The 115343-nt window shown below is 41.8% G+C and carries 103 protein-coding genes, 1 tRNA gene, 1 pseudogene, 1 riboswitch and 1 other annotated feature (1 of these 107 only partly in view); of the genes and pseudogenes, 46 read left to right on the forward strand and 59 right to left on the reverse strand.

The annotated features are described in order from the left end of the window. Positions 1-58: 58 nt before the first annotated feature. Positions 59-769 carry a phosphatase PAP2 family protein gene (locus GKR61_RS04540; protein WP_108478093.1) on the reverse strand — a complete coding sequence of 237 codons (711 nt, stop codon included), beginning with the start codon at positions 767-769 and terminating at the stop codon, positions 59-61. A 229-nt stretch (positions 770-998) separates the two neighbouring features. On the opposite strand from GKR61_RS04540, the gene ribA reads away from it, so the two are divergent. Together ribA and hemB are read left to right on the forward strand one after the other, a co-directional pair. Further along, positions 999-1595: a GTP cyclohydrolase II gene (ribA, locus tag GKR61_RS04545; RefSeq protein ID WP_036956569.1), complete on the forward strand. Its 597-nt coding sequence runs from the start codon at positions 999-1001 to the stop codon at positions 1593-1595. 247 nt (positions 1596-1842) lie between these two features. Next, entirely contained in the window at positions 1843-2820 is a 978-nt protein-coding gene (hemB, locus tag GKR61_RS04550; RefSeq protein ID WP_336426604.1) for a porphobilinogen synthase, read from the forward strand. A 93-nt stretch (positions 2821-2913) separates the two neighbouring features. Here hemB and GKR61_RS04555 read toward each other — a convergent pair whose 3' ends face one another. The 3 genes from GKR61_RS04555 to cysB form a co-directional block, all read right to left on the reverse strand. Beyond that, positions 2914-3363, reverse strand: coding sequence for a hypothetical protein (locus GKR61_RS04555; protein WP_036956555.1), 450 nt, complete (start codon positions 3361-3363; stop codon positions 2914-2916). Between the two features lie 186 nt (positions 3364-3549). Next, entirely contained in the window at positions 3550-6222 is a 2673-nt protein-coding gene (acnA, locus tag GKR61_RS04560) for an aconitate hydratase AcnA (RefSeq protein WP_036956554.1), read from the reverse strand. A 93-nt stretch (positions 6223-6315) separates the two neighbouring features. Then, entirely contained in the window at positions 6316-7290 is a 975-nt protein-coding gene (gene cysB, locus GKR61_RS04565) for an HTH-type transcriptional regulator CysB (protein ID WP_036956553.1), read from the reverse strand. Between the two features lie 289 nt (positions 7291-7579). Here cysB and GKR61_RS04570 point away from each other — a divergent pair, with 289 nt between their 5' ends. Continuing rightward, positions 7580-9613, forward strand: a complete 2034-nt coding sequence (locus tag GKR61_RS04570; protein WP_036956552.1) for a M13 family metallopeptidase — start codon at positions 7580-7582, stop codon at positions 9611-9613. Between the two features lie 459 nt (positions 9614-10072). On the opposite strand, the gene sodC is transcribed toward GKR61_RS04570, so the two are convergent. Together sodC and topA are read right to left on the reverse strand one after the other, a co-directional pair. Then, positions 10073-10606: a superoxide dismutase family protein gene (gene sodC, locus GKR61_RS04575; protein WP_036956551.1), complete on the reverse strand. Its 534-nt coding sequence runs from the start codon at positions 10604-10606 to the stop codon at positions 10073-10075. Between the two features lie 389 nt (positions 10607-10995). Beyond that, positions 10996-13614, reverse strand: a complete 2619-nt coding sequence (gene topA / locus GKR61_RS04580; RefSeq protein WP_154639577.1) for a type I DNA topoisomerase — start codon at positions 13612-13614, stop codon at positions 10996-10998. Between the two features lie 287 nt (positions 13615-13901). Between topA and GKR61_RS04585 the strand changes: the two genes are divergently transcribed. Continuing rightward, a complete protein-coding gene (locus GKR61_RS04585) occupies positions 13902-14159 on the forward strand; it encodes a DUF2498 family protein (protein WP_036956549.1) in 258 nt (85 codons plus the stop codon). Between the two features lie 94 nt (positions 14160-14253). On the opposite strand, the gene sohB is transcribed toward GKR61_RS04585, so the two are convergent. Continuing rightward, positions 14254-15300 carry a protease SohB gene (sohB, locus tag GKR61_RS04590; RefSeq protein WP_108478087.1) on the reverse strand — a complete coding sequence of 349 codons (1047 nt, stop codon included), beginning with the start codon at positions 15298-15300 and terminating at the stop codon, positions 14254-14256. Positions 15301-15478: 178 nt separating this feature from the next. On the opposite strand from sohB, the gene GKR61_RS04595 reads away from it, so the two are divergent. After that, entirely contained in the window at positions 15479-16240 is a 762-nt protein-coding gene (locus GKR61_RS04595; protein ID WP_036956547.1) for a YciK family oxidoreductase, read from the forward strand. Positions 16241-16263: 23 nt separating this feature from the next. After that, entirely contained in the window at positions 16264-16854 is a 591-nt protein-coding gene (gene cobO / locus GKR61_RS04600; protein WP_036956545.1) for a cob(I)yrinic acid a,c-diamide adenosyltransferase, read from the forward strand. Positions 16855-16886: 32 nt separating this feature from the next. On the opposite strand, the gene GKR61_RS04605 is transcribed toward cobO, so the two are convergent. From GKR61_RS04605 to rnm, 4 genes are all read right to left on the reverse strand, one after another. Beyond that, on the reverse strand, positions 16887-17783 hold the full coding sequence (locus tag GKR61_RS04605) for a hypothetical protein (RefSeq protein ID WP_230082527.1): 897 nt from the start codon (positions 17781-17783) through the stop codon (positions 16887-16889). Between the two features lie 449 nt (positions 17784-18232). Further along, complete coding sequence (gene rluB / locus GKR61_RS04610) at positions 18233-19150, reverse strand: 23S rRNA pseudouridine(2605) synthase RluB (protein WP_154639578.1); 918 nt, start codon at positions 19148-19150, stop codon at positions 18233-18235. 196 nt (positions 19151-19346) lie between these two features. After that, positions 19347-19967 (reverse strand): L-threonylcarbamoyladenylate synthase, encoded by a 621-nt coding sequence (locus GKR61_RS04615; RefSeq protein WP_036956539.1) that lies wholly within the window; start codon positions 19965-19967, stop codon positions 19347-19349. Between the two features lie 240 nt (positions 19968-20207). Next, positions 20208-21074, reverse strand: a complete 867-nt coding sequence (gene rnm / locus GKR61_RS04620) for an RNase RNM (RefSeq protein ID WP_154639579.1) — start codon at positions 21072-21074, stop codon at positions 20208-20210. A gap of 188 nt (positions 21075-21262) precedes the next feature. Beyond that, positions 21263-21364, forward strand: a sequence feature (Trp leader region). Positions 21365-21390: 26 nt separating this feature from the next. Here rnm and GKR61_RS04625 point away from each other — a divergent pair. The 5 genes and pseudogenes from GKR61_RS04625 (at position 21391) to trpA (ending at position 28024) form a co-directional block, all read left to right on the forward strand. Then, positions 21391-22965, forward strand: coding sequence for an anthranilate synthase component 1 (locus GKR61_RS04625; RefSeq protein ID WP_108478084.1), 1575 nt, complete (start codon positions 21391-21393; stop codon positions 22963-22965). After that, a pseudogene (gene trpD / locus GKR61_RS17670) lies at positions 22965-24595 on the forward strand (bifunctional anthranilate synthase glutamate amidotransferase component TrpG/anthranilate phosphoribosyltransferase TrpD). Before GKR61_RS04625 ends, trpD begins: the two are co-directional and overlap by 1 nt. A 1-nt stretch (position 24596) precedes the next feature. After that, positions 24597-25973, forward strand: a complete 1377-nt coding sequence (gene trpCF, locus GKR61_RS04640) for a bifunctional indole-3-glycerol-phosphate synthase TrpC/phosphoribosylanthranilate isomerase TrpF (protein WP_036956534.1) — start codon at positions 24597-24599, stop codon at positions 25971-25973. A 54-nt stretch (positions 25974-26027) separates the two neighbouring features. After that, a complete protein-coding gene (gene trpB / locus GKR61_RS04645; RefSeq protein WP_036956533.1) occupies positions 26028-27218 on the forward strand; it encodes a tryptophan synthase subunit beta in 1191 nt (396 codons plus the stop codon). Then, positions 27218-28024 carry a tryptophan synthase subunit alpha gene (gene trpA / locus GKR61_RS04650; protein WP_036956532.1) on the forward strand — a complete coding sequence of 269 codons (807 nt, stop codon included), beginning with the start codon at positions 27218-27220 and terminating at the stop codon, positions 28022-28024. The genes trpB and trpA overlap by 1 nt, the downstream gene beginning before the upstream one ends. 397 nt (positions 28025-28421) lie before the next feature. On the opposite strand, the gene ompW is transcribed toward trpA, so the two are convergent. Then, positions 28422-29063, reverse strand: a complete 642-nt coding sequence (gene ompW, locus GKR61_RS04655; RefSeq protein WP_154599228.1) for an outer membrane protein OmpW — start codon at positions 29061-29063, stop codon at positions 28422-28424. Positions 29064-29470: 407 nt separating this feature from the next. On the opposite strand from ompW, the gene GKR61_RS04660 reads away from it, so the two are divergent. Beyond that, positions 29471-30226, forward strand: a complete 756-nt coding sequence (locus tag GKR61_RS04660) for a YciC family protein (protein WP_108478079.1) — start codon at positions 29471-29473, stop codon at positions 30224-30226. 76 nt (positions 30227-30302) lie between these two features. Here GKR61_RS04660 and GKR61_RS04665 read toward each other — a convergent pair whose 3' ends face one another. Further along, a complete protein-coding gene (locus GKR61_RS04665; protein WP_154599227.1) occupies positions 30303-32057 on the reverse strand; it encodes a SulP family inorganic anion transporter in 1755 nt (584 codons plus the stop codon). A 268-nt stretch (positions 32058-32325) separates the two neighbouring features. Between GKR61_RS04665 and GKR61_RS04670 the strand changes: the two genes are divergently transcribed. Both GKR61_RS04670 and yciA read left to right on the forward strand, forming a co-directional pair. Further along, positions 32326-32886: a septation protein A gene (locus tag GKR61_RS04670; RefSeq protein WP_108478077.1), complete on the forward strand. Its 561-nt coding sequence runs from the start codon at positions 32326-32328 to the stop codon at positions 32884-32886. Positions 32887-33075: 189 nt separating this feature from the next. Continuing rightward, a complete protein-coding gene (gene yciA / locus GKR61_RS04675) occupies positions 33076-33501 on the forward strand; it encodes an acyl-CoA thioester hydrolase YciA (protein WP_006658727.1) in 426 nt (141 codons plus the stop codon). A gap of 63 nt (positions 33502-33564) precedes the next feature. Here the strand turns inward: yciA and GKR61_RS04680 are convergent, their stop codons facing one another. Further along, positions 33565-34302 (reverse strand): TonB family protein, encoded by a 738-nt coding sequence (locus tag GKR61_RS04680; RefSeq protein WP_154639581.1) that lies wholly within the window; start codon positions 34300-34302, stop codon positions 33565-33567. Between the two features lie 124 nt (positions 34303-34426). Then, the gene (locus GKR61_RS04685) at positions 34427-34600 is read right to left on the reverse strand and encodes a YciY family protein (protein WP_132496008.1); all 174 of its coding nucleotides are present in this window, start codon (positions 34598-34600) and stop codon (positions 34427-34429) included. A 281-nt stretch (positions 34601-34881) separates the two neighbouring features. Between GKR61_RS04685 and cls the strand changes: the two genes are divergently transcribed. Beyond that, on the forward strand, positions 34882-36342 hold the full coding sequence (gene cls, locus GKR61_RS04690; protein WP_036956524.1) for a cardiolipin synthase: 1461 nt from the start codon (positions 34882-34884) through the stop codon (positions 36340-36342). Positions 36343-36398: 56 nt separating this feature from the next. Further along, the gene (locus tag GKR61_RS04695; RefSeq protein WP_036956522.1) at positions 36399-36731 is read left to right on the forward strand and encodes an HI1450 family dsDNA-mimic protein; all 333 of its coding nucleotides are present in this window, start codon (positions 36399-36401) and stop codon (positions 36729-36731) included. Between the two features lie 47 nt (positions 36732-36778). On the opposite strand, the gene GKR61_RS04700 is transcribed toward GKR61_RS04695, so the two are convergent. The 8 genes from GKR61_RS04700 to GKR61_RS04735 all read right to left on the reverse strand — a co-directional run bounded on the left by GKR61_RS04700 (position 36779) and on the right by GKR61_RS04735 (position 46871). Further along, complete coding sequence (locus GKR61_RS04700) at positions 36779-38155, reverse strand: SMI1/KNR4 family protein (RefSeq protein WP_154639582.1); 1377 nt, start codon at positions 38153-38155, stop codon at positions 36779-36781. A 182-nt stretch (positions 38156-38337) separates the two neighbouring features. Further along, positions 38338-39336 (reverse strand): murein tripeptide/oligopeptide ABC transporter ATP binding protein OppF, encoded by a 999-nt coding sequence (gene oppF / locus GKR61_RS04705; protein ID WP_036956517.1) that lies wholly within the window; start codon positions 39334-39336, stop codon positions 38338-38340. Continuing rightward, positions 39333-40322, reverse strand: a complete 990-nt coding sequence (locus GKR61_RS04710) for an ABC transporter ATP-binding protein (RefSeq protein ID WP_036956515.1) — start codon at positions 40320-40322, stop codon at positions 39333-39335. The genes oppF and GKR61_RS04710 overlap by 4 nt, the downstream gene beginning before the upstream one ends. Before the next feature lie 11 nt (positions 40323-40333). After that, positions 40334-41242: an oligopeptide ABC transporter permease OppC gene (gene oppC, locus GKR61_RS04715; protein ID WP_108478075.1), complete on the reverse strand. Its 909-nt coding sequence runs from the start codon at positions 41240-41242 to the stop codon at positions 40334-40336. Between the two features lie 15 nt (positions 41243-41257). Further along, positions 41258-42178 carry an oligopeptide ABC transporter permease OppB gene (gene oppB / locus GKR61_RS04720; RefSeq protein WP_036956512.1) on the reverse strand — a complete coding sequence of 307 codons (921 nt, stop codon included), beginning with the start codon at positions 42176-42178 and terminating at the stop codon, positions 41258-41260. Between the two features lie 66 nt (positions 42179-42244). Then, positions 42245-43885 carry an oligopeptide ABC transporter substrate-binding protein OppA gene (gene oppA, locus GKR61_RS04725; protein ID WP_108478074.1) on the reverse strand — a complete coding sequence of 547 codons (1641 nt, stop codon included), beginning with the start codon at positions 43883-43885 and terminating at the stop codon, positions 42245-42247. A 94-nt stretch (positions 43886-43979) separates the two neighbouring features. Then, positions 43980-45611 carry an ABC transporter substrate-binding protein gene (locus GKR61_RS04730; RefSeq protein ID WP_154639583.1) on the reverse strand — a complete coding sequence of 544 codons (1632 nt, stop codon included), beginning with the start codon at positions 45609-45611 and terminating at the stop codon, positions 43980-43982. Positions 45612-46226: 615 nt separating this feature from the next. Beyond that, positions 46227-46871 (reverse strand): YchE family NAAT transporter, encoded by a 645-nt coding sequence (locus GKR61_RS04735; RefSeq protein ID WP_036956506.1) that lies wholly within the window; start codon positions 46869-46871, stop codon positions 46227-46229. Between the two features lie 510 nt (positions 46872-47381). Between GKR61_RS04735 and adhE the strand changes: the two genes are divergently transcribed. Next, a complete protein-coding gene (gene adhE / locus GKR61_RS04740) occupies positions 47382-50042 on the forward strand; it encodes a bifunctional acetaldehyde-CoA/alcohol dehydrogenase (RefSeq protein WP_154639584.1) in 2661 nt (886 codons plus the stop codon). A 206-nt stretch (positions 50043-50248) separates the two neighbouring features. Further along, a complete protein-coding gene (locus GKR61_RS04745) occupies positions 50249-50950 on the forward strand; it encodes a fimbrial biogenesis chaperone (protein WP_108478071.1) in 702 nt (233 codons plus the stop codon). A 441-nt stretch (positions 50951-51391) separates the two neighbouring features. Here the strand turns inward: GKR61_RS04745 and GKR61_RS04750 are convergent, their stop codons facing one another. After that, complete coding sequence (locus tag GKR61_RS04750) at positions 51392-52021, reverse strand: thymidine kinase (protein WP_036956500.1); 630 nt, start codon at positions 52019-52021, stop codon at positions 51392-51394. Between the two features lie 525 nt (positions 52022-52546). Here GKR61_RS04750 and hns point away from each other — a divergent pair. Then, positions 52547-52957 carry a histone-like nucleoid-structuring protein H-NS gene (gene hns, locus GKR61_RS04755; protein ID WP_006661675.1) on the forward strand — a complete coding sequence of 137 codons (411 nt, stop codon included), beginning with the start codon at positions 52547-52549 and terminating at the stop codon, positions 52955-52957. Between the two features lie 370 nt (positions 52958-53327). Here the strand turns inward: hns and galU are convergent, their stop codons facing one another. Next, the gene (gene galU / locus GKR61_RS04760; protein WP_036956498.1) at positions 53328-54257 is read right to left on the reverse strand and encodes a UTP--glucose-1-phosphate uridylyltransferase GalU; all 930 of its coding nucleotides are present in this window, start codon (positions 54255-54257) and stop codon (positions 53328-53330) included. A 157-nt stretch (positions 54258-54414) separates the two neighbouring features. After that, positions 54415-55431, reverse strand: a complete 1017-nt coding sequence (rssB, locus tag GKR61_RS04765) for a two-component system response regulator RssB (RefSeq protein WP_154599224.1) — start codon at positions 55429-55431, stop codon at positions 54415-54417. A gap of 117 nt (positions 55432-55548) precedes the next feature. Here rssB and GKR61_RS04770 point away from each other — a divergent pair, with 117 nt between their 5' ends. The 3 genes from GKR61_RS04770 (at position 55549) to GKR61_RS04780 (ending at position 57210) form a co-directional block, all read left to right on the forward strand. After that, the gene (locus GKR61_RS04770; protein ID WP_108478069.1) at positions 55549-56028 is read left to right on the forward strand and encodes a YchJ family protein; all 480 of its coding nucleotides are present in this window, start codon (positions 55549-55551) and stop codon (positions 56026-56028) included. 89 nt (positions 56029-56117) lie between these two features. Beyond that, positions 56118-56966 (forward strand): formyltetrahydrofolate deformylase, encoded by an 849-nt coding sequence (gene purU, locus GKR61_RS04775; protein ID WP_036956491.1) that lies wholly within the window; start codon positions 56118-56120, stop codon positions 56964-56966. A gap of 159 nt (positions 56967-57125) precedes the next feature. Beyond that, a tRNA-Tyr gene (locus GKR61_RS04780) sits at positions 57126-57210 on the forward strand. A 1-nt stretch (position 57211) separates the two neighbouring features. Here GKR61_RS04780 and GKR61_RS04785 read toward each other — a convergent pair. Then, entirely contained in the window at positions 57212-58087 is an 876-nt protein-coding gene (locus tag GKR61_RS04785) for a LysR family transcriptional regulator (RefSeq protein ID WP_036956489.1), read from the reverse strand. Between the two features lie 455 nt (positions 58088-58542). Between GKR61_RS04785 and xthA the strand changes: the two genes are divergently transcribed. After that, positions 58543-59355, forward strand: a complete 813-nt coding sequence (gene xthA, locus GKR61_RS04790) for an exodeoxyribonuclease III (protein WP_154599223.1) — start codon at positions 58543-58545, stop codon at positions 59353-59355. Positions 59356-59464: 109 nt separating this feature from the next. On the opposite strand, the gene GKR61_RS04795 is transcribed toward xthA, so the two are convergent. The 3 genes from GKR61_RS04795 to GKR61_RS04805 are packed head-to-tail and all read right to left on the reverse strand — an operon-like array spanning position 59465 to position 63034. Continuing rightward, positions 59465-61405 (reverse strand): DNA topoisomerase III, encoded by a 1941-nt coding sequence (locus GKR61_RS04795; RefSeq protein ID WP_036956485.1) that lies wholly within the window; start codon positions 61403-61405, stop codon positions 59465-59467. A 3-nt stretch (positions 61406-61408) separates the two neighbouring features. After that, positions 61409-62452 (reverse strand): selenide, water dikinase SelD, encoded by a 1044-nt coding sequence (gene selD / locus GKR61_RS04800; protein WP_036956484.1) that lies wholly within the window; start codon positions 62450-62452, stop codon positions 61409-61411. Between the two features lie 30 nt (positions 62453-62482). Next, positions 62483-63034, reverse strand: coding sequence for an NAD(P)H nitroreductase (locus GKR61_RS04805; RefSeq protein WP_154599221.1), 552 nt, complete (start codon positions 63032-63034; stop codon positions 62483-62485). A gap of 262 nt (positions 63035-63296) precedes the next feature. Here GKR61_RS04805 and sppA point away from each other — a divergent pair, with 262 nt between their 5' ends. From sppA to pncA, 3 genes are all read left to right on the forward strand, one after another. Further along, on the forward strand, positions 63297-65150 hold the full coding sequence (gene sppA / locus GKR61_RS04810; RefSeq protein ID WP_036956479.1) for a signal peptide peptidase SppA: 1854 nt from the start codon (positions 63297-63299) through the stop codon (positions 65148-65150). Positions 65151-65378: 228 nt separating this feature from the next. After that, positions 65379-66398 carry an asparaginase gene (gene ansA, locus GKR61_RS04815; protein ID WP_036956478.1) on the forward strand — a complete coding sequence of 340 codons (1020 nt, stop codon included), beginning with the start codon at positions 65379-65381 and terminating at the stop codon, positions 66396-66398. A gap of 23 nt (positions 66399-66421) precedes the next feature. Continuing rightward, positions 66422-67042 carry a bifunctional nicotinamidase/pyrazinamidase gene (pncA, locus tag GKR61_RS04820; protein ID WP_154599220.1) on the forward strand — a complete coding sequence of 207 codons (621 nt, stop codon included), beginning with the start codon at positions 66422-66424 and terminating at the stop codon, positions 67040-67042. Between the two features lie 70 nt (positions 67043-67112). Here pncA and GKR61_RS04825 read toward each other — a convergent pair whose 3' ends face one another. After that, a complete protein-coding gene (locus GKR61_RS04825) occupies positions 67113-67403 on the reverse strand; it encodes a YeaC family protein (RefSeq protein WP_187129838.1) in 291 nt (96 codons plus the stop codon). 147 nt (positions 67404-67550) lie between these two features. After that, positions 67551-67964: a peptide-methionine (R)-S-oxide reductase MsrB gene (gene msrB, locus GKR61_RS04830; protein ID WP_036956472.1), complete on the reverse strand. Its 414-nt coding sequence runs from the start codon at positions 67962-67964 to the stop codon at positions 67551-67553. 356 nt (positions 67965-68320) lie between these two features. Here msrB and gapA point away from each other — a divergent pair, with 356 nt between their 5' ends. Together gapA and GKR61_RS04840 are read left to right on the forward strand one after the other, a co-directional pair. Beyond that, entirely contained in the window at positions 68321-69316 is a 996-nt protein-coding gene (gene gapA / locus GKR61_RS04835; protein ID WP_006658762.1) for a glyceraldehyde-3-phosphate dehydrogenase, read from the forward strand. A gap of 247 nt (positions 69317-69563) precedes the next feature. Next, positions 69564-70457 carry a D-hexose-6-phosphate mutarotase gene (locus tag GKR61_RS04840; RefSeq protein WP_036956471.1) on the forward strand — a complete coding sequence of 298 codons (894 nt, stop codon included), beginning with the start codon at positions 69564-69566 and terminating at the stop codon, positions 70455-70457. Between the two features lie 102 nt (positions 70458-70559). Here GKR61_RS04840 and GKR61_RS04845 read toward each other — a convergent pair whose 3' ends face one another. From GKR61_RS04845 to GKR61_RS04855, 3 genes are all read right to left on the reverse strand, one after another. Further along, positions 70560-71312, reverse strand: coding sequence for a MipA/OmpV family protein (locus GKR61_RS04845; RefSeq protein WP_036956469.1), 753 nt, complete (start codon positions 71310-71312; stop codon positions 70560-70562). 170 nt (positions 71313-71482) lie between these two features. Next, entirely contained in the window at positions 71483-72547 is a 1065-nt protein-coding gene (gene alr / locus GKR61_RS04850) for an alanine racemase (protein ID WP_154639585.1), read from the reverse strand. Between the two features lie 36 nt (positions 72548-72583). Beyond that, positions 72584-73885, reverse strand: coding sequence for a D-amino acid dehydrogenase (locus GKR61_RS04855; protein ID WP_154639586.1), 1302 nt, complete (start codon positions 73883-73885; stop codon positions 72584-72586). 406 nt (positions 73886-74291) lie between these two features. On the opposite strand from GKR61_RS04855, the gene GKR61_RS04860 reads away from it, so the two are divergent. Then, positions 74292-74648, forward strand: a complete 357-nt coding sequence (locus tag GKR61_RS04860) for a hypothetical protein (protein WP_154599217.1) — start codon at positions 74292-74294, stop codon at positions 74646-74648. Between the two features lie 74 nt (positions 74649-74722). Here the strand turns inward: GKR61_RS04860 and fadR are convergent, their stop codons facing one another. Continuing rightward, entirely contained in the window at positions 74723-75439 is a 717-nt protein-coding gene (gene fadR / locus GKR61_RS04865; RefSeq protein ID WP_036956460.1) for a fatty acid metabolism transcriptional regulator FadR, read from the reverse strand. Positions 75440-75659: 220 nt separating this feature from the next. Between fadR and nhaB the strand changes: the two genes are divergently transcribed. Together nhaB and dsbB are read left to right on the forward strand one after the other, a co-directional pair. Beyond that, positions 75660-77210: a sodium/proton antiporter NhaB gene (gene nhaB / locus GKR61_RS04870; RefSeq protein ID WP_154639587.1), complete on the forward strand. Its 1551-nt coding sequence runs from the start codon at positions 75660-75662 to the stop codon at positions 77208-77210. A 326-nt stretch (positions 77211-77536) separates the two neighbouring features. After that, entirely contained in the window at positions 77537-78052 is a 516-nt protein-coding gene (dsbB, locus tag GKR61_RS04875) for a disulfide bond formation protein DsbB (protein WP_036954894.1), read from the forward strand. Positions 78053-78116: 64 nt separating this feature from the next. Here dsbB and GKR61_RS04880 read toward each other — a convergent pair whose 3' ends face one another. The 3 genes from GKR61_RS04880 to GKR61_RS04890 all read right to left on the reverse strand — a co-directional run bounded on the left by GKR61_RS04880 (position 78117) and on the right by GKR61_RS04890 (position 80118). Then, positions 78117-78422 carry a DUF333 domain-containing protein gene (locus GKR61_RS04880; protein WP_036954891.1) on the reverse strand — a complete coding sequence of 102 codons (306 nt, stop codon included), beginning with the start codon at positions 78420-78422 and terminating at the stop codon, positions 78117-78119. A 56-nt stretch (positions 78423-78478) separates the two neighbouring features. Further along, positions 78479-78811, reverse strand: coding sequence for a DMT family transporter (locus GKR61_RS04885; protein ID WP_108478060.1), 333 nt, complete (start codon positions 78809-78811; stop codon positions 78479-78481). Positions 78812-78918: 107 nt separating this feature from the next. Further along, entirely contained in the window at positions 78919-80118 is a 1200-nt protein-coding gene (locus GKR61_RS04890) for a sugar transporter (protein WP_036954884.1), read from the reverse strand. A gap of 238 nt (positions 80119-80356) precedes the next feature. Between GKR61_RS04890 and GKR61_RS04895 the strand changes: the two genes are divergently transcribed. After that, positions 80357-80578 (forward strand): DUF2594 family protein, encoded by a 222-nt coding sequence (locus tag GKR61_RS04895; protein WP_036954881.1) that lies wholly within the window; start codon positions 80357-80359, stop codon positions 80576-80578. A 270-nt stretch (positions 80579-80848) separates the two neighbouring features. Here the strand turns inward: GKR61_RS04895 and GKR61_RS04900 are convergent, their stop codons facing one another. The 7 genes from GKR61_RS04900 to GKR61_RS04930 form a co-directional block, all read right to left on the reverse strand. Then, the gene (locus GKR61_RS04900) at positions 80849-82285 is read right to left on the reverse strand and encodes a YfcC family protein (RefSeq protein ID WP_036954877.1); all 1437 of its coding nucleotides are present in this window, start codon (positions 82283-82285) and stop codon (positions 80849-80851) included. A 42-nt stretch (positions 82286-82327) separates the two neighbouring features. After that, positions 82328-83458, reverse strand: a complete 1131-nt coding sequence (locus GKR61_RS04905; protein WP_036954874.1) for a M20 family metallopeptidase — start codon at positions 83456-83458, stop codon at positions 82328-82330. Between the two features lie 868 nt (positions 83459-84326). After that, entirely contained in the window at positions 84327-85211 is an 885-nt protein-coding gene (gene htpX / locus GKR61_RS04910) for a protease HtpX (RefSeq protein WP_036954871.1), read from the reverse strand. 190 nt (positions 85212-85401) lie between these two features. Beyond that, positions 85402-86157 carry a cell envelope integrity/translocation protein TolA gene (locus tag GKR61_RS04915; RefSeq protein ID WP_036954869.1) on the reverse strand — a complete coding sequence of 252 codons (756 nt, stop codon included), beginning with the start codon at positions 86155-86157 and terminating at the stop codon, positions 85402-85404. 224 nt (positions 86158-86381) lie between these two features. Beyond that, positions 86382-88427 (reverse strand): carboxy terminal-processing peptidase, encoded by a 2046-nt coding sequence (gene prc / locus GKR61_RS04920; protein ID WP_036954866.1) that lies wholly within the window; start codon positions 88425-88427, stop codon positions 86382-86384. Between the two features lie 19 nt (positions 88428-88446). Beyond that, the gene (proQ, locus tag GKR61_RS04925) at positions 88447-89133 is read right to left on the reverse strand and encodes an RNA chaperone ProQ (RefSeq protein ID WP_036954864.1); all 687 of its coding nucleotides are present in this window, start codon (positions 89131-89133) and stop codon (positions 88447-88449) included. A 110-nt stretch (positions 89134-89243) separates the two neighbouring features. Further along, positions 89244-89726, reverse strand: a complete 483-nt coding sequence (locus GKR61_RS04930; protein WP_154599214.1) for a GAF domain-containing protein — start codon at positions 89724-89726, stop codon at positions 89244-89246. 131 nt (positions 89727-89857) lie between these two features. Between GKR61_RS04930 and yebS the strand changes: the two genes are divergently transcribed. The 3 genes from yebS (at position 89858) to GKR61_RS04945 (ending at position 93782) form a co-directional block, all read left to right on the forward strand. Further along, the gene (yebS, locus tag GKR61_RS04935; protein WP_108478057.1) at positions 89858-91084 is read left to right on the forward strand and encodes a membrane integrity lipid transport subunit YebS; all 1227 of its coding nucleotides are present in this window, start codon (positions 89858-89860) and stop codon (positions 91082-91084) included. Next, on the forward strand, positions 91059-93398 hold the full coding sequence (locus tag GKR61_RS04940) for an MlaD family protein (protein ID WP_108478056.1): 2340 nt from the start codon (positions 91059-91061) through the stop codon (positions 93396-93398). The genes yebS and GKR61_RS04940 overlap by 26 nt, the downstream gene beginning before the upstream one ends. Positions 93399-93548: 150 nt before the next feature. Next, positions 93549-93782 carry a DUF1480 family protein gene (locus GKR61_RS04945; protein WP_036954855.1) on the forward strand — a complete coding sequence of 78 codons (234 nt, stop codon included), beginning with the start codon at positions 93549-93551 and terminating at the stop codon, positions 93780-93782. Positions 93783-94116: 334 nt separating this feature from the next. Here the strand turns inward: GKR61_RS04945 and GKR61_RS04955 are convergent, their stop codons facing one another. The 4 genes from GKR61_RS04955 to ftnA all read right to left on the reverse strand — a co-directional run bounded on the left by GKR61_RS04955 (position 94117) and on the right by ftnA (position 96514). Further along, complete coding sequence (locus GKR61_RS04955) at positions 94117-94464, reverse strand: DUF2511 domain-containing protein (RefSeq protein ID WP_036954847.1); 348 nt, start codon at positions 94462-94464, stop codon at positions 94117-94119. A gap of 44 nt (positions 94465-94508) precedes the next feature. Further along, positions 94509-95405, reverse strand: a complete 897-nt coding sequence (gene copD, locus GKR61_RS04960) for a copper homeostasis membrane protein CopD (protein WP_036954843.1) — start codon at positions 95403-95405, stop codon at positions 94509-94511. A 1-nt stretch (position 95406) separates the two neighbouring features. Further along, positions 95407-95793 carry a copper homeostasis periplasmic binding protein CopC gene (gene copC / locus GKR61_RS04965; RefSeq protein ID WP_036954840.1) on the reverse strand — a complete coding sequence of 129 codons (387 nt, stop codon included), beginning with the start codon at positions 95791-95793 and terminating at the stop codon, positions 95407-95409. A 217-nt stretch (positions 95794-96010) separates the two neighbouring features. After that, positions 96011-96514: a non-heme ferritin gene (gene ftnA, locus GKR61_RS04970; RefSeq protein ID WP_036954837.1), complete on the reverse strand. Its 504-nt coding sequence runs from the start codon at positions 96512-96514 to the stop codon at positions 96011-96013. Between the two features lie 291 nt (positions 96515-96805). On the opposite strand from ftnA, the gene GKR61_RS04975 reads away from it, so the two are divergent. Further along, positions 96806-97036: a DNA polymerase III subunit theta gene (locus GKR61_RS04975; protein ID WP_154599213.1), complete on the forward strand. Its 231-nt coding sequence runs from the start codon at positions 96806-96808 to the stop codon at positions 97034-97036. A 223-nt stretch (positions 97037-97259) separates the two neighbouring features. On the opposite strand, the gene yebF is transcribed toward GKR61_RS04975, so the two are convergent. After that, the gene (gene yebF, locus GKR61_RS04980; protein ID WP_036954829.1) at positions 97260-97625 is read right to left on the reverse strand and encodes a protein YebF; all 366 of its coding nucleotides are present in this window, start codon (positions 97623-97625) and stop codon (positions 97260-97262) included. A gap of 202 nt (positions 97626-97827) precedes the next feature. After that, complete coding sequence (locus GKR61_RS04985) at positions 97828-98007, reverse strand: YoaH family protein (protein ID WP_036954826.1); 180 nt, start codon at positions 98005-98007, stop codon at positions 97828-97830. A gap of 138 nt (positions 98008-98145) precedes the next feature. On the opposite strand from GKR61_RS04985, the gene pabB reads away from it, so the two are divergent. The 8 genes from pabB (at position 98146) to mntP (ending at position 106496) form a co-directional block, all read left to right on the forward strand. Then, positions 98146-99516, forward strand: coding sequence for an aminodeoxychorismate synthase component 1 (gene pabB / locus GKR61_RS04990; RefSeq protein ID WP_154599212.1), 1371 nt, complete (start codon positions 98146-98148; stop codon positions 99514-99516). Next, positions 99509-100069, forward strand: a complete 561-nt coding sequence (locus tag GKR61_RS04995) for a CoA pyrophosphatase (protein ID WP_154639588.1) — start codon at positions 99509-99511, stop codon at positions 100067-100069. Before pabB ends, GKR61_RS04995 begins: the two co-directional genes overlap by 8 nt. Before the next feature lie 204 nt (positions 100070-100273). Further along, positions 100274-101638: an L-serine ammonia-lyase gene (locus GKR61_RS05000; RefSeq protein ID WP_336426605.1), complete on the forward strand. Its 1365-nt coding sequence runs from the start codon at positions 100274-100276 to the stop codon at positions 101636-101638. A 677-nt stretch (positions 101639-102315) separates the two neighbouring features. Continuing rightward, the gene (gene manX / locus GKR61_RS05005; protein WP_222859984.1) at positions 102316-103281 is read left to right on the forward strand and encodes a PTS mannose transporter subunit IIAB; all 966 of its coding nucleotides are present in this window, start codon (positions 102316-102318) and stop codon (positions 103279-103281) included. Positions 103282-103358: 77 nt separating this feature from the next. Beyond that, a complete protein-coding gene (locus GKR61_RS05010) occupies positions 103359-104159 on the forward strand; it encodes a PTS mannose/fructose/sorbose transporter subunit IIC (protein ID WP_036953378.1) in 801 nt (266 codons plus the stop codon). 13 nt (positions 104160-104172) lie between these two features. Continuing rightward, entirely contained in the window at positions 104173-105024 is an 852-nt protein-coding gene (locus GKR61_RS05015; protein ID WP_154639589.1) for a PTS mannose transporter subunit IID, read from the forward strand. Between the two features lie 89 nt (positions 105025-105113). Continuing rightward, positions 105114-105572, forward strand: coding sequence for a DUF986 family protein (locus tag GKR61_RS05020; protein ID WP_036953374.1), 459 nt, complete (start codon positions 105114-105116; stop codon positions 105570-105572). Positions 105573-105724: 152 nt separating this feature from the next. Next, positions 105725-105908, forward strand: a riboswitch (yybP-ykoY riboswitch). A 6-nt stretch (positions 105909-105914) separates the two neighbouring features. Continuing rightward, a complete protein-coding gene (mntP, locus tag GKR61_RS05025; protein WP_148444745.1) occupies positions 105915-106496 on the forward strand; it encodes a manganese efflux pump MntP in 582 nt (193 codons plus the stop codon). 56 nt (positions 106497-106552) lie between these two features. On the opposite strand, the gene rlmA is transcribed toward mntP, so the two are convergent. The 5 genes from rlmA to alr (GKR61_RS05050) form a co-directional block, all read right to left on the reverse strand. Continuing rightward, positions 106553-107374, reverse strand: a complete 822-nt coding sequence (rlmA, locus tag GKR61_RS05030) for a 23S rRNA (guanine(745)-N(1))-methyltransferase (RefSeq protein ID WP_154633862.1) — start codon at positions 107372-107374, stop codon at positions 106553-106555. Positions 107375-107485: 111 nt separating this feature from the next. Further along, positions 107486-107698, reverse strand: a complete 213-nt coding sequence (locus GKR61_RS05035) for an acid-shock protein (protein WP_154599210.1) — start codon at positions 107696-107698, stop codon at positions 107486-107488. A gap of 72 nt (positions 107699-107770) precedes the next feature. Next, entirely contained in the window at positions 107771-107968 is a 198-nt protein-coding gene (locus tag GKR61_RS05040) for a hypothetical protein (RefSeq protein WP_036953366.1), read from the reverse strand. A gap of 481 nt (positions 107969-108449) precedes the next feature. Beyond that, positions 108450-109187, reverse strand: a complete 738-nt coding sequence (locus GKR61_RS05045) for a phosphatase (RefSeq protein ID WP_036953364.1) — start codon at positions 109185-109187, stop codon at positions 108450-108452. Between the two features lie 212 nt (positions 109188-109399). Beyond that, positions 109400-110623 carry an alanine racemase gene (gene alr / locus GKR61_RS05050; protein ID WP_036953439.1) on the reverse strand — a complete coding sequence of 408 codons (1224 nt, stop codon included), beginning with the start codon at positions 110621-110623 and terminating at the stop codon, positions 109400-109402. 612 nt (positions 110624-111235) lie between these two features. On the opposite strand from alr (GKR61_RS05050), the gene GKR61_RS05055 reads away from it, so the two are divergent. Continuing rightward, the gene (locus GKR61_RS05055) at positions 111236-111568 is read left to right on the forward strand and encodes a hypothetical protein (protein WP_154599208.1); all 333 of its coding nucleotides are present in this window, start codon (positions 111236-111238) and stop codon (positions 111566-111568) included. A gap of 273 nt (positions 111569-111841) precedes the next feature. Here GKR61_RS05055 and guaA read toward each other — a convergent pair whose 3' ends face one another. Then, positions 111842-113419: a glutamine-hydrolyzing GMP synthase gene (gene guaA, locus GKR61_RS05060; RefSeq protein ID WP_154639590.1), complete on the reverse strand. Its 1578-nt coding sequence runs from the start codon at positions 113417-113419 to the stop codon at positions 111842-111844. Between the two features lie 136 nt (positions 113420-113555). Beyond that, positions 113556-115022, reverse strand: a complete 1467-nt coding sequence (gene guaB / locus GKR61_RS05065) for an IMP dehydrogenase (RefSeq protein WP_036953269.1) — start codon at positions 115020-115022, stop codon at positions 113556-113558. Positions 115023-115192: 170 nt separating this feature from the next. On the opposite strand from guaB, the gene xseA reads away from it, so the two are divergent. After that, positions 115193-115343, forward strand: partial view of an exodeoxyribonuclease VII large subunit gene (gene xseA, locus GKR61_RS05075; protein WP_036953267.1) — the 5' portion only. 1217 nt of this gene lie beyond the right edge of the window; only the first 151 of its 1368 coding nucleotides appear in the window; its start codon is at positions 115193-115195; the stop codon falls past the right edge of the window.

Genomic DNA, 115343 nt, shown 5'->3' on the forward strand with positions numbered 1-115343 from the left:
AGAGTATTCGCTCTAAAAACCGCCCTTTTTCATCATGATAATCCGATTAGCGTTAAATTCATTTCTCTAAGAATCGAGATTGATATATCCAGTAACCTAACAACGCGAAAAGCGCACTCATCAACGTGGAGGCAATAATATCAAGGGGCCAATGCATTCCTAGTAGCATACGGCTTAATCCGATGCCCTGCGCCCAGCATAATATGATGATTCCCAATGCATATTGACGTTGTTGCCAAAACAGCGCAATTAATAGCAATGCCCATCCCGCAGCAAAAAACATATGACCTGAAGGAAATGAGTAGCCCGTTTCTGCCTGCCAATGTTTACGCTGCCATTTAGGAATAAGCGTATTCGACTTCACGGTATTTTTAATTAAATCCGCTCGCGCCCCACGTTTTAAATCATAAAATTCCTGATGGGGAATTTGATAGGTTTTCTCCAGCCACACCACATAGGGACGCGGTTCTTGGAAGGTGCTTTTCATTAAGGATTTCACCCCTTGCGCACCGAGAATACATAATGCGATAACCACCAGCAACTTTAGCCATTGATTCCGCTTATGACGAAAGACGATTAACGTTAAAAGAGTTAAAAATACAAACGTCACATAGCTATAAGGTAATCCCGCGCTATCCGTCAACCAAAGTAGCCATTTCATCGATGGCTGATGCTCAGGAGTCCACTGCCAGCCTGTGGCTATCATAACTATCGGCGGTAACAGCAAAAAAATGACACTTATTGCGATAAGGTAGGCACTCTTTCTCATCTAGAATATTCCTTACGTTTTAATTATTTCCTAATTAACAAATTTTACATAGCCTGCAAATATCTCTGTTATAGTAGTATAGCGTCGGCTGTGTGCAAAGAATACCGGACTCTATATGCAAACGTCATATAGCATCGATATATTTAACTTTAGTGACCATATTACTTTAGTACCATATCGATTTACGTGTTTAATTCAGCAAGAGTTACTTTAACTAATGAAAGAAAATATGCAGCTAAAACGTATTGCCGAAGCCAAACTACCTACCCCTTTCGGTGAATTCCTAATGGTAGGGTTTGAAGAAATCGCAACAGGTCGTGACCACGTCGCGCTGATTTTTGGTGATATTACAGGCGCAACGCCAGTACTCAGTCGAATTCATTCCGAATGCTTAACTGGCGATGCATTATTTAGTTTACGTTGTGACTGTGGTTTTCAATTAGAAGCTGCGCTCAAGCAAATTAGTGAAGAAGGCCGAGGGGTACTGCTGTATCACCGCCAAGAAGGTCGTAATATTGGGTTACTGAACAAAATCCGTGCTTATGCATTGCAAGACCAAGGATTAGATACCGTTGAAGCTAACCTAAAATTAGGATTTAAAGCCGACGAACGTGATTTTACCCTGTGTTCTGATATGTATAAATTATTAGGTATTAATGAAGTTCGCTTACTGACTAATAACCCGAAAAAAATTGATATTATGCGTGAAGCGGGTATCAACGTCGTTGAACGTGTGCCATTAATTGTTGGACGAAATCCTAGCAATGAACATTATTTAGATGTGAAAGCACAAAAAATGGGTCATATGTTATTTAAGCACCAATAATTATCCTTCTCAATCAGGAAGAGTGTCCCTTGCTCTTCCTATTATTCTTGCCTTAATTCCCATTTTCATCATAACAATCGAATCCATAACATTTGACGAGTGCTATATTCACATTCTTTTTATAAGGTTTATACTGTTCGCAACTTAATACCATTCATAATTAAATACATCGGAAAATAAGAGTGGAACATTCCCACATAATAATCCGAATGGGAAATGTCTATTTTTCGTCTACCAAGGAGATAGTGTGAATAACCTGCATTCCATCCAGCGCATGAGAAGACTGCGTAAAAGTGAACAATTCCGCGACCTATTCCAAGAAACCCACCTCTCCATCAATGACTTATGCTTGCCTATTTTCGTTGAAGAAGGCTTAGACGATTACGCACCGATTGCGAGTATGCCTGGCGTTGTGCGTATTCCAGAAAAACGCTTAGCCTATGAAATTGAGCGTATTGCAAAAGCCGGCATTAAATCTGTTATGACCTTCGGTGTGTCTCATCACTTAGATGAAAATGGTAGCGATGCATGGCAAGACAATGGTCTGGTGGCTCGTATGTCTCGTATCTGTAAAGAGACCGTCCCAGAAATGATTGTGATGTCGGATACTTGTTTTTGCGAATATACGTCTCACGGCCACTGCGGTGTGATGCACGGTGATGTGGTTGATAACGACCAAACTATCCATAATTTAGGTCTGCAAGCCGTTGCTGCTGCGCGTGCCGGTGCTGACTTTATCGCCCCTTCCGCTGCAATGGATGGGCAAGTTGCCGCAATCCGCCATGCACTTGATGAAGCAGGATTTACCGATACAGCGATTATGTCTTACTCCACGAAATTCGCATCAGCTCTATACGGCCCATTCCATGATGCAGCAGGTTCATGTTTAAAAGGTGACCGTAAGACTTACCAAATGAACCCAATGAACCGCCGTGAAGCGCTGCACGAGTCGCTGATTGATATGCAAGAAGGCGCAGATGCGCTGATGGTAAAACCCGCGGGTGCTTACTTAGATATTATCCGTGACCTACGTGAGTGTACCCAATTGCCTATTGGTGCGTATCAAGTCAGTGGTGAATACGCCATGATCAAATTTGCCGCGCAAGCAGGTGCAATTGATGAAACTCGCGTCACGTTAGAAAGCTTAGGGTCCATTAAACGCGCTGGAGCAGATTTAATCTTTACTTATTTCGCACTGCAATTAGCTGAAAATAAGATCCTGTAGTCTCTCTTTAAGATAACAAAACGCCGATACTGGATATAAATACAGTATCGGCGTTTTTGTTCATTTCCGCTCATTTATTCAACGATATGAAGGTTAACTCGCCTTTTTCTGTTGGAATTCTAGCTGCTCGGATAGCCGGTCTGCATACATTTTTGCTGTTTCTGGGGTCAGTAGCCCTGCAATCAGGAGATCTTTTTTACCATTTGCAAGGTCAGCAACGACGCCCCATGTTTCGATATCCATAGCTTCACAATCAAGTTCGTGATCGGTGACAGGCAAAATATCAAAGAAATCTTTTAGTGGTGCAATAGAAATTGCGGTGTACTCGGCATTCAAGCCTAATGGGAATTCTTTATCTGCATATAATCTTAAATCATGGACTTCGGTTTCTGGGGTTCTCATGACAACTGAATAAAGATTCGGAATATGTTCTAAAATGTCACGAACTTCATCATTCGCACCCGCACAATGTGAAGTGCTTAATAGAATGTCTGCCGCCCATAATGCACCCTTGAAAAAATCAGTTTCATTGATATTTGCCATATTGATTTCCTTTACGCTATTTTCGATAAATGCGGTCACTTCATTCCATCAAACTACTGAGCTTTTTCTGAATACTGACTATCACAATAACTGAGAAACTGGCTAAAAAACTTGAGAAATAACAATATTAAGCGTTAATAAAGAAAAAACGCCCACAAGAAATCTTGTAGGCGCCATAAACGGAGATTAATTGAGCATTTGGCGGATCACATAATGCAAAATCCCACCGTGTCGGTAATATTCCATTTCCGTCGCAGTATCGATGCGGCAACGAGTATTCACTTCTTTCACTGTGCCATCACCATACGTAATTTTTACGGTGATACTTTGGCTTGGAGTCAGAGACTGTAAACCAGTAACATCAATACGCTCATCGCCTTTTAAACCCAGGGTTTTACGGGTTTCTCCACCTGTAAATTCTAATGGAATAACCCCCATCCCAATTAAGTTAGAGCGGTGAATACGTTCATAGGATTCGGCGATCACCACACGAACACCCAGTAAATTGGTGCCTTTTGCCGCCCAGTCACGGCTAGAGCCTGAACCATATTCTTTACCCGCAATAATGGCTAACGGGCGTTTTTGTTGCTGATACAACATCGCCGCATCAAAGATAGCCATCTGTTTGCCTGTTGGAATATGTAAGGTATAGCCGCCTTCCACCCCCGGTACCATTTCATTACGAATACGAATATTGGCAAACGTACCGCGCATCATGACTTCATGATTACCACGGCGAGAACCGTAAGAGTTAAAATCTGCAACCGCCACACCGTGTTCTTGGAGATAACGCCCCGCTGGACTTTCTTTCTTAATATTCCCCGCTGGAGAAATATGGTCAGTGGTTACCGAATCCCCGAGAATAGCGAGAATGTTTGCCCCGTGAATATCCGCAACGGGCTTAGGTTGCGCAGGCATATTTTCAAAGAATGGCGGATGGCGAATATAGGTTGAATCCCCTTGCCAATGGTAGGTTGAGGAGCTTTCAACATCCAGCGCACGCCAAGCTTCATCCCCTTCAAAGACCGCGTTATATTCTTTATGAAACATGTCAGTTTTGACTTTCTCCACCGCACTGGCAATTTCCGCACTGGATGGCCAAATATCTTTCAAGTAGACAGGCTGACCCTGTTGATCCACACCTAATGGGTCAGTTTTTAAATTAACGTGCATATTGCCAGCCAATGCATAGGCAACGACGAGTGGCGGTGATGCCAGCCAGTTGGTTTTTACCAACGGATGAATGCGCCCTTCGAAGTTACGGTTACCTGAAAGCACCGCCCCAACCGTCAGATCATGTTGCTTAATTGCCTCTTCAATCGGTGCAGGTAACGGACCAGAGTTACCAATACAGGTAGTACAACCATACCCCACAAGGTTAAAGCCCAGTTTGTCCAGATAAGGTGTTAATCCCGCTAATGCCAGGTAATCAGTCACGACCTTAGAGCCCGGTGCGAGAGAAGACTTAACCCATGGCTGACGAGAAAGCCCTTTTTCTATCGCTTTTTTCGCCAGTAACCCTGCCGCCATTAATACACTAGGGTTAGAGGTGTTGGTACAGGATGTGATAGCGGCGATCACTACCGCGCCATCGGTAAGGTCGAATTCCTGCCCTTGAAAGTTCACGCGAGGATGCGCATGTTTATCTTGCTTATTCAGCTCTAAATCCACTGCGCCTTGGAATGCTTTCGGAACTTGGCTCAGTTCAACGCGGTCTTGTGGGCGTTTAGGTCCTGCTAGGCTGGATTCTACCGTGCCCATATCCAGTGCTAAGGTACTGGTGAAAATCGGTTCATCCCCTGGGTGACGCCATAAACCTTGTTGCTTGCTATAGGCTTCCACCAGCGCGATTTCATCGTCTTCACGCCCTGTCAGTTTCATATACGCAAGGGTAATTTCGTCTATCGGGAAGAAGCCGCAGGTTGCTCCATATTCTGGTGACATATTGGCAATGGTCGCGCGATCGGCTAATGGCAGGTCAGCTAATCCATCCCCATAGAACTCAACAAATTTACCCACCACACCATGCTTACGTAGCATCTGAGTGACGGTTAACACCAAGTCTGTCGCGGTGATCCCTTCGGCTAATTTACCGGTTAGCTTGAAGCCCACCACATCGGGGATCAGCATAGAAACAGGTTGCCCCAGCATCGCGGCTTCCGCTTCAATTCCGCCAACACCCCAGCCTAATACCCCCAAACCGTTGATCATGGTGGTGTGGGAGTCCGTTCCAACCAAAGTATCGGGGTAAGCAACTAATTTTCCGTCAATCTCTTCATGCCAAATCGCTTTACCGAGGTATTCAAGGTTAACTTGGTGGCAAATCCCCGTTCCCGGCGGTACCACCCTAAAGCGGTTAAACGCTTTTTGTCCCCAACGTAAAAATAGGTAGCGTTCGTGGTTACGCTTCATTTCAATTTCGACGTTATCATCAAACGCTTGGGAATTACCAAACTCATCGACCATCACTGAGTGATCGATGACTAAGTCAACGGGAGATAAAGGGTTAACTTGGTTGACGTTGCCACCAAGGGATTTAACCGCTTCACGCATAGCGGCGAGATCGACAACCGCAGGAACACCAGTAAAGTCTTGCATCAGCACCCGCGCGGGGCGATAAGCAATTTCTCTGTCCGCATGTGCGTTTTTTTGCCAATCGATGATGGCTTGGAGATCGGCGTCAACGACGGATTTACCGTCGATATGACGCAGTAGGTTTTCGAGTAGAACTTTGAGGGATTTAGGAAGTCTCGCCCCGCTGCCTAATTGTTTCTCTGCAAGGGCAAGACTGAAGTAATTATACTGTTTGTTACCGACATTCAGTGTTGCTGCACTGTTTGTTTTTAAACTCAACGACATAACTCCTCCTTGGCGTTTTTATCACCTTATTTTTTTACGCAGTATTATTAATCATAGTCCTCATAATCATTTCCTCTATAGATTTTGTGCCAATTAAAGAATAGGAAGCTCAATTTCTTTGAAAAATTCTTCGATATCTTCGTTGTTACGCAAGGCAATGGCTTTATCCACCACATCACGTGTGAGATGCGGGGCAAAACGCCAAATAAAATCATACATATAGCTGCGCAGGAAACTGGTACGTTTAAAACCGATTTTCGTGGTGCTGTAACTAAATTTATCGCGCATATCGATAACCACGAGATCTTTATCCACCTCAGGATCCACCGCCATGCTGGCGATAATGCCAATCCCTAAACCGAGCTTCACATAGGTCTTGATCACATCCGCATCCGTGGCAGTGAAAATAATTTTGGGCTCTAAGCCTACTTTTTGGAATGCAACATCCAACTCTGAACGCCCAGTAAACCCGTGGGTGTAAGTCACAATTTGATATTCGGCAATATCTTCAATCGTAACGTTCTTTTTCTCGGTCAGTGGGTGCCCTTTCGGTACTACTACACAACGATTCCAGTGGTAGCACGGCAACATGATAAGGTCACTGTACAGATGGAGCGCTTCTGTCGCGATAGCAAAATCACTATTCCCTTTGCAAACTTCTTCAGCGATTTGGGTTGGAGATCCTTGCTGCATATGCAAGGAAACATGAGGATAACGCTCAATAAAGGTTTTGATTACAGGCGGTAAGGCATAGCGAGCTTGGGTATGCGTCGTGGCAATTTTTAAGCTACCGCGATCAGGAATGGTATGCTCACCGGCAACAGAACGGATAGCTTCAATTTTGGAGAGCACTTCACGGGAAATGCGCACAACTTCCTCACCAGCTGGAGTCACGTGAGTCAAATGCTTACCACTACGCGCAAAAATTTGAATGCCTAGTTCATCTTCCAGCATTCTGACTTGCTTACTGATCCCCGGTTGGGAAGTAAATAACCCTTCTGCTGTTGATGAAACATTCAGGTCGTGATTAACCACTTCAACAATATATCGCAGTTGCTGTAACTTCATACTCACTCCACCTCTTACAGGAAATCATTTTTGCTATAGCTAAAAAACATTACATATAACAAAAAGTAATATTGTTTAATTTATATATAACCAATATAACATCAAACTAATGAGAATAAACAGTATGATGATATTATTTCATCTTGCTGTGAAAAAAAGACGGCGCCCAAGTAAGGTATTGCAAAGTCAGATTATTTTTTTCTTCGACTATGCTTGAATAATTAGCATGCGAATTTTATTTCCATTTTTGCGGTGAGCATCCTATTTAGACTACAGAGAGGTTATCTAGATGCGTATAAAAGTTTTAGCCATGATGGTCGGTTTATCAACCCTATCCTTTGCGCCTCACTTATTAGCGAAAGAGCTATCTTACGGTCAGCAAAAAATCGTGTTATCAGACACCATCGTGCCGGGTAATGACTTTTACCAATATGTTAACCATGATTGGATTAATAAGGCGAAAATCCCAACGGGCATGCCACGAATTAACTCTTTCGTGGATTTGTATTTAAGTACCGAAAAGCAGACTCAAGCTATTATCGATGAATTAAAGCAAGCTCCAGAAAGCAGCTTGGATCATAATCAGAAAAATATTCGTAACTTATATTTGAGCTATTTAGATGAAGCTAGCATTGAAAAAGCGGGTTTAACGCCAATCAAATCCGATTTAGCGGCTATTGCAAAAGCCAAAGATCATAATGATATTAGCCGTCTGATGACGCTGCCGGGTTATACCTCCGTGCTCTCTTATTGGGTAGATTTAGACGCCAAGGCGCCAGATACCTATATTCTGTATCTTGGTCAAGGTGGACTTGGGTTACCTAATCGTAATTACTACCTTGACGATACCCCGCAAATGAAAGAGATCCGCAAAAACTACATTGCGTATATTGCGACAATCTTGAAATTAGCTGGCGAAAAAGACGTTAAGAAAAAAGCGCAACAGATCTTCGACCTTGAAAAATCCATTGCTGAAGTGCATTGGAGCCCAGAAGCTCGCCGTGACACCATCAAAAATTATCACCCTATGACCCTCGCTGAAATGAAGAAATTTACCGATGGCTTTGCGTGGGATAGTTTTATTCAGCACTGGAAGTTAACCGATCAGCAACTGGCGAAAGTGGTGGTTGAGAACGATACGGCGGTAGAAAAAACGGCACAGATTTTTGCCAAGACCCCGGTTTCAGTCCTGAAAGATTACCTAACGTTCCAGTACGTGAACGATCATGCAAGTTATTTAAACAAAACCTTATCTGACGCACGCTTTGATTTTTACTCGAAAAAACTCAATGGCGTTGAAAAACAGCGGACTCGTCAAGAACGCGCTCTTCAAACAGTCAATTCACTGCAAGGTGAGCCTCTCGGACAGATTTATGTAGAGAAATATTTCAATCCACAATCTAAAGAGAAAATTCAAGATTTGGTCAGTTATGTGCGCGGTACCTTTAATGCACGTCTGAAAGATAATGATTGGATGGATGAGCAAACTCGCCAAGAAGCACTGAAAAAGCTAGAGCAGTTTACGGTAAAAGTCGGCTACCCTGATAAATGGAATGATTTTAGTACCATTAATTTGAAACCGAACACATTGATGGATAACTTTAAGCAAGTGGAAGCATGGTCATATAACGATGCCATGAGCAAAATTGGTCAGCCTGTTCGCAAATGGGAATGGGGCATGACACCACAAACCATCAATGCATATTTCAATCCAGTACAAAATGAAATTGTGTTCCCTGCCGCTATTTTGCAAGCTCCATTCTTCGACCCAAATGTGGATCCTGCTTATAACTACGGTGCGATTGGTGCAGTAATTGGTCATGAAATGGGTCACGGTTTTGATGATCAAGGCAGCTTATATGATGGTACAGGTCAGCTACGCAATTGGTGGAGCGATAGTGCCAAAGCGCATTTTAAAGAGAAAACTGCCAAGTTGGTGGATCAATATAATGGCTTTGCTGTCGATGGTCAAAAAGTGAATGGTGAATTAACTCTCGGTGAGAATATTGGTGATTTAGGCGGTTTAAATATCGCGCTAAGCGCTTATAAGCAATTTGCTAAAGAGAACTACCCAAATGGCGAGCCTCCGATTATTGATGGTATGACTGGCTTGCAGCGTTTCTTTATTTCATGGGCCAGAACCTGGCAAGAGTTGTCAAATAAGGAATCCGAGCGCAATAAAATCCTCACTGATCCACACAGCCCAAATCAGTTCCGCGCCAATGGTGTTGTCCGTAATATTGATGATTGGTACACCACCTTCGGCGTCGATAAGGATAACGCCCTGTACCTCGCACCGGAGAAACGAATTAAGATTTGGTGATTGGTTAAATCGGTAAGATAACGTTGAAAAGCCTCTTGTGTAAGAGGCTTTTTCTGTTTGAGTCTTTTTATGACCGATAGCATCGCTGTTTCTTCTAAATAATTCGCGTTAGAACAAGGCGGCTAACGCGGATATCTCGGGGGAGCATACACAAGTATGTGACCCGAGTAGCCAAGTGACGCCAACGCAGTTATCACACGAATTATACCCCAGAAACTTCCTTCTAAATCATTTGTGCTGTAGCAAGGCGGCAAATGAGCTAACCCCTAGGAACATACACAAGTATGTGCCTAGGGTTAGTAAGTGTAGCCAACACAGATACGGTGCGAATTATACCCCAGAAACTTCCTTCTAAATAATTCGTGCTGTAGCAAGGCGGCAAATGAGCTAATCCCCTAGGAACATACACAAGTATGTGACTAGGGTTAGTGAGTGTAGCCAACACAGCTACGGTGCGAATTATGACGAAGGAATGATGCCGCAAGCCATTCTTGCCCCACCACCGCCCAACGCTTCTGGATGATCGGAATAATTATCCCCACCCGCATGCACCATCAGTGCGCGGTTTTGGACATCTTTCAGGGATTTTAATTTTGGCGCTAGCACGCTGTAGGTAGCATTACCTTGGCTATCAACCACTAAGCCCGGTAAATCTCCGAGGTGACCTGTTTTGTCATAAGGCCCTTTGTGAACCCCTGTTTTAGCTGGATCTAGATGTCCACCCGCTTTTAATGCGGGTACAGTTTTACCGTCTTTTTCACCCGCTTCGCAACTTGGGTTTTCATGCACATGGAAACCATGCACACCACCTGCTTGCAAACCAGATAGTTTTGGCGTGAAGAGTAATCCGTATTCAGTTTCAGAAATCACCACTTCACCAATGGTTTTTCCCTCGCCTTTAGCTGTTGCTTCTTTCAGCTCTACCGTAGTTTGTGCCGCATACGCTGCACCAGTTGTGAATAGTGCCGCTAACAAACATAATTTGAACTTCATACTGCCTCCAGTCATTCATCGTGATTATTATCCTTAAGCTAAACGTTAGCATAATAAATGAATGAAAATGGGCGATTACTGCTTTTGTTATGTGAGAGCTATCGAATTATGAACAAAAAAAGAGCCCTAAGGGCTCTTTTATAATGATTGCAGCTTTAGCGTTGAAGATCTAAACAGAATTCCAAACTATTATTCTAAATAGTTCGCGTTAGAACAAGGCGGTGGCTAGCACCAGAGTCATCCTGAATATAATCAATAGATTTATTCAAAATAATTTGTGCTGTAGCAAGGCAGCAATCGAGCTAATCCCTAGGAGCATACACAAGTATGTGACTAGGGTTAGCGAGTGCAGCCAACGCCGCTACGGTGCAAAGTATGAAGAATAAAAACTATTCTTTGGGTTTCCATTGCCCATCAACATAAAAAGCACTCCACCCCGTCGCTTTACCATCTTTCTCGGACGAAACATATTGCTGTTTTGTCTTGCGGCTAAAACGAACCACTGTTGGGTTGCCCTCTTCGTCTTGTGCTGGTGCTTCCGCTAAGTACGCCAATTTTGCCGGTAATCTGTCTTTAAATCGTTGTAGTTCTGCCACTAATGGCGCACGTGTTTCCCTTGATTTCGGGAAGGTGTTTGCGGCAAGGAATACGCCAGCTGCACCATCACGTAACACAAAATAAGCATCCGATTTTTCACACGGTAATTCTGGTAGTGGTACTGGGTCTTCTTTCGGTGGTGCAATTTCACCACTTTTTAAGATCTTGCGGGTATTTTTACACTCTTCGTTGGTGCAACCCATGTATTTCCCAAAACGTCCCATTTTCAGGTGCATTTCAGAACCACATTTATCACACTCAATCACCGGACCATCGTAACCCTTGATGCGGAACTCGCCTTCTTCGATTTCATAGCCTTCACATGCTGGATTGTTACCACACACATGTAATTTACGACCATTATCAATCAGGTAGCTGTCCATCGCAGTGCCACATTTTGGACAACGACGTTTTGCTCTTAAGGCGTTAGTTTCTGCATCGTCACCTTCGAGGATGTTCAATACTTCATCTTCAGGGATCAGATTGATGGTTTTCTTGCAGCGCTCTTTTGGTGGCAGTGCATAGCCCGAGCAGCCTAAGAATACCCCAGTAGATGCGGTACGAATTCCCATATGACGTTCACAGTCAGGACAGATAATCGAGGTGATCACCATTGGGTTGGTACGCATACCGCCTTCTTCCGGATCTTTTTCTGCAACATCAAGCTGTTTGCTGAAATCGGAGAAAAATTCATCCAACACCGCTTTCCACTCTGCTTCATGATTCGCAACGTGGTCCAGCTGGTTTTCCATGCGAGCAGTGAAGTCGTAGTTCATCAGATCGTTGAAGTTTTCTTCTAAACGGTCTGTAACGATTTCACCCATTTTTTCCGCATAGAAACGGCGGTTTTCCACTTTAACGTAGCCACGATCTTGGATCGTTGAAATGATTGCCGCATACGTTGATGGGCGACCAATACCACGTTTTTCTAATTCTTTAACCAAAGAAGCTTCACTAAAACGCGCTGGTGGCTTAGTAAAGTGCTGGCTTGGTAGTAATTCCAGCAATGATAATTCAGCACCCACTTGAATCGCAGGTAATGTTTTATCTTCGTCATTTTTACGCAATGCTGGCATGACTCTTGTCCAACCATCAAAACGTAACGTACGACCTTTGGCTTTTAATTCGAAATCTCCCGCTTTCACCGTTAATGTGGTGGAGTCGTATTTTGCTGGTGTCATTTGACACGCAACAAATTGATTCCAAATTAACTGGTAGAGGCGCTTAGCGTCGTTTTCCATGTCTTTCAGTGAATCAGGTAATACATCAACACTGGATGGGCGAATAGCTTCGTGCGCTTCTTGGGAGTTATCTTTACTGGTGTAAACGTTGGCATCTTTTGGTAAATACTGTGCGCCAAAGTTATCAGAAATATAACCACGAACCATGTTCACTGCATCTTGGCTCAAGTTCGTTGAGTCCGTACGCATATAAGTGATGTAACCCGCTTCATATAAGCGCTGAGCCATCATCATGGTTTTCTTCACACCAAAACTTAAGCGAGTGCTCGCCGCTTGTTGGAGTGTCGACGTGATAAACGGTGCGCTTGGTTTACTGGACGTTGGTTTATCTTCACGATCAATCACTTGATAACGTGCATTTTCCAGTAATTTAACCGCAGCTTCCGTTTGGACTTTATTGACAGGTTTAAAAGCTTTTCCCGCTTGGGAAGTCACTTCTAAACGCAAGTTAACGGCGTTTTTATCCGCTAAATCCGCATGGAGTTCCCAATATTCTTCAGGAACAAACGCTTTAATTTCACGTTCACGCTCAACGATAAGTCTTACTGCGACGGACTGTACGCGTCCAGCAGATAATCCGCGCGCCACTTTTTTCCATAATAATGGAGAGACCATATAACCCATGACACGGTCCATAAAGCGACGAGTTTGTTGGGCATTAACACGGTCGATATTCAATTCGCCAGGGCTTTCAAATGCTTGAGTAATTGCATTTTTAGTGATTTCGTTAAACACCACTCGGCTAAAACGAGAATCATCACCACCGATCACTTCGCGTAAATGCCACGCAATAGCTTCCCCTTCGCGGTCAAGGTCCGTCGCGAGGTAGACGTGGTCAGCATCTTCGGCTAACGCTTTTAATTCAGAAACCACTTTTTCCTTACCCGGCAGAATTTGATAATTCGCTTTCCAACCATGATAAGGGTCGATCCCCATGCGTTTAACTAACGCTTCTTGCGGATCCTTTTTAACTTTCTTTGTTTTGTCGGTCTTTGCTTTATCGGTAGATGAGCCTGTACTCTTTGGTGAGCCGGATTGTGAACCAGAGCCGCTTTTCGGCAGATCACGAATGTGACCAACGCTGCTTTTTACAACGTAGCCACTGCCAAGATACTTATTGATCGTTTTGGCTTTTGCCGGGGACTCCACTATAACAAGAGCTTTACCCATATTTACCTTTACCTACTATCAACGAAGGCGCATTTTTCTATTCAAATGCGCAAAATGAGAATCTCTTTTTTATATTGCGACAGAATCACAATATATCAATATTTTTTCGCACAATAATTTGTAACGAAACGAATTTTATCCATCAGTCACATTATTTTGTAAAGCATACAAATTGCTCTAGTTGACTGATTTTAACCACATAATGCAGTTTAGCCGCATTGAAAAACACACACTGTACCTGATAAAATGCTAGAAGCAACCAATTATTTTTTCAAGAGAGGCATTCTATGAACAATGAGATTCAAACTATTTCAAAGCAAGAACTGCTTGAAAAAGCCAACGAAATCATCAAAAACCACGATGAGTACCTTGATGGCATGTTCGTGGATAATGTCGAGCAACATCGTGGTGTTTTAGTTTTTAAAGGCGAGTTCTTCCTTGATGAAAACGGAATACCATCCTTAAAAAGTCCAGCGGCTTTTAATATGTATAAGCATTTGGCGCACCTCTTTTCTGATAAGTACCGACTGCAAGAATCAGAATAGATATAAAAAAATACCGGCTTTTATCGCCGGTATTTTTAAGGGTAGTCCAACTTAAATATTGTGTCATGAATATTCAGTGAACATTATGGCTTTTTTATAAAAGCGGCTTTTGTCCACGCTGCCACCAGCGTAATAATAGCTTATCCGCACTCTCTGCCGCGCTACTGGTAAAACGCTCGACCATTTTCTTACTCATCACAAAACGGATGCTGATAATTTCTTTGGTTTCGATTGCGTTAATGATCAAATCATCACTAACACCAATTTGGTCAACGAGCCCTTTCTCTAGCGCTTGCGTTCCATACCAATACTCGCCTGTTGCCACCGCTGCAATATCAAGGGATGGGCGATTTTGATGAACAAAATCTTTAAATAGTTCGTGAGTTGAATTCAGATCTTCAACAAATTTCTTACGCCCCTGCTCTGTATTTTCACCGAGCATTGTCAGTGTACGTTTATATTCCCCTGCGGTGTGCAGCTCCACATCCACATCGTGCTTTTTCAATAATCGGTGAATATTGGGAACCTGAGCGACAACACCAATAGAGCCTATAATAGAAAACGGTGCCGCAACGATTTTATTCGCAATACACGCCATCATATAGCCGCCGCTTGCCGCAACCTTATCAACTGCAATTGTTAGCGGAATATTTTTCTCTTTCAATCGCATCAACTGAGAAGCGGCTAAGCCATAGCCATGGACTAAACCACCAGGGCTTTCTAAACGTAATAAAACTTCATCTTGCTGATCCGCAACTGCAAGAATTGCACTGATTTCCTCACGTAAAGAGCTAACTTCACGAGCATCCATACTGCCTTTAAAGTCTAAGACATATAAGCAAGGCTTTTTGACGGCAGTTTGCCCCATTTTCGCCCCAGCCTTTTCATTTTTAGACTTGGCTTTTTCCTGCTTTTTAAATGCCTTTGACCACGCTTTTTGCTCAGAATCATTCATTTTGATCTGCTGCATTTGACGTTGGCGTTCACGGTAATTTTCGCCTAGGTCAGTAATTTTTAATGCGCCTTTACTTCCTTGACGTCTCATACCTACGCCAAATACAAATACTGCAATCACAGCAATCGCGACCACAATGGTAACCACTTTTGCTAAAAACAGTCCATACAAAGAGAAATACTCCACAAGTTGATCCTTCTAATATTTAACGCTAATAAAAAAATGATCGCATGATTGTTCATAAACAACCAGTAAAAAAACTGTTATCAATAACCACAGACATGAAACAAATGTGGTAAATTGCCCTCCCGTGCAATCTACGCGATGATAACCTTCAACGCGGCTCAAGACGATAGGAAAAATTATGCTTCATTATCAGCCTAGACAAGATCTTTTAAATGGTAAAACTATCTTAATTACCGGTGCTACTGACGGGATTGGTCAAGAAGCAGCATTAACGTATGCACGCTTTGGCGCCTCCATCATTTTATTAGGCCGTAACTCGCAAAAATTAGAGGCGGTTAAACAACAAATTATTAATTCTACCGGTGCATCCGTAGAAACCTATGTGATTGATTTACTGACTGCAACAGAGGCAACTTGCCAAGCTATCGCTGACGATATTGCCAAACAACACCCTTACTTGGATGGCGTATTACATAGCGCAGGTTTGCTAGGAAATATCGCACCAATCAGTGAACAACCGACTCAGCTCTGGCATGACGTCATGCAAGTTAACGTCAATGCCGGCTTTATGCTCACACAAGCATTACTTCCTTTATTAGAAAAAGCCCCACACGCATCGCTGATTTTCACCAGTTCAAGTGTCGGTAAACAAGGACGCGCTAATTGGGGCGTTTATGCCGTTTCAAAATTTGCGACTGAAGGTTTAATGCAAGTCTTAGCCGATGAGTATCAAGGCACTGGATTACGTATTAACTGTATTAACCCTGGGCGCACTCGTACCGCTATGCGTGCAGGTGCGGCACCCGGTGAAGATCCAATGACCCTAAAAACACCTGCCGATATCATGCCGACTTATCTATACTTAATGGGTGATGATAGCGCCGAGCAAACAGGAACCAGCGTAGACGCTCAGCCTAATTTAAAACCGATTAAAGCTTAAACTCGACCGAAACGGAGCAAGCTATGAGCCAAGACCGACACGAAGAACGCCAACAACGTTTAAAGCAAAAAGTGGATGAGCGAATTGAAGCAGCCCAGCTGGAGCGCGGGATCCTGATTGTCTTCACTGGCAATGGAAAAGGAAAAACGACGGCAGCATTTGGCACCGCTTGTCGTGCTGTCGGTCATGGCAAAAAAGTAGCCGTTGTCCAGTTTATTAAAGGTGGCTGGGATAATGGCGAACGCAATCTTTTAGAGCCTCACGGCGTCCCCTTTTATGTGATGTCCACCGGGTTTACTTGGGAAACGCAAAACAAGCAGACTGACACACAAGCTTGCCTTGAAACTTGGCAACATGCAGTGGAATTATTGCAAGACCCTCAATATGACTTGGTGATCCTCGACGAGCTGACCTACATGATCAGTTACCATTATCTTCCTCTTGCTGAAGTAATGAATGCATTAAGTTGCCGTCCTGAAAATCAATCCGTCATTATTACAGGTCGTGGGTGCCACCGTGATCTATTAGAGTTTGCTGATACGGTGACAGAAATGCGCCCTGTTAAACATGCTTTTGATGCAGGGATCAAAGCGCAAAAAGGAATTGACTGGTAGCCTTTGGTAACATGCGAGTTAGCTGCCACCAGCTATTTCGGTGTTACATCCAGTTTTAAAACCCCAGCACTAAAAATGGCGGCAGTTTGTGATAAGAATTGCAAATATTTTTGTCGCTCCTCAAGGCAATTATCCCCTGTCTCCCATTGGCTATAGCGCTCCGCCATATTCGATACGGCTACATGGTATTGATTATAAAAGTTCTGTTTTTTTTCTGGGTCAGCGGATCCTCGATACGCTTGAATCAGCGTATTCACCTTCACCGCATACTGCTGAATTTGCTGATCTTCAAAAGCAGGGAGTGTGACTGGATAGTCAAATGTTAAACTTACCGTATTGTTTTGCACTGGCTCATTTTGACGCACAACCAGTTGTGTCATTTGTTTATCATCCGACGAAATCGCCGTAATGAGTTCTGAATAAGAAAAACATTTTGTTTTTATTTTGCTGACTGTTGTTAGCGAATTTAATTCATCAGGGATCCGCGTTCCGACCGGGTAATCACAGTTGAATACGTTATTATCAATAATGATATCATCACTACTCTCAACTCTTCCTTTCACTTGGTAATCACCAACAGTTAATTCCTGTATAGTTTGATTATGAACAGAAGGAATTCCATTATTACCGTATACAAAGCTGTAAGAATAATAAAGATGCTTTTGAGGATTTAATATCCCTCCTTTATTACCTGGGTAAATCATAAAATAAATGTGCTGACCTTCTTCGGTTGTCATAGAATGTAATCCCTGCTTTAAATACAGACTACCCACTGATGCTTTCGGGATCACCATCAGTTTATTATCAATAAAGAAAGAATAATTTTCCGATGAGTCATTACTAAAAAAGAACCGCCCACTTTCAGATATATGTGGTTGATAAACATCACAACTTGTTATGCTGAAACTCAATAGTGCTATATATTTCATCGACTTTGCACATAACATAAACATTAAAACCTTTTATTTTTTCATAATGATAAAAATAGTTTAGATAGAAGAGTTGTACAATATAAAAGCCTCATAATGTGACAGATACCTTATAAACTCCATATTGGCGTATTTTAAGTTTTAAATATCTAAATAACAAAGAAATAAAAGTAATAAGTGGAATAACACAACCTTTTTTAACTTTATCATTTTCTAGTCAAAAAAAGACGCCTAGTAAATAATAATTTAAGATTGGGATGACTTATTTATATTATTCGAAAATAAAATTCAGAATGAATCGATTTTTAGAAAAATCAAAGTTGAATGAATTATTGAAATGACCAAACAGAATGACAGAACATTTCGCTATTCTATTAAATTGAAATAAAAAAAGGCTATGGTAATTACCATAACCTTCATTTTAAATCATTCGAATAACGTTAAAACGATTAGATTCGAGTGCGGCGCTTAGCCGTTGGGCGTGAAGTTTGGCGTTTCGCTGCTGGGCGAGATGCCACTTGAGTGTGACGTTTCACCGCACGGCGAATTTGGTTAGCTTTGATGCGGCGCTGATCGCGCTCAACAGACACTTTACTTTCTGTTTCAACATCCAGTTCAACTAACTCTCTTAAATAGTTAGTTTGCTCTAAACCTAATTCAGTCCAACCACCACGTGGTAAACCTTTTGGTAAATCAATATCTCCGTAGCGAACACGGATCAGGCGGCTCACTTGCACACCAACAGATTCCCATAAACGACGAACTTCACGGTTACGACCTTCGGTTAAAGTGACGTTATACCATTGGTTCATTCCTTCACCACCGCGATACGACACAGTCTTAAAGGATGCCGGACCATCTTCTAATTGCACGCCAGTGGTTAACTGACGAATTTTTGCATCCGTGATTTCACCAAATACACGTACTGCGTATTCGCGTTCCACTTCACGGCTTGGGTGCATTAAGCGGTTAGCTAATTCACCATCGGTTGTGAATAACAATAAACCACTGGTGTTCACATCTAGACGCCCTACAGCAATCCAACGAGCCCCAGTCAGTTTTGGTAAACGGTTAAATACCGTTGGACGACCTTCAGGATCATGGCGCGTGCACAATTCCCCTTCCGGTTTGTAGTATGCCATCACGCGGCAAATTTCTTTTTCTGGCTCTTTTATCGCTAAGACACGACCATCAAGACGAATTTTTGTGGAGGCTTTGACTTCAACACGATCACCCAATGTTGCCATTTTGCCATCAACACTAATGCAGCCTTCTTTCAATAGGCCTTCGATTTCTCGGCGGGAACCATGCCCTGAACGGGCAAGAATTTTTTGTAGCTTTTCAGTTTGTTGCGGTTTAGAACTCATGAGATCCTCAGCTGTCGCCTTCACAGGCGTCAAATAGCTTCTTGCGCTATTAAAACAAGCCTCGCTCAATTAACAAGTCTTGTGTCATCGGCAAAAAGTGATGAATTTGAAAACCTGCGCATTATACACAGGTTTATTGTGATCCCCTATGACTAATCGTCTTCCCTGAAAGAATGAATTTTCAAGGAAGATTGGCTTATTCAAATGGGGTTGGGTCGCCAGTTCCGACACGAGCGACAACTGGAGTGTCATCAGTAAAATCAATTACCGTGGTTGGTTTTTGCCCGATGTAACCACCGTGGATCACTAAATCCACTTGTTTATCCAGTAAATCGCGGATTTCTTCTGGATCAGATTGAGTAAAATCATCGCCCGGTAAAATCAAACTGGTGGACATAAGTGGCTCCCCCACGGCTTCCAGTAAATCGCGGGCAATTGGGTTTGATGGTACACGTAACCCAATAGTTTTACGCTTTTCGTTCATCAAACGACGAGGCACTTCTTTGGTGGCTTTTAAAATAAAGGTGTAATTACCCGGCGTATTGTTTTTGATTAAACGAAATACGGTGTTATCCACATGGGCATAATTTGAGATTTCGGATAGATCACGGCACATCAAGGTAAAGTTATGGTTCGCATCCAATTTTCGGATACGACAAATACGCTCTAGGGCATTTTTATCTTCTAAACGACAACCAATGGCATAACCTGAATCTGTCGGGTAGACGACAACACCGCCTTTATTCAGGATCTCAACACTTTGGCTAATTAGCCTTGCCTGAGGGTTGTCCGGATGGATATAAAAAAACTGGCTCATAGTGACCTCTATAGTTGAGTATCGACAGCATCATCCGGTGAACGACCTAAAAATGGCACTATCTATCTATTCTTACAAAACAAAACGGCGCTTACAAAACAAAACGGTCACAGTAATATCTTTATCAAATAATATTGTGACTCAACAAAATAATTCATATACAGACTATTTTACACCCAAACCGTGATCCATCAACGAATTAGGTAATATTCTTACAAACTAAGAGGTTTTAGCTTTCCATCAATTCACTTTATCCCAGAGGGTCCAAACCGCTTGCTCATCATCAGGAAGCCATAAATTCCGTCCTAACTCAATCCACGAACAAGGGCGATGGAAATCTGACCCAACAGAAGTTTTCAAGTTAGCCTCTTGTGCCAACTCTCCTAAAAATCGCTTCTCATTTGCCGGCTGCTGGCAATGAGAAATTTCCATCGCATCCCCTTGGCAAGCTTTAAAGTGATCGATCAGGCGTCTTAGCCATTTATTCGATAATTGATATTTTGATGGATGCGCCAGCACCGCGACACCGCCAGATTGATGAATAGCATCCACAGCTTCTTGAATGCTGCACCACTGCGCGGGCACATAGCCGGTTTTCCCTTTCGCCAGATAGCGCTTAAACACATTATTGATGGTTTTCTCTTTGCCAATTTTGACAATGTACTGTGCAAAATGCGCGCGAGTAACCTGGCTGCCACCTGAAATCGCTTGGGCATTTTCCCACGCATCCTCAATCCCTGCCTTTTGCAAGCGACGACCTATCTCAATCCCACGGTCTAGGCGGCGTTGTGATTGCTGCGAGAGTAACGTTTCCATCGTAGGATGGCTCGGTGAAAAATTCAGCCCAACAATATGAATTTCAATATTTTCCCACAGGGTGGATATTTCAACCCCGTTAACTAATGTTAATGGACGTGGATTGTCAGCAAGATACGCTTTGGCAGCAATTAAGCCATCACAAGTATCATGATCCGTAATTGATAAAATATTCACACCCATTGCTATCGCACGTTCGACTAACTCAGCGGGAGGCAATTCTCCATCTGATGCATTCGTATGGCTATGTAAGTCATAGCGAGTCACTATTGGCGTCGAATCTTGCGACATATTGTTACCTTCTCCCTTTTCGACTTAACGAAAATTAAAAATAAATACAAACAGCTATTGACATCAACCGCGCGATCCAGTTTACTAGTACGCAAGATTTGTTGTATTCAAAAGAATTAGTATGCAAAAGCATTTAAAACTTAATTTGTTTATCCAGTGAGGCATGTATGACTGTTTTCAATTTATCAAATCGTTGGTGGCGCGACTTCCCAAATTGGGCGGAAGCCGCACGCGCATAAATTGTTAATGCCTCAGTGCCGAACCCGCCCTCAACCAGCGGGTTTTTTTACGTCTAAAATTAGCTTAAGGCAGCAAAATGAACAAACAAAACACCACATTAGCACATTTTAATCATCTGGATAGCCCAATTAACTATCAACCGGATCCTACGTTGTTATTTAATCACCTGTGCCAGAATAAAGCCGCTACCATGCTGCTAGAGTCGGCTGAAGTCAACAACAAAGCCAATTTACAAAGCTTATTAATCATCGACAGTGCATTACGCATCCGTGCATTTGGTCAACGAGTTGAAATTGAAGCGTTAACTGAAAATGGTCAAGCTCTATTACCTTTAATTAATTTACAATTAGCCGAGAAAGCGATTTCTCGCGATTTAACCGCAAACCATCTGACCGTCATCTTTGCTCAACCAGAAAGCCAATTAGATGAAGATAGCCGTTTAAAAAGTGCTTCATGCTTGGATGTATTACGCGCATTGCCAGCAATTGCACAAGCCCATTTCCCAAGACCAGAAATCCTGTTTATGGGCGGATTATTCTCCTATGACTTAGTGGCAAATTTTGAAGCATTACCGGAAGTGACTGCCACAAACCAATGCCCAGATTTCTGCTTTTTCGTTGCAGAACACTATTTAGTGATAGACCATCAAAACCAAGCAGCGCGTTTAAAAAGCCTGTTATTTACCGCAGACACCCACATTGTTGCGCAAGTACAGCAGCGTCACAGCGAAATTATCGTTGCGTGCCGCCCTTACTTACCAGCATTACCTCTGGGTGAACAAGACAACTTCAGCGTTACTATCAATAAAAATGATGAAGAATATGGACGTGTCGTCAATACCTTAAAAGAAGCTATCTACCGCGGTGATATTTTCCAAGTCGTCCCATCACGCAAATTCAGTATGCCATGTGCTCAACCGCTGATTGCCTATCAAAAACTTAAGGCGCAAAACCCAAGTCCGTACATGTTCTATATGCAAGACAACGATTTTACCCTGTTTGGCGCTTCACCAGAGAGCGCCTTGAAATACAGCAAACAAACTCGCGTGGTGGAAATCTACCCAATTGCAGGTACCCGCCCTCGTGGACGCAATGCGCAAGGAAACATCGACTTAGATTTAGATAGTCGCATTGAATTAGCCATGCGTACCGATGAAAAAGAGCTGGCAGAACACATTATGTTAGTAGACTTAGCACGTAATGATTTAGCGCGAATTTGTGAAGCAGGCAGCCGCTATGTTGCCAACCTGACAAAAGTTGACCGCTACTCTTTTGTCATGCACTTAGTTTCCCATGTTGTGGGAACTTTACGCAGCGATTTAGATGTTTTCCATGCGTATCAAGCATGTATGAATATGGGGACATTAACAGGCGCGCCGAAAGTCAAAGCGATGCAACTGATCGCGGAATGTGAAAAAGAGCGCAGAGGCTCCTACGGCGGCGCAGTGGGTTACTTTAATGGTAAAGGCGACTTTGATACCTGCATCGTTATTCGTTCTGCATATGTCGAAAACGGCATTGCTACCGTTCAAGCTGGCGGCGGCGTTGTCCTCGACTCATCTCCACAAGGTGAAGCCGACGAAACTCGTAATAAAGCCCGCGCAGTGATCCGCGCTATTGCCCAAGCCCACCAAGTTGAGGAGTTATTTTAATGGCTAATATCTTACTACTCGATAACGTCGACTCCTTCACCTACAACTTGGTCGACCAATTACGCGCCAGCGGTCATCACGTAGTGATCTACCGCAACACCGTTAATGCGGCGCATGTTTTATCCGTACTGAATCAGCTCGATGATGCGATTTTAGTCCTTTCACCGGGTCCAGGAAAGCCAAGTGACGCGGGCTGTATGCCGGAAGTACTTAAATCAGTAATAGGCACCATTCCAGTGATTGGCATCTGCTTAGGGCATCAAGCCATCGTTGAAGCTTATGGTGGAACGGTTTCCCCTGCGGGTGAAATTTTACATGGCAAAGCATCAATGGCAACCCACGATGAACAAGCTATGTTTACAGGCTTAGAAAACCCTATTTCAGTGGCACGTTATCACTCTTTAGTGGGTAGCCAAATCCCTGAATCATTAACGATTTGCGCACAATCCAATGGCATGGTCATGGCGGTACGCAATGATGAACAGCGAGTGTGTGGATTCCAGTTTCCCCCCGAATCCATCTTAACCACCCAAGGAAAATTGTTGTTAGAAAATACGGTGGCATGGGCGCTTTCTTCCCCCAACAAAACAACATCACATTCGCACTAATGGGACACAGAGAGCCAATCATGCAAAACATTTACGATAAATTATTTAAGGCGCAAGCGTTAACTCAACAAGAGAGCCAATATTTATTTAACGCAATTATTCAAGGTGAACTCACTGAGCCCCAACTTGCTGCCGTCTTGATCAGCATGAAAATGCGTGGCGAACAACCACAAGAAATTGCCGGTGCTGCATTGGCATGCTTAGAAAATGCCCAACCTTTCCCACGCCCTGACTATCAATTCAGTGATATTGTCGGCACAGGAGGAGATGGTGCAAACAGTATTAATATCTCCACTGCCAGCGCATTTGTGGCGGCAGAATGTGGGATAAAAGTCGCAAAACATGGCAACCGCAGCGTTTCCAGCCGCTCAGGCTCATCGGACTTGCTCGCCGCCTTTGGCATTGCCTTAGATTTAAGCGCTCAAAGCGCCCGCGATGCATTAGACGAGTTAGGCTTATGTTTCTTATTTGCGCCGCAATATCACAGTGGATTCCGCCATGCCGCCCCAGTACGTAGTCAATTAAAAACCCGTACTTTATTTAATGTACTGGGTCCATTAATTAACCCAGCTCGCCCACCGTTAGCCTTAGTGGGCGTCTATCAGGATTCATTGGTTGAACCGGTAGCAAAAACCATGCAAATGCTTGGGTTTACCCGTGCAGCTGTGGTACATAGTGGAGGGATGGATGAAGTTTCACTTCATGCACCAACCCATGTTGCCGAATTAAAAAATGGTGAAATTCAGCAATATACTCTGACAGCTGAAGATTTTGGCTTAGCACCTTATCAATTGAAAGATTTGGAAGGCGGCACCCCAGATGAAAACCGTTTTCTGCTGACGCAATTATTACAAGGTCATGGTCAAGCGGCTCATGAGGCGGCTGTCGCCGCAAACGTCGCCATGTTGCTACGTATTAATGGTTACGAAGATTTAAAAGAAAACAGCGAGCACGCACTCAATATTATTCGTAGCGGCAAAGCATTTGACCGCGTTCTGGCACTAGCTGCAAGGGAGCACTAAGATGAAAGGCACGGTATTACAAAAGATTGTAGATGATAAATTTGCCTATTTAGCGGAGCGCAAACAACGTCAACCGCTGGCAAGTTTTCAATCTGAAGTGCAACCTGCGCAACGAAATTTTTACTCAGCTCTACAAGCGAAGCGCCCAGTATTTATTTTAGAGTGCAAAAAAGCCTCTCCATCGAAGGGGCTTATCCGTGAAGATTTCGACCCCGCGGTGATTGCGGGCATGTATGCCCCTTATGCTTCTGCAATTTCAGTCTTGACTGACGAAAAATATTTCCAAGGTAAGATGGATTACCTGACGATTGTTAGCAACACAGTAAAACAACCTGTTCTGTGCAAAGATTTTATCGTTGATCCTTATCAGATTTACCTTGCTCGCTATTACCAAGCGGATGCTATTTTACTCATGCTGTCCGTATTGAATGATGAACAATACCTTGCCCTTGCCGATGTAGCACACCAACTGAACATGGGCGTTCTCACTGAGGTAAGCAACGATGAAGAACTGGAACGTGCGATAACATTGAAAGCTAAAGTGGTTGGGATCAACAACCGCGACCTACGCGATATGTCTATCGATTTAAATCGTACGCGTCAACTCGCGCCGCGTTTACCGGCAGGAACCGTGGTGATCAGCGAGTCAGGTATTCTTCAACATCAACATATTCAAAGCCTTGCGGATGTCGCTAACGGCTTCTTAATTGGTAGCGCCTTGATGGAGCAAGAGGACTTACCAAAAGCACTGCGTAACCTGCTGATTGGTGAGCATAAAGTGTGTGGCTTAACCCGTGAGCAAGATGCTAAAGCCGCATTTGCTGCAGGCGCCAATTTTGGTGGACTGATTTTTGCTGAAAAATCCCCTCGTAAAGTGACGCTGTCACAAGCAAAGCAGATTATTCATGCTGCACCACTTAAATTTGTGGGGGTTTTCCATAATCAATCCGCGGATTTTGTGGCGCATATTGCCCAACAATTGGCGTTACATGCGGTTCAGCTCCATGGTGATGAAGATAATACCTACATGGCACAATTACGTGAAATGCTGCCAGCACATTGCCATATATGGAAAGCGCTGAATATGGCTGATAGTCAAATCGCCGATTATGACCCTACGTTAATTGATTTGCTGCTATTAGATAACGGCGCTGGCGGTACAGGAAAAACCTTTGATTGGTCATCAATACCAACAAATAGCGGTCACAAGCTAATGGTGGCTGGTGGGCTTACCCTTGAAAACTGCCAACAAGCCGCGCAACTCGTCTGCAATGGGCTTGATTTTAACTCTGGCATTGAAATCGAACCGGGTATTAAATCCGAACAAAAATTAAACCAAGTCTTTGATGCATTGAAATCAGCCCGCATGGCGATTTAGCTCAAAGCCATATTAATCATACTGAACATATAAACTTAAAATGGATAATAAATAATGAGCAAATTAGATCCCTATTTCGGTGAGTTTGGTGGGCAATATGTCCCAGAAATTTTGATCCCAGCATTGAACCAGCTAGAAGATGCCTTTATTGACGCACAAAATGATCCTGCGTTCTTAACGGAATTCCATGATCTACTTAAAAATTATGCAGGTCGTCCAACCGCATTAACCCTGTGCCGCAACCTGACGGCGGGTACCAAAACGAAGCTTTATTTAAAGCGCGAAGATTTACTCCACGGTGGCGCACACAAAACCAACCAGGTGTTGGGTCAAGCATTGCTCGCCAAACGTATGGGTAAAAATGAAATTATCGCTGAAACTGGCGCGGGTCAGCATGGTGTTGCTACCGCCCTTGCTTGCGCCTTATTAAATATGAAGTGCCGCATCTACATGGGTGCAAAAGACGTTGAGCGTCAATCTCCAAACGTGTTTCGTATGAAGCTAATGGGCGCCGAAGTGATCCCTGTACATAGCGGCTCTGCAACCTTAAAAGATGCTTGTAATGAAGCGCTAAGAGACTGGTCTGGCAGTTATGAAACCGCACACTATTTATTAGGGACTGCGGCAGGCCCTCACCCATATCCGACTATTGTACGTGAATTTCAACGCATGATCGGTGATGAAGCAAAACAGCAAATTTTAGATAAAGAAGGTCGCCTACCGGATGCGGTGATCGCCTGTATCGGTGGTGGTTCCAACGCTATCGGTCTGTTCGCTTCGTTTATTCCTGAAGAAAACGTCGGGTTAATTGGTGTTGAGCCTGCCGGTCACGGTATTGAATCAGGGCAACATGGTGCACCGTTAAAACATGGTCGTGTTGGGATTTATTTCGGTATGAAATCCCCTATGATGCAAACCTCTGAAGGGCAGATTGAAGAATCTTACTCCATTTCAGCAGGGTTAGATTTCCCATCAGTGGGGCCTCAACATGCGCACTTAAACAGTATTGGTCGTGCTGAATATGTTTCGATTACCGATGATGAAGCGCTAAACGCCTTTAAATTACTGTCACGCAAAGAAGGGATTATTCCTGCATTAGAGTCATCTCATGCATTAGCGTATGCCCTCAAAATGGCAGAGCAAAATCCAAATAAAGAGCAGTTGTTAATTGTCAATTTATCCGGTCGTGGTGATAAAGACATTTTTACGGTACATGATATTTTGACCAGCAAAGGGGAAATCTAATGACGCGTTATACTCAACTTTTTCAGCGTTTAAACCAACAAAACCAAGGCGCTTTTGTTCCCTTTGTCACGTTAGGTGACCCTGATGCCGAGCTTTCTTTAAAAATTGTCGATGCATTAATTGCAGGAGGTGCGGATGCCTTAGAGATTGGCATCCCCTTCTCTGACCCTTTAGCGGATGGTCCCACAATTCAAAATGCCAATTTACGTGCCTTTAAAAGCGAGATCACACCGACGTTATGCTTCGAGTTATTAGCGCGTATTCGAGCCAAACACCCCGATATGCCGATAGGATTATTGGTTTATGCTAATTTAGTTTTCACCAATGGGATCGACTATTTTTATCAACGTTGCCAACAAGCTGGCGTAGATTCCGTTTTAGTTGCCGATGTGCCAATGCGTGAATCAAAGCCGTTCCGTGAATCAGCCATCACCCACGGCATCGCCCCAATCTTTATTTGTCCACCAAATGGGGATGACGCACTGCTAAAAGAGATTGGAGAACATAGCCAAGGTTATACGTATTTACTCTCTCGCGCAGGCGTCACTGGTACAGAACAGCGAGCGCAAATGCCATTAACTCATTTAGTGAGCAAATTAACCCAATATGGCGCAGCACCTGCACTTCAAGGATTTGGTATTTCGGAGCCTGCTCAAGTGACTGAAGCGATTCGTAATGGCGCTGCGGGGGCAATATCGGGTTCTGCTGTGGTAAAAATCATTGAAAATAACCTACAACAACCACAAGAAATGCTCAGTAAATTAACGACGTTTGTGGCAAATATGAAAGCCGCCACACAAAAATAGTACCTTAATTTATTTTCTTCATTGTGTCAGAAAGCCATCAATAATTTGATGGCTTTTTTCATTTCAAATAGCCGTTAATGCATTCAATGGTTTCTGTCAAATTTCCACTTTGCGGATAATATTTAAAATATATTAGGTAAAGTTACTCAGGCTAATTTAGTTTAAATATCCATCTTGATATTTAATTATAAAATTAAATTTTCACTCTGATTATTGGTCTTTTTTGATATTGTGAATTTAATGTTAAATAAAATATAAATGATTTAACATTGAGTTTTCTGCTTATTATATTCTTTATTCTCTAAAAACGAAAAATCCGGGAATAAATTCCCGGATTTCTTTACTGCTTTCTAATCCATTAGCGAGCAAGAATAAACTTGCCTAAGTCCTTAAGAAATTAGAAGCGGTAACCCACACCAAACATAAATACAAATGGGTCTAAACGTGTATCAACTTTAACGCGGTCTTCACCAGCTTTGAATTTAACTTCAGTATCGATATCCATCCACCACACAGAGGCATTTAACATCCAGTTATCAGTCAGGTTATAGTCCATACCAGCTTGCGCTGCAAAGCCCCATGAACTGGACAGGTCTAAATCACTTAAACCTGGGCCAAAGTTTTTACCTTTACTATTAAATTTCTCATCAAAGAAGAACGTATAGTTGAGACCTGCACCTAAATAAGGACGCAGTTTATCTTCTTTGCTACCAAAATAGTACTGCGCCATCAGTGTTGGTGGTAAATGTTTTACAGATGCAATTGTACCCAAATCACCTAAACTAACTTTATGTTCGAAAGGCGTTGCTGCTAATAACTCCACACCAATATTATCGGTGATCATATAACCGAAAGTTAAACCTAATTGGGTATTATTATTTGCATCAAATTTACCTAAGCCTAATACATCTTCAGAGTTCGCATTTGGTCTTACAGTAGCTGTACCTGCACGGAATAAAAAGTCGCCAGCTTCATGAGCAAATGAAGCCGCTGGAGCTAAAGTTGCAGCAGCCAATACAAGCGCAGTGAGTTTTTTCATTGTCAATCCCATTCCTATGTTTATTATTTAGCAAAAATATAGCCTATTCTTAAATTTAATATTCAAATCAAGATCACATCTTTTGCTAATTTATATATTTCTTAATAAAGCTGAGTTTATTATTCCATTACTGGTTTTTTCTATTTTGATTTGAATCAATTTTCATGAGATAACTATTAAAATAAAAAATGATTTTATATTAATGGCTAATTAAATCACGATTTAAATATATATTTAAAATACACCTTTAAGATTATTCTTTATTAATAGTGATACACTCATTTATGGTGTAGCACACTTATTTAGGCTAACTCCCAGACTTTTCTTATCTTTCTCTACCTATACGTCCGATACTCAGTTACAATCACCGTCAAATTTTTATTCTGTTTGTAGATAGGAGCAGTTACATGTCCATTTCGGCCAACTCACTCTTTCGTGACAGCATCAACTTTTTTAAAAACCAGTTGAATGGCCTCTTCACCATTGTGTTAATCGCCACCGCAATCAGCGTGATTGTCTACGCAATGTTAATTCCTAATGAACGGATGATTGGCGTGTTACTTGAAGCGCAGAACCAGCTACTTGATGCGGGCAATGCTGGGTTACAGAATTGGGTACTGAACTTACCTGAAGATGAGAAAAACAGCATTCTACGTGTGTCTATGGGCTTGATTTTATCCGTCGCATTGGGAAGCTTGGTCCTGATGTGCGGCGTGCTCTCTTATATCGCCAATTTATCTCGCGGTGAAGCTGTGAACGGGACTCAAGCATTAGTTTCATCATTACCTAAAGCCCCTGCGATGTTCCTGCTGCTGATTATCTGTTCCCTATTAATTCAGCTTGGTATCACCTTGATGGTACTTCCTGGTCTGATTTTGGCGATTGGCTTTTCTCTTGCCCCTGCCATTTTAATGAATGAAAAAGTGAATCCGTTTAATGCCATGGGCAGAAGCTGGAAGTTGGCATTTGCCAACTGGCGTATCGCTGCCCCAATGATTTTAATTTGGATGGCAACGCAAATGTTAGTCAGCATGCTGTTAAGCAGCCTGCAACTAAATCACATTGTGGTCAATGGTATTTCATTCCTGATCAACAACATGATTGCCGCTTTTGCCTTAATTTACTTTTTCCGTTTATATATGCTGAGCAGCAAAAACGCATAAATAGAAACAGATTTAATGATCAAAAAGGGCGTCTCTTCAAAGTGACGCCCTTTTGTTTTTCATCCTATCGATACCATTACTCTGACAACTTACTATTGACGGTTCCTTCCTCGCTCTCCTTGCGTTCTTCAACACTTTTTTGCTGAATATGCTGCTTACTCTGGATCAAGCGGATAGCGAAATAGATATCTGGCACCACCAGTAAATCATCATCAGAACGACTAATTTTATTTTGTGATAACCAACGGTTTAGAGATGTCCGTCGTCCTGCTAGCACCAGCGTGACCCCTTTCGCTTTTAATGACGTCACGAGCTCGTTAAGTGCCGAAAATACACTCACATCGTTATGGGTAAAGCTGACCGCTGCATCGACAATGACCCACGCCGGACGTTTACGTTCGCTATCTATATGCTTATTTAACCGATCTTTAAAATAGTTCACATTGAAATAGGTCAGCGGTGAGTTAAAACGATAAATCAGCACGCCTTCAACCGCCTGAATATCATTATCCGGGTTCATTGAGTGCAACATACCCTGCTCGTCAACACCCAATAACTGATCTGTCGGGCGGAATATCACCCGCAAAAATTGCAGCAAACCTAACAACACGGCAAAGCCCACTCCGCTGATCAAGCCGACCACTAACACCGCACATAAAGTAAAAACGCATAAGAAAAAGGCTTGTCGGTTACGTTTACGCATGGCATAAATGCTGCGAAAGCTGATCAGTGAAAATGTCGAGACCACCAGCACCATACCTAATGCGGGCATCGGAATATAACCCAGCAGATCTATTGAAAATAGCAATACCACCAAAATAGTGAGCGCAGCAATGACCGATACCATCTGTGTTTTACCGCCCATCATATCGTTCACAGCAGTTCGGCTACTGGCCGCACTCACAGCAAACCCTTGAGATAATGCAGAAGCGATATTCGCCATGCCTAAGGCTCGTAGCTCTTGATCAGCATCCACGGTATAACCATTTTTGCTAGCAAAGCTCCGCGCCGTCATCATAAAGCTCACAAAGCTGATGACTGCCAAGTTTAAGGATGGCGTCACCAAATCCCGCAATAAGCCGGGGTTAAAATCAGGAGCCGCTATCGAGGGTAACCCATTACCAAGATTACCGACGGTGCTAATGCCATATTGCTCAAGATTGAAAACAATGCTGGCGCTCGTTGCCAAGACCATCGCAATTAACAGTGATGGCCACTTACTGCGTATCCGTTTGATAACCATCGTCACAGTAAGTGTTAACACCGCCACCGCTAATGTCGGAATATGGGTTTCAGGTAGCGCAAGCGGTAATGCCACTAAACGCTCAATAAACCCGGAAGGAAGGGAATCAATACCGAAAATTTTACCTAGTTGACTGACAATAATAGTTAGTGCGACCCCATTTAATAACCCTTGTAAAATCGGCCCTGATAAAAAATCCGCAAACATCCCCAGACGAAAACGTGCCGCAATCAAGCACCATATTCCCGTCATTAAACTCATTACAATAATTAATTGCCAACGGGTATTCTCATCCCCCATCGCCAAGGGCGCAACGGCAGCGGCGATCACCGCACAAGTTGCCGCATCCGGTCCAATGATTAATTGTTTAGAGGTTCCAAACAATGCATACATCAGCATTGGTAAAATACAAGCATATAGCCCGACAATGGCATTGATCCCCATGAGTTCAGCATAAGCAATTGCCACAGGCAGCGCCACGGCGGCGACCGACAACCCCGCTTTCACATCCGGTCCCAAGTTCGCCAACTGATATTGGCTAAAGGTTTGTAAACCGGGCATCAGATTAAATAATCGCGCCTTTATCATGGGAAAAAATCTCTAAAAATTAATCAGTTAATTTCTTGTGTAGACTATTTATATCCGAACTATTAAAGTTTATCTAGGACTAAGTCAAATAAGGGTAAAATAGTGCAAATTTGATTGGTTTGCAGGCTTAACTCTTGGTAAAAAAGAGCAAACTTTTAACAATCTGCGCAAAATCAGTTAAACTACGCCACTATGTTTAAGTTGACTCCGTTTGAATTGACTATATTTAAGCTGACTATATTCACGTTAAGGATCTGAATCCACTGTTATGAAACAACTTATTGATTTTATTCCTTTGGTTATCTTTTTTCTCTTTTATAAGCAATACGACATTTATGTTGCTAGTCAGTCATTACTGATAACCACCCCAATTTCCTTACTGGTCACTTACTTCATTTATAAAAAAGTGGAAAGAGTGGCAAAAATCACCTGTGCGATTGTGATGGTATTTGCAGGGTTAACGGTGTTATTTCACAGCGCTGACTTTATCAAATGGAAAGTCACCATTATTTATGCTCTGTTTGGTATTGCTCTATTTGCGAGCCAATGGTTTACAGAAAAACCGCTCATCCAAAGAATGCTGGGTAGCAATCAAGAAATTAAATTAGCGGATAGCTATTGGTTAAAATTAAATACCGCTTGGGGTATTTTCTTTATTGCTTGCGCTGTTATTAATATTTACGTGGCATATTGGATGGCTGAGAGTGTTTGGGTCAACTTTAAAGTGTTTGGATTGACGGCTGGCACCTTAATTTTCACGATCCTTAGCGTGGTATATATTTTCAAACACATGACTAAAGAACCTCAGGCGGAAAAGCCAAAAGAGTAATTTATTTCTTCGAAATATTATGATGATAAATAAGCTGCGCACTTTCGCAGCTTTTTTATGCCTATCACAGTGATTTGTTACAATTATCTGTGACTGGATGTACTCTAGCGGTTTACTATACTTATGTTTGTTTGCTATAAATGAGCAACAAAATCATAGTGTTTAATTCCTTTTAATAAAGAGTTTGATATGCAATTACCTAACGGTGAACTCGTTTTACGTACTTTGGCAATGCCTTCAGATACCAATGCGAATGGCGATATTTTTGGTGGCTGGCTAATGTCTCAAATGGATATTGGCGGCGCGATTTTAGCAAAAGAAATTGCTCTGGGTCGCGTAGTAACAGTGGCAGTCAATGGCATAAAATTTCAAAAACCAGTTGCTGTTGGTGATGTTGTTTGTTGTTATGCTCGCTGCTTAAAAACAGGGAAAAGCTCCGTCACTATCAATATTGAAGTGTGGGTGAAAAAAGTGGCAACCCATCCTGTAGGTCAGCGTTATCAAGCTACTGACGCGGTATTTACTTATGTGGCGGTCAATGATGACAATACGCCTCGTGCATTACCTGAAGATAAGCAACACTTCGAATTAGAAAGTTCGCAGCCTCAAGCTTAATCATTCATATACAGTAAGGGCGCTTCATAAGCGCCCTTTTTTGATCCCGATATTTCCTAGCATTTAAGCTTGGCTTACTGTGCCATCTACTTTGAAGTAAATTTCAGTGGTATAACCTTTCGCTGGTAGCTTTTCATATTTCCAACGGTTCATTGCACGCTTCACATCGCGCTCAAACATCCCTTTAGGTGAAGCTTCAACAAACTCAATATTTTGCACTCGCCCATCTTCATCGATGTCATAGCGTACTTTCACATAACCATTTTTTCCTAAGCGACGAGCGCGGTCTGGATATTCAGGCGCTTGTTTACTTAATGCTTTTGGACCACGCTGACCAGTGGATTGGTTAGATGCTGTTGCATTATTTTTGACGTTAGTATCAGTTCCGCGCGTGCTGGTGACTTCTTTTGGTGTAGTATCTGTATTTGTGGATGGCGTTTTGTTCATCGCCAGTTGTTTTTCAACAGGTTTAACTGGCTCCTGTACTTTTTTCGGCTCTTTTTTAGGTTCTTTTTTCGGTTCAGGTTTCTTTTTTACTTCTGGTTTTTTCTGCGGTAAGACTATCGCTGGTTCAACAATAGGCTCGGGTTCAATGATAGGTTCAGGTTCAACCACAGGCTCTGGCTCTGCCTGTGTTTCAGCTGGTGGAGTGGCTGCTGGTTCAGCAAAAGAAAGCATTGCTATCGAGATTGGCTCCTCAGGTTGAGGAAATTTCGGTTGATTAAAAATCCATGCCATTGCCAAGCCCGCATGAATTGATAATGAAACAGCAATGATCACTAACAGTCTGATACCACGCATATGCAATTTTTACCCTACACCGTTTACTTATTGAATATGGCTAATAGTTTAAATGCAAATAGCAATCATATTCAATAAGGTTTAGCGAACAAAGTTAAAAATGTGAGTATAAACGTGAATACCCTTACTCAATCCACTGTGTAAATAACAGGGAATGACGGCGTTTATAGATGTCCATTTTGCGGAGCGAATAAATGTGCATATTGCGGCGAGAGTGTCTTTCTAACCAACGGCGACGGCGGCGAACGACTTGTCTTAGCATTCTCCAGCGACCCACTTCTTGCCTACTGCGTCTCATCTTTTTAATCCTTATCAGGTGTATGTTCGTAACAGCGAAATATTATATGCCTTTGCTCACGAGAACCAAGTGGAAGTTATCAAAGTGTTGATGAAATTTACCCCGTAAAAGAGAGGTAGATTCATTGAATTTGTCATTAATTGCACTTTTATCTATTTAACTCAGTTTTTATTCAGAACTTTTACTAAATTCTGGTATGTTTATTCTTAGTCTATATTTAATAAGACATATTTTCTTTTTTCGACTCTTTTTCTCTCTGTCAGTGAGGCTTGTTATCCATTATGGCAACCGTCTACACCTTAATGAGTTGGTTACTGTTTTTCCTGTATTGGTTAATTGTTGCTGGGGTTACTGTTCGTATCCTCGTCACACGTCGCCCCGTCACTTCGGCGATGACATGGTTACTGATCATTTATATCCTGCCTCTGGTGGGGATCATCGCGTATGCCGCATTTGGTGAACTCCATTTAGGTCGACGTCGTATCGATAAAGCCCATCAAATGTGGCCATCGGTTGCCACTTGGCTGGAAAATCTACGTCTCTCCAAACATATTTTTGCTAATGATAACAGCCCCGTTGCGGAGCCATTATTCCAACTGTGTGAGAAACGCCAAGGCATTGCAGGCGTCAAAGGCAACCGTATTCAATTACTGACCACCAGCGAAGACTCACTAAAAGCCATTGCCAATGATATTAATAATGCCAAGAACTCTATCGAGATGGTGTTCTATATTTGGCAGCCAGGTGGGCTTGTCGATGAAGTCACCGAAGCCCTTCTCAATGCGGCAAAACGTGGTGTTAAATGCCGCATTATGGTGGACTCCGCAGGAAGCTGGCATTTTTTCCGCAGTGATTATCCCGATAAAATGCGTGCCGCAGGGATTGAGTTTGTCGAATCTCTAAAAGTAAACCTTATGCGTTTTTTCCTGCGCCGTATGGATTTACGTCAGCATCGCAAAATCGTTGTGATTGATAACTATATTTCTTACACCGGCAGTATGAACATGGTGGATCCTCGCTACTTTAAACAAGATGCGGGGGTCGGTGAGTGGGTAGATATTTTAGTCCGTATGGAAGGCCCTGTGAGTACCACATTAGGGATTGTTTACGCCTTTGACTGGGAGATGGAAACCGGACAACGCATTTTACCGCCACCACCAGATAGCAATATCATGCCGTTCGAGCAAGATAACGGACATACCACCCAAATGATTGCATCAGGTCCTGGGTTCCCTGAAGAACTTATTCAGCAATCATTAATGACGGCGATGTTCTCAGCTCGTAAGCAGCTGATCATGACTACCCCATACTTTGTCCCAAGTGATGATTTACTGCATGCAATTTGTACCGCAGCGATGCGCGGCGTTGATGTCAGTATCATCATGCCACGCCATAATGATTCTTTCTTGGTTCGCTGGGCAAGCCGCTCTTTTTACACAGAATTACTAGAAGCTGGCGTAAAAATCTATCAGTTTGAAGATGGATTACTGCACACCAAGAGTGTCTGTGTTGATGGGGAATTAAGCTTAGTCGGTTCAGTGAACTTAGATATGCGCAGTTTATGGCTGAACTTTGAAATCACAGTCGTGATAGACGATAAAAGTTTTGGTAGCGATCTGACGCTGGTTCAGTATGATTATATGGCTCGCTCTACACGTTTAGATATTGAAGAATGGGAACAACGCCCGTTCTGGAATCGTGTGATTGAGCGTCTGTGCTATTTCTTTAGCCCATTATTATGATAATAGCTGTGATCAAATAGCTATTATCACCATTGCTTAACCGTTAGGAAAACGTCATGAGCCAGAACCCAAGTATTAACTTAATCGATGAAGATGAAATCATTGAAATTGCCTATGACCTTTTCCTTGAAGGTGCGATGGATAACTTAGAGCCTGCCGACCAAGTGATTTTCGCGTTACAGTTCGAAGAGTGTGGCGCGGCTGAAATTGTGCCATTTAGTCAAGATTGGCATATTCTTGCCACCCAAGGATTACCTTTAGCGCAAATGAGTGAAGTGGTGATCGGGCTTGCTAAAAGCCCAGAGGATGAAATTGACGATATCTTTGCACGAATTCTTATCAGCCGTAACCCTAAGCACCCTTTCCAACATATCGAATGGAAACAGTAATCCAAAATAAAAGATGGGGGAAATATTCCCCCATCTTTTATTAAACTTTATTCTGCTAAATCCAACTGTAAATGATGCTTCTTAATATAGTGACGTAGATTATTGCGAATATAGTCACTCTTATCTAATGGGTATTTTTCCCACGCCGCCACAATATACGGTTCCACCCCGTCGACAAACTCAGGGGAACGCGCGACAGCTTGGATCGCGGTTAATGCAACTTCACTCTTATCCGCAATCATATATTCAAAGTAATTAGTGACCTTTTGGCTAAAATTTACATCATGGGAAGCCGCATATAACGCACTGACGGCAATCTGACCATCCGCATGATTAAATAAGTGTTGGAAATCTTCCACTTTGACCGCTTGCAAGTCCTTGAGGATATATCCTGCAAAGCTCACCGTGTCTGCGTGTTCGCACTGTGCTAATTTGGCTAAAATAGCCGATTGAAACTTTGCTAAATCGGATTTTTGATACCAATAAATCAGCTGCAATCCACGATTGATTTGCACTGAATTTTGGCTTTCAAGCGTTTGGGCTAAATAGTCCGATGAAGCATCAACGGAGTATTTTGCTAATACTTCCAACGCCTTCACATGGTAAACGTTGAGTGTTTCGTTATCTAATATACGAGTGAGTTGCTCAATGCCCTTTTCCGATAATGACGGTAACTTTTTCAGTCCTTCTAGTGCTGCCAGCTTCGTCTTTTCATTATCGTCATGATGAAATAGGTTGAATAACGCAGTTTCATTGCCGCCCATTCGATGCCCAAACCAGCCTGTATCGTATTGCTGAATAATTTCATCCAGCCAGCGCTCATACCAATCCAAAAAGTGGCTTTCATAAGCAAACTGATACGGTGTTGGTGAGTCACACCATTCGTGGGTATAAACCAGTCGCCCAGCATGTTTTCCCGTCACCACCAGCAGAATGTCATATGTACAGCCGCAAGTCCCAAGGTAAAACAACCCTTGGTGAAGCAAGCTTTCCCGTGAGTCGTACTCTTCATCACTGCAATCTTCCGCTAAGTGGCTGAGTGTTTGCCACTCTTTATCGCTCATGGTTGGGCTAAGCACGCAAGGTAATGCCACCGAATCATAACGATTTTCGCTGTCTTCAAAACGTTCTACGCCGTAATAAGGACCTGCGCCACCATCGCCCAATTGCGTCATAAACTGCACATATTCTTGGGGTAAATTCACCCCAATTCGGCGCTGCCACTGCGCTATCTGTGCCATATCCAAAGGTGGGTTGAGCTGATAATGGTGGCTGTCCGCTCCGAACAACTCTTCATCGCTGTCCATTTGCTTAGCAAGGGGGAGTTTTTGTTGTATACATTGAATTTGGTCATCCGCATAACGCTGGTTGATGGCTTGCCATGTCTGATGTATTTGATGGATCTGCTGCAAGTGGTCACTCATTAATGGTTACTGTCCTATCAAGTTTTAATTATTTATTTTTAGCCTTTAATATCATAGCTAACTGATTATTTTAAGTAGCAATTGGGTTTGAATTCTCTGAAAATTGTTTCGCATAAAAAAGGCTCCGCTTTATAAATGATAAAGGGAGCCTTAATACAACAATAAAACGCAAATCTTACCAATTACAGTGGATCAATTTTCAAACAAGATACTGCGTGCTTGAAACTTCCTTCGAGTAATGGGCGGGTTTTGGCGCATTCTGCATCAGCACTTGGGCAGCGTGTTCTGAATACACAGCCTGAAGGCGGATTAATGGGCGATGGCAATTCCCCTTCAAGAAGCTCAATTTGCTTATTTTTTTCCTTATCTGGATCCGGTACTGGCACCGCAGACATCAATGCGCGCGTATAAGGGTGCAGCGGGTTGTTATACACTTCATCATAAGTCCCCAGCTCCACTGCATGTCCTAAATACATCACTAATACGCGGTCAGAAATGTGTTTTACCACCGCAAGATCGTGGGCAATAAAGATTAAGGAAAGTTTCATTTCCCGCTGAAGTTCTTGCAGTAAGTTCACCACTTGCGCTTGAATGGAGACATCCAGTGCAGACACAGGCTCATCACAAATCACCAATTTCGGCTCTAAAATCAGCGCCCGTGCAATCCCAATGCGCTGACATTGACCACCAGAGAATTCATGAGGATAACGATTGATCAGGTTCGGCAATAAGCCAACTCGCATCATCATTTTCTTTACTTTTTCAGTAACTTCTTTTTGTGGCATCTTCGGATGATAAGTTTTTAGTGGCTCCGCGATAATATCTCCAATCGTCATCCGTGGGTTTAAGGATGCCAGTGGATCTTGGAAAATCATTTGGATATCGCTACGCACATTACGCCACTGCTTGTCGTTCATGGTGAGCAAGTTTTGTCCTAACCATGTCACCGTGCCGCTAGTGGATTTAACCAAACCAATTAATGCACGCGCAAATGTGGATTTACCACAGCCAGATTCCCCCACCACGCCCAAGGTTTCCCCTTCGTATAAACGCAGTGTCACTCCATCGACGGCTTTTAAACTTTTATCCGGCTGCCAGAACCATTGTTGTTTATCTCTAATGGAAAAATGCACTTTTAAGTCATTGACTTCCAGCAGCACCTGCCTATTTTCTTGGCTCATACTAATTCCTCCACAGGCTTAAAGCAGGCACGTAAACGAGATTGTGCAAAACTGGATAATTGAGGCTCTTGCTCTACACAGTGTTGGTTTGCATATTGGCAACGCGGCGAGAACGGACACCCTTTTGGTAAGCGTAATAAGTTTGGCGGATTGCCTGGAATGGTGGCTAAGTTATCGTCATCACCATCTAAGCGTGGCACTGCTGCTAATAAACCCAGAGAATACGGATGAGATGGCTGATAGAAAATATCTCGTGCGCTGCCATACTCCATCGTGCGCCCCGCGTACATCACGAGTACCTTGTCACACACACCGGCGACAACCCCTAAGTCATGGGTAATTAAGATGATCGCGGTATCAAATTCCTGCTTCAGTTCATTCAGCAAGGTCATGATCTGCGCTTGTACCGTGACGTCCAATGCGGTTGTCGGTTCATCGGCGATCAGCAATTTTGGTTGGCACAGTAGCGCCATCGCAATCATCACACGCTGGCGCATACCACCAGAAAACTCATGCGGATACATATTCATACGTTTACGGGCTTCCGGCATTTTTACCGCATCCAGCATGCGTACAGATTCTTCAAAAGCCTCTTTCTTGCTCATCCCTTTGTGCAGCATCAACACTTCAGATAACTGCGTACCGATTTTCAGGTATGGATTGAGGGAGGTCATAGGGTCTTGGAAAATCATGGAGATCTCTTCCGCACGCATGCGGTTAAGCTCTTTCTCCTTGAGGTTTAAAATCTCACGTCCATTAAACATGGCAGAGCCACCTACACGACCATTTTTTGCCAGTAACCCCATCAAAGCAAAAGCAGTTTGGGATTTACCCGAACCGGATTCCCCCACAATTCCCAGTGTTTCCCCTGCACTCAATTCAAAATTGAGTTTATTCACCGCGGTCACATCCCCATCTTGGGTAGCAAATGTGACGTTTAAATCCTGCACTGATAATAAAGGGCTTTTGCGTGTTGAATGTTCCATAAATTAGCCCCTTAGCGATCTTTCGGGTCGAGAGCATCACGTAAGCCATCGCCGATAAAGTTGAAACAAAACAGCGTGATAACTAAGAATCCTGCGGGGATCAGCAGTAACCACGGTGTGACTTCCATAGAGTTAGCGCCATCACTGAGTAAAGCACCCCAGCTACTGAGCGGCTCTTGAGTTCCTAAGCCAAGGAAGCTTAAAAATGATTCAAACAGAATCATACTTGGGACTAATAATGATGCGTAAACCACCACCACCCCCAGTACGTTAGGGACGATATGACGCAAGATAATGTGACGCGTGCTGACACCACAAACTAATGCCGCTTCAATAAACTCTTTGCGTTTTAATCCTAATGTTTGTCCACGCACGATACGCGCCATATCCAGCCATGACACCATCCCAATGGCGACAAATATCAGCAGGATGTTGGTACCGAATAAAGTCACTAACAAAATAACGAAAAACATGAACGGGAAGGAGTTTAAAATCTCCAGTAAGCGCATCATGATAGAGTCAACTTTACCGCCCACATAACCTGCCAGTGAGCCATATAAGGTTCCGACCACCACCGCGACTAATGCTGCCGCAACGCCAACCATTAAGGAAATTCGTCCACCAATTGCCACACGCACAAGTAAATCGCGCCCAGAAGCATCGGTACCAAAATAATGTCCGGTCGCCCAATCAGGTGGCGTTGACATCATTTCCCAGTCGGTATCGTCATATAAAAATGGCGATAACATCGGGGCAAAAATCACAAACATCGTAATACAAAACAGCACACACAGGCTGACAATCGCCGCACGGTTATGCATAAAGCGTCGTCTTGCATCTTGCCAAAGGCTGCGCCCTTCAATATCTAATTGCTCAGAAAAGTTTTCCAGAGCTTCACTATTTTTGTTGTTTAGTAACATAGTGTTTCTCCGGTCTTAGTAACGAATTTTCGGGTCGATGACGGCGTACAGCACATCGACGATAGCATTAAAGGCAATGGTCAATACCCCAACTAAAATCGTTAAGCTAAGCACTAACGAGTAATCACGGTTTAATGCGCCATTGACGAACAACTGTCCAATTCCCGGTAAGCCGAAAATGGTCTCAATCACCATGGAACCCGTGATGATCCCCACGAATGCAGGTCCCATATATGAGAGCACTGGCAGTAATGCAGGTTTTAACGCATGGCGGAAAATAATGGTACGCAGCGGTAATCCTTTTGCGCGCGCAGTACGAATAAAGTTTGAGTGCATGATCTCAATCATCGAACCACGGGTAATACGCGAAATACTGGCGATATACGCCAAAGAGAGTGCCACCATCGGTAAAATCATGTGCGTGACGTTACCACCATCCCAACCTCCACCGGGGAGCCATTTCAAGTGAATGGCAAAAATCAGCACCAAAAGTGGTGCCACAACAAAGCTTGGGATGACAACCCCCGTCATGGCAAATCCCATGACTGTAAAGTCCCATTTGGTATTTTGATTTAATGCGGCAATCACCCCCGCAGTAACACCAAATAACACGGCAACCACAAAGGCTGTGGCGCCTAATTTTGCAGACACGGGAAAGGCTTTCGCAACTAAATCGTTGACGCTATAGTCTTTATATTTGAAAGAAGGACCGAAATCCCCTTGAGAAAGTTGGAATAAGTAGCTGAAATACTGCTTATACATTGGGTCATTAAGGTGATATTTCGCCTCAATGTTAGCCATGACTTCGGGTGGAAGCTTACGTTCACCAGTAAACGGGCTGCCCGGTGCGAGTCTCATCATAAAAAATGAGATGGTAATAAGAATAAATAAAGTCGGAATTGCTTCAAGCAAACGACGCAAAATAAATTTAAACATTGCCCTTTCCTACTTCTATTGCCATTAAGGCTAATGGCTGGCCCTCAAGGAGCCAGCCTGTTGTGATTAGTGCTTGATGATATACAGATCTTTAGTATGTAAATTATCTAATGGATCTTTACCCGTATATCCACCCACGTATGGCTTCACTAAGCGGGTGTTCACATAGTAGTAGAGAGGCACGATACCAGAGTCTTTATCTAAGAGCTTTTCGGCTTGTTGGTACAACTCAGCACGCTCTTCGTCCGTTTTCACCTGAAGTGTTTTCTTCATGATGGCATCGAAATCTTTGTTTTTATAATGCACGGTATTGTTACTGCTATAAGAAAGCAGCATGTTTAAGAAGGATGACGGTTCGTTATAATCCGCACACCAGCCCGCACGCGCCACATCATAGTTACCTTGGTGACGACTATCTAAGAAGGTTTTCCACTCTTGGTTTTCCAGTTTCACGTCAGCGCCAATGTTTTTCTTCCACATGGATGATGCAGCGATCGCGATACGTTTATGTAAATCTGACGTGTTATACAGTAAATTGAATTTCAGTGGATTTGATTTGTTGTAACCCGCTTCTTCCAGCAACTGTTTGGCTTTTTCATTACGCTGCTCTTGGGTCATATTGGCATACCAATCTGGTTTTTCTGTCTTCATGCCGCTGGTAAACGGTGGTGTGAAGCCATAAGCCGGAATATCACCTTGCGCTTTCACTTTGTAAGTGATGACATCTCTGTCCATTGAAAGTTTTAATGCTTCACGAACACGCGGGTCATTAAACGGCGGTTTTTCGTTATTAATTTCGTAATAATAGATACAGAGATACGGATTTACACGCAGCTCTTTTGGCATATTTTCTTGTAGTGACTTAAATTGTTCGATCGGTAAATTGCTATAGGTCATATCAATTTCACCACTGCGGTAACGGTTAACATCCGTGACCTCAGAGGAGATAGGCAGGAAAGTCACTTGGTCAATCACGGTGTTTGCGTTATCCCAATAAGTTGGGCTACGTTCTAAAACAATACGTTCGTTAACTGTCCAATCTTTTAATTTATAGGCGCCATTACCCACAAAATTGGCTGGTTGAGTCCACTTAGCACCATATTTTTCGATTGTTTTTTTATTCACTGGCGACATCGAGGAGTGTGCCAATAATTTTGGAATATAAGGGACGGCTTCACTCAAACTAATCACTAAAGTTTTATCATCCAGCGCTTTAATGCCCAGCTCTTCTGGCTTTTTCTTACCGGCAATGACGTCATCAATATTTTTGATATGTGCATACTGCAAATAACTCGCGTATGGGGATGCGGTATCAGGATCAGCGAGTCTGCGCCAGCTATAAACAAAGTCTTCGGCCGTGACAGGGTCACCATTTGACCATTTCGCGCCATCGCGAATTTTAAACGTCCACTCGGTGAAATCTTTATTTTCCCAGCTCGTAGCAGAGCCAGGTAAGATTTCACCATCAGGACCCACAATCGTAATCCCTTCAAAAAGATCTCTTGCTAAAGCCGACTCTGGAACACCTTCAATTTTATGCGGATCAAGGGATTGAGGTTCAGAACCATTGTTGCGAACCATATTTTGTTTTTCAGCCAGTTCGACACCCGCTGGTACCACTGCACCATAACTTGTCGCCATCGTCCCTGCCATTAACCCAGCAGCAACGCTTAAAGCAACAAATGTCTTATTCAGTAATTTGCTCATTATTTTGGTTACTCCCATACTATTGTTTTGGTTGTGTTGTTGATGCATCTGCTTACTGAGTCAGTAAGCAATTATTTTGTTTATTACAAAATTATTAATTAGTAGAATTAATATATAACCGCTTAATATCCATGTGATCAAGAGGGTCTTCACCTTTAAATCCTCCGATTGTGGGCTTGATCATCCTTGCACTCACACGGTAATAAACGGGAACTAGCGCAGATTCCTTATCCAGCAGGGTTTCCGCCTGTTGGTAAATCTGTTGACGAGCTTGGTCATCCGGTGCCGTTAAAGCCTCTAATAACAGTTGGTCATAGGCTTTATTTTTATAGGCCGCCGTATTGTTGCTGTTTTCTGATAGTAATGAATTCAAAAATGCAGAAGGTTCATTGTAATCGGCACACCATGTTGCTCTTGCAACCTGATAATTTCCTTCATGGCGATTTTGCAGTGTGGTTTTCCGCTCTTGGTTTTGCAGTGTTACCTCTGCGCCAATATTTTTCTGCCACATAGATGCCGCTACAATCGCCTGCTGTTTATTTTGGTCTGAGGTGTTATATAGCAAGGTAAACTTGAGCGGATTTTTGGCGTTATATCCAGCCTCCGCGAGCAACTCTTTCGCACGTTGATAACGCTGTTCTGGCGTGAGCTTTGCCCATTCTGGCACTGCAAAATTACCATTATGGATAAACGTTGGCGTAAAACCGTAAGCCACCGTCTGTCCTTGATCGATAATTTTATTAGTGATGGTTTCTCTGTCTAAACCTAACTTAATGGCTTCTCGTACTCGAGGATCCGTGAATGGGGCTTTTTGATTATTAATTTCATAATAAAACGTACACAGAAACGGACGAACATACAGTTCGTTCGGCTTTTCCGCTTTCATCTTTTTGAATAGTGTTGGGGGAATAGCTGAATTACTAATATCGATTTCCCCACTGCGATAGCGATTGTTATCACTGACTTCAGAGGTAATCGCTAAGAATGTCGCTTGATCAATCTGCGTTTTTGCGTCATTCCAATATAACGGATTACGTTTGATAATAATTCGCTCGTTGACCGTCCACTCATCCAAAACATAGGCGCCATTGCCCACAAAGGAACCCGGTTGAGTCCATTTATCGCCGTACTTTTCAATGGCTTTACGGTTAACGGGTTTCATTGAAGTGTGGGAAAGCATATCGATAAAATACGGAACGGGATGACTTAGGGTGACTTGCAAATGTTTGTCATCAAGGGCTTTGACGCCCAACGACTCTTTAGGTTTTTGACCTTTTAAAATAGCGTCTGCATTTTCGATATAAGCATTTTGTAAATAACTGGAATAAGGCGAGCCGGTTTTAGGATCCGCTAAACGCTGCCAACTATATACAAAATCCTCTGCAACAACGGGAGTGCCATCACTCCACTTGGCATCATCGCGTAAGGTAAATGTCCATACGGTGTAATTTTCATTTTGCCAATGGGTTGCCATACCAGGAACCGCCACACCATTAATATCGTCGTAAACCAGCCCTTCCAATAAATTTAAAATAATATTGCCTTCAGGTACCCCTTCGACTTTATGAGGATCGAGTGAAGTCACTTCTGAACCGTTATTGACCACTATTTTATTTATGGATGTTGTATTTAATGGGGATTTATCGGGGGTTGATGAAGCTTGAGCAGAAATTGTTAATGAGAAAATGAGACAGGAAAGTAAACTGTGCTTGGTAGTAAGTTTCATCGTTGCGCCTTCTCCATTTCATAGTTGCGGTTTTACAGTTAACGTTTCAACGTATGTTGAACGACGTTTAGTTCGCCTATACATTGTTGATTTACTACTACTCTAGTCACTGTTTCTTAAGCTGTTTTCTAATTTAACCACCAAAAGCTTTCCTTAACGGTGCAATTTTGCTCAGAAAGCTTATAAAAAAAGTTATAAAAAATTACATTTATTTAACATTTAAAGTTGGAGAGCCTATTAAAAAGGGGTAACACACTTCCTCAACCTTTAAATACTCAAATAAAAACAATTAGATAATAAAAAACCTTAAGTTACTCTTAAAATTTTCATCAACATTAATCCAAACATATCATTAACAATCTCTAATGAGAATAGTGAATAAATTTACGCAGCTCACATTTCCTTACTTTTTATGCCTGATTTTGCAAAAAGTGCGACACATAATCACATTTCAAATTTATCGCGTAGAGGAATTATTTTGATTGTAAAGGACGGTTTGATTACACATAACAAGCCAAAATATTTGAGTGAATATATTGAATTCGAAAGGAATAATGGAATGAAGGGAAAGGCAGATGAGAATAGCCGTCTCGTAAGACGGCTAAATAACACTCACTATAAAAGTCCTGGAAATATGGCTTTAACACCCGTTACAGCGATTTCGATACCTAATGACATGAGTAGTAGCCCCATGATACGAGTGACAACGTTGATGCCCGTTTGCCCTAAGTAACGAACCAGTAAAGACGCAGAGCGGAACAACAGCCAACAGCAAAAAGCGAACAAAATACTGGTTAACGCTAAACCAATAAAGTTCTGCCAGCCAGTCCATCGCGATGACCAGACAATGCACGAACTGATTGCACCGGGACCCGCCATTAACGGAAGCGCTAACGGTACCACTCCAATACTATCGCGCACTGCGGTTTCTGTTTTTTCTTGTTTGTTCTGTTTGTCCTCACCAATTTTACCGCTGATCATCGATAGCGCGATGGTGACAATCAGAATTCCCCCCGCGATGCGGAATGAGTCAATTGAAATACCAAACAGCTGTAATATCGAGTCCCCCACCAGCAACGATGTACAAAGAATAATTGCGACTGATGAGTTGGCTATCGTATTAGTTCTATTGCGGCTCGCAACGGTTTGATAGTTTGTCATACTAATAAACACAGGCAGGATACCAACCGGGTTTACCAACGCAAATAGACCAATAAAAAATTTAATATAGCCTGATAAATCAAGTAATGTTGCGCTCACCCATTAATACCCTCATAAAATTCTTAAACAAGAAACGCTTACCTGAACTAATTTTATCACTGAAATCGCTAAAATCCTTAGTTAAAGAACAATTTTGTGCATCTTAGTAGAATTATTTATTGCAACTTATCTTAATGACCAAAAAAGAATGATTTATTCACCTCTTTTTAGCGATAAATTAATCATTTTTTTGCAAATCAATGAATCCCATAAAAACAGCATGCTGAATGGAGTCAGCTTGCATACTTTGTGATTTAGATCACTTTATTAAATTCCCTTTTTGTTAATCTAGTCTCAACTGGTAAACGCGGTAATCAATCAGTTAATTTTTACTTTTTGAGCTATTTATCTGAGATTTATAAGCCAATTAGCATGGGCGAAAAGCATTATTATTAAGTTTATCTATACTGTTGTTTTGGGTGGTCGTTTTAGATGTTCTAGTCACAACAGCTTTTTTTAGATGCTTTGCTCATTGGCTTAAAAATTTTAACTTTATCAGGAGTAATCTATATGTCCGTAACAAACGTTACTGAACTCAATGAACTTGTTGCTCGTGCCAAAAAAGCTCAACGTGAATTCGCCAGCTTCTCTCAAGAGAAAGTGGATCGTATTTTCCGCGCCGCTGCTCTTGCTGCTGCTGATGCACGAATTCCATTAGCAAAACTCGCAGTTGAAGAGTCAGGCATGGGGATTGTTGAAGATAAAGTGATTAAAAACCACTTCGCTTCTGAGTATATCTACAACGCATATAAAGACGAGAAAACCTGTGGTGTTCTATCTGAAGACCCAACTTTTGGTACCATCACCATTGCTGAGCCGATTGGTATTATCTGCGGTATCGTTCCAACCACTAACCCAACCTCTACCGCAATTTTTAAATCATTAATTAGTTTAAAAACCCGTAACGCTATTATTTTCTCTCCACACCCACGCGCTAAAATTGCGACTAACCGTGCTGCTGAGATTGTATTGAACGCGGCCATTGAAGCTGGCGCACCAAAAGATATTATTGGCTGGATTGACTCCCCTTCTGTTGAGCTATCCAATGCGCTGATGCACCACCCTGACATTAACCTGATCTTAGCTACAGGTGGTCCAGGCATGGTGAAAGCGGCTTACAGTTCCGGTAAACCTGCGATTGGAGTGGGTGCGGGTAACACGCCAGTTGTTATCGATGAAACCGCAGACATCAAACGTGCCGTTGCCTCTATCTTAATGTCAAAAACATTTGATAACGGCGTAATTTGCGCATCTGAACAATCTGTAGTGGTGGTTGATGCTGTTTATGATCAAGTTCGTGAGCGTTTCGCTACCCACGGCGGCTACCTGTTACAAGGTAAAGAGCTCAAAGCGGTACAAAATATCATTTTAAAAGATGGCAACTTAAACGCGGCTATCGTGGGTCAACCTGCATTTAAAATTGCAGAAATGGCGGGCGTTATCGTTCCTGAAACCACTAAGATCTTAATTGGTGAAGTCAAACTTGTGGATGAGTCAGAGCCATTCGCTCATGAAAAATTGTCCCCACTCTTAGCAATGTATCGCGCTAAAAACTTTGAAGATGCAGTAGAGAAAGCTGAACAGTTAGTGGAAATGGGCGGTATCGGTCACACCTCTTGTCTCTATACTGACCAAGATAACCAACATGACCGTGTCAGCTATTTTGGCGAAAAAATGAAAACGGCGCGTATTTTGATTAATACCCCTGCGTCTCAAGGCGGTATCGGTGACCTGTATAACTTTAAACTGGCGCCGTCTTTAACCTTGGGTTGTGGTTCTTGGGGGGGTAACTCCATCTCTGAAAACGTGGGACCAAAACATTTAATCAATAAGAAAACCGTGGCAAAAAGAGCTGAAAATATGTTGTGGCATAAACTTCCTAGTTCAATCTATTTCCGCCGTGGATGTCTTCCAATCGCTTTAGAAGAGATAGCCACTGATGGTGCGAAACGCGTCTTTATCGTGACCGATAGCTACTTATTTAATAATGGCTATGTTGATGAAATTGTCGATGTTCTGAAAAAGCACCATATTGAAACCGATGTTTTCTTTGAAGTCGAAGCTGACCCAACATTATCCGTTGTGCGTAAAGGTGCTGCTCAAATGCAAGCCTTCCAACCGGATGTGATCATCGCTTTAGGTGGTGGTTCCCCAATGGATGCTGCGAAAATCATGTGGGTGATGTACGAACATCCAGAAACACACTTTGAAGAATTAGCATTACGTTTTATGGATATCCGTAAACGTATTCACAAATTCCCAAAAATGGGTGTGAAAGCAAAACTGGTCGCTATCACCACCACTTCAGGTACAGGTTCAGAAGTGACGCCATTTGCTGTTGTGACGGATGATAAAACAGGTCAAAAATACCCATTAGCGGACTACGCATTAACACCAAATATGGCGATTGTTGATGCTAACCTCGTGATGAACATGCCTAAATCCTTAACCGCGTTTGGTGGTTTGGATGCAGTGACTCACGCATTAGAATCTTATGTTTCTGTTCTGGCAAATGAGTTCTCTGATGGTCAAGCACTCAAAGCACTGACCCTGTTAAAAGATTATCTGCCAGCAAGCTACCATGAAGGAGCAAAAAATCCAGTAGCAAGAGAGCGCGTTCATAATGCGGCAACATTAGCCGGTATTGCTTTTGCTAACGCCTTCTTAGGGGTTTGTCACTCAATGGCGCATAAACTGGGATCGGAATTCCATATTCCACACGGTTTAGCAAACGCCCTATTGATTTGTAACGTAATTCGTTTCAACGCAAATGATAATCCAACTAAGCAAACAGCATTCAGCCAATATGACCGCCCTCAAGCACGCCGCCAATACGCTGAGATTGCAGACCACTTAGGATTAACCAAAGCAGGCGACCGTACTGGTGCGAAGATTGAACGCTTACTGGCTTGGTTAGAAGAGATGAAAGCGGATTTAGGCATTCCTAAGTCTATCCGTGAAGCCGGCGTTGCCGAAGCGGACTTCTTAGCTCACTTAGATAAACTGTCTGAAGATGCATTTGATGACCAATGTACTGGCGCTAACCCACGTTATCCGCTGATATCTGAAATTAAACAACTGTTACTGGATTCTTACTACGGTCGTGAATTTACTGAAAAAAGTGCAGAGCCAGCAGCACCAAAAGCTGAAAAGAAAAGTAGTAAAAAATAGTTAACTCGTTGATGGCTTAGCCATTAATACATAAAAAAGGCTTCAAAAGATTTAGGGTTTTCCTAACGCTTTTGGAGCCTTTCTCGTTATTTCGTCATAATACTTTATACTTATCTTAGGTGTCCATCTGGAAAAATATGCGATCCGCAAATTGATGCTTTCCAATCGACAATGATTTTTCCTTTATTGTGGATTAATAAGCTGATATGAAAAAACTGGCTGGCGTTACCTACATACTTTTATTCATAGTAAGCTTTTTCGCTTACAGTGCTGGCTTGCGTTTGGAACAAACTCGATTAATCCTAAATAGCACTAAATCCAATGCAACATTTACCATTGTGAATGATGATTTGAACCCCTATCTAATTCAGACCTCTGTAACTGAACAACTTGAAGGTGCCAAATCCCTTTATTTTGCTGTGACACCACCACTGTTCAGATTAGATGCAAATAGTAAGTTTAGTGCTCATGTATTATTAAAAAATGAAAGGGAATTACCCGTAGATAGAGAATCTCTATTCTTTTTAAATACACGGGCTATTCCCGCCCCAAAGCATCCTAATGAACAGAAAAATGATGCCAAACGCTCGTTTGTGACGAATATCGTGATTAAAGTCTTTTACCGCCCTCATCAACTGGCAGTGCCTAATAATGCGGTATTTCAGCAAGTGACTCTAAAAAAACAGGGAAAACAATGGGTGTTTAATAACCCTACCCCCTATTATCTCACGGTGGTAAACCTCAAATATAACCAGCAAAACTGTAGGAAAAGCCTGATCCTCACGCCATTTAGTGATACTGAAATCACTGGTCTACAAGGTCATATTTCCCAAGCTAGTTGGCAGATGATTAATGATTTTGGTGGTCTCTCTGACATTATTATTTATCCGCCAGTTAAGAGTAAATAAGTCAATAATCCCCATTTGACTGGTGCGCTTTTCTCTATTTTTGTTTTTATTGACGATGTTGGGGTTTCCTGCAATCACACTCGCCATTGATAATAGTTTGAAGTTTTCATTACAACGACCGTTTTTAAATGCTGAAATGCTAAATTTCATTGCGCCCTACAGTTTCGAGTAAATTTGCATTTTTTGATTATATGATATGTGCCAAAGTGTGAAATTAAACTGCCATAAAAAGAAAGCCCCATGTTAAAAACATGAGGCTTATCAAATCTCACTCAATCCGGTTTTATTCTATGAACGCTGAAACTTTATCTGCTATGCATCCCTTTTAAGAACTAGCGAGCTGAGTATTTTATTAATTCATTTACTTTATTTGACAAAAATATCTTAATAATCTGATATTCCTATTTGTAAACTATATAACTCATTAATCTTAATTAATGATTATTTGAAGTTAAACGGTATTTTTTCAATTGCACCGCTATTCATTAATTGAGCTTGCTTGATAGCGTCTGAGTAATGCTTTCGACAAACTGAAATATACTTTTCATTCCCGCCGATATCCACTTGATCCCCCTCATATACTGGGATGCCATCACCACCAATCCGCAAAACTTTATTTGCCTTACGTCCACAGTAGCAGACGGTTTTTAACTCAACGAGTTTATCTGCCCATGCTAATAAATATTGGCTTCCTGCAAACAACTCTCCGGAAAAATCCGTTCGTAAACCATAACAGAGTACCGGAATGTCTAAATTATCGACGACATCACATAATTGCTCTACTTGCTGTTTTGTCAGAAATTGGCATTCATCAATAAGTACGCAATGTACTTTTTGAGCATTATTCTCGTTTTTGATAATTTTTGCCATATTCGTTATAGGCGAAAATAATAACGCATCCGCAGATAAACCGATCCGCGAAGATACCTTACCTTGACTGAAGCGGTTATCGATCTCAGCGGTAAAAATCAGCGTACGCATTCCACGTTCGTGATAGTTATAGGAAGATTGTAATAATGAAGTCGATTTACCCGCATTCATCGCAGAATAATAGAAATATAGCTGTGCCATTGGGCGGTTCCCTAAAAAATAATATTCGCGAATACTTTAGCATAAAGGTTTTTTAAGATTAACTTAAACCTATGTAGATAAGTAAGTGTATGAATTTCCATCCATCACTATGTTAAATTAGTTCCTTTAGATCACACATCATCTGTGTTGTAGACAATTAATCTCAAACTGATATTAACTTTATCTGGTATAGATATTGGCACATATTGCTAAGTTTATTCTGTCAAAAAAAGAAAATTTCCGTTAAAGACATCCATTGATACATCGACAAACAAAAGGTAATGGTTATCACTAGGCTATTAATATAAATTTTAGTGACATTTTCTAATTACCTTTTTTCATTAGTACCGTTATTGATAATAGAGCAATTTATAGCAACGAAAATTTTTATAATTCTTTTGTAAAAAAATTGCATTCGTTAAAGATAACTTTTAAACTACCGAAGTAATTTAGCTATTGCAGAATTTAAAATAGCACTCTATTATTACTGTACACATGCCAACATATAAAATTGAGACCAGGAAAATGAGCGAATCATTAAAAGCATTAAATAACATCCGTACGCTTCGTGCTCAAGCACGAGAAGTCACTTTAGAATCTTTAGAAGAAATGCTGGAAAAATTAACTGTCGTTGTTGACGAACGTCGTGAAGAAGAAAGCCAAGCTCGCGCTGAAGTTGAAGAACGTAATCGCAAACTGGAAAAAGTTCGCGAAATGATTTTAGAACAAGGCGTAGATTTAAATGACCTTCTGCAAACTATGGATTCTGGTAAAAGCACCAGCACTCGCGCTAAACGTGCTGCTCGCCCAGCAAAATATAAATATGTTGATGAGAACGGCGAAACTAAAACTTGGACAGGCCAAGGTCGTACTCCAGCAGTAATTAAAGTTGCAATCGAAGAACAAGGCAAATCTTTAGACGATTTCTTAATCTAATATTGATAACCTTCCAAATTCTAAACACCCTTTTTATAAGGGTGTTTTTATTTATAGTAGCCTTGTTATTATCCATTTATCATCTCCTCTGTTTCAATCCCCCTCATCTATTTCTAATCAAAAAGAGTGATACAAAATATACGTTAAAGTAAAGTTACGTAATCTAATCAAGTGATATTCTTTAATCTCCTCCTAGCCCACTACACTAATTAATTTACACGCCACACGGGTTATATCGATTTATATTATATAACTGACATTTAATGACACTTAAAATCTGAGTACTCCTTTTTACATATTTCTATAAAATGCCCATAAAAAAAGCTAACCATAAAGGCTAGCTTTTATCTGTACAACAAAGATTCGTATTTTAATTAGATTTCGATGATGAATCTAAATTAGCGGCTAACTCTTTAATCCACGCGGAAAAATCATTTCCTAGTGTATCGTGTTGCATACCATATTCTACAAAGGCTTTCATGTAACCTAATTTATTTCCGCAGTCATGACTTTTACCACATAAGTGGTATGCTTCAACAGGTTCCTTATTTTCCATCATTAATGCGATAGCATCCGTTAATTGGATTTCATCGCCAGCACCCGGTGCTGTTTTCGCTAATGCATCCCAAATCTTTTCGGATAATACATAGCGCCCTACAATAGATAAATTGGATGGAGCTTCATCACGCTTCGGTTTCTCAACCATACGGGAAATCGGTTTACTATCGCCCGGATGTAAAGTCACACCGTTGCAATCCACAATTCCGTAGTTAGAAACATCGTCTTCTGGTACTGGCTCGACTAAAATTTGGCTAGCCCCAGTAGTTTCGTAGTGTTCTAACATCTCTTTGAGGTTAAATTTCGTTAAATCGGTGCTATAGCGATCTAAAATAACATCCGGAAGGATTACGGCAAAAGGCTCATCACCCACCAATGGTTTCGCACATAAAATAGCATGACCTAAACCTTTAGCAATGCCTTGGCGTGTTTGCATGATAGTCACATGACTTGGGCAAATGGATTTCACTTCATCCAATAATTGGCGCTTAACTCGCGCTTCTAAGATGGCTTCAAGTTCAAAGCTGGTATCAAAGTGGTTTTCAATAGAATTTTTAGATGAATGTGTCACTAGCACAATTTCATTAATTCCTGCAGCAATACACTCATTAACCACATATTGGATTAAAGGCTTATCAACAACTGGTAGCATCTCTTTAGGAATGGCTTTCGTCGCTGGAAGCATACGTGTTCCTAAACCTGCTACAGGGATTACCGCTTTACGCACCTTGCGTTTGATCATCTCGAGAACTCCAAAAATTTAATAAGCACCGTTTATATTTTCAATAAACTATACTGGCGCGTTTTTAGTGCGCGCCAGTATATCAGGATTCATTATTGAATAAATAGAGATGGGTTCGTTTAGGATAAATAGAACCTAGATCCATTAAATAAGTGCATTATTTCTGAGCATAGAGATTAAACATTAACTTGATTTTTTGATTCGAATTATGAATAAGACACTTCCAACTCTCACCTTGAAAGTCTAATCGATTTGAATGGTATGTTTTTAGCGTACCTAGCGGGACATTTCGCGCGAGATGGTAATGATGCTGCTCCGTCGTAATATTGGCTTCCAGTCCTGCACTCGCCAAAATCACATTTTTAGATTTGGTATTAAAGTAACCAAGTAACAATGGAAACTGACCTGAAAAGCCAGAATCTTCCAGTAAGTGATTTATTTGATTAATAATGTTATCAATTTGAGGTAATTTTTTATCTCGGTTGTTCACCGCACTTTTTAAGAGGTCATTAAACACAACACGAATTAAAAACGCCGCCATCACCCCTTCTTGTGGAGAGCGTTCTATATCAATGCAATAAAATCCGATTTGCTCCTCAGATATTGCCGCGATATCCAACAGCAACCCAAAACGATTCGCTTCATTTAATTGTCTATAGTTTATCTTATAGCCATTTATAACCTGCGCGACTGGAGGCTGTAATTGTTTCAAGATGGCTAACATATCCAACTTGTCATTATTCAAAATGTTCGAAATATTCTGGATTTCATTTTCAATGAGTGTTTCAGAGTCATATTGCTCTGGATACAGTGCCGCATGAATCGTCACTTTCACTTCATCAAGATTTTTTATTGGCTTTAACAAAGCATCTTTCGCACCAAGACGAAACATTCTATCTAATTGCGTGAAGTCCGTAGTTGCTGAAATAACAATCACAGGTACATTAATATTACGCTCCACCAGCTCCGCCATAAATGATTCACCATTCATGATGGGCATGTTGAGATCACAAAGAATGACATCGGGAATCACCTTTTGTTGCGTGATCAGCTCAAGTGCAAGCGCGCCGTTGTCAGCGATGTAGACTTCTGTTTCTAAACTTTCGAGGTATTCACGAAGAATAGTACAAAAAATTTTTTCATCTTCAACTATGAGTATTTTTCTATTTTTCATATCATACCTACCACGACAACCCTGGTTTCATAAGTAATATATTCTGACGCCAATAGTCATATTATAAAATCATTAACGACTATATTTTTTAAGTATAGTTATTTTATCGAGAAAAGAATGAGCCAATCTTTAAAAAATAATTGTAGTTGCGGTCATCCTTTGCCGTTTGACCAATGCTGCTCTCCGCTGTTGCTTGGGCTGGTTATTGCTGAAACGCCAGAGCAATTAATGCGCTCACGATATAGCGCGTATGTCCATCACAATGTAGATTACCTCATCAAAACATGGCACCCAGATTGCCAAGCACAAGAGTGGCGAGAAGCTATCTTAGATAGTTTTGAACAAACTGAATGGCTGGGACTGCGAGTCATTAGTTCTTCTCATGCTAAAAATCCTGACGAAGCTTATGTCGAATTTTCGGCTTGCTTTATTGATGAAAAAGCTGATCATAAACAGCTTATTCACGAACGTTCCCGTTTTCTTCGCATTGATGCACAGTGGTATTACATTGACGGAATAACACCAAAAGTTGGGCGCAACGATGATTGCCCATGCGGCTCAGGAAAAAAATTTAAGAAGTGCTGCGATAGTTATTAATTCTCTGTTTATCAATTCGTATATTCATTGCATAAATTACGATTAGCCTAAATTATTAGGCTTTAGTCAGTTAAGGATTAGACAGTTCCATGCAACACAAAAATGTACAGAAAAAAATTCTCAGAACCATTTGTCCTGATGCAAAAGGATTGATCGCTAAAATCACCAATATTTGCTACAAACACCAGCTGAACATTATCCAAAATAATGAGTTTGTTGATCACCGTACTGGTCGTTTCTTCATGAGAACGGAACTGGAAGGGATTTTTAACGATGAAACCTTACTGGCAGATTTAGATGATGCATTACCAGAAGGCTCTAAGCGTGAATTAAACTCTGCAGGACGTCGCCGCATTGTTATTATGGTCACAAAAGAGGCGCACTGCCTTGGTGATCTTCTGATGAAGAGCGCTTACGATGGATTAGATGTCGATATTGCTGCCGTTATCGGCAACCACGACACCTTGAAAAACCTTGTAGAGCAGTTTGGTATTCCATTCCATCATATTAGCCATGAAGGTTTAACGCGCGAACAGCACGATGAGAAACTCACGGCTCAGATTGATCAATATCAGCCTGACTATGTTGTCCTTGCTAAATATATGCGGGTGTTGACCCCTGCTTTTGTTCAGCACTACCCTAATCAAATTATTAATATTCACCACTCATTCTTACCGGCATTCATAGGCGCACGTCCTTATCACCAAGCTTATGAGCGTGGCGTTAAGATCATTGGAGCAACCGCTCACTTTGTGAATGATAATTTGGATGAAGGTCCAATCATCACGCAAAACGTTATCAATGTGGACCATACATTTACTGCGGATGATATGATGCGTGCAGGCCGCGACGTTGAAAAGAACGTACTGAGCCATGCTTTATATTGGGTATTGGCACAGCGCGTCTTTGTTTATGGCAATCGAACCATTATTTTATAACAGAGCGTATCGGTTATTAATTGTAGTAATTTGTTGATTTATCACGCATTGAGATTAAAAAATCAGCATTCAGACATTTTTTTTCAATTAATACTTTACAGGGGCGCGTCATTTGATATGATGCCGCCCGCTGTGAACGATTACAGCAATTCAAAATCTGGTGGGATACCCAAGCGGCCAAAGGGAGCAGACTGTAAATCTGCCGTCACAGACTTCGAAGGTTCGAATCCTTCTCCCACCACCATCTAAGCAACGTCTTTTCCAAGTTTGTCAACTACCCCAATAAATCGATTTAATACACTTGAATGTGATTTTGATTTATAAATGTAACAGTTACTTTTATCCAAAAGTCCATTTAATGAAACATAGATCAGCGATCTATCGATCAGCTCATCCTCAGGATAATAGTCAATAATCCCGATAAAATCACCGTCTTGAATGAAACTCTGACAACACCCAATATTATCCATCTGTCGTATGCTGGATTTATTCTCTGCGGTTTCAACTTTAGCCAGCAAGTCACTCATCAGTGAGCTTTTATAAAATGAGGGATCGCATAGCCAAGTACTTTGTTGTAGTAAGACGACAACATCATGATTAAATTTCTCGTATAACTCTTTTCTGCAATAAATACCTAAAGGCGCATTCTCTATTTTTTTTTGTAATGAAAACCTTTCACTGATGACTAATTCAGAACTTAAAATTAAAGTATTTCCATCATAATCGACAATTTCATCTACCTCATCATAGTTAAATCTTAATATATTAACCTGTACATTATTCTTATGTGCTGCTTGATATAAATTAATTAGATGATTTTCTTTCCCCCAGTCATAATAAATATTAGCTTCATTGACAATATAACCAGAAAAATGTTTTTTCGTTATTTCTTTCTCCTGCAAGTAGAGATCTCTAAGATCGTTATAAAGTTCTTGGCCATCCTTAGTTAATGTCATTCCAAATTTTTCTCGTTTAAAAAGCCGTTTACCCAAACTCGTTTCAAAGTCTTTTATGGATTTTGCGATGGGGGGTGTCGTGCGATTCATCACCCTTGCAGCCTTGCTTAGCGAGCCATTCTCAACAACTGCCATAAACGCCTCTAATTTTCTTGAAAAGAACATATCTATGACCCCATTCTATTTATTGAAATGTAAACCAACATGATTATTTTAAATAACAGCATGTTGATTAACCCATAATCTTCCGCATCAAATAAAAATTTAAATAAATTTTTTGATTTGATGATTAACAATATTTCATAAAAGTATTTTTATAATTTCCAACATAGCAAAGCAATATATTATATTGTTTCATTTGATTATTTTTTATTGCCCCACCATTAAATCACATTAAAATATAAATAACCAACTGACTTTAAATGAACTTTTCAGTAGTTGATTATAAAACTAACAAACATTTTTTAATTAACAGCTATAGATATATTATTATTAAAAATTAAAGTTCCCTAATAAATTATCCGCAATTATATAAACAAAAAATATTTAATAGTTACACTATTGTTAGCATCTGATAGAATCCCCTCAGTCATATTCAAAGCAATGGGTGATAAGTAACCATGAAATTTATTTCGTTCAACATTAATGGCCTAAGAGCACGTCCTCATCAACTGGAAGTGATTATTGAGAAGCACCAACCTGAAGTCATTGGGCTACAAGAAACAAAAGTCCACGATGATATGTTCCCTTATGAGGAAGTCAGTAAATTAGGCTACCATGTTTATTTTCACGGTCAAAAAGCCCACTATGGCGTAGCATTACTCCTGAAAAATGAACCACTAGCCGTTAGAAAAGGCTTTCCAACTGATGATGATGAAGCTCAGCGCCGCATCATCATGGCTGATATTCAAACCAGCGAAGGGATTCTGACAGTCGTCAATGGTTACTTCCCTCAAGGAGAAAGCCGTGACCACCCAACCAAATTCCCAGCAAAAGAAAAATTCTATCGTGATCTGCAAGATTACGTAACATCAACGCAAACCACGGATTCCCAATTGCTGATTATGGGTGACATGAACATCAGCCATACCGATTTAGACATCGGTATTGGTGAAGTTAACCGTAAGCGTTGGTTGAAAACCGGAAAATGCTCATTCTTACCTGAAGAACGTGAATGGCTAGATAAACTACTGAGCTGGGGGCTTGTTGATACTTACCGTGAGCAGCATCCAGATACCACCGATTGCTATTCATGGTTCGATTACCGCTCCAAAGGCTTTGACGATAATCGCGGTCTGCGCATTGACCTTCTGCTGGCCTCTAAGAAACTCGCCAGCCGTTGTAGCGCAACGGGTATTGATTACGACATCCGTGGTATGGAAAAACCGTCTGACCACGCACCTGTTTGGGCTGAGTTCGACCTGACGAAGTAATCCTGAGTCTCTCTTTATAGGGCATAATCATATGCCCTATGCTTTCCCCTAGATATCCTTCCTACCCAAATTACTGCTTAGCGCGCTCAAGTTTAGAAATCCACTGCACCTATTCTGACGGTGATGATTTTTTCCCTTTACTCGCACTCGCTTTTTTCGTGCCCTTCTTTGCCCCTTTATTATTGGCAACAGGTGGCAATTCACGAAATGCGCGCAAGTTTGTGTATTGACGAGCTTGCTGAATTAAGTTGATTAACGTCTGGCTCAACGGCTGCATAAAATCATCGTAACGCGTCTGTTTTTCGCTGATCTGCGTTAACCTTGACTCCCAGTGAGCCGTCATATCGGGCAAGGTCGCCATATCGGGTAAAACGTGGATCAGCGCTCGCCCAGCGGGGGAGGCGTGAATATAGCGCCCTTTTTTAAACAGAAATTGACGCTTAAACAGTAAATCAATAATCCCCGCTCGCGTCGCTTCAGTCCCTAAACCATCCGTTTCACGCAATACTTTTTTTAATGCTTTATCCTGCACAAAACGGGCGATCCCCGTCATCGCAGACAGCAGCGTTGCATCGGTGAATGGGCGAGGTGGCTGAGTTTGCCGTTCGACCACTTCCCCTTTTTCACATAAAAGCTCATCGCCTTTTTTCACGATAGGCAATGGCATGCCGTCGTTTTCCGCGTCACGCTCTTTCCCGCCTAACACGACTCGCCATCCTGCTTCCGCAAGAAAACGCGCTTTGGCATTAAACTTGCCGTTTTCAATGTCTAAATCGATAGTGCATTTGCGGTAAACCGCATCCGCCATAAATTGAATAATGTACTGACGAGCAATCAACTGGTAAACATTGCTTTCATTTTCAGTTAAACGCACGGAGGCTGTTTTAGCGGTCGGAATGATGGCATGGTGAGCATCCACTTTTTTATCATCCCAACACCGATTTTTCTTATCCAGTTCGGGTAATTCAAATTCAGTTAATGCGGGTTGGTGTACTGCAATCGCATTTAATACCGCATGACGCCCGGCAAAATGCTCGTCCGGCAAATACCGGCTATCCGAACGCGGATAAGTGATAAGCTTATGGGTTTCATACAGTTTCTGGCAAATATCCAGCACTTCTTGGGCACTTAAACCATATTTTTTGGCGGCTTCAATCTGCAAAGCGGATAACGAGAATGGCAGTGGTGCAATCTCAGTTTCCTGCTTATCTTGGTATTGCGTGACAATCGCCGGTTTGCCTTCGATGCGAGAAAGTACATGTTCCGCCAATGGACGATGAATTAAACGCCCTTCTTCATCTTGAAAATCAATGCAAGATTCACTTGGCTGCCAAATTGCCACAAAGCGCTCATCCTTTGGTGTGACAATATGCGCTTTAACTTCAAAAAAGTCTTTTGGTACAAAGTGTTCTATCTCTTCGTCGCGCCTAACTACCAACCCCAATACGGGAGTTTGTACGCGCCCAACAGAGAGAACCCCTTGGTAACCGCCCCGCTGCCCTAATAAGGTATAGGCGCGGGTCATGTTGATTCCATATAGCCAATCTGCACGAGCGCGGGCTAATGCAGAAACACATAACGGAATAAATTCACGGTTTTCACGTAAACGATCAATCGCTCGCTCAACAGCTTGAGGGTTCAAGTCGTTAATTAAACAGCGCTTCACGCTTTTACGTTTTTCGGGATCAAGCTTGAAGTAATCCAGCACCTCATCCACCAGAAGTTGCCCCTCTCTATCGGGGTCTCCTGCGTGGACAACGACGCTGGCTTGTTTAAGGAGCGTGTCGATAGTGTTTAATTGTTTGGTTACTGCGGAACGGGGCTTCAATTGCCATTTCTCAGGAATGATTGGTAAATCTTGCAAGTTCCAACGGGCATAACGCGGATCATAAGCATCCGGTTCAGCCTGTTCTAAAAGATGCCCAATGCACCACGTGACCATCTGGTCATCGCCACATTGAATAAAACCATCCCCTTTACGGTGAGGTTTTGGCAGTACATCCGCAATGGCCCGTGCAAGACTAGGCTTTTCCGCAATAAACAAACGCATAGATTAATCGATCACTTCAATTAAAGGCACACCGCTTTGTGCAGGTAATAAGGTACCGACAGACTGTAACAAAACACCTTGCTGCTGTGCAATCTCTTTAATTTTAGCCACTTCCGATGGTTTAATCGCGATTAGAAGCCCGCCTGACGTTTGTGGATCACACAACAATTTGCGTTGTAGGTCGCTCATTGGTCCAATTAAGTGACCGTAGCTATCAAAGTTGCGTTGAGTTCCACCCGGTACGCAGCCTGCTTCAATATATTTTTCCACACCAGCAAGTTTTGGTACTTTACTAAAGGCAATCTGAGCACGAACACCAGAACCTTCGCAGATCTCACTTAAATGTCCCAGGAGACCAAAGCCCGTTACGTCCGTCATTGCCGTTACACCTTCTAGAGGAGCGACAACCGCGCCGAACTTATTCATTTGGCACATAGTTTCAGCAGCAAGGTGCGCATGTTCTGCTGCTAACACGCCTTTTTTCTCAGCCGTGGTCAGCACACCAATACCCAGCGGTTTGGTTAGGAACAGTTCGCAATCTGCGCTCGCTGCACTGTTTTTCTTCACGTAATCTGTGTTTACGACCCCTGTCACCGCTAAACCAAAGATAGGCTCTGGTGAATCAATGGAGTGGCCGCCTGCCAGTGAAATTCCGGCATCCGCACAAGCAGCACGCCCACCTTCAATCACTTCGCGAGCCACTTCTGGTGGTAATTTTGCAATCGGCCAGCCTAGGATCGCAATTGCCATAATCGGCTTACCGCCCATCGCAAAAATATCGCTGATGGCGTTCGTTGCAGCAATACGCCCGAATTCAAATGGGTTATCCACGATAGGCATAAAGAAGTCAGTGGTACTGATAATGCCGATACCATTGCCTAAATCATAAACTGCGGCATCATCTTTGGTTTCATTTCCCACTAATAAATGAGGATCATGAAATTTAGCTTGTTCAGTATGTAAAATTTGCTCTAATACTTTTGGTGCGATTTTGCATCCGCAGCCAGCACCATGGCTATATTGGGTCAATCTAATTTTTTCTGTCATTATCTGTCTCTTTAGAAATGCTCTTTCTATTTAGAAATAGGACACAAAACCTGTCATATCAGGTTGTTGAGCTTTTGCAGGCGCTTTTAATTCTGGTGTACCTAAATAAAGGAAACCGACGATATGGTCATTTTCTTCACAACCTAAACCTTCACGTACAATAGCGTCTTCCGTCCATGAACCTGAACGCCAAATACCGCCAAAACCTTGTGCTAAAGCGGCCATTTGCATAGCTTGTACGGTGCAGCTTGCAGCAACAATTTGTTCCCACTGTGGCACTTTAGGATGATCTTTCACTTTCGCAATCACAGTAATGATGAGTGGCGCACGAAATGGTGCATTACGCGCTTTTTCTTCAACTTCCGCGCCTAACTTGCCTTCTACCGCTGCTTTTTCAAGCAGTTGGCTGAAGCGAGCGATACCTTCTCCTTGCATGACAACAAAGTGCCATGGCTTTAATGCTCCGTGGTCTGGCGCTCTCATTCCTGCGGTAAGAATATTATCGAGTTGTTCGCCTTGTGGCGCTGGAGTGGTTAAGCGTGAAGCTGAACGACGGTTCAACAAAAGGGTTAATGCATCCATATTGATCTCCGATTAAGAGTAAGCTGATGTAGTGCTCAGCAAAATAGAAATACCATCGGGCTATTGTACAACGCCCACAATGGTTTTGTTATGAATAATCCTGTATTACATTATTTGGTATCTGTCATCGTTTGATACTGTATAGGATTAAATCTATTGATTAATCTATCTATTAATCATCTGTCAAATAGATGATATTCTAAATCATTCGCGCGTCATCTTATGCCGCCATCTTGATTGATATCCTCACACTGGAGAAAAAATGCGACAACTCTGGGATATTTTCGCCACTGTTTTTAAGTTTAGCTGGCGAGTCATTAATTTCATTCGACAATTTGTTTTCAACGCAATTTTCTTCGTGTTGTTATTTTTAGTGATTGGCGGTTATTCTCTCTTGCAATCCGACAGCGAGCCAGAAAAAAACTATTTTGGTGCACTGGTTGTTGATCTACAAGGGATTGTTGTTGACCAAGTCTCTTCCCCAGATCCTTTCGGACGTATGAGTCGCGAATTACTAGGTACCTCCAATAACTTAATGCAGGAAAACTCGCTATTCGATATCGTCGATACCATTCGTACCGCCGCTGACGATGACCGCATTACAGGTCTAATACTACGTTTAGATAATCTGGTGGGCGCAGATCAACCCTCCATGGCATACATCGGTAAAGCGATTGAAGAGTTTAAAGCCTCTGGGAAATCAGTCTATGCCATGGGCGATAGCTATACACAAGCTCAATATTATTTAGCGAGCTTTGCAGATGAAATTTATCTTGCACCGCATGGCGCCGTGGGTATTTACGGTTTCTCAACGGATACCCTGTATTACAAATCCTTATTAGAAAAACTCAAGGTAAGCACCCATATTTTCCGCGTTGGTACCTACAAATCTGCGGTTGAACCGATGATGCGTGATAATATGTCACCTGAAGCCCGTGAAGCTAACCTGCTTTGGTTAAATACCTTGTGGGATAACTATTTAGGCTCTATCGCAGAAAATCGCCAATCTAAAGCAGAGCAAATCTTCCCGGGAGCGGATAAACTCATTGCACAACTTCGCGCAGCCAAAGGTGATACTGCGCAATATGCTTTACAGCAAAAATTAGTGGATAAGATCTACACCCGCGAACAAGCCGAAAATGTGTTCTCTAATCAGTTTGGTTGGAATAAAGAAGATAAAACATTCAATGGCATTAGCATCTATGATTACTCCACTAAAATTGCCGATACCAGCAACAGCGACGGCAATATTGCAGTCATCGTAGTACAAGGTGCCATCATGGATGGTCCGCAAACTCCCGGTATTGCTGGTGGCGAAACCCTAGCAGCTCAAATCCGTGATGCCCGTTTAAATGAAAATATTAAAGCCATCGTATTACGTGTTAATAGCCCTGGTGGAAGTGTCAGCGCTTCTGACTTGATCCGCAGTGAATTAGCCGCAGCCCGCGCAGCGAAGAAACCTGTCGTCGTATCAATGGGTGGTATGGCCGCATCAGGCGGTTACTGGATCTCAACACCAGCTGACTACATCATTGCAAGCCCAAGCACCTTAACAGGTTCTATCGGTATCTTCGGTGTGATCAATACCTTTGAAAACTCATTAGAATCCATTGGCGTTTATACTGACGGTGTTTCGACTTCACCATTAGCGGGCGTTTCTGTCACTAAGGGGATCAGTCCTCAATTTTCCGATATGATGCAAATCACCATCGAAAATGGCTACCAAACCTTTATTGGCTTAGTCGCTCAATCTCGCCATAAAACGCCAGAAGAAATCGATAAAATTGCCCAAGGTCGCGTTTGGATTGGTAAGGATGCGCTGAAGATTGGTCTAGTTGATGAACTCGGTGATTTCGATGATGCCGTTGCAAAAGCCGCTGAATTAGCGAAAGTAAAATCTGTCGAGCTGGATTGGATGCAACCTGAACTTTCCTTTATGGATCAGTTGATCCTTGAACTGACAAGCAACGTTCAAGTCATGATGCCTGATGCATTGCAAACATTCCTACCACCAGCGGTCGCTACTGATATTCGCCGCCAAGCTCAGTTTTTCTTAAAAATGAACGACCCGCAAAACCGTTACGCATTTTGCTTAAACTGCGCTGAAATTAACTAATTATTCATTTCCACCCATGGCTCCCCTCTCAAGTTAATCTTAGAGGGGCTGCCATTCGCGGTGAATGACGCTGGCGTAAACTGAAGTTTCCATCACAACAATCTGCAATATCTTGTTTTATCCATAGATTATCTCCAGCAAATAAGCCAAAATCCTTATAATCCAAATTATTCACACACAGAATTTCTTATTCATACAGAACTTCGTCTGTCATCGTTAGGTAACAAAATGCAGAAGAAATCGATTTATGTCGTTTATACGGGTGGCACCATCGGCATGCGCCATTCTCCTCAAGGCTATATTCCTGTTTCTGGTCACCTACAGGCACAATTAGCCCAAATGCCTGAGTTTCATCGCCCTGAAATGCCAACATTTACGATTCGTGAACACCAGCCATTAATCGACTCTTCGGACATTACACCGGAAGATTGGCAAAATATCGCCGATGACATCAGTGAAAATTACGATAAATATGATGGTTTTGTGATCCTACATGGCACTGATACCATGGCATTTACCGCTTCTGCGCTCTCCTTTATGTTTGAAAACTTGAAGAAGCCCATTATTGTGACAGGGTCACAAATCCCACTGGAAGCCCTACGTTCCGACGGGCAAACCAACCTGCTTAATGCGCTTTATTTAGCGGCAAACTACCCGATCAACGAAGTGGGATTATTCTTCAATAACAAACTGTATCGCGGTAACCGCACAGTAAAAGCGCATGCTGATGGTTTCGAAGCGTTCACTTCGCCAAACTGCTCTCCACTGATGGAAGCCGGTATTCATATCCGTACATTCAATGCCTGCCCTGCACCGATTGGCATTGGGGAATTAAAAACTCATCGCATTACCCCGCAACCTATTGGAGTTGTCACGCTCTACCCTGGATTATCCATTGAAATCGTAAGAAATATTCTTCAACAACCGGTTAAAGCGCTAATCTTGCGCTCTTACGGTGTCGGTAATGCTCCTCAGCAACCCGAGCTTTTACGCATCCTTCGTGAAGCAACTTCTCGCGGCATTATTGTCGTCAACCTCACCCAATGTATTTCTGGGCGTGTAAATATGGAAGGTTACGCCACAGGACATGCATTAGCAGAATCTGGAGTGATCAGTGGTTTTGATATGACTTTTGAAGCCGCATTGAGTAAATTACATTACTTACTAAGCCAAGATTATACCTCTGAGCTTATTCGAGAATTAATGCAAAATAACCTGCGTGGTGAATTAAGCTACGCTGATGAATAAGCTATAACCTACTGAGAAGAAAGATGAAATCAGCATTACTGTTAGTAGACTTACAAAATGATTTTTGTACTGGTGGTGCTCTCGCTGTAAAACAAAGCGAACAGGTTATTGAAACCGCTAACCAAGTTATTGAGCAATGCCAAAAACAGGGTATCACGGTGATCGCCAGCCAAGATTGGCATCCAGAAAACCATCTCAGTTTTGCCGTGAACTCTGGCCAGCCTATTGGTGCCCTTGGTGAACTTAATGGATTGCCACAGGTTTGGTGGCCAGTTCACTGCGTGCAAGGCTCCCATGGCGCTGATTTTTATCCAGAGCTTAATCACCAAGCTATTCAAAAGGTATTTACTAAAGGTGAAAATCCGCAAGTCGATAGCTACAGTGCCTTTTTTGATAATGACAGAGTCAGTCAAACAGAGCTGCATACATGGCTTCAGCAACAACAAATCAGCCATTTAATGATTATGGGCATTGCGACGGACTATTGTGTGAAGTTTACTGTACTGGACGCACTGAGGCTGGGCTATCGTGTTGATGTGCTAACGGATGGGTGCCGTGGCGTTAATTTAGCCCCTGAAGATAGCCAGAAGGCTTTAGCGGAAATGCAGAGTGCGGGGGCTAGTCTAATCACATCATCCCGCTAGAATGCTGTAGTAACTAGCCATGATATAGGTTTGAAATTCGCCCCGTTAGCTGACGGGGCGATATACTGACTTAGTCGTTATCCTGCGGTTTCAATGTCGCAAGTCTATCCCCTTGGAAAAGCGCTTTTAACTCTTGCTTGCTCTTCATGGTAATTTGACCGTCAGTACCGACCGTCATGTGTTCCGCATCATGGTTATGGCGTGACTGCCATAGCATCACCATCTGCAAAGTATTTTCTTTCTGCTCTGGCGTTAATGCCACACCATCTGGCCATTTACCTAACTCCACTGCAGTCACTAAACGCTGGTAAATTTCAGGGGTCATGACAGACAGTAATTGATCTATTTGTTGTGCATCCATTTCTACGCTCACGTTACGCCTCATCACATCAATCTAGTGGCAATCTCGATAATTATTCTTGCGGTGTTATATCTATAGTGTATTTTGAATAACTAGCTGAATCGTTATTGCCAAATGTATTTTGACACTTCAGCAAGCTTCAGCACGTTATCCTAGGGTCTTTTCACCCGTTTGGTCATCCGTAAAACTTAGCGATGCTGAATTTATGCAGTAACGCTGTCCTGTTGGTTGTGGGCCATCAGGAAATACATGCCCAAGATGCGCATTGCAATTACCACAACGCACTTCTATTCGATGCATACCGTGAGAAAAATCTTCGATAAATTTTATCAAACTTTCATCAATCGGTTGAAAGAAACTCGGCCATCCGCAGCCTGCATCAAATTTGGTCTCAGAAAGGAATAAAGGGGTTCCACAACAGAGGCATTCATACACGCCATCTTTACGGTTATGCAATAATTGGCCGCTAAACGGGGGCTCTGTGCCAGCGTGTTGTGTAACATGCAGCTGGACTTGGTTAAGCTTTGATAAATCAATAGCTTGCTTATCTTTATTCGACATTGATTACCTACTTTTTTTCAAAAAGATGCGCATTAAAGCGATTTTGCATCCATTTCAAGCAACAAAAACTTAACAACGCTCAGTGGAAAACTATTCTAGACTATTAAGGTTAGAACTTTACGGTTTGATTTGTGATGAGCCTCACATATATCACTGATGGATGGTTTCATTATGCTGAACAATCCCGATAATACGTGCGGCTGTATTTGCTGCTGAAGTGACTGACAAATATGCAGATAGTGGTATCAGAATTGATTTTTTTCAATAATTGACACGATTCCGCTTGACGGCTGGCAAGGTTTTGGTAACTTTAAGTACATCTTAATTCACGAAATAAAATAGCTGGTGGAAATACTATGACTATCAAAGTAGGTATTAATGGTTTTGGTCGTATCGGCCGTATCGTTTTCCGTGCTGCACAAGAGCGTTCTGACATCGAAATCGTTGCTATCAACGACCTACTCGATGCAGAGTACATGGCATACATGTTGAAATACGACTCAACTCACGGTCGTTTCAACGGTACTGTTGAAGTTAAAGATGGTCACTTAGTTGTTAACGGTAAAAAAATCCGTGTTACAGCAGAGAAAGATCCTGCGAACCTGAAATGGAACGAAGTCGGTGTTGATGTTGTTGCTGAAGCAACAGGTATCTTCCTGACTGACGAGACTGCTCGTAAACACATCCAAGCAGGCGCGAAGAAAGTTGTGTTAACTGGTCCTTCTAAAGATGACACTCCAATGTTCGTTATGGGCGTTAACCACAAAGCTTACGCAGGCCAAGAAATCGTTTCTAACGCATCTTGCACAACTAACTGCTTAGCTCCACTGGCTAAAGTTATCAACGACAAATTTGGTATCGTTGAAGGTCTGATGACCACTGTTCACGCAACCACAGCAACTCAAAAAACTGTTGATGGTCCATCTCACAAAGACTGGCGTGGTGGTCGTGGTGCTTCTCAGAACATCATCCCATCTTCAACTGGTGCTGCTAAAGCTGTAGGTAAAGTTATTCCTGAGCTGAACGGTAAACTGACTGGTATGTCTTTCCGTGTTCCAACTCCTAACGTTTCTGTTGTTGACCTGACTGCACGTCTGGCGAAACCAGCAACTTACGCACAAATCTGCGACGCTATTAAAGAAGCTGCAGAAGGCGAACTGAAAGGCGTTCTGGGTTACACTGAAGACGACGTTGTATCTACCGATTTCAACGGCGAAAAACTGACTTCAGTATTTGATGCTAAAGCAGGTATCGCTCTGAACGATAACTTTGTGAAACTGGTTTCTTGGTATGACAACGAAACTGGCTACTCTAACAAAGTTCTAGACCTGATCGCTCACATCTCTAAATAAGCGTTGTTAAGTAATCAGTGTGACTGAGCCGCCTTTTGGCGGCTCTTTTGTATCTTTCATACATTCAAAATTAAAGCCCAGCTCAATATACTCCAAGCTGCGTCCCCCGCTTCATTCAATGCCGCTTGCAGTATCGTGAGTTTGTTATATTGTTATTTCTAGTTACTGCCCTATTTATAGGCGCTGCTCTATTTATAGTCGCTGATTTAGGTCGTGATGATGGACCAACAACCACAGGCGCAAGACAATGCATGATAAAATTTTTGCTTTACCTGTTATCAAACAAATTTCCCCTTACATTACCCAACGTCAACTTGGGGATTTACCACTGATCGTCATTTCGCATCCAAAAGTGCGTGGTGCCGTGAGCTTGCAAGGTGCCCACTTAATTGACTGGCAACCCGCAGGTCAAAAACCCTGTCTTTGGCTAAGTCCCGAAAGTGCATTTAAAGAAGGGGTTGCCATTCGTGGTGGTATTCCTATTTGCTGGCCATGGTTTGGTCCTGTAAACAGCCCTAGTCACGGATTCGCCCGTATTTTACCTTGGCAATTTACGGCTCATAATGAGCATGATTGTGGTGTGATCCTCACCTTTACCCTGACGGACAACGAATACACCCGCAAATTATGGCCTCATGAGTTCACGCTGATTTTACGTATGAAGCTCGGGGAAACCTGCGAGCTTGAGTTAGAAAGTTATGGTGACTTCGAGGCTACCGCTGCATTACACAGCTATTTCAATATCAGTGATATCCAGAAAGCCACCGTTTATGGTCTTGGTGGACATTACATTGATAAAGTGGCTGACAGAGAAGCCTATATTTCAGAGCCGCTGAAATTTAATAAGCACACTGACCGCATATATACCGAGCCGGAAGAATACAGCTTATTGCGTGATGATGGCTGGAATCGCACCATTGAGTTACATCATTATCATCACAGTGATGTGGTGTGCTGGAACCCTTGGGCAGAATTATCGTGTAGCATGCAGGATATGCCTAATAATGGTTACAAACAGATGGTTTGTGTAGAAACAGCTCGCATTCATATGCCAATGAAATCCGAAGCGCAAAACCCTTCTCGCCTTTCTCTCGTGATGGTATGCCGCGAAAATAAACCGCAGCCACAGCAAGAACAATAAACATAAAACCAAACGTAAAATAAGTGTAAGAATAAATGCAAAAATAAAACCCCAAAACAGCCTAGCCATTTTGGGGTTTTTTATTCTATTCCAGTGTATGAATTAGAAGGTGTAAGTCACACCGCTCCACATAATCGCCGAATAAGATTTATTGACCATTGGGCTGTCTTTTACTTCACTAGACAGTTTATCAACACGGCCCAGTGCAAACAGAGACCAGCTGTCTGTCATTTTGTAATTAGCTGACAGCTCCACATACGGTGTCCAGCTTGAGTTTGGTTCATAACGCTTTAATCCGCTGTTGGCAGATTCTTTGGATGTCACACCGAACTCATAACGGTTCAGTTTCGCGCTATCCCACTTGATACCTACACCTGGCGTTAAAGACCAGTTATCACCTTTAAATGCATACAGGTAAGCTGCTTCTGCACGCATCCCTTCGCTTTCCCATAACATGTCGAGAGAGCCATTGAAACGCAATGTACCCCAGTCAGCATTATGACGGTAAGTAAAGCCACCCATCACAGTATCGCGACGACGATCCAGCTTACGCATGTCAGCATCATCATTATCTTTTGGTTTAAAGAAATGTGGGTAGTAGTATGCATCTAAAGACAACTGGTCAACTTTATCATTCCATAGGTAATAACCTACAGCCAAAGTACGGAAGTAAAAATTTTCACTTTCATAATTTACAACGGGAACAGGCGAAATATAGTCGCTCGTTTTGATGCCTTTATACGGTGTTGCTTGCGCTAATACAGAGCCTCCAACAGACCAAGTTCCAGCAAACGCAGCACTTGAAGCCGCACTTAACGCAATGGCAAGTGAGGTTATTTTGATTGTTTTAGACATTTTAAATTAAACCCAAATTATTCAGATGAAGTTAACAATAAACAATGAATAACGTGGGAAATTTCACCCACGTTAATGAGATGGTTCACATTTAAAGCTAAATTCCCTTAATTGTCTATCTTTCTCAACAAAGAATCTATGCCAAGTGAATGAATCGAGATGCTTTTTTATTAAAAATCAATAGGTACTCGACGTGCTAGCGCACATAATAATTCGTAACCGATTGTACCCGCCGACTGTGCCACATCATCAACAGGTAAGTTCTCGCCCCACAACTCTACTTGAGAGCCAATAGCCGCTTCAGGACAGTCACTAATATCGATCGTTAGCATATCCATAGAAACAGCACCTAACAACGCACAACGCTGTCCATGACACCAAACTGGCGTTCCAGTTGGCGCATGACGAGGATAGCCATCAGCATAACCACAAGCGACCGTTGCGATACGCATCGGTTTTCCTGACGTAAACCTGCTACCGTAACCAATGGATTGACCTGCTTCAATATCATGGACTGCAATAATTTCAGATTGTAACGTCATCACCGCTTTTAAACCATATTCAGCAATATCGCCCCATTTGCCACTCGGAGACGCACCATACAGCACAATCCCAGCACGAACCCAATCATAATGAGTATTTTTATGCCATAAAACTGCACCCGAATTTGCAATGCAAGTCGGCAGTGATAACGGTGAAAATTGCTGGATTTTCGCTAACGGCACTTGTGTTCCTTCTACCAAATCTGAATTTACAAAATGGCTCATTAGTGTCACATCAGCGACATTTTCCATTTGGTTCAGTTGAGACACAATATCCGCATACTCATCTACCGAAAAACCTAGGCGATTCATTCCACTATTGAGCTTAATATACACAGAAATAGGTTTGCTTAGTGGAGCTTGCTCAATGGCAGCTAACTGCCAGCGACTGTGTACGCTGGTTGTTAACTGATACTGGTCAATAACGGCCAAATCATCGGCTTGGAAGAAACCTTCCAATAATAAAATTGGTCCCTTCCACCCTTCATTTCGCAATAAAATGGCTTCATGGAGATCTAAAACGGCAAAACCATCAGAATCTTTTAGTCCACGCCAAATTCGTTTAATACCATGACCATAACCATCTGCTTTCATGACTGACCAGATCTTCGCTTGACCAATTTTCTGGCGGATCACTGCTAAATTATGTTCTAAATTATGTTGATGAATGACAGCACGAATTGGGCGTGGCATTGCGATTCCTTATTATTGATATTTTGCGTCGCTCAATTAACGCGCAGGCGATAAATGACCAGTACTGACTAATTTCGTATTAAAACCATCGGTATACCTAAATACCGATAAATCATCCGCCGCGATGTCTGGCGTATTCCCTGAAATTAAGTCAGCCAACAATTTGCCAGAGCCGCAAGCCATTGTCCAACCTAAGGTTCCATGTCCCGTATTCAAATATAAATTGCTAAATTCTGTCGGTCCGACAATAGGGGTGCCATCTGGTGTCATTGGACGCAATCCTGTCCAAAATTGCGCTTGGCTAATATCGCCACCACCTTGGTAAAGGTCTTGCACTACCATTTTCAGGGTTTCACAACGTTTTTTCAGTACATCAAGATTAAAACCAACCACTTCCGCCATTCCCCCGACGCGAATACGCTGATCAAAGCGTGTCACTGCAATTTTGTAAGTTTCATCCAACACTGTAGAAACAGGGGCGCGTGATTCATCGATGATTGGCATCGTCAATGAGTAACCTTTCAGAGGGTAAACCGGAATTTTCACCAATTGCTGCAATATCTGTGTGGAATATGACCCCATGGCAACGACATATTGATCCGCCAGCAAAATCTCGCCGTCGACCTTAATGCCGCTAATGCGCTTACCATCCGTTAAAATTTGCTCCACATGACAACCAAAACGGAATGTTACCTCGGCTTGCTCCGCCATTTTTGCCAGTTTTTTAGTAAATTGCTGGCAATCCCCCGTTTCATCGTTTGGTAAGCGTAGCCCCCCTGTCAGCTTATGTTTTACAAAAGCCAATGCAGGCTCAGCCGTAATGAGCTGTTCTGAGGTCAGTAATTCGTATGGCACACCTTCTTGCTGTAAAACCGCAATATCATTGGCAGCATTATCAAACTGTTTTGCGGTTCTAAACAACTGTAACGTACCGCCTTGGCGACCTTCATAGCCAATACCAGTATCTGCTCTAAGTTGGCGTATACAATCACGACTATATTCTGCGATTCGCACCATACGGCTTTTGTTCATGGTGTAGTGCTGCATGTCGCAGTTTTTCAGCATTTGCCACATCCAACGCAATTGGAACAGGCTACCGTCGGGTTTGATCGCTAAAGGAGCATGTTTTTCAAACATCCATTTTACGGCTTTAAGAGGTATCCCCGGCGCACCCCAAGGGGTTGCATATCCTGGAGAAATTTGTCCAGCATTTCCTGCACTGGTTTCTTCAGCCACATCAAGCTGTCTATCAATGACGCAAACTTCATGCCCTTCTTGTGCTAGATACCACGCAGTGGTAACACCAATAACGCCAGCACCTAAAACGAGAACTTTCATAGAACCCCTCAAGAGAACAAAATGGAATTACTGTTAGCATAATATTCTAGTTTTTATTTTCCAATACAGTTGATTAACATTTTTAACAAAAAAGACAATAAAGCTGATTAAGCGCCTTTTAAATTTGCAATGCAGCTTATTATTTCAGGTTAAAAATCCTCGAAAAAATATATCCAATTGAATTAGATACAATTAATTTAAAGACCACTTCCAAAAAAAAATAAAATTCAATATTTTGTGCTTTAATTTGAGTGCAATATATTATGTGCCAATTTAATTAACTTCATGGTCACTTCACTTAATACTGAAAAGTTATAATTCTCTAGGTTATTCAACTGAAATATCTGTAGTGATTGATATTCCTATCCAACATAAATTCAAAAAGTTAATTAAAGGGGGTAGCAACATGATGAGAAAGATCTTTTCTGTAGGACGATTAATGGGGATAGGTGCTATTTTGTTTTTATTCGCTCATATGAGTTTTGCAGCAGTGCTTTGTGACCCTGTAGGAAAAATACGTATTGAGATAGATGGAGACAATGTCTGTTTTAGCACAACCCGCATACCTGAATGTCCAATTTATGCATTACCAGCAACCACAAGTAGATTAAAAGTAGGTTTCCGCTGTCTAATAAATGATGACTCTATAAATTTGTCAGATGATAATTTTATAGATAGGGTGGTTAAAGAATTATCAAACAAAGAAATCGATCATTACAACATCGTTACGATAGATGACTCCTGCACTTGCTTACTAAATTAATATTTGGAATATGACTAATAGCAATAAAAAAGCCAGCGCTAAGCACTGGCTCTTATCGGAAAAGAAGTAATGAATTAAATATTATTTGCGAGATCAGATGGCATATTACTTTGCATATTGTGCCAGATTACCCCGCTATCTTTACCATAGTTTCTGACGCAATCCATAATACGGTCATAAGCTTGCTCGCGACATAAATTGCTTAGCTGTTGATAAAAGCTTAACGCTAAACGACGCGCTTCAGGGTTAGAGAAATAATAACGCCCAACACGGGTGTATAACCCTCGTAATCCATTAATAATTAAGCCGTAGATTGGGTTGCCTGATGCAAATGCCAGACCACGGAAAATATTGTAATCCAAATCGCTAAATGCATCCGAATTGTCTTCAACCTTATCTTTACCCGATAACACTTCTAATGAGGCTTCCGGATCATTACGAAATGCTGTACGAATAAAAATAGCAGCGATATTAGTACGTACTGCCAATAAGTTATCAATTAGCTGAGGCACGCGGTCGTGATCAAGCTTTGCCAGCGTTTCCAGAATATTTAATCCTGACGTTTCCCAGTAGTTATTGACCTTGGTTGGCTTACCATGTTGAATAGTTAACCACCCGTCACGGGCTAAACGCTGTAAAACTTCACGTAATGTCGTACGGGTTACGCCGATTAATTCAGATAGCTCACGCTCCGCGGGTAAGATAGATCCTGGAGGAAAACGATTGTTCCAAATACTCTCAATAATATACTCTTCCGCAAAACCTGCCGGACTTTGAGCTTTAATAACCATATTTTTATTATTCCAAACATTTTTAGACGGACTACGCGAAAGCATACCAGATTGTCACAATCTGAGATAGTTAGCTTTCCAATAAACCGTAGGTGAATCGTAAAAACCCCATATAATTAATGGATTATCTATTAGCAAATAAGCTTAAATTCTATAAAAGATAAGAGTAGTATGTAACGCGCTGTCACACAACACCAGTTAAAGAGGATTAAAAATCATAATGGATTTTAGTTTAAGAAGAGCATTCTTGAAGAATTTTTTGGGAAATTCTCCAGATTGGTACAAACTTGCTATCATTTTGTTCTTAATAATAAACCCAATTGTTTTCTACTTTGTTAACCCGTTTATCGCCGGTTGGTTACTCGTCATTGAATTTATTTTCACCTTGGCGATGGCACTAAAATGCTACCCATTACAACCTGGTGGTCTATTAGCCATTGAAGCTGTGCTAATTGGTATGACTTCTCCTGCACAGATTTCTCATGAAATCAGTAATAACCTTGAAGTAGTTCTGTTACTGATCTTTATGGTAGCTGGCATCTACTTTATGAAGCAACTTCTGTTATTTGTGTTTACGAAGCTGTTAATAAACGTCCGTTCTAAACGAATTTTAGCGTTGTCATTTTGCTTAGCAAGTGCGTTTTTATCCGCTTTTTTAGATGCTTTAACCGTCATTGCTGTGGTCATTAGCGTTTCTATTGGTTTCTACTCTATTTACCATCAATATGCATCTAGCCAACCTAGCAATACGGATCTACAAAATGATTCCTTCATTGATACGGTTGAGAAAAAGCAGACGCTGGAACAGTTCCATGCGTTCTTACGTAGCCTAATGATGCATGCGGGTATCGGTACTGCCCTTGGCGGCGTAATGACCATGGTGGGTGAACCACAAAACCTGATCATCGCAAAACATGTTGAGTGGGATTTTATTACCTTCTATCTGCGGATGGCGCCTGTCACTATCCCCGTTTTCTTATGTGGGCTGGTAGTCTGCTTCCTCGTTGAGAAGTTCAAAGTATTTGGGTACGGGGCTGAATTGCCCGATACCGTGCGCCAAGTATTAACCGAACACGATAAAAAAATGAGTGCTAAACGCAGTAAAAAAGAGCAAGCACAGCTTATCGTTCAAGGTCTTATCGGTATTTGGCTAATTCTCGCGCTGGCATTTCACCTTGCCGAAGTGGGTCTGATTGGTCTGTCCGTAATCATTCTTGCCACGACATTCTGTGGGATCACTGAGGAACACGCACTCGGGAAAGCCTTTGAAGAAGCCTTGCCGTTTACTGCCCTACTGACGGTCTTTTTCAGCGTTGTCGCCGTGATCATTGATCAGCAGCTATTTACGCCATTTATTCAGTATGTACTGCAATCCTCTGAATCATCGCAACTGTCCCTATTCTATCTGTTTAACGGGTTGCTCTCTGCGGTATCAGATAACGTGTTTGTCGGTACCGTGTATATTACTGAAGCATTGAAAGCCGCTAACGCAGGCTTAATTTCAGCCGAGCAATATCAGCACTTAGCGGTCGCCATTAACACCGGAACAAACTTACCGTCGGTTGCAACGCCAAATGGACAAGCCGCCTTCTTGTTCCTGTTAACCTCAGCACTGTCTCCACTGATTCGTCTGTCTTACGGTCGAATGGTGTGGATGGCATTACCATTTACGGTTGTAATGACAATCGTCGGTCTGTTAGGTGTTGAGCTATGGCTTATCCCATTAACTGATTGGATGGAAAGCTTAGGGTTAATTTCTATTCCACGTTGATCAATATTGATTGTTCAGATTCTGGATTTAAAGCCGCATATTTATGCGGCTGAGGTTGATGACAAAGAGGGATAAAAGCGTGGTTTTTCCCTCTTTGTGTTATCAGGCGAAAATCAATAAATTGATTTTCCTCGTTAATATTACAACCCAAAAGAGCCACTTCCAAACCTGATGGGCTTGGAAATGGTCTGAGCCGCATATTTATGCGGCTTTTTTTGTAATAAAACGTAAAAACTAAGCTAATCTTATTCTAATCTGATTTTGCTGCTTTTTTTATCACCCAGATAGAGGCAAAATAAGCCGATTATTGATGAAGGGAATTTATTATGTTCAGATTTTTTAATTACTGTTCTCAAGGACGGTCAGCCTGGCTACTTATGGCATTCACTGCTTTTATGCTTGAATGTGCCGCTCTGTATTTCCAACATATTATGAAACTGCAACCTTGTGTAATGTGTATCTATGAACGCGTTGCATTGATGGGAATTATTGCGGCCGGTTTAATCGGAGCGATTGCACCGAAAAGCACCGTCGTTAAAGTGATTGCGATTGTGGTTTGGCTGTATGCGGGTTGGCGTGGATTAGACCTTTCATGGGAACATACCATGCTGCAACTATACCCATCTCCGTTTGCATCGTGTGATTTCTTTGTTAATTTCCCAGACTGGTTACCACTTCAAGAATGGGTACCTTCTGTGTTTGAAGCGACAGGTGATTGTGCGGTTAGACAGTGGGCATTCTTAGGGTTAGACATGCCGCAGTGGTTAGTCGGTATTTTTGCAGCTTACATCTTAGTTGGCATCATCGTTGCGATCAGCCTCTTCTTCCCAAGCAAAAAATAGCCTTTCTTTTTCGCCCATCAACTGTGCTTGATGGGCGATTCAAATCATTAGCTCACAAAAATACTTAGATACACGCCCCGCTACGGATTGCCGAAACGGCACAACGACGCCCATTTGCAAATTGGCAAACTGGGGTCTTTTCACCATTGAGTTCTAAATTCAGTGAAGGCAGCCCACCAGCAGAAGTACATGCCTCTTGAGCACCGGGACCTAAATTCACCACTTGCTGAGCATATTGAGAACCGGACGTTTCTGCTCTTGTCATTTTACTGTTATCAGGGCTACTGCACGCTGAAAGTAAAATGGATAATACGGTAGCTGAACCCATTGCCACGACTGTTTTTAACAGCGCCTGACCTTTCCTTTTCATTCTCTTTCTCCGATAGTATCAGCGCTGTTTTGAGTCCCACTATGTTTTGAATCTCATTAATGGGTACCACTTTTAGAAAACAGGTTGATGACTAATACACCAATGATAATTAATAGCATACCAATAATTGCGGGTAAATCGAGTTTTTGGTTATAAATATAGATAGCCGCCACAGAAACCAACACAATTCCCAATCCTGACCAAATAGCATACGCAATCCCCAGTGGCATCACCTTCACGACTTGGGAAAGCCCCCAGAAAGAGACTGCATAACCAATAATAACCACTAAAGAGGGCCAAAAACGGCTAAAACCATCTGATGCTTTTAATGTTGTAGTCGCAATCACTTCCGCAATAATGGACATTAATAAGAAGCTCAATCCTTTCATCGTTCACCTTTCTCTATTTTTTAGCCTAAAATTTGGCAGAAATTTAACACACAAAAAAGCACCGCACTAACCTTTAATTAGTACAGTGCCAAATGAATAAATCTAGCTTAATAATTAGCAGCAGTTGACTGTTTTTCTGCAAAAGCTGAGCGATAGCGGGTATAGATAAACACACACCAAGCAAGTGCTAAAAGGCTGATAATTGCCCCCACATACCCAATATTGGTCATTCCCATATGGGTAATCACTTGGTTCCCTAATAATGCCCCAGCACCAATTCCAATATTAAATAACCCAGAGAAAATCGACATCGCGACATCGGTCGCATCTGGCGCTAAATCCAATACTTTTACTTGGATCCCAAGGCTAATACACATGATCGCCATACCCCAGAATATACAGGTACCAATCAACGTCCAAACATCGCCACTTAGTGGCATAAATAACACTAAACAAAGCGTCAGTAAGGTCATCGATACAGGTAAGAATGAGAGCGTAAAGCGGCTACTGTAGCGGCTAAACAAGACGCTACCAAAAATACCAGCCCCACCAAAAATTAATAATAACAGTGTGGCAAAATTTTGGCTCTGTAAGGCAATATCACGTACAAACGGTTCAATATAGCTATACGCAGTAAAATGAGCCGTAATGACGACGGTGATTAACACAAAGACACCCATCAATGCGGGACGTTTAAACAGAACCGGTAGGCTTTTTAATGAACCGGAATGTTCGCTCGGTAAACGTGGTAAAAAGCGTAATAACGCAATCAGGGTTAATAACGCAAGTACGCCGATACACAAAAATGTTACTCGCCAGCCCATCCATTGCCCAATCACTCGCCCTAACGGTAATCCCAACACGGTTGCCAGTGCCGTTCCCGTTGCGAGCAAGCCCAATGCTTGCGCTTTTTTACCCGCAGGCGCGACGCGGATCGCCAATGATGCGGTAATCGACCAGAAAACTGCGTGAGATAATGCGATACCAATACGTGCGATAATCAGCACTTCAAAATTCCACGCAATCCCACATAGAATATGGCTGAGAATAAAGACAACAAACAAAATTCCCAGTAATTTTCGCCGCTCAAATTTCCCCGTCATCAGCATTAATGGCAGAGACATCACCGCGACAACCCACGCATAAATGGTGATCATCAGCCCCGTATGGGCAACGGTCATATCAAAACTTTCAGCAATATCACTCAGTAATGCGACGGGAACAAATTCGGTGGTATTAAAGACAAAAGCCGCAACGGAAAGCGCCAATACACGGATCCATGCAGTGCTTCGAGAAACCTGGGACATGGTCTACGACATCCTGTTGATGATAATTAAGGTAAAGAACAACCTTTAGTACATTTTTGTGAATAATATCACATTCTCCATTCATCTTTAAAGGATTGAAAATTATCATGTTCACACTATTTTTTCATAGAGAAACAGTTATACCCCTATAATTTTCATGTCAGTTTGAAAAGCGACAGAATCATTTCTTCTATGCTACAATCTGCAAATTACTTTTTATTCTTACAGGAATTCCTAAATGAAAACCCATTTTCCAACTGAGCCAGACGTAAACGCATTAGCAGACGAAGTAACTTGTTTAAAAAATCTTGTTACTCATATGCTTAAAGCTATCGGTCAGGCTGATGCGGGTAAAATTCTGATCAAAATGCAACGCGAAGTCGCTTCGATGGAAGATGAGAAGCAAGCTGAGACTTACAAAAACATTTTAGAACAAATCAAGACAGGTTATCGCCAATAAGAGCTTTAGCGATAAATGCGATTCTAAGCGCTAACTCAAAACAGCGAACTAAAGTGCACAAAAACCTAAGTTTCGTTCACTAGGATCCTTTATCTTTGATCTCGAATTAAACCATTCTTTATTCATTTAGCTCCCCCTTCAGATCCCTATGAAGGGGGCTTTTTTTTGCCTAAAATCCTGCCGACTCATTACCCAAAAACAAAAAGCGCCACTCTTTCGAGTAGCGCTTTGACAAATACCCTGTCTGTCTACATAACGTGATAGGCGAACTTAAATTGGGCCTAAATTCGTCATGACTGCGTAAACAATCGAGATAATCGAAATAATGACCCAAGTTAATACCAACGGCCAGATAAACTTCAGCCACTTGGTGTATGGGATTTTCGATGTCGCTAATACCGCCATCAAAATACCTGATGTTGGGTTAATACAGTTCACAACACCCTCGCCCATTAATACCGTTTGAACGGTAGTTTGACGGGTGATTTCTAACAGATCGCCCATCGGGGTGAAAATAGGCACTAAAACTGCCGCTTCACCGGAACCTGACGAAATAAAGAAGTGCATGATAGCAGCGGTACCGAACATAGAAAGCGCAGATAATGTTTTTGGTAATCCATCCATCAGAGAAATAATCGAATTCACGATGGTGTCTAAGATCATGCCATCCGCTAATACAATTGCGATGGCACGCGCCATGCCAACAATAAATGCCCCGCCGACCATACCTGCACAGCCTTTCAGGAAGCCGGTTGCAATATCATTCGGTGACATTCTGTTCAGTACGCCCACCCCCACGCCTAAGATGATAAACATAGCCATCATCTCTTTCTCGCCCCAGCTCCACTCAATGGCACCGAAAATAAAGCCAATTAAACAGAATGCGGCATAGGATAATGTAATGACGTGACGTAAAGAGATTTTTGAGGTCTCAAATTGGCTGTCATCAATCTGAACTTCTGGACGCACCATCCCTTGGCGACGGCTTTTCTTCGCGTACAAAGTTAAAAAGATAATCCCTGCGATCACAAAGCTAATATAAACCACCGTGCGGAAGCCAAATGCTGATAGCAGCGGAACATCGGCTAAACCTTGAGATAACCCGACGGTCATCGGTGCCATTACCGAGGCGTTAAAGCCGGAGTAAGCCGCAACATAGACAATCGCTGCGCCAAACTTGTCATCCATTCCGACTGACTTCGCCACCAATAAACCTATTGGCACGAAGGCAATTATCGAGTTCACCACAATCCCAGTGGTACCCAAAATTGAGAACACCACAAAGAAGATAGTGATCAACAAAAAGTCATTAAGCTTTTTACTGCGTGAAATATTACTCAGAACTTTGTTGATTGCGCCCGTTGTTTCAAGCAGATGTAACGCGCCACCAGTAAAGATAATCAAGAAAATGATCGGAGCCGCTTTAACTAGCCCGTCAGCGATCGACGTGAAAACCTGTCCAGGTAAAACGCCATGCTGTTCAGGTAAACGCTCATAACTCCCCGGAATGGTATAGGAGCTCTTAACTTGGGTTTCCACACCATCTTTGATAGTTGTGATAACTTTCGTTTCAGAGGCATACTGCCCCGCAGGAACGATCCAAGTCGCAACCGCTGCCGCGACAAGGATGAAAAAGAGCAATACATACGGGTTTATCCCATCAGAACGCTTTTTTTGTGGTGGTGGTGTTGTTGATGTTATTGCCATAGATTTATCCTGTTGGATTATTATTTGTTTTGTTAGTCATAATTACTGCGTAATGCGTTTTAACACATTGAAAAATAGCTGAGCGCGCTCAGTTAAAGAGGGAATTTCGAGGTACTCTTTGTCACTATGTTGATAGCCACCAATTGGACCTAAACCGTCTACCGTTGGCGTACCCACACCAGCGGTAAATGAGGCATCAGAACCACCACCTGTAGAGACATCTTCCAGAGCGATTTCTAGTTTGTCAGCTTCTTGTTTGATGATGTCGATAAGCGCAGCGCTTTGTGCTGTTTTTGCCATTGGTGGACGGTTGATCCCACCAGTCAATGAAAGTTGAATGCCGTTTAACACAGGCTGGCTACACACTTCACGTACTTTCTTGTCGATTTCAATACCTTGCTGCTCAGAAGAGATCCGCACATCAATTTCTGCACGCGCATTTGGAGCGATGGTATTGACGGATGTTCCACCAGTAATCAGACCCACGTTCACTGACAGCCCTTTATCGTGCTGAGAAAGTGCATGTAAGCTTTGGATTTTGAAAGCAAGTTCTTGGATAGCACTGATCCCTGCCTCAGGAGCAATACCAGAGTGAGACGCTTTCCCTTGAATGGTCAGAACATAGGTTCCCACACCGCGACGAGCGCTGACAATGGCACCATTCGCGCGCGCAGGCTCCATCACTAACGCGTAACGTTTGCCTTTCGCACATTCCTCGATGACCGGACGTGACGAAATAGAGCCTATCTCTTCGTCGCAGTTCAGCAGCACTTCAATTTTTTTGTAGCGTTCATCGTTGGTGGCATAAAGCTGTTTGATCACCTGATGCACCATGACATGGCTGCCTTTCATATCGATAACACCAGGACCATAGGCTCTATCACCCTCAATGCTAAATGGTCTTTCCGCTACTGTGCCTTTTGGAAATACAGTATCAAGATGCAGCAAAATCAAAATTTCAGGCGTGGTAGATGGGTGATAAAGACGATAGTTATTACCCAATTTTTCATTTGGGATTATCTCAACTTCAAAGCCCATTGATTGGTAACGTTCACACCAGAATGCAGCGTGATTATCAACACCCTCTTTATCGTATGAACCGGATTCGGTATTAACCACTTGCTTTAATAAATCCAGCATCTCTGCTTCGTGTACTAAAAATTCATTGTGCATGTTGAGTTCCTATTATTTTATGGCGAGATATTTCACTGAGAAAATTGGCTCCCACGCGATAAGATTTTTATTCCAAACAAAATGAAATGTTTATTACTCATAGCCGATAATATTATCGTCATATTCCATTTGACGCGCAAAACATAGCGTTATCTATGCACATTTTATGCATATACAACAACGATGAGTAAAGCCAGATTTAACCCAAGGAGAAGAAACCCTATGATAATTCGACACTTACTTTGATTGAAAAGGATACTTTCGCACCATAACATAACAGATTAATAAATTACAAATAATTATTAATGCATAAATATGCTCTATTTTTTGATTTTTTCAAAAAGTAATAGTTACAGAAAGCAATTATAAAAATATATAAAATAAATATATTAATTATGGTAAATAATCTTCAGAAATTAATGGCAGGCTATTAATTTTAGCTAACCGTAAATATGCAATATTACACGTGGTATTTATTTTTTTATTCACATGATTTAACGCCAATAACGCGTATATATCTTTCTAACTTTATTTAGATTTAAATAACCCCAAAGGAGTATTTAGCCTATTTACTCAACATTTACTCAATAAATAAGCGTCAATACCTATAAAATAGTCGTAATTTTTAAACTGAAGGTTTAATTCGATTCAATCTGAGTGCCGTTTTCTTTCAGTATATTTATTTAACTCTCTTCAGCATAAAATACCTGTCACTTTTCTTTTACTAGCACACTGCTTTACTGGCACTATTCGCTGAAATAGTTAGATAAAATGATAAATCGAATACGGCGGGGATAGTGGTAGGATGAGTAAATAAAAAAGGGAAACATGATGTTTCCCTTTCATTTTATCGTATTAACATCGTAGGCTATTTCAGATACTGGCCTGAACGTAATGCTTCAATACGTTTATCTAATGGTGGGTGAGATAAAAACAGTTCGCTAAATGCTTTACCACGACCATTGATACAAAATGCCATCAAACGCCCTTCTTCTTGCGGCTCATAGCTTGTTTTCAGGCGTTGCAGTGCAGCGATCATTTTCTCTCTACCGACTAATTTGGCAGAGCCTGCATCCGCGTGGAACTCACGGTAACGAGAGAACCACATCGTAATGATACTCGCTAAAATACCAAACACGATTTCTAATACCATCGAAACGGCAAAATAAACCATTGGGTTACCATTGCTGCTTTCACTTTCATTGTCATTGTTGTTTGACATAAAGCCAGCCGCAACTTGCGCCAAAATACGTGAAATAAAGATAACGAAGGTATTCACAACCCCTTGCAATAAGGTCATGGTAACCATATCACCGTTAGCGACATGGCTGATTTCATGGGCAATAACTGCTTCAGCTTCATCACGGCTCATGTTTTCCAATAAACCCGTACTTACCGCAACCAAAGAAGCATCACGGCGTGCGCCCGTTGCAAATGCGTTGATATCCGGTGCATGGTAAATTGCCACTTGTGGCATTTTGATACCGACTTGCTGGGACTGACGGCTAACAGTGTTAACTAACCACTGTTCCATCTCATTACGTGGATGCTCGATAACTTCCCCACCAACGGACTTCAGCGCCATCCATTTGGACATGAGCAGCGACACAAATGCACCACCAAAACCAAACAATGCCGCCATGATCAGCAGACCTTGAGCACTACTTCCACGTATCCCGGTTAAACTTAAAATAATCCCGAACACAAACATAACAGCTAAGTTTGTGAGCAAGAATAAAGCAATTCTCATCATTTTTTATAGGTTCCTTGGTCAAAACAAACATCACGACAAATTTACTTCATAAATAAGGTTTTTTCACACCATTTCAAGCCCATTAACAGGAAAAAGTCATAAAATAACATATCTTTACACACAGCAATAAAAAATGCCGTTTTAATAAACGGCATTTAAATGATAACGATAAGGCACTACGAGAAAATGATCAGCTCACTTTACCTTTAGTTGGTTTGCCTTTAGACACTTTTGCGGTTGTTTTTGCTGCAGCTTTAGCTTTGTCGGCTTTTGCTTTATCCGCTTTTGCTTTGTCTGCTTTCTCTTTTGCTGCTTTGGTTTTGTCTTTCTCTACCGCTTTAGCTTTGTCGGTTTTTTCCTTCACCGATTTAGAGGTTTCCTTCTCTTTAGCCTTGGCTTTATCTGCTTTTTCTTTCACTGCTTTTGCAGATTCTTTATCGGCAGCTTTAGCTTTATCTGCTTTCTCTTTTACGGCTTTAGAGGTTTCTTTGTCAGCAGCTTTTGCTTTATCCGCTTTCTCTTTTACAGCTTTAGAGGTCTCTTTCTCTGTTGCTTTTGCCTTATCTTTCACCGCTTTCGATGTTTCTTTCTCAGCAGCTTTTGCCTTATCAGTTGCTTTTGATGCTTTATCTTTTGCAGTTTTACTCATGTTGTCACCTGTCTCTTTGATAGAATCTACCGCAGATGGTTTGCTGGACTGCTTTGCCACACCCGCCCCAATACCTGCACCAATACCTGCACTTTTATTGATTGAGTTTTTTAGCTCATTTGTACAGACTTGCTCTGAACGACTGGTTGTTCCGTCATTACAGATAAATTGCCCGCTATCACAACGAGCAATTCCGCCTTTAGCGCCTGAACAAGGGTAGTTACTTGCATTCGCAGAACCCATTGACGACATCATGACCGCCATGACAGTTAATAAACCTACAGATAATTTACGCATTGCTTTGCCTCATTAATAAGGGATATTACTAACTGAAGTGTAGGATATTTTTGAAAAAGCGAAAGAAAACCTACTATTTTTTTAAACAAAAATTTAGGTTTAGTTGAAGTTAAGACTATAGATAAAATACTGAATATATTAAACCATTATTAAATCAATGAATTACAAAATCAATAAACATAAAAAAGCCAGCTTGCGCTGGCTCTAGAAAATACTTTTTATTTTTACTGCTTGGCACCAGAAAGCATCTTAGTGTTTTGATTCGAAAGGTCTATTGCCATTTTCACCGTTTCATCTAAATACGGATCTGGCGCTTCATAGTCTTTCGGTAAATCATCAATTGACTTCAATAACGGTTTGCCTAGTTTTGCATTGCGTTCATTAATACGTTTCAGTTTGGTCGCATCAATTTCATCATCTTCTTTCTGACGTTGAGCATAGTTCAGAGAAATCAGATTCTTAGTTGCTTTCAATGACTTGTAACGCGCAATATCTTCATCGATATATTTGAACTCAGGGTCAACACTGATACGGGCTAAATGCTTGGTTTTAATCGGAGATAAATCAGCATTAATGTCCCCAGATTTAGTGTAATTCGCAGCCGGGATGCTATCCCAAGGCAATGCGTTATCTTCAAAGCTTTCACCTGTTTCTGCTGGATCTTGCCCTGTTGGCATAACCACATCTGGAGTCACACCTTCACGCTGAGTACTTCCACCATTTACACGATAGAACTTCTGAATAGTGTATTGCACTGAACCTAATGCTGGCCATTCTGGTTTTAGCATTTGGTCATAAACGCGGCTTAAACTTCTGTGCTGCTGTACCGTTCCTTTACCAAAAGTCGGTTCACCCACAATTAAAGCGCGACCATAATCTTGCATTGCTGCAGCAAAAATTTCTGATGCAGAAGCACTAAAACGATCAACCAGAACAACTAATGGACCTTTATAATAGATAACATCATCGTCATCCGCATCTTGGCGAACTTGACCATTGTTATCACGAACTTGAACAACCGGTCCTTTGTTAATAAACAGCCCAGATAATGCGACCGCTTCTGTTAATGCCCCACCGCCATTACCGCGCAGGTCAATAATCAGAGCCGAAACATTCTCTTTCGCCATTTTTTGTAGTTCAGTTTTGACATCGTTGGTCAAACCGACATAGAAACCTGGAATATCTAATACGCCAACTTTCTCTTTACCTTGCTGTTTGATAGACAGTTTTACCGCTCTATCTTCCAGTCGGATCTGTTCGCGAACAATTGTCACGATACGTGGCTTAGCACCTTTCGTATCTGAAACGACTTCTAAACGAACTTGGCTACCTTTTGGCCCTTTGATTAAGGCAACGACGTCGTCTAAACGCCAACCCACGACATCAACAATAGGTTTACCAACTTGACCAACACCAATGATTTTGTCGCCAACTTTTAGCTCTTTACTTTTAGCTGCAGGACCACCCGCAACTAAAGAATTAATTGTCGTATTATCATCATCTTGTTGTAACACGGCACCAATCCCCTCAAGGGATAAACTCATTTCTGAGTTAAATTGTTCAGTGCTACGAGGTGATAAATAACTGGTATGTGGGTCAATTTCGCGAGCAAACGCATTCATAATTAATTGGAATACGTCTTCGCTTTGTGCCTGAGATAAGCGTTTCAATGCAAAATTGTAACGCTTAGTCAGTTTGTCTTTGATCTCTTTGTCATCTTTGCCTGTTAATTTCAAACTTAACCAATCATAGCGAACCTTTTGGTCCCATAAACGGTCTAGTTCTTCTTTATCCTTCGGCCAAGGTGCTTTAGTTCGATCAACCTCAATAGAATCCGTCGCGTTTAAATCAATCGGTTGATCTAAACGCGCGAGTGCATATTTGAAACGTTCAAAACGACGTTGCTGAGAAAGGTTATACAGGTCATAGAACTTATCTAACTTGCCATCTTCAAGCCATTCACCCGTTTTTGCTTTATCTTTTGCATACTGGTCAACATCGGATTGAAGTAAAACATTATGTCCGTAATCAATCATATTGAGATAACGGTCAAATATTTTCCCAGAAAACTCTTTGTCTAAATCGAATTGACGATAGTGAGAGCGCGTAAAACGCGATGTCACACGCTCACTCACGGTTCCGTGCTGTGTATTCTGCTTTAAAAGAGGTAACTGAGCAGCAGTGACCGGAGTCACTGCCTGAGTATTAGCTATTGCTGTGCCGAAAGTCGCGAGACTCACAACAAATGCAACTTTGAGTAATTTGTTCATGACCTGAGTGACCTCCGTATCAGAACTTTAAATGTTCCGCGCGCACAATCATTGCCAGACCAGATGGCAATTGAACCCTAACACCATCTTTGGCAATTTCCAGCACAGAGGCATCCATCATACTGCTACCCACTTTCACTTTCAGAGTCTGACCGACTTTCAGTGTGTTGATATCAGTAACTGATTTCAAATTCTCTTCAGCTGGATTGCTACGAGGTTTTTTCGGAGCTGTATTTTGTGGGCGTTCTTTTTTGTCTGATGGACGGCGACGAGATGAGTTCTCTTTGTTCGCATCATTTTGACGAGGTGCTTTGTCGCTAGGCTTTTTCGCAGCAGGACGCTTTTGCGTTTTTTGTTGCTCTGCGCGTTGGGCTTGGACTCTCGCTTTCGCTTCAGCTAATTGTTGACGCGCATGGGCAATGTGCTCTGCATCTAATTCACCGCAGTCATCTCCATTTAAGTCAACACGTTTTGCGCCTTCTTTAACACCGTAAAGGTAACGCCAGCTAGAGGTATACATGCGTAACGCAGAACGTAATTGCGTTTTGCTAATACCATCCTCTTCGGTCAAGTTCCCTACGATATCTTGAAAAATTCCGACTTTAAGCGGACGTGCTTCGCCTTCAGCGATAAAACAGCGTGGAAAACGCTCTGCCAAAAATGCGATAACTTCTTTACTACTATTCAACTTAGGTTGATTTTCCATGAAATTTCCTGATAACAACGATTTTGCCAACCTCACGGGCATGAACAAGCGGACATTATAATCGTGTTGCTGACAATTGCCACGTTCCTATTGATTTTACATACCAATAATTAATAATATTTTGGTATAGAACACATTGCCAAGTGCTGGCATAACTGGTCTGTAAGGTATTGAAGCCCTTTTTCATCCTCTTCATCGAATTGACCGATATTTGGGCTATCGATGTCTAAAACCCCAATTATCTTGCCATTTACACTCAGAGGAAAGACGATTTCCGAGTTACTAGCCGCATCACACGCGATGTGACCTGGAAAAGCATGCACATCTTCCACACGATGAACTTGCGCTTTGGAAAATGCAGCACCACAGACGCCTTTATCGAACGGGATCCGTATACAAGCGACTTTACCTTGGAATGGACCAAGAACCAGTTCCTTTCCATCATTCAAGTAAAAACCAACCCAGTTAATACCGGATAAACGTTCAAATAATAACGCACTGCTATTTGCTAAACTGGCAATTAAATCATACTCTCCAGCGATAAGTGCAGATAAACTATCTGAAAGTTCGTGATAATACTTCTTTTTATCCATATTTATTTTCAGTTATACGTAAACAAGTAAAAAATATTAGTAAGCGTAGACCGTAGGTTAGCAAGTTGTCACTTTTACGTAAATTTTTTTACACTAGATTACAAGCAAATTAATTCATACAATCAATATATATGACCCACATTAATCATACTGCCATGAATTTGCAACGTTGTTGCCATTGTAACCAAAAAATAGTGACTCCGCCTTTTCAACCGCGGCAAGTCATTGTTTGCCCAAGATGTTCTAGTCAATTAAATGATGGGCGTTCATGGTCACTCCGTCGTCTTGCACTATTATCTATCACTTTATTGCTTCTTGCGCCCATCGCTTTTTGGCAGCCATTGATTTCTATTCATCTATTTGGCACCCAAATCAATGCTAACGTGCTTGATGGCGTCCGCTTAATTAGCGAGCAAGGTGACCCTTTTACCGCCAGCATTGTGGCTTTTTGTGCGATAGCTGCACCGCTACTTTTGCCTATTTCGATTTTATCTTTGGTATTAGCACGTTATCTGGCCATCAACATGCGCCCCATTTTACTGATGATGAAGCATCTCAAAGAGTGGGTCATGCTGGATGTCTATCTTGTCGGTTTGGGTATCGCCGCGATTAAAATGCAAGATTACGCGACGGTTTACGTCGGGCATGGGTTGATTGCGTTTAGTACTATGTCTGTGATTAGTATTATTATTTTAATCCACATTAATCTCGATGAACTGTGGCGACGGCTTTATCCTTTAGAAGAAAATACAGATGCTCCTCATGCAGAAACCTGCCTAGCTTGCCATTTTACTGGCGAACCCAATAAGAAAGGCAAATGTCAGCGCTGCCACCGCCCACTTCACCATCGTGAACCCTTGAGCTTACAAAAAACATGGGCCGCACTGATTGCCGCCATGGTGCTGCTAATCCCTGCTAACCTATTGCCCATTTCGACGTTTTATTTAAATGGTCGACGTCTAGAAGACACCATTTATTCTGGGGTCGTTTCCTTAATTGACTCAGGAAACTGGCCGATTGCCATTATTGTTTTTATTGCCAGTATTTTGGTGCCCTTCGTGAAGATTATCATCATGATACTGTTACTATTTTCAATTCAATTTAAAAGCCATACAGACCCCGTGTTACGGATGAAATTACTGAAATTCGTTTCATGGATTGGGCGCTGGTCGATGTTAGATTTATTCGTCATCGCCTTGATGATGACCTTAGTTAATCGCGATATGCTAATGTCATTTACTATGGGGCCTGCGGCTTTATATTTTGGTACCGCTGTTATTTTAACTATCCTTGCTGTTGAGTGGTTAGACAGTCGATTAATATGGGATTCTTATGGAAAATCAAAACCATCAAAGTGAAGCTTCGGATGAAGTTTCGGAGGCTATCAGCCGTAAAAGGACGTCAATTTCGCCCTTTTGGCTGCTTCCCATCATCGCGATCATAATCGCAGGCTGGCTGCTATTCCAACAATGGGTGGAACGTGGCACGCAAATTACCATTCAATTTTCGTCTGCCTCTGGCGTTGTTGCAGGTCGAACGCCAATTCGCTACCAAGGTGTGGATGTTGGCATGGTGCAAACCGTTTCTATTAGTAGCGATATGAAAAGCGTAATTGTCACTGCCAATGTGAATAAAGACATGCGCACTGCACTCACTTCAGGAACGCGTTTTTGGTTGGTGACACCTAAGGCCTCTTTAGCCGGTGTATCAGGCTTAGATGCTCTGGTAGGTGGGAACTATATTGGTATGCAGCCAAGCACTGGCTCGCCAAAATCACAATTTGTGGCGCTTGATACGCCACCTCAAAGAAACTTAAACGAAGGTGAATTACTCATTTACCTTACCGCGAAAGATTTAGGCGCATTAAACGAAAACTCTCCTGTTTATTACCGTAAAGTTCCGGTCGGTTATATTTCTGATTATTCCTTATTACCTGAAAATAAAGGTGTATCCATCGCGGTTATTATTAAAAAACGCTACGTGAATCTCGTACGCTCGGATAGCCAATTTTGGAATATCTCTGGTATTGAGGGTGGATTTGACCTAAATACTGGTGCCAGTATCAAAATGGAAAGCCTTTCGGCTGTGATCAATGGCGCAATCGCATTTGATTCCCCAGAAAACAGCCTGCCAGCGCAAACAGGGCAACAATATGAATTGCAGCCGAGTAAAGAAGATGTCAAACCGCTTGATCAGCAAGGCAATATAGACTTGCAACTTACCCTCACCGCATTGGATACCTTTGGGGTGAATGTAGGACAACCTGTTATTTACCGCGGAATAAAAATCGGCGAAGTGTTACAACGTCACTTAACGGATGACAATGTTCAGTTCCAAATTGCCGTGTTTAATGAATTTAAACATTTGGTTAAACAGGACAGTAAATTCGTCGCCAATAGTCGTGTCGATGTGCAGTTAGGTATGAGTGGACTGCAATTTCAAGGCGCGACACCTCAAGAATGGCTGGAAGGTGGCTTACATATCATTCCAGGAAAAGGGAAAGATACATTACCAGAGTCATTCCCGTTATATCGTACCGATGAAAATGCCAAAGCGGGTATTTTAGGCTCCGCACTACCGACCACCATTACGCTAAACACCAATACCCTTCCCGACATCCAACAAGGCTCAGTGGTGTTATATCGTCAATTTGAAGTCGGTAAAATTGTGTCAATTAAACCAAACAATGACGGCTTTGCAGTGAATGTGTATATCTCAGGTCAATATCGTAACTTATTGACCCCACAAAGCGTATTCTGGGCTGAAGGTGGCGCTAAAGTTCAGTTAAATGCTGGAGGTTTAACGGTTCAAGCTTCCCCGCTCAGCCGTGCTTTTAGTGGTGCAATTAGCTTTGACAATATTCAAACTGGCTCATTAGATACTTCACGTCAACATACACTTTATCCATCAGAAACGGCTGCAAAAGCGATTGGTAGTGCGGTGACGTTGACAACCTTTGATGCGTCTAAGCTGTCGGAAGGCATGCCTATTCGTTATTTAGGTATTAACATCGGACAAATCGAATCGCTGAAACTATCTGCGGATAACCGTGAAGTGAAAGCGAAAGCGATTCTATATCCTGAATATGTGGAAAACTTCACCAAAATTGGCAGCCGTTTCGCCATTGTGACCCCTGAACTTTCGCCATCGGGGGTTAACAACCTCGATACGCTGATCCAACCTTATATCAGTGCAGAGCCAGGGCGCAGTAATAAGAGCCGTTTCCAATTTGAATTGCAAACTGCCAACATTACAGACTCCCGTTATCTCGATGGTTTAACCATTATTCTTGATGCCAGTGAAGCGGGTTCTATCCAGGTGGGAACGCCAATTCTATTTAGAGGATTAGAAATCGGAACCGTAACGGGGCTTTATTTGGGAGAGCTTTCCGATCGCGTTTATGTTGCAACACGCATAGGTAAAGAATACCAATATCTGATCCGCGATAATACCCAGTTCTGGTTATCTTCCGGTTACAATCTCGCCTTTGGTTTAACAGGCGGCGTAGTGAAAAGCGGTACATTCAAGCAGTTTGTTCGTGGTGGAATTTCGCTGGCAACCCCGCCAACAGTGCCACTGGCACCTAAAGCTAAGCCTGATCAGCATTTCATTCTGAAATTAGAGCCACCTGCGGACTGGTTAGACTGGGGAACCCCTATTCCCAAAAAATAATCCCTCACAAGGCGTCATGTTTCACAGCATGACGCCTTTTTTATCTCCCATCGCTAAAAATATATTTTGGAAATGAATTCCATTTATACTATGCTTAATTTCGTTGGACTGATTTTTTATTGTAAAAATAAAGAGTAAAGAGGAAACGTTATGAGCATAGTTAAATTGAAAATATCTTCCTATGAAATCAATGATGCAGTCATGGCTGATAAGCGTAGTGATACTGTGAGTATTCCTTGCGATTCCGATTCTGAGTTTTGTATGCAATTGGATGGTTGGGATGAACACACGAGTATCCCTGCGACACTGGATGAAAAACCGGTTCTGCTCTATCGCCAGCGTTATGATAAAGAAAATCATCATTGGCTAATGAGAATTGCTTGATGAAGATGGTGGTATTCAATAGAACGGTTAGATGGGAAATAACACAAAAAAAAGAGGCCTGGTAGATTCCGATTACCGGGCCTTGGGAAATGGCTCTGGCAGAGCCGTGCGCTAAAATTGCCATTGAGACGTAACAAAGTACTCCCTAATACTAGCGTTCAGCTTACGTTCTTACCACTTAAATTAGCAATTAATTTACATATTTTTAACACAATTTATTGCTTAATTTTCTAAGATTGAGCTATTTGCATGATAAGTTAAACCTATCTAAGCAATCAGCAAAACCTTTCAATTGCCATCTCCTTGATATTTCTAGCTAAAGGCTAACTACATCCTATTTGCTCTCACACAGTTTCTCGGCGGCTTGCTTCAGCGGTAATACTCGCTCTTCAACTGATTTAGTGGTTTCGATAGGCGCTAATAGCACATCAATCGGTTGTGCTTGGATCTCTTTCTTTTCCATTTGCGCCGTTGCAATATCATTCAATGGATGCTGCATTAACGTAGATGGGTTGATGACCACCAATGCGCCATTCGCTCGACACTCTAACATCACTTCTTCACGCTTTAGCGGCCAATCGTCGCCAAACTGTTTTTTACTGACACTCGCCAATGGCGCAGCTATCGCCGTACTGAATGTTCCACCCAGTACTAACGCACAAATTATGAATTTGAATTTCATTGAAAATGACCTTGTCAAACGGGGTTATACAAAGATATGCGCCATTATACAGGTTGATAGGTAGCAAAAATAGCCACCGCAAGGATGGCAATCGTACCAAGCAGCAATTCAGCCCAACTATTTATTATCAAATAATTAATCTGCCCTTGCTGTTGAAGACGTGGTACCACCCAATAACGATTCGTTAATGCCAATAGCACCATCAACCCAACTAACGCAATTTTTAGCCATAGCCAAGATTGGTATTCGGATAGTGTTGAGGTGAATGGCCAGCCCGGCAATAAAATCAGGCTATTAATAATTCCCGTTATTAGTACACAAATCACAGCAATATGCCCTAATTGCGAGTAACGCTTCATTGATACAACAATTTGCGTTTCTAGCCCTGCTTTTAACTGTTCTTTACTACGTAAAAATTGAATACAAATAAGGAAAGGCCACAAGCCCCCAAACCAATACGCACAACTAATTAAATGAATGAATTGATTAGTTTGATGAGCAATTCCCAGCCACCCTTCATGCATCGCCGCATGACCAATAAAGGCATGCAGACCCAGAATAATGACGGAGAAACCAAGAATGAGATAAAGTTTTAAGGTGATCGGGCGTATAAACAGAACGGCAAATAAACCGACAGCACTGAGGATTTCCCAACGCCAGATTTGACCAAAGGTAGTGCCAAGTACACCTTGCCAAATATCCATATTCAACGCATCTTCCCAGCCATCGCCCATCAAACCAGATTGTGCAATCATCCAGCAAAATGTGGTAATGATAGTAATAACTGCGCTAAATATAATGCTTTTTTTCAGTGCATCTTGGAGTAGTACGCGAAATTGCCCATGGGAAACTATCACCGCAAACATCGACATTCCACACATCAACATTGCGGCGATAAAATGAGCAAATCGCGTTAAGGTATAAAATGCTTCCAGTGACATATTATTTCACAGTGAAGCTATAGTTCCCTTTGGTTTTATGCCCATCAACAGAGACAACGCTCCATTGAACATCGTACTTACCTGCGGCTAATTTGCTTTCAACAGGAATAATAACTTTGGTGTTATTGCTAGGATCTAACGCGGCTTTACCCGTCTTGATTATTTGCTTGTTCTCATCCGTTACATTGACTTTAGTAAAGTTAACTTCAATACCTTCAGAAAAGTTTAATGTGATAGCTTCTGGTGCCTGCTCTAATGCCGCGCCCTCAGCAGGTAATTGATCTTTAAGATGCGCATGAGCAAATGCTTGTTGGAATGACATACCTAAGAACAGTACAGCGACCGCGCTTAATTTACGCCAAGAAGATTTTATTTGGTTGATTGGCATAGTAACCTCTTAATTTGCAGGTGAATTTAGATATATTGCCAATCATTATACGGAAAATAATATGCTACGCAGCGATAAAATCAGATTTTATCATTCAGCTTGTGAGGCTTGGCACAAAATGCGAATAAAACTCACTCGCAAAAATAAAACAAGCGCCATTCATCTCTGAATTGGCGCTTGATAAGTAACCCGAAAATCGAGTTATTGAAAAGAATAATTAAACGTGCGCAGCTGCCGCTAAACCTTTCAGATCTTTATCCAACAGGAATAATGATTTACCAGACTCACCCACCATGCCCAGTTTATCCAGTACAGATTTGAACAGTTTCTCTTCTTCATGCTGCTCTGCAACATACCATTGCAGGAAGTTGAATGTTGAGTAATCTTGGGTGGTCATGGCTAAATGCGCAAGTTTATTGATTTCTGAAGTAATTAATTGCTCATGCTCGTACGTTTTATTGAACACATCAGCGATAGAATTAAAATCTTCTGGTGGTGCAGCAATCGCGCCTAAACGTGGTAATGCCCCTGTATCGCTAAGGTAATTAAATAAACGCTGCATGTGCTCCATTTCTTCTTGTGAGTGAGCTTTCAAAAATGCAGCTGCACCTTCAAAACCTTTATCACTACACCAAGCACTCATTTGCAAATACAGATTAGCGGAGAAAAACTCAAGATTCAGTTGTTTATTTAACGCTTCAATCATGTCAGCTTTTAACATATCTTTACCTTAATGATGATGATTTTATGAAGTTATATCCCACAGTAACATAATAAATGCATTCAGAAAACATTCTTCCCATAAAAATTAATTTATTGATTAACAATAACTTTTTGTAAAAATAACACGAATCAGTCGCATTAGCTTTTATTCATCGTAATAATCCTAATTGCTTACTATTATCATGTTTGAATTTAATTTTATTCGCTAACCATCTCACTATTTCATCAAGATTTTTTGAACTTCAATTGCTACAATTCATGCTGATGTAGTTAACCGTTAGGATTTGAAATGAGCCATAATCTTGCCACCCTCCCAAAAGAAGAGATGGACAAAATTAACGTTGACCTTCTAGCTTCCGGTGTTGCTTTCAAGGAACGTTATAATATTCCCATTATTCCTGAAGCCATCGAACGTGAGCAGCCAGAACATTTGCGAGATTATTTTCGTGAAAGACTGGTTCACTATCGCCAATTATCAATGAATTTCGCTCGAATGCCTTACGAGCCAAGAAATCGCTAGGAATGAAATTTTAGGCACAAAAAAAGGAGAATGTAATTCTCCTTTGACCATTTTCAAACCTATAGTTTTGGAAATGGCTCTTTTGGGTTGTAAAATTAACAAGGAAAATCAATGTATTGATTTTCGCCTGATAACACAAAGAGGGAACAACCACGTTTTATCCCTCTTTGTCATCAACCTCAGGAGAGTTAGACTCTCCTTTTTCATTCTATAAACCCACAGATTATTTGCTGGTGTTATAGGTGATAGTATTGTTTTTACAATCCACAGCGACACGATAATGCAGATCGGATTTCGACCCTCTGACCACTAAAGGCAGCGAGTAGCCATCTTCCGTTTTCGTCACTTCACTGTCGTTGATCCATGCAACCGCTTTTTTACCCACGGCCGCTTTTTCATCTGCCCAGCGTGGTAACCGGTTATTCATAAAATCATTTTTAACCTGTGCCGCAATTTGTGGCTCAGTAAGATTGCCACAGCTCACAAATGCAGCAGCTTTACCTTCTTCCTTGTTAGCACTGAATGCAAACGAACTTAATACAAGCGCACAACTGCCTAAAACCATTGCTATTTTTTTATTAACATTCATACCGTCCTCCGGCATCTACGAAATGTAGATGAAATTGAGATCCATTGTACTCACCAAAACTGCAGCATCATTAACAACGCGCGTATAGGCAGACGTTGTCTATTTAGTGTAGTTGTAAAAATAAAACCTATGAGCAAAATGACTTAACTGATATGAATTTATCAGAAATATTTTTAAATGTTAATAGGATGTTTATTAATTATTAATTTTCGTCATCGAATCGAGCAACAATTTGCTCTTTACCTTGATGGTTTTCCCTGATTTCTTGAGCAACCAGCGCAATCGCTTCTCCGCTGCTCATGCCTTCTGCCATCAGTTGGTGAATGCGTTCAACCGCTTCTTGTTGCTCTGCGTGGGAAAGTGCTGGCATACCTGAAAACATAATCAACCTCTTTAAATTGCAGACTTATTTCATACGTTAAGATTTTCAGCAAATTTTAACAGCTCTTGCCTTAATAAGGTAAGATTATATGGTAATCTGGCATTATTCACTTGTGGAACCTGATTTTAATTGATTGATATGGCTATTAATAAAATACAACTCCCTTACAGCCCCAATGTGGCATTAGATTATTTTGCATCGTTATCGCACCAACCATGGGCCATACTGCTTCATTCTGGTCAAGCTGAACACTCTCATAACCGTTACGATATGATTGTCGCTGATCCAGCAGTCACCCTATTAACGCGCGGTTTGCAAACGGAAATTCAAGCGCAAAATCAGCCGGCTCAGTTTTCAGAAAAAGATCCCTTTGCCCTTTTACAGCAATATATGGATCAATATCAAGCCGCCAAATTTACTGATGAAACTCTGCCGTTCCAAGGTGGCGCAATGGGAATTTGGAGCTATGACTTAGGTCGCCGTATCGAAAAACTTCCTGAACTTGCCACGACAGAACTGCAATTTCCCGATATGGCGGTGGGCATCTATTTATGGGCTCTTATTGTTGACCATCATGAACAGCGTGTGACCTTATTCAGCCATCAAGATGTCGAGCAACGACTCACTTGGTTACAGGCTCAAAAAGCCTCTCGTAAAAGTGCCTTCTCACTGACGTCCCCATGGCATGCCAACATGACCGAAGCGCAATACCATGAAAATATTGCCCGTATCCATCAATATTTACGTGAGGGGGATTGCTACCAAATCAACCTAGCTCAGCGCTTTAAAGCCAAATATAAGGGCAATGAGTGGGATGCATTTTTAACACTGAACGAAAGCAACCGCGCCCCATTCTCCTCGTTTATTCGCTTACCCGATAATGCGGTTATCAGTGTTTCTCCTGAACGCTTTATTTTATTAGAGAAAGGTGAAATTCAAACTCGCCCGATCAAAGGCACACTCCCTCGCTTAGACTCACCCGAGGAAGACCAACTCCAAGCAGAAAAATTAGCCAATTCGCCAAAAGATCGTGCTGAAAACTTGATGATTGTGGATTTGCTGCGTAATGACATTGGACGTGTTGCCAAGCCGGGTACCGTACGCGTTCCTGAGCTTTTCAAAGTGGAGCCTTTTCCCGCTGTTCATCACCTTGTTAGCACCATCACCGCCACATTAGACAGCCAATACCAAGCCACTGATTTACTGCGTGCCTGCTTCCCCGGTGGTTCCATTACGGGCGCACCTAAAATTCGTGCAATGCAGATTATTGAAGAATTAGAGCCCAATCGTCGACATGGATATTGTGGCGCAATCGGCTATATTAGTTTCTGTGGCAATATGGATACGAATATCACAATCCGTACGCTGATAACTGATAAAAAACAGATTTATTGCTGGGCTGGTGGCGGTATTGTTGCTGATAGCCAAGCAGATAAAGAGTACCAAGAAACCTTTGACAAATTACGCCTGATTTTGCCAAAACTAGGAAAACTCGATAGCGATGACTGAGCTAAATAGCTTTATTAACCGTTTTCAATTTACACTCCCGCTTTCTCACCAACCCGCCACATCGGCGGGTAAAGCGGCCGCAGTGCTATTGCCAATTATTAATAAATCCAATCCGACATTATTGCTCACGCAACGGTCACCACTATTACGTTCTCATGCCGGTCAAGTGGCATTTCCAGGCGGTTCACGCGATCCTGAAGATTCAAACTTAATTGCGACCGCATTACGAGAAGCCTACGAAGAAGTCGCCATTCCACCAGAGAAAGTACAGGTCTTAGGGCAGCTTGCACCTATTTCCAGTATTGGGGGTTATCAAGTCACCCCAATTGTGGGTCTTGTACCCAATAATATTCGCTATCAGGCGAATCCTAGCGAAGTTTCCTCTATTTTTGAAATTCCCCTGTTTGATGCATTATCCCTGCAGAAACATAAATATGTGGATATCAATCGCTCTGGCCGCGAAAAACGGGTCTTTTTCTACTGGTATAACAATCACTTAGTCTGGGGCCTCACTGCATCCATCCTGCACCAGCTTGCCCTACAACTGGATTAGCCTTCATAGTCAACAATCCTTTTATTCAATCATTTTTTCACTATCCAAAATACAATTAGTGCTATTTATAACCAATCCACCTTATGTAACTACCTTATTTCAAAAAATACTTTAAACTTACTGGTTAACACTACGAAATAACAGTAAAGTAGCGCCCTTTAAAATAAATCACTATATCTTCATCTTTTGTTTAAGGAGTCCTGCGTGATAAGCGTTTTCGACATGTTTAAAGTGGGCATTGACCCTTCAAGCTCTCATACCGTTGGTCCGATGAAAGCTGGGAAAGAATTTGTCGATGATTTGGTCAATAAGCAATTATTGCCATCCGTCACCCGTGTCGCAGTAGACGTTTATGGCTCTTTATCCCTAACAGGTAAAGGTCACCATACCGATATCGCCATTATTATGGGTTTAGCAGGTAACCTCCCTGCTACCGTTGACATTGAATCAATTCCATCCTTTATCAAGAATGTGGAAGAAACAGAAAAGCTGCTATTAGCCAATGGCACTCATACTGTTGATTTCCCACGTGAGGGTGGCATGAATTTCCGTCAAGATAACTTACCGTTACATGAAAACGGTATGACTATCCACGCCTTTGCTGGCGATAAGGAAATTTACACTAAAACTTATTATTCCATCGGCGGTGGTTTCATTGTCGATGAAGAACATTTTGGTCAAACCTCTTCAGACAGTAAACCAGTCTCTTATCCGTTTAATTCCGCGAGTGAATTACTCCTAAAATGTAAAGAATCTGGCTTATCGATTTCTAGCCTGATGATGAAAAATGAGCTGGATTTGCACCCTCGTGAAGAAATTGACGCTTACTTTGCGGATGTATGGAAAACCATGCAAGCCTGTATTGAACGCGGTCTGAACACTGAAGGGGTCCTTCCAGGTCCATTGCGCGTTCCTCGTCGTGCACCGGCACTGAACCGCTTAGTGACCTCTGCAAGTAAACTGTCTAATGACCCGATGAACGTGGTTGATTTAATCAACATGTATGCATTGGCCGTTAACGAAGAAAACGCAGCGGGTGGTCGTGTTGTTACAGCGCCAACTAACGGTGCTTGTGGTATCGTTCCGGCTGTTTTGGCCTACTACAACCATTGCGTTGAACCCGTTACACCAGAACTTTACTTGCGCTATTTCTTAGCGTCCGGCGCCGTTGGTATTCTGTATAAAATGAATGCGTCTATCTCTGGCGCAGAAGTGGGTTGCCAAGGCGAAGTTGGTGTTGCCTGCTCAATGGCGGCGGCAGGTTTAGCAGAATTATTTGGCGCAAGCCCAGAGCAAGTCTGCATTGCAGCTGAAATTGGTATGGAACACAACTTAGGTTTAACCTGTGACCCTGTTGCCGGACAAGTTCAAGTACCTTGTATTGAACGTAACGCAATCGCCTCTGTTAAAGCTATCAATGCCGCACGCATGGCTTTACGTAGAACCAGCGAGCCTCGCGTTTCTCTCGATAAAGTTATCGAAACCATGTACGAAACGGGTAAAGATATGAATGCCAAATACCGCGAAACATCTCGTGGTGGCTTAGCTATCAAAGTCCAGTGTGATTAATCAGTAAGATTAAGCCTCCCTCTTCATTACTCATTTAAATGGTGAAGAGGGAGCTTTACCCTCACTCTTTCTGCGCTTATTTAATTTTTTTAATTAAGTCTATTAAACTCCAACACCTTCATCAAAATAACATCTCCCCTCTTTTTGCTTTTCTCGTTTCAGCTTTCGATTTTTATCGTCTACGAACGTTTTATTTCTTCAGTACTCTCACGCGGGATTCTATTTTTTGAATCGCTATTTCCATTCTGTTATTCCTTTAAATTCTATTGGTCAGCCCTATTTTTGCTCACTTTTTACTCTCCATGACGAATTTCTTATCAAATAAACCGATTTTTTGTTACCGATAACAGAGTGTCATTCTTTCTTATTGAAATAAACCAAAATTATACTCTGTAAATATTTATATATTTAGAGTTATAGGTTTATTTATCAGTAATATTTGGATCTGTTTTTATTTTTCTGACGCGAAACAAGTTTTTTAGATTAATCCTAGTGATATGATCAGACTGACCATTCAGCTAATAATTGCACTTAACTAATTATTAGCTAGCCACTTAGTTTGAATTTATTCAGCTACTATTTAAGGTGCAGGGGAAACACATAGAGAAGGAGTCCAGTTTCTAACTTCTATTCTATCGTCAATGATGTTTCGATTTATCTGTTAAGAGGGAAAAATAGTGAGTATAGCTATTATGATTGGTACCCACGGAGTTGCTGCTGAACAGCTACTCCGAACCACCGAGATGTTAATAGGCGAGCAAGAAAACGTCTCGTTTATTGACTTTGTCCCTGGGGAAAATGCTGACACCCTATTTGAAAAATACACACAAAAGCTGACTACTCTTGATACCTCAGCGGGTGTGCTATTTCTTGTTGATACATGGGGAGGTAGTCCATTTAATGCTGCTACACGCATTGCCAATGAGCATGACAATTACGAAATCATTACAGGCGTAAATGTCCCAATGCTCGTCGAGACCTTTATGTGCCGCGATGACAACCCATCCATGGATGAGCTGATCACCGTCGCGCTAGAAACAGGTCGCGGTGGCATCCGTCCATTCAAGTTTAAAGAAGCTGTTTCAGAAACTCCTGCGCCCGCAGCGGTCAGTGCACCTGCTCCACAACCTGTTATTGCAGGTCCGGGCGAACACATGATTATTGCTTTGGCGCGTGTTGATGACCGATTAATTCACGGTCAGGTGGCGACTCGCTGGACAAAAGAGATGCGTGTTAAACGCATTATCGTTGTCAGTGATGAAGTAGCCAAAGATACCGTTCGCTCTACCTTACTGAAACAAGTTGCACCTCCAGGTGTTACCGCCCACGTTGTTGACGTAGACAAATGTGTCCGTGTTTACAACAACCCGAAATATTCCGGCGAGCGCGTGATGCTGTTATTCACTAACCCAACAGATGTACAGCGTATTGTTGAGCAAGGCGTTGAGATTGACTCGGTCAATATTGGTGGGATGGCCTATACCGAAGGTAAAACCATGGTCACCAATGCCGTATCAATTAACCAAAAAGATATCGATGCATTCAATTATCTGAATGACAAAAATATTGAGTTAGAAGTTCGTAAAGTCGCTTCAGACAGTAAAGTCCACATGATGGATTTAATTAATAAACTCAAAAAATAATGTTTTAGAAATTAGTTCTTATTGAACCGTTACTCAAAAACAGACTTAGAAACTTGTTGGTTACAGGAGATTAAACAATGGAACTTACCGTTGTTCAAATAGTAATGGTCTTCGTCGTGGCTTGTATCGCCGGTATGGGATCGATCCTCGATGAATTCCAGTTCCACCGCCCTCTCATTGCCTGTACGCTTATTGGTATTGTTCTGGGTGATATGAAAACCGGTATTATTATCGGTGGTACACTGGAAATGATCGCGTTAGGTTGGATGAACATCGGTGCGGCCGTTGCACCAGATGCTGCATTAGCCTCCATCATTTCAACCATTCTGGTTATTGCAGGTGGTCAAAGTATCGGTGCCGGTATTGCACTGGCTATCCCACTGGCAGCAGCTGGACAAGTACTGACAATCATTGTTCGTACTATTACCGTTGCATTCCAACACGCCGCTGACCGTGCTGCGGTCTCCGGTAATTTAACCTCCCTGAGCATTATCCACGTTTCTGCGTTATTACTGCAAGCAATGCGTATCGCAATCCCTGCACTGATCGTCGCAATTTCAGTGGGAACTTCAGAAGTCCAGCACTTACTGAACTCTATCCCTGAAGTCGTTACCAACGGTCTGAACATTGCAGGTGGTATGATTGTTGTGGTCGGTTATGCGATGGTTATCAACATGATGCGCGCTGGCTATCTGATGCCGTTCTTCTATTTAGGCTTCGTGACTGCGGCCTTTACTAACTTCAACCTTGTTGCACTTGGTGTGATTGGTGTTGTGATGGCGATTCTGTACATCCAACTAAGCCCGAAATACAACAAATCCCAAGTTGTTGTCAGCCAATCAAACAGTAACAACAATCTTGATAACGAATTAGACTAGAAGGAACGTAAAAATGGTTGAACAAACTCAATCTACTGAAAAACAGCTGACAAAAAGCGATATTCGTGGGGTTTTCTTACGTTCTAATTTATTCCAAGGTTCATGGAACTTTGAACGTATGCAGGCTCTGGGTTTCTGTTTCTCAATGGTTCCCGTGATCCGTCGCTTATACCCAGAAAATAATGATGACCGTAAACAAGCGATTAAACGTCACTTAGAGTTCTTCAATACCCATCCTTACGTTGCTGCGCCTATTTTGGGTGTAACGATGGCGATGGAAGAAGAACGTGCTAATGGCGCGGACATCGACGATGGTGCAATCAACGGTATCAAAGTCGGTCTAATGGGACCATTGGCCGGTGTGGGTGACCCAATTTTCTGGGGAACTGTGCGCCCTGTATTCGCTGCTCTGGGTGCTGGTATCGCGATGACAGGTAGCTTGTTAGGTCCTGTACTGTTCTTCGTTCTGTTTAACCTTGTACGTCTGTTAACTCGCTATTATGGCGTGGCTTATGGCTACAAGAAAGGGATTGATATCGTTCAAGATATGGGCGGTGGATTCCTGCAAAAACTGACAGAAGGAGCATCGATTCTAGGTCTGTTTGTTATGGGGGCGCTGGTCAATAAATGGACTCACGTCAACATTCCACTCGAAGTTTCGCGGATCAAAAACCAAACCACGGGTGTGGAAGATATCACTACTGTTCAGATGATCCTCGACCAATTAATGCCTGGATTAGTTCCTCTATTGCTGACCTTCGCCTGTATGTGGCTGTTACGCCGTAAAGTGAATGCTTTATGGATCATTATCGGCTTCTTCGGTTTAGGTATTCTGGGTGCTTGGTTAAACTTCTTAGCGCCATAATTTCTGTTAAATAATAAAAAAGGGAGGTTGCAGCCTCCCTTTTTTACTTTTAAGCTTGGTAATTCGTCCACTTAGTCATGGGTACTCAAATGACCTTAAATGATGTCGTTTTAGCTATTATCATTTTGATCATGCTTGTATACGCAATCTATGATGAATTTATTCAAGGAACACTAAAAGGCAAAACTCTATTAAAAGTTAACTTAAAACGTAAACATCGAGTGGATGCCATCATTTTTATTGTTCTCATTTGTATAGTCATTTATACAAATATTGTTCGACATGGTAATTTATTAACCACTTATTTATTAATGATTACTATTTTTATGGCTATTTATTTAGCTTTTATTCGTCGCCCAAAAGTATTTTTTAAACAAACCGGCTTTTATTTAGCCAATACGTTTATTTTATATGAGCGAATTAAAACAATGAATTTATCTGAAGATGGTATTTTAATGATTGGATTAGAGCAAAAGAAAGTCCATATTCAAGTCAACCATCTTGATGATTTACAAAAGATTTATGATTTTTTTATTAATCATAAATAACTACTTTATATATTGGTATAAATATTAAGGTTAATTAAATGTTTAATTAACCTTAACTTTGTTAATATCGAAAATGAAAATTATTCTCATTTAAAAAATATATTTATTAATAATTAATATTTTGCCTTTATTAAAATCTATGATATCTTTCGTCCCACGTCATTGGGGAGTAGCCTGTTCTGGAATGTATTCTTTCCAGAAAATCCGTGTCAACATACTCGTTTGTTTTTAAACGTGGTGCGGATGCCATTTATTGGTTGGCAAGACCATAGACACATAAATACGCCTTTTGGTTGGGGGTAATTTATGTGTATATGGAAACACCCAACCGAGATTATTGTTATGAGCTTTTACGCAACTCTCATCCTCGCCTTCGCGCTCTCTATGGATGCTTTCGCTGTCGCTATTTGTAAGGGCGCAGTGCTCCATAAACCTCGTTTTCGTGAAATTCTTCGTACTGGCTTTATCTTTGGTTTTATTGAAGCTATCACACCGATCATTGGCTGGGGCATTGGTATTTTAGCCAGCCAGTATGTTATCCGTTGGGATCACTGGATTGCGTTTGCCCTGCTATTCATTCTTGGCGGACGTATGATCTGGCAAAGTCTAACCACCAAAGATGAAGATTGCTGCGCTAAACCATCTAGTCACAGTGCAGGAAATTTAGTGTTATCTGCCATCGCCACCAGTCTTGATGCTATGGCAATTGGTTTAGGTCTGGCTTTCCTGCAAGTAGATATCGTCCATACAGCGATGACTATCGGCTTAACCACGATGATAATGGCCACAATTGGAATGATGATTGGCCGTTACGTAGGTCCATTATTAGGAAAAAAAGCAGAGATTTTAGGCGGGCTGGTGCTTATTGCGATTGGATTTAATATCCTCTTTGAGCATCTCGAATTATTTATGTACGCACCATGATCTTCCTGTTCCCCCTGAGTCATTCAGGGGGAACAGTTTGAGACTTAATACGGGTTTTAGTCTTTATATTGATAAACTCGGATCAGAAAATCAGCAGTATAATCTTTCACGTTTTCCTGCTTTAATTGCTGTTTCACCTCTTCAGAAGCTCGCCATGCAAACGGCGTCATCTCTAACAATGCAAATGCCTCTTCTCCTTCAAGATCCATCACATAATTTAAGCGAGTCTCATCAATCAATTTAAAGTCTGGAAGGTCTTCGTCTTTTGCAGGGTGTAATTTCACTTCATCATAAATCAAGGCTTTTAATTCTTGCAGATGTTCTGCTGCCGGCGTTACCGTAATTAAAATTCCCATTGGTGTTAATACTCGGCTTAATTCTTGCGCCTTACAGGGTGCATAAATACGAATAATGGCACTCAAACTCGAATCCGCAAACGGTAAACGATGACTTGAAGCAACACAGAAATTAACTGATTTATAGCGCTTAGCAGCAAAACGGATTGCCACTTTCGATACATCCAGCCCATACACACTAACAGATTTAGATGCCGCCTTTAATGACTGAGCAAAATGATCAGTGTAATACCCTTCCCCACAACCGATATCGAGTATATTTTCACTGCTCTCAGGTAGATATTGAGCGAGCTTGTCAGCGACCTTATCGCGCATTGGCTGATAATGACCCGCATCTAAAAACTGACGACGAGAAACCATCATTTCTAGGCTATCACCTGGATCTTTAGAACGCTTATGCTGTACAGGGAGCAAGTTAACATAACCCTCTTTGGCACAATCAAACTGGTGATTTGCTTCACAACGATAGCTACTGTTAATTAAATTGAGGGGTTTAAAACACAAGGGGCATTGATAATTCATATGGTTACACTGATTTAAAAATAATGCTCAGTATACCATATAAGCTGTCAAGCAGCGCCATGGAATTATACCCCATGGCACCGTGACGTAATCTAGAGGAGTATAGCGAACTTATTTACCTGCTTTAGCCGCTTCAGGTGCTTTGACTTCACCTGACTGTTTCACTTCACTCTTTTTAACTTCTTTTTTACCATGCTCTGCTTTGGCAACTTCGTGCGTTTTCACACCATGGTTTACATGTTCAGTTTTTGCAGTGGTATTTGCTAATGCAGCACCAGAAACAGCTAATGACAGAACAGTCGCGATTGCTAATAATTTTTTCATTTTGAACGCCTTATTTAAATTCAAACTAACGAGTAATTGATATAAAACTTATATTTTGGTGTAGCTAAAAATTTAAATGGCTTTTTCGGCACTTTTATCTTTAGTTGCACTCACTTTTTTCTCAGTTTTCACTTTTGCGTGATGAGCTTTCGCTGAGTGATGAGCGACAGCAATTGGCGCTACTGGCTCAGTTTTGGTTGTTGTATTTGCTAATGCAGCACCAGAAACAGCTAATGACAATACAGTTGCGATTGCTAATAACTTTTTCATACTAAGTACCTTAAGATTAATTTATTAAGCAAGGATGTTCTTGCCACATTAATAAATCATATCTACAGATCATTTCGCAATAGGAGAATATTAAAGATTCTTAAGTTTTTTATAGGTTATTTTAATGAATAAATATTTTAATTTTGTTGATACTCCATTTACTTTTAAAGATTAATTTTTAATCGTTTTTTAACTTACCAATAATTTTATTTTTCAATACATATCAAACAGATAAATTAAAATAAATCTTGGTGTTAATTTTTTGATTTTGAAAATCATCTTCATTCCAATTTATTTGATATCTATTTTTTCTTCATTTTTTTAAAAAATTCACTTTTCATCTTGCCAATTTAATAAAGTTTCTTTTTTTGAAGATAGGCTGACTTTTATTTTTATCTAAAAATAACTATTTCTGTTTACTTTAAACAAAAAAGCCATTCAACTTTGAATGGCTTTAAATTCACTATATTCAATTTAAAAATTAAAAATGAGCAAACTCAGGAATCGGTTTACGTCCATGAGCCTCTAAAAAGTCTAAAACACGGCGTGGTGTGGTATTCAAAATCCGGGACTCTGGAAAATCAATGGATTTCAACATCTCAACCACTTCATCAAAACGCCCTAAATAACTGACATGATGTGAATCTGAGCCTAAAGCAACCCAACCGCCTGCTTCTTTCACCGCTTTCGCTATTTCTATGCAGTTCTTCTTACTACCCGCTCTAGAATGCAAGAAAGAGGAGTTATTCATCTCTAGTGCTACGTTGCTCTCTTTAGCAGCTTGGGCTACAGCTTTAATATCAATTGGGTATTTAGGGTTGCCAGGGTGAGTAATAATTTGCACTTTTCCGCTACGAATAGTCGCAATCATCGCTTCTGTATTGTCTTCTAGACTTTGTGGTTCTAGAACTGGCTCATGGAATCCTGCTAGAATAATATCTAGATGACGAGCAATCTTTTCATTGCAGTCTGTCTCACCCTGCTTATTTTTAATGTTTGCTTCAATTCCATATAACAAACCAACACCATTAACAATGCGCGGCAATATTGGCATATTGCCAAAATGCCATTCATGTGGGGCATCTTGCATTTCAGGGCCATGATCGGTAATGGCAAATAGTTTCATTCCTCGAGCGGCAGCTTCCGCAAAGTATTCATTAACAGTGCTAAATGCATGGGTGCTGGCAATGGTGTGCGCATGTAAATCAACTTGATACATAAAATATCCTTCTAATTCTTCTATTTGCCTTCTGACATTATTCAGATTGAAAAGGTTATCCCAAGCTAACATATCGCCACCAAGGATTCGATAACAATTCTGTTAAACCGCACTTATCGGATCTCTATTGTAAATTGCAGTTTATCTGACTCCTATTTAGCCAATAAAAAAGCCCGCTTCATTCGTGCGGGCTTTTATTCACTAAATATGGTTTAGTTAACCAAAATACGCTTATTGGTTGCACCCCATAATATGGACATTTCAGTAAACAGCGCGCCGCTAATATCTTCAACCTCTTCAGCGGTTATTTCCCCTTTTCCTTGTTTACCAAAAAAGACAACCTCATCTCCTGGTTGTACATTTTTAATATCAGTAACATCGACCATCACAGTATTCATGGATGTTTTTCCAAGAACAGGCACACGTTGCCCATTGATTAAAACATGCCCAGCATTACTGAATACGCGACGGTAGCCATCCGCATAACCGACAGGAATATTTGCTAATACAGAATCACGCTTCAGTGTATAAGTTCTGTCATAACCAACGGTATTTCCTTTGGGATAGTGATTCACCGCCGCAATATTCGATTTAAATGTCATCACGCGTTTGTAGTCTTTAGTGGCAACCGTATCACCATAAAAAATACCACCAACACGCACCATATCCAACCACGATTCTGGCACGGTCAATGTTGCATAAGTATTCGCAACATGCAGAGTAACATCTTCGCGTTTCAATCCTGTCACATTCAGAACTTGTTGAGACTCTTTTTTGAATTTAGCCAGATCTTTTCGGATTTGTGCTTCATCCTCTTCAGGATAGTGAGACATAATCCCGACGATTTTTAAATTAGGTAACTGCGAGATTAGCTTAGCTTGTTGCAATCCTTCAGTATTACTGACTTCCAAACCATTTCGTGACATTCCTGCCGAGTTCAATGCAAGGTGAATCGGAATAACTTTGCCCTGTTTTGCCGCTACCGCATTTAAGCGCTGCGCCATTTCCAAGTTACCAATTAATTCTTCTACATTAAATTCAGTGGCTTGAGCCATTTCTTTTTCAGTGGCGTTACGCACTCGCATTAAACGACCTTTAAAGCCTAAATCACGAACTTGCTTCAATTCTGTGTTGCTAGTTAGCCCAATGCATTGAACATTATTTTCAATCATTACTGGGGTAACTAACGTCAGGTCATGCCCATATGCATCCCCTTTTAAAACAGCACACATTCCCGCTTTATCACCCAATAATGCTTGTACTTTCTTGATATTGTAATCCAATGCACTGTGAGAAATTTCTATCCATGCATTATTAACTAGTGCAGGTTGAATCTGTGCAGATGGGGTTTCTATGATGTTGGTTTTCGCAGGTTGCTGACATGCAGTCGCCACCAGCAGAGGAAGAAGAGCAAGATATTTCAGACGAAATGCCACGTTGTTATCCTTAGCCATGGATCAGTGAGTTTCCCCTCACCTTTATTATTATGATTACGGGGAGTGAACATATACTTTCGATGTATATAGACTACTGATAATAACAATATGAATTAATTGAACAAGCAATAATTACCAATATTTGAATAAAAAATCACTTTAAGTGAATTTATAATGAAAATCACTCTGGAATTTCTTTTCTCATATCTTGTTTACTGCAATACAACTACCTCTAAACTGCCTCAATAATGTTTTTTACGAGGCTGCTCTCATAATCATTTTTTCTGCTTTAAATTACCTTGTTCGGGGTATGTTTTTCTTTTTGGATAATATTATTCTGGGTGCGTTTGTGTTTGGGGCTTGTGTTTTAATCCTCAGCCTTGTTGACTGTTCCGTTATCTCGTTTTTAACGCACGTTATTTTAACTAATAAGGGAAACTATGAATTGGATAATTCAAAAGATAATGAATCCTCTTACAGGAGGAGTTGGTTCCGCCTTAGCACTCAATGGTGCTATATCGCTTATCGTTCCATCTCTGATTTTAACAACCACTAATATTTATATTCTAGCGGCTATACTCAGCGTTATTTTCATCTATATCTCGATAAAATATGATTGAGTTTTTCCATCCACAAACAACACAAGCACTCAGCATATTTTACTTTACGCTTATTCTTGCTTACTTAGTTATTCACCTTATTTGGGAGCATTTTGATAAGTTTGCCGAAAATTTTTCGTTAATTCGTTTACCTCAAAAGGTGGCTGTTATCTATACCGCCGCCACCTTTGCGAGTAATTTATTTTTAATCGTGATTATGTTTAACCTAGATAACCCACTCAAAAATGATAGCGTCATGATTTTGCCGTTAAGCCTCGCAGGGCTAACTGGCCTATGCTATTCGTTAGGGACTATTGTTCCTAGAAAGAAAGCAACTCATATTTAAAGTTCACTAATATGGACTTTAAATCATCTTTATACTGGCTGTGTCCCTATTTAAGGACGCTATGAATAAGAATGGAGTTCAATGAGTCTATGTTGAAAAAATTAAGGAAATGACAAGGTAGAAAGCAGCAACTAATCTCAAAGCAATACATTAGCAACAAAGGTGAAGAGCTAGAATGGTAATTCAATTAATGAAAAAACAAAAAGGCACCAGTAACTAACTGATGCCTTTGAATTTATCGACAACTAAACATTGTTATCAACAATAACTCTATTATTCCCACTCAATGGTCGCTGGTGGCTTGCCACTGATGTCATAAACTACGCGGGAAATGCCATTCACTTCATTGATAATGCGATTAGACACGCGACCTAAGAAGTCATATGGCAAGTGAGCCCAGTGAGCAGTCATAAAGTCGATGGTTTCAACTGCACGCAGAGAAACAACCCAGTCATACTTACGACCATCACCCATTACGCCAACAGAGCGCACTGGTAAGAATACGGTGAATGCTTGGCTAACTTTATTGTACAGATCCGCTTTGTGCAGCTCTTCGATAAAGATAGCATCTGCGCGACGTAGCAGATCACAATACTCTTTCTTCACTTCGCCCAGAACACGAACACCTAAACCTGGGCCTGGGAATGGATGACGATACAGCATATCGTATGGCAGGCCTAACTCCAGACCAATCTTACGCACTTCATCTTTGAACAGCTCTTTCAAAGGTTCAACCAGACCCAGCTTCATATCTTCCGGTAAGCCACCCACGTTATGGTGAGATTTAATAACGTGCGCTTTACCTGTTGCTGATGCCGCAGACTCGATAATATCTGGGTAAATCGTTCCTTGAGCCAACCATTTGATATTTGGCAGCTTAGACGACTCTTCATCGAACACTTCGATAAATACGTGACCAATTTTCTTACGCTTAGCTTCTGGATCTGAAATGCCAGCCAGTGCGTTCATAAAGCGGTCTTCTGCTTTCGCGTGGATGATGTTCAGGTCAAATTTACCTTGGAACATTTCCATGACTTGGTCAGCTTCATTTAAACGCAATAAACCGTTATCAACGAATACGCAGGTCAGGCGCTTACCAATCGCACGATTTAATAATAGCGCAGTAACAGAAGAATCCACACCGCCAGACAGTGCTAACAGAACATGGTCATCACCGATTTGTTCTTTCAGGCGAGCAACGGTATCTTCGATAATTGCGGCTGATGTCCACAGCGCTTCACATTGGCACAGATCCAATACGAAACGTTTTAAAATATTTAAACCTTGATGAGTGTGAGTCACTTCTGGGTGGAACTGAACACCGTAGAAACGCTTCTCAACGTCAGCCATGATGGCATATGGACAGCTTGGCGTGCTTGCAATCGTTTTGAAGCTAGACGGGATAGCGGTCACTTTATCGCCATGGCTCATCCACACATCTAAAACTGGCTTGCCATCTTCGTTCAGCGCATCTTGGATGCCGCGGAACAGGTCGCAATCTTCCAGAATTTCAACGTTCGCATAACCAAACTCACGTTCGCCAGACACTTCAACCGCACCACCTAATTGCATGGACATAGTTTGCATGCCGTAGCAGATACCTAAAACAGGGACGCCCGCATTAAATACATACTCTGGTGCACGTGGGCTATCCGCTTCTGTCGTACTTTCTGAGCCACCAGACAAGATAATCCCGTTAGGATTAAACTCTCTGATTTGCTCTTCGGTTACATCCCACGCCCACAGTTCACAGTAGACGCCAATTTCACGGATACGACGCGCAATCAGCTGAGTATACTGAGAGCCGAAATCAAGGATAAGAATGCGATGCTTATGGATATTTGTAGTCATTTGAGGAGAATTCCAGCAATTCAAGTCAAAATAAAAGGTGGTGACGCCATCAATATGGGCGCCACCCTGAAACTTTTTGATTACTGTTTTAAAAGATAATAGCACCCCGAAATGGCGTTATTATCCTAAACAATAATTACTGCCCTAAGCGATAGTTAGGAGACTCTTTAGTGATAGTCACATCATGAACGTGGCTTTCTTGAATACCTGCTCCACTGATACGCACGAATTCAGCTTTCGTTCTCAGCATATCGATAGTACCGCAGCCTGTCAGACCCATACATGAGCGTAAGCCACCCATTTGTTGGTGAATGATCTCTTTTAAGCGACCTTTGTAAGCCACGCGACCTTCGATACCTTCAGGCACCAGTTTATCTGCTGCATTATCAGATTGGAAATAACGGTCTGAAGAACCTTTAGACATTGCCCCCAGAGAACCCATGCCGCGGTATGCTTTATAGGTACGACCTTGGAACAGGATAGTTTCACCCGGAGATTCTTCGGTACCTGCAAACATGGAACCGACCATCACACACGCTGCACCTGCCGCGATAGCTTTAGAGATATCGCCAGAGAAGCGGATACCACCATCTGCAATAACAGGAATGCCAGTGCCTTCTAATGCACCCGCGGCTTCAGCAATTGCCGTGATTTGAGGTACACCCACGCCAGTCACGATACGAGTCGTACAAATTGAACCTGGGCCGATCCCCACTTTCACTGCGCTAACGCCAGCGTCTGCTAACGCTTTCGCGCCTTCCGCTGTTGCAACGTTACCACCAATGATTTGCAAATCAGGGTATTTTTGGCGAGTTTCACGAATACGCTGTAAAACCCCTTCAGAATGACCGTGTGATGAGTCAATGAGCAGAACGTCAACGCCTGCTGCAACCAGTGCATCAACACGTTCTTCGTTACCTGCGCCGGCACCAACAGCCGCACCCACACGCAGACGACCTTGCTCGTCTTTACATGCGTTTGGTTTACGTTCTGCTTTTTGGAAATCTTTAACGGTGATCATACCTAACAGATGGAAGTTATCATCGATAACTAAGGCTTTCTCAACACGTTGCTCATGCATTTTTTGTAAAACGACTTCGCGTGCTTCGCCTTCTTTCACGGTGACTAAACGCTCTTTTGGCGTCATCACCGCAGTTACTGGTTGGTCTAAATCCGTCACGAAACGTACGTCACGACCTGTAATAATACCCACTAAAGAATTATCTTTAGAAACCACAGGATAACCCGCGAAACCATTACGTTCAGCCATTTCTTGCACTTCACGAATTGTGGTTTCTGGGGTAACAGTGACAGGATCAGTCACGACGCCGCTTTCATGTTTTTTCACACGACGGACTTCTTCAGCTTGGCGCTCAATGGACATGTTTTTATGGATAAATCCAATACCACCTTCTTGAGCCAGTGCGATAGCCAGATCAGATTCGGTGACAGTATCCATCGCTGCGGAGAGCATAGGAATGTTCAGGCGGATTTTTGCGGTCAGTTGAGTGGACAGATCTGCCGTGTTTGGCAGTACAGTTGAGTGTGCAGGGACGAGTAAAACATCGTCGAAAGTTAGTGCTTCTTTTTTAATGCGTAACATAGGCAATATCCCACCAGGCAGCGTTATGAAAGGTATAAAATATTGCCGCGGCATTATACACACCGTAATCGGTTGCTTCCAGCACTTTTTTCAAAAAAAACTTGATAAGTCCGTCGGCTACGTTAGTATCAGTCAATTAAGTCATTGTTTTAAAGTTTGATCTAGCTCACATGTCGACTCAACAAAATAGCGCAATTTACTCAGTCAGCAAGCTCAACCAAACGGTAAGAGAACTTCTTGATACCCAAATGGGACGAATTTGGTTAACGGCCGAAATATCCAATTTTTCGCAACCAAGTTCGGGACATTGGTACCTGACAC

This window comes from Providencia sp. wls1916 (assembly GCF_009706585.1).
Taxonomy (GTDB): domain Bacteria; phylum Pseudomonadota; class Gammaproteobacteria; order Enterobacterales; family Enterobacteriaceae; genus Providencia; species Providencia lanzhouensis.

Excerpts from the sequence above, each read along its gene's own strand:
- GKR61_RS04540 (WP_108478093.1), bottom strand. The coding sequence starts at position 769 with ATGAGAAAGAGTGCCTACCTTATCGCAATAAGTGTCATTTTTTTGCTG.
- ribA (WP_036956569.1), top strand. The coding sequence starts at position 999 with ATGCAGCTAAAACGTATTGCCGAAGCCAAACTACCTACCCCTTTCGGT.
- GKR61_RS04555 (WP_036956555.1), bottom strand. The coding sequence starts at position 3,363 with ATGGCAAATATCAATGAAACTGATTTTTTCAAGGGTGCATTATGGGCG.
- acnA (WP_036956554.1), bottom strand. The coding sequence starts at position 6,222 with ATGTCGTTGAGTTTAAAAACAAACAGTGCAGCAACACTGAATGTCGGT.
- cysB (WP_036956553.1), bottom strand. The coding sequence starts at position 7,290 with ATGAAGTTACAGCAACTGCGATATATTGTTGAAGTGGTTAATCACGAC.
- GKR61_RS04570 (WP_036956552.1), top strand. The coding sequence starts at position 7,580 with ATGCGTATAAAAGTTTTAGCCATGATGGTCGGTTTATCAACCCTATCC.
- sodC (WP_036956551.1), bottom strand. The coding sequence starts at position 10,606 with ATGAAGTTCAAATTATGTTTGTTAGCGGCACTATTCACAACTGGTGCA.
- topA (WP_154639577.1), bottom strand. The coding sequence starts at position 13,614 with ATGGGTAAAGCTCTTGTTATAGTGGAGTCCCCGGCAAAAGCCAAAACG.
- GKR61_RS04585 (WP_036956549.1), top strand. The coding sequence starts at position 13,902 with ATGAACAATGAGATTCAAACTATTTCAAAGCAAGAACTGCTTGAAAAA.
- GKR61_RS04595 (WP_036956547.1), top strand. The coding sequence starts at position 15,479 with ATGCTTCATTATCAGCCTAGACAAGATCTTTTAAATGGTAAAACTATC.
- cobO (WP_036956545.1), top strand. The coding sequence starts at position 16,264 with ATGAGCCAAGACCGACACGAAGAACGCCAACAACGTTTAAAGCAAAAA.
- GKR61_RS04605 (WP_230082527.1), bottom strand. The coding sequence starts at position 17,783 with ATGAAATATATAGCACTATTGAGTTTCAGCATAACAAGTTGTGATGTT.
- rluB (WP_154639578.1), bottom strand. The coding sequence starts at position 19,150 with ATGAGTTCTAAACCGCAACAAACTGAAAAGCTACAAAAAATTCTTGCC.
- GKR61_RS04615 (WP_036956539.1), bottom strand. The coding sequence starts at position 19,967 with ATGAGCCAGTTTTTTTATATCCATCCGGACAACCCTCAGGCAAGGCTA.
- rnm (WP_154639579.1), bottom strand. The coding sequence starts at position 21,074 with ATGTCGCAAGATTCGACGCCAATAGTGACTCGCTATGACTTACATAGC.
- GKR61_RS04625 (WP_108478084.1), top strand. The coding sequence starts at position 21,391 with ATGAACAAACAAAACACCACATTAGCACATTTTAATCATCTGGATAGC.
- trpCF (WP_036956534.1), top strand. The coding sequence starts at position 24,597 with ATGAAAGGCACGGTATTACAAAAGATTGTAGATGATAAATTTGCCTAT.
- trpB (WP_036956533.1), top strand. The coding sequence starts at position 26,028 with ATGAGCAAATTAGATCCCTATTTCGGTGAGTTTGGTGGGCAATATGTC.
- trpA (WP_036956532.1), top strand. The coding sequence starts at position 27,218 with ATGACGCGTTATACTCAACTTTTTCAGCGTTTAAACCAACAAAACCAA.
- ompW (WP_154599228.1), bottom strand. The coding sequence starts at position 29,063 with ATGAAAAAACTCACTGCGCTTGTATTGGCTGCTGCAACTTTAGCTCCA.
- GKR61_RS04660 (WP_108478079.1), top strand. The coding sequence starts at position 29,471 with ATGTCCATTTCGGCCAACTCACTCTTTCGTGACAGCATCAACTTTTTT.
- GKR61_RS04665 (WP_154599227.1), bottom strand. The coding sequence starts at position 32,057 with ATGATAAAGGCGCGATTATTTAATCTGATGCCCGGTTTACAAACCTTT.
- GKR61_RS04670 (WP_108478077.1), top strand. The coding sequence starts at position 32,326 with ATGAAACAACTTATTGATTTTATTCCTTTGGTTATCTTTTTTCTCTTT.
- yciA (WP_006658727.1), top strand. The coding sequence starts at position 33,076 with ATGCAATTACCTAACGGTGAACTCGTTTTACGTACTTTGGCAATGCCT.
- GKR61_RS04680 (WP_154639581.1), bottom strand. The coding sequence starts at position 34,302 with ATGCGTGGTATCAGACTGTTAGTGATCATTGCTGTTTCATTATCAATT.
- GKR61_RS04685 (WP_132496008.1), bottom strand. The coding sequence starts at position 34,600 with ATGAGACGCAGTAGGCAAGAAGTGGGTCGCTGGAGAATGCTAAGACAA.
- cls (WP_036956524.1), top strand. The coding sequence starts at position 34,882 with ATGGCAACCGTCTACACCTTAATGAGTTGGTTACTGTTTTTCCTGTAT.
- GKR61_RS04695 (WP_036956522.1), top strand. The coding sequence starts at position 36,399 with ATGAGCCAGAACCCAAGTATTAACTTAATCGATGAAGATGAAATCATT.
- GKR61_RS04700 (WP_154639582.1), bottom strand. The coding sequence starts at position 38,155 with ATGAGTGACCACTTGCAGCAGATCCATCAAATACATCAGACATGGCAA.
- oppF (WP_036956517.1), bottom strand. The coding sequence starts at position 39,336 with ATGAGCCAAGAAAATAGGCAGGTGCTGCTGGAAGTCAATGACTTAAAA.
- GKR61_RS04710 (WP_036956515.1), bottom strand. The coding sequence starts at position 40,322 with ATGGAACATTCAACACGCAAAAGCCCTTTATTATCAGTGCAGGATTTA.
- oppC (WP_108478075.1), bottom strand. The coding sequence starts at position 41,242 with ATGTTACTAAACAACAAAAATAGTGAAGCTCTGGAAAACTTTTCTGAG.
- oppB (WP_036956512.1), bottom strand. The coding sequence starts at position 42,178 with ATGTTTAAATTTATTTTGCGTCGTTTGCTTGAAGCAATTCCGACTTTA.
- oppA (WP_108478074.1), bottom strand. The coding sequence starts at position 43,885 with ATGAGCAAATTACTGAATAAGACATTTGTTGCTTTAAGCGTTGCTGCT.
- GKR61_RS04730 (WP_154639583.1), bottom strand. The coding sequence starts at position 45,611 with ATGAAACTTACTACCAAGCACAGTTTACTTTCCTGTCTCATTTTCTCA.
- adhE (WP_154639584.1), top strand. The coding sequence starts at position 47,382 with ATGTCCGTAACAAACGTTACTGAACTCAATGAACTTGTTGCTCGTGCC.
- GKR61_RS04745 (WP_108478071.1), top strand. The coding sequence starts at position 50,249 with ATGAAAAAACTGGCTGGCGTTACCTACATACTTTTATTCATAGTAAGC.
- GKR61_RS04750 (WP_036956500.1), bottom strand. The coding sequence starts at position 52,021 with ATGGCACAGCTATATTTCTATTATTCTGCGATGAATGCGGGTAAATCG.
- hns (WP_006661675.1), top strand. The coding sequence starts at position 52,547 with ATGAGCGAATCATTAAAAGCATTAAATAACATCCGTACGCTTCGTGCT.
- galU (WP_036956498.1), bottom strand. The coding sequence starts at position 54,257 with ATGATCAAACGCAAGGTGCGTAAAGCGGTAATCCCTGTAGCAGGTTTA.
- rssB (WP_154599224.1), bottom strand. The coding sequence starts at position 55,431 with ATGAAAAATAGAAAAATACTCATAGTTGAAGATGAAAAAATTTTTTGT.
- GKR61_RS04770 (WP_108478069.1), top strand. The coding sequence starts at position 55,549 with ATGAGCCAATCTTTAAAAAATAATTGTAGTTGCGGTCATCCTTTGCCG.
- purU (WP_036956491.1), top strand. The coding sequence starts at position 56,118 with ATGCAACACAAAAATGTACAGAAAAAAATTCTCAGAACCATTTGTCCT.
- GKR61_RS04785 (WP_036956489.1), bottom strand. The coding sequence starts at position 58,087 with ATGTTCTTTTCAAGAAAATTAGAGGCGTTTATGGCAGTTGTTGAGAAT.
- xthA (WP_154599223.1), top strand. The coding sequence starts at position 58,543 with ATGAAATTTATTTCGTTCAACATTAATGGCCTAAGAGCACGTCCTCAT.
- GKR61_RS04795 (WP_036956485.1), bottom strand. The coding sequence starts at position 61,405 with ATGCGTTTGTTTATTGCGGAAAAGCCTAGTCTTGCACGGGCCATTGCG.
- selD (WP_036956484.1), bottom strand. The coding sequence starts at position 62,452 with ATGACAGAAAAAATTAGATTGACCCAATATAGCCATGGTGCTGGCTGC.
- GKR61_RS04805 (WP_154599221.1), bottom strand. The coding sequence starts at position 63,034 with ATGGATGCATTAACCCTTTTGTTGAACCGTCGTTCAGCTTCACGCTTA.
- sppA (WP_036956479.1), top strand. The coding sequence starts at position 63,297 with ATGCGACAACTCTGGGATATTTTCGCCACTGTTTTTAAGTTTAGCTGG.
- ansA (WP_036956478.1), top strand. The coding sequence starts at position 65,379 with ATGCAGAAGAAATCGATTTATGTCGTTTATACGGGTGGCACCATCGGC.
- pncA (WP_154599220.1), top strand. The coding sequence starts at position 66,422 with ATGAAATCAGCATTACTGTTAGTAGACTTACAAAATGATTTTTGTACT.
- GKR61_RS04825 (WP_187129838.1), bottom strand. The coding sequence starts at position 67,403 with ATGGATGCACAACAAATAGATCAATTACTGTCTGTCATGACCCCTGAA.
- msrB (WP_036956472.1), bottom strand. The coding sequence starts at position 67,964 with ATGTCGAATAAAGATAAGCAAGCTATTGATTTATCAAAGCTTAACCAA.
- gapA (WP_006658762.1), top strand. The coding sequence starts at position 68,321 with ATGACTATCAAAGTAGGTATTAATGGTTTTGGTCGTATCGGCCGTATC.
- GKR61_RS04840 (WP_036956471.1), top strand. The coding sequence starts at position 69,564 with ATGCATGATAAAATTTTTGCTTTACCTGTTATCAAACAAATTTCCCCT.
- GKR61_RS04845 (WP_036956469.1), bottom strand. The coding sequence starts at position 71,312 with ATGTCTAAAACAATCAAAATAACCTCACTTGCCATTGCGTTAAGTGCG.
- alr (WP_154639585.1), bottom strand. The coding sequence starts at position 72,547 with ATGCCACGCCCAATTCGTGCTGTCATTCATCAACATAATTTAGAACAT.
- GKR61_RS04855 (WP_154639586.1), bottom strand. The coding sequence starts at position 73,885 with ATGAAAGTTCTCGTTTTAGGTGCTGGCGTTATTGGTGTTACCACTGCG.
- GKR61_RS04860 (WP_154599217.1), top strand. The coding sequence starts at position 74,292 with ATGATGAGAAAGATCTTTTCTGTAGGACGATTAATGGGGATAGGTGCT.
- fadR (WP_036956460.1), bottom strand. The coding sequence starts at position 75,439 with ATGGTTATTAAAGCTCAAAGTCCGGCAGGTTTTGCGGAAGAGTATATT.
- nhaB (WP_154639587.1), top strand. The coding sequence starts at position 75,660 with ATGGATTTTAGTTTAAGAAGAGCATTCTTGAAGAATTTTTTGGGAAAT.
- dsbB (WP_036954894.1), top strand. The coding sequence starts at position 77,537 with ATGTTCAGATTTTTTAATTACTGTTCTCAAGGACGGTCAGCCTGGCTA.
- GKR61_RS04880 (WP_036954891.1), bottom strand. The coding sequence starts at position 78,422 with ATGAAAAGGAAAGGTCAGGCGCTGTTAAAAACAGTCGTGGCAATGGGT.
- GKR61_RS04885 (WP_108478060.1), bottom strand. The coding sequence starts at position 78,811 with ATGAAAGGATTGAGCTTCTTATTAATGTCCATTATTGCGGAAGTGATT.
- GKR61_RS04890 (WP_036954884.1), bottom strand. The coding sequence starts at position 80,118 with ATGTCCCAGGTTTCTCGAAGCACTGCATGGATCCGTGTATTGGCGCTT.
- GKR61_RS04895 (WP_036954881.1), top strand. The coding sequence starts at position 80,357 with ATGAAAACCCATTTTCCAACTGAGCCAGACGTAAACGCATTAGCAGAC.
- GKR61_RS04900 (WP_036954877.1), bottom strand. The coding sequence starts at position 82,285 with ATGGCAATAACATCAACAACACCACCACCACAAAAAAAGCGTTCTGAT.
- GKR61_RS04905 (WP_036954874.1), bottom strand. The coding sequence starts at position 83,458 with ATGCACAATGAATTTTTAGTACACGAAGCAGAGATGCTGGATTTATTA.
- htpX (WP_036954871.1), bottom strand. The coding sequence starts at position 85,211 with ATGATGAGAATTGCTTTATTCTTGCTCACAAACTTAGCTGTTATGTTT.
- GKR61_RS04915 (WP_036954869.1), bottom strand. The coding sequence starts at position 86,157 with ATGCGTAAATTATCTGTAGGTTTATTAACTGTCATGGCGGTCATGATG.
- prc (WP_036954866.1), bottom strand. The coding sequence starts at position 88,427 with ATGAACAAATTACTCAAAGTTGCATTTGTTGTGAGTCTCGCGACTTTC.
- proQ (WP_036954864.1), bottom strand. The coding sequence starts at position 89,133 with ATGGAAAATCAACCTAAGTTGAATAGTAGTAAAGAAGTTATCGCATTT.
- GKR61_RS04930 (WP_154599214.1), bottom strand. The coding sequence starts at position 89,726 with ATGGATAAAAAGAAGTATTATCACGAACTTTCAGATAGTTTATCTGCA.
- yebS (WP_108478057.1), top strand. The coding sequence starts at position 89,858 with ATGACCCACATTAATCATACTGCCATGAATTTGCAACGTTGTTGCCAT.
- GKR61_RS04940 (WP_108478056.1), top strand. The coding sequence starts at position 91,059 with ATGGAAAATCAAAACCATCAAAGTGAAGCTTCGGATGAAGTTTCGGAG.
- GKR61_RS04945 (WP_036954855.1), top strand. The coding sequence starts at position 93,549 with ATGAGCATAGTTAAATTGAAAATATCTTCCTATGAAATCAATGATGCA.
- GKR61_RS04955 (WP_036954847.1), bottom strand. The coding sequence starts at position 94,464 with ATGAAATTCAAATTCATAATTTGTGCGTTAGTACTGGGTGGAACATTC.
- copD (WP_036954843.1), bottom strand. The coding sequence starts at position 95,405 with ATGTCACTGGAAGCATTTTATACCTTAACGCGATTTGCTCATTTTATC.
- copC (WP_036954840.1), bottom strand. The coding sequence starts at position 95,793 with ATGCCAATCAACCAAATAAAATCTTCTTGGCGTAAATTAAGCGCGGTC.
- ftnA (WP_036954837.1), bottom strand. The coding sequence starts at position 96,514 with ATGTTAAAAGCTGACATGATTGAAGCGTTAAATAAACAACTGAATCTT.
- GKR61_RS04975 (WP_154599213.1), top strand. The coding sequence starts at position 96,806 with ATGAGCCATAATCTTGCCACCCTCCCAAAAGAAGAGATGGACAAAATT.
- yebF (WP_036954829.1), bottom strand. The coding sequence starts at position 97,625 with ATGAATGTTAATAAAAAAATAGCAATGGTTTTAGGCAGTTGTGCGCTT.
- GKR61_RS04985 (WP_036954826.1), bottom strand. The coding sequence starts at position 98,007 with ATGTTTTCAGGTATGCCAGCACTTTCCCACGCAGAGCAACAAGAAGCG.
- pabB (WP_154599212.1), top strand. The coding sequence starts at position 98,146 with ATGGCTATTAATAAAATACAACTCCCTTACAGCCCCAATGTGGCATTA.
- GKR61_RS04995 (WP_154639588.1), top strand. The coding sequence starts at position 99,509 with ATGACTGAGCTAAATAGCTTTATTAACCGTTTTCAATTTACACTCCCG.
- GKR61_RS05010 (WP_036953378.1), top strand. The coding sequence starts at position 103,359 with ATGGAACTTACCGTTGTTCAAATAGTAATGGTCTTCGTCGTGGCTTGT.
- GKR61_RS05015 (WP_154639589.1), top strand. The coding sequence starts at position 104,173 with ATGGTTGAACAAACTCAATCTACTGAAAAACAGCTGACAAAAAGCGAT.
- GKR61_RS05020 (WP_036953374.1), top strand. The coding sequence starts at position 105,114 with ATGACCTTAAATGATGTCGTTTTAGCTATTATCATTTTGATCATGCTT.
- mntP (WP_148444745.1), top strand. The coding sequence starts at position 105,915 with ATGAGCTTTTACGCAACTCTCATCCTCGCCTTCGCGCTCTCTATGGAT.
- rlmA (WP_154633862.1), bottom strand. The coding sequence starts at position 107,374 with ATGAATTATCAATGCCCCTTGTGTTTTAAACCCCTCAATTTAATTAAC.
- GKR61_RS05035 (WP_154599210.1), bottom strand. The coding sequence starts at position 107,698 with ATGAAAAAATTATTAGCAATCGCGACTGTTCTGTCATTAGCTGTTTCT.
- GKR61_RS05040 (WP_036953366.1), bottom strand. The coding sequence starts at position 107,968 with ATGAAAAAGTTATTAGCAATCGCAACTGTATTGTCATTAGCTGTTTCT.
- GKR61_RS05045 (WP_036953364.1), bottom strand. The coding sequence starts at position 109,187 with ATGTATCAAGTTGATTTACATGCGCACACCATTGCCAGCACCCATGCA.
- GKR61_RS05055 (WP_154599208.1), top strand. The coding sequence starts at position 111,236 with ATGATTGAGTTTTTCCATCCACAAACAACACAAGCACTCAGCATATTT.
- guaA (WP_154639590.1), bottom strand. The coding sequence starts at position 113,419 with ATGACTACAAATATCCATAAGCATCGCATTCTTATCCTTGATTTCGGC.
- guaB (WP_036953269.1), bottom strand. The coding sequence starts at position 115,022 with ATGTTACGCATTAAAAAAGAAGCACTAACTTTCGACGATGTTTTACTC.